The following is a 115,343-nucleotide window of genomic DNA, read 5'->3' on the forward strand; positions in this document are numbered from 1 at the left end:
CGACAAGAAGAGTGTTTTTTTTATGGGATTTTACTAATGATTCCTGCTCTATTCTTGTTTGACTTTCAACTGGAACTGGAACGTTTTGCAAATCCCGTTTCCTTATTCAATATATTATTCTTGGGCCTTGGCGCTTCTGCTCTTTGCTTTATTACATGGAACTATGCCGTTAAAGCGTTAGGGACCGTTAAAACAAGCGTCTATATTTACGTGGTCCCTGTCATTACGGTACTTACTTCTATGATTGTTTTACACGAACAAATGACATATCTGGTTGTGTTGGGGACAATTCTTACATTAGCTGGACTGTTTATTTCAGAAAGCAAAATTAAGTTGAAGAAAAAAGAGAAATTTACAAATGGATATACAAAATTAAAAATGCATAGTGGTGATTGATTCTGCATCTCTTCTTTGCTTGATTGCTAATACGTCGGCTGTGTTGGCTTTAACATCAAGGGAGAAAATGGAGGGAATTATTATTGGATTAGCTGAGAAATGTTTAAAACTAGGTTACAACGATACATCATTTTCTATTAGGTGTTTTTTGTGTTGTTGCTTTTAAATAAAGTCACGGTGTTTATAAAAAAGACGCGATGTTTTGAATAAAGTTGCGACGTTTGGCCCATTTGGATCTGTTTATCTAAAGGGGCGTTTTTATAGTGAAAAGAAGATCTGAACTGAAAGGCGGATTAAGGAACTGTTGAGTAGCAATAAAGTTACTCCACTAAAGGGCGCTTTAATGGGGTAACGAAAAAAGCCCCCTTTCTTAATATTAATACTAAGAAAGGGGGCTTTTTAATATGGGAATTTCTTAACGTTGTAAATTCGTATTTTCCTGACGCTACACTAAATGATTGGATATTTGGATATCATTTAGTGTAGCGTCATTTGTCTTGTGAAATGGTTTTTTCTTCCTTTAAATTTTGTAACATTATAATCCATCATAGCAGTGGTTGCGTAAATTCATTGATAAAAAAGAAAACCTGTGGTAAATTTATATAGTTATACACTGTTAAAGGGTTTATCTACAAATTATCCCTATTTTAATTATACATCATAAAATCCTTTTCAGTCAACCACTATTTTTATTTTTTTAAAGGAGGGTTTGATATGAACATGGAACTTCGCCAGGAGCAGGAACGAGTGGACAGCGTAATTGGTTGAGCAGATGAACAATTTTTGAAATATGATTCGTCTTGGTATTGAGCGATAAATGGGAGGGAAAGAAATGAAACCATATGTACTAGAGTTTCGGGAGATCGATAAAACGCAACTTTTGCTCGCCGGAGGAAAAGGGGCGAATTTAGGGGAACTATCGAAGATTCATGGAATACAAGTGCCAGAAGGATTTTGTGTTACGACAGAAGCTTATCAAAAAGCCCTCGAACAAAACGAAGCCTTCTACGCATTGTTGGATCAACTAACATTGCTAAAAGTAGAGGATCGAGATCAAATTGGTGAAATCAGCAGGAAGATTCGGAAAATCATTATGGAAGTAGAGATTCCTTCCGATGTAGTGAAGGCTGTTGCTCACTATCTCTCCCAGTTTGGTGATGAACATGCTTATGCAGTACGTTCTAGTGCGACTGCTGAAGATTTACCACATGCCTCTTTTGCTGGTCAACAAGACACCTATTTAAATATCATCGGTAAAGAAGCGATCATGCAGCATATCAGCAAATGTTGGGCTTCCCTATTTACGGATCGCGCGGTAATCTACCGTATGCAAAATGGATTTGACCACAGTCAAGTTTATTTATCCGTTATCGTTCAAAGGATGGTTTTCCCACAGGCTTCAGGGATTTTATTTACCGCTGATCCGATTACTTCTAACCGAAAGCTGCTATCAATCGATGCCAGTTTTGGACTTGGAGAAGCACTGGTCTCTGGCTTGGTATCTGCCGATTGTTATAAAGTACAGGAAGAGGAAATCGTCGATAAGATGATAGCAACCAAAAAATTGGCTATCTATGGACTAAAAGAAGGCGGAACAGAGACCCAGCAGATCGATCCCGATCAGCAAAAGACTCAAACACTTACTGAACAACAAATTTTACAACTAGCACGCACAGGAAGACAGATCGAAACTTATTTTGGTTGTCCACAAGATATCGAATGGTGTTTGGTTGATGATACATTTTATATTGTCCAGAGTCGACCAATTACTACTTTGTATCCCATTCCTGAAGCAAATGATCAGGAGAATCACGTGTATGTATCTGTTGGTCACCAACAAATGATGACCGATCCCCTGAAACCACTGGGATTGTCTTTTTTCCTGTTAACGACTAATGCACCCATGCGTAAAGCTGGTGGAAGGTTGTTTGTTGATGTCACACATATGCTGGCTTCACCTGACAGCAGAAAAATGTTATTAGATGGCATGGGACAACACGATCCGCTCATGAAAGACGCACTTATGACCATAATAGAGCGAGGAGATTTCATAAAATCTTTACCAAATGATAAGCAAGAACAGAGTTCTGGTAAAAGCAATAAAAGTGTGTCGTCTACGGATTCTAGGGCACAAATCGAAAACGACCCGACAATCGTTTCTGATTTGATTAAGAGTAGTCAAACATCGATAGAAGAGTTAAAACAAAACATCCAAACGAAATTAGGATCGGATTTATTTGATTTTATTCTGGAAGATATCCAGATATTAAAGAAGATTTTATTTGACCCACAAAGTTCAGCTGTGTTTATGGCTGCTATGGATGCTTCAACATGGATCAATGAAAAAATGAACAAGTGGTTAGGTGAAAAAAACGTAGCAGATACGCTTTCTCAATCTGTACCAAACAATATTACTTCGGAAATGGGTCTGGCGCTATTGGATGTCGCAGATGTGATTCGTCCTTATCCAGAAGTAATTGCTTATTTACAACATGTAAAAGATGATAACTTTTTGGATGAACTGGTTAAGTTTGATGGTGGACAGGAAACCCAAGACGCTATCTATGATTATCTCAGCAAATACGGAATGCGATGTACCGGAGAAATCGATATTACTAAAACTCGTTGGAGCGAAAAACCAACTACACTTGTCCCCGTGATTCTTAGTAATATCAAAAACTTTGAGCCTAATGCTAGCAATCGGAAATTTGAGCAAGGGCGACAGGAAGCTTTGAAAAAAGAACAAGAGTTATTAGATCGATTGAAGCAATTACCGGATGGTGAACAAAAAGCCAAAGAAACAAAACGAATGATCGACCTAATCCGGAATTTCATCGGTTATCGGGAATATCCAAAATACGGCATGATTAATCGCTACTTCGTTTATAAGCAGGCTTTACTGAAAGAAGCCGAACAACTCGTACAAGCCAACATTATTCATGAAACAGAAGATATATATTATCTCACTTTTGAAGAACTTCACGAAGTCGTACGCACAAACAAACTAGATTACCAGACCATCAGCAAACGAAAAGACGAGTACAAATTATATGAAAAACTAACTCCACCACGTGTTATCACGTCTGACGGTGAAATCATTGTAGGTGAATACAAACGGGAACATCTCCCATCTAATGCTATTGCAGGTCTACCTGTTTCTTCCGGTGTTATCGAAGGAAGAGCACGTGTCATCTTAAATATGGAAAATGCGAATTTAGAAGAGGGAGATATATTGGTTACCGCCTTTACCGACCCTAGCTGGACACCGCTGTTTGTATCTATCAAAGGCTTGGTTACGGAAGTAGGTGGTTTGATGACCCATGGTTCTGTCATTGCCCGAGAATACGGTCTTCCAGCAGTTGTAGGTGTGGAGAATGCTACGAAGCTGATCAAGGATGGACAAAGAATCAGGGTGAATGGAGCAGAAGGGTATATAGAAATACTATAATTCATTACATTTAAATCATGAAAAAAGAGCATTCGAATTAGGAGAATCATTGACATCATGGTGCTTTGCGGTCTATGGTAAGAACCCTGTCACTAGGACATATAAGGGGGCAGTAACTGAAGATTGATATTAATACGAAGCCAATCATACGAACTTGTGAGTGTGCTCCATCTTACTAAATAACCATTAATATTTTTAGAACGATTTGTCACAATGTTGCCACCAAACACGGAAGTATTACTCGTCACTTGAGAATCGATTTGAATATTAGGTTCGGCAATTTCATTATGTAAAAAGAGCCTTTCGTGAAGTTTTGTAGAACTTTTCGCTGCAAAATAATTGCTAGTTTTATAAAGGATAGGTAATAGAATAAGTACAACAATTATTGAAGTAATGACGATTTTTAATAATTGTTTTCGTTTAGCTTTTTATAATGGCTTTCTTAATACATTATAGAACTTCAATTGATAGATGTGTCTAATTCAAAACTCGAAAAGGGGTACGGAAACGTCTATAACATAACTGATTATTCATCTTCACCAACCGAGCTTTTACGAGCACATTATCTCCCGCCTAACTTTTGTGTTTTTAGTAAATTTTGAGGTGGAGGATTACGGCTCATTAAATAAAAATAGTATAAAAAAATTACAGAGAGTGAGTGTTTATAAGGCTGTTTGTCCATTTTTACACTCCTCTTTAAAATAGAGCTGAAAAACAATAAACAGAATAATTTTTAATATTTTTTGAAGATTATTCTATTTGTTTGGCATGTTTTTCTGTAATCTTTTGTTCATATTCCGTTCATATTTCTTTTTTAAGATTAGTGCATAGAAAGAAATAGGAAGGAGCGAGCGAAATGTTTTTAGCTCTGCGTGAATTAAAACAATCAAAATTAAGATATGGATTGATCGGACTCATCATGATTTTATTATCATTTTTAGTCCTTGTGATTTCTGGATTAGCAAATGGCTTATCGTATGACAATGCTTCATCAATTCAAAATATGGATGCAACAAAATTTGTATTAGCAAATGATGCGGAAAATAAGTTACTCCGTTCACAAATTAAGAAAGAAGATGTGGATGATGTAGTAGGGCAAGTAGATGCAAAAGATGCTGTACCATTTCATGTGAAAGTTTCCACGTATGAAAAGAAGGATAGTTCGAAAAAGGTTGATATTGCAATTTTTGCGAGTGAACGCGACACGTTCTTGGAACCAAAGATTGTGAAAGGAAACGCATTAGGAACAGCACAAGATGAAATGGTTGCTGATGAATCGATTAAAGAAAAAGGCATAGATATTGGAGATACAATTATTGATCCCGTTTCTAAAAAAGAATTCAAAATCGTTGGCTTTACGAAAGATCAAATGTTTAGTCACACGCCTGTTGTGTATGTGAATCAAGATGTATGGGGGGAAATTACACAGCCAAATCAAAAGGATTACAGCGCAATTGCACTTCGTACTGATAAAGAGGTAAAAAATGCACATGTGATAGAGAAAAAAGAAGTTCTTCAAAGTATTCCAGGTTATAAAGAGGAACAAGGAACATTAACGATGATCATTGCATTCTTGCTTGTCATTGCTGCCTTATTAATCGGTGTGTTCTTCTATGTCATTACACTACAAAAAACACAACAATTAGGTGTACTAAAAGCAATTGGAACAAAAAATTCGTATTTAGCAAATAGTTTAGTTGTGCAAGCATTATTCTTATCTGTTGTCGCGATGGGGATAAGTATCGTATTGGTAGAAGGATTGCAAAGAATTTTACCAGAAAGTATGCCATTCTTATTAACAACAGCAATGATTGGTCAATATGTAGGAATCTTTATTGTTATTAGTATACTAGGAACGCTTATTTCCTTATATCAAGTATTAAAAGTTGATGCATTAGAAGCAATTGGAGGTGGCATGTAATGACTTCATTATTAAAATTAGAGGAAGTAAGTAAAGTATATGGAGAAGGGAATACAGAAGTAACTGCCCTTCATCCGATTTCACTTGATGTGAAAGCAGGAGAGTTTATCGGAATTGTTGGTCCCTCTGGATCAGGGAAAAGTACTTTGTTATCGATTGCTGGTGCGTTATTATCACCATCAAAAGGAAACATTTATATTCGTGAGCAAAACATCACGCATTTATCAGAAAAGGAAATGACAGATATTCGTTTAAGAAAGATTGGGTTCATTTTTCAGTTTGCAAATCTCGTTCCATATTTAAATGTAAAAGAACAATTGCTCTACATTGCAAAATTAAAGAAAGAAGACCGAAAAGAATCTGAAAAGCGTGCAGATCATTTGCTAGCTGCATTTGGACTATCTCAGAGAAGAAATCATTACCCAAATCAATTATCTGGGGGAGAAAGACAAAGGGTTGCAATTGCCCGTGCTTTCATGAATAATCCAGATTTAATATTAGCGGATGAACCAACAGCAAGCCTTGATTCAAAACGCGGACGCGAAGTTGTCGAAATGATGAAACGAGAAGTGAAAGAAAGTCAAAAAGCAGCGATTATGATTACGCACGATGAGAGAATGCTTGATGTATGTGATCGTATCTTAACATTACGTGATGGAAAGTTATTATAGGTAGTATAAGAAAAAGCGCAGGATGGATTCCTGTGCTTTTTTGTGTATTATAATTCGTTTAGTGTGGTTTTGAATTTAAATGTTATAATAGTATTATTATTCTGTTATTTGTAGAAGGGAGGGTGAAAGATGGAGAAAAAAATCATACATATGGAAGGGCTTATTGTTTTAGTAGCTACTATTTATATTTATGCATTATATGAGTTTAGCTGGTTGATGTTTCTCTTATTGCTTTTAGTACCTGATGTTTCAATGCTAGCATATCTTATTAATAATCGTATTGGAGCACAAGTTTATAACCTGTTTCATACCTACATAGTATCAATATTCCTTATTTTGATAGGCGTATTTCTAAAATCAGATGCTACCCTTATGATCGGTTTAATTTGGACTGCTCATATCGGGATGGATCGTCTGTTAGGATATGGTCTTAAATATCAAACGAGTTTTAAAGATACTCATATTCAAAAGTTATAAGATACAGTAGGAATAAACGTTTATAATACATATGAATCTTTTTATGGATAAACAAATTCTTTGTTAATCCCACAAAGCCAAGAGGTTTTTATCATTTTTAAAAGTAAACAAAACGAATCTCTCCTCGTATTTTTACAAAGAATTAATATTTGTGTATGAAACAAGTGTAATATTACGGATTTATTGTTGTGTGATTCAGGTAAAAAACAACCTTTCTTAAAGAATATTTAAAACCGAATTTAACTGTTTTTTACAATCTCTCTTTATACTATGAGTGGGACAAGCACCTGAGAATGAAACAACACGTGTCGATTGGATTATCTATCATATTATTAGGGGGAGAACACGTGAAAAAGACAGTTTTATCATTAGCAGCTATTACAACACTATTGCCGACCTTTTCAATAAATGTTGAAGCAGCGGAACAGGAGAGAGTGAGAAAGCCAGCTACCATGTTTAATGTAGTTAGTGATATTCAAGGGGATTTAGGGGATTTTGATCATGTATTAAAGGATATGAATAAAGTAACACCTCATTATCGGGCTTTAATTATGAATGGGGATATTACAGGAACAGGATTTCAGTATCAGTATGATGATGTGAAACGTGTATTGAATAGAAATAAACTCCCGGAAAATGTGTGGTCAACCGTAGGAAACCATGAGTTTTATGCTCCGAAATGGAACGCGGATGGTCAGCTTGCTCAAAATACATGGCCAAATGGTGTGTCAGAACAATCATTATTTGACCGGTATTTACAATTTAGTGGTGAAGATAAGGTATATCATAAAAAAGAATTAGATGGATATCCTCTATTATTTCTAGGTACGGAGAAATATATGAAATACCACGATCCAAAAATGTGGGATGAGGTATATCTTAGTGATGAACAGCTCGGTTGGCTGAAACAAAATTTAGAGCAATATAGTCAAAAGGATAAAAATAAACCAATTTTTATTTTCTCTCATCACGTTCTTCCTGATACAGTATCTGGATCACGTCAATCACCTTATCTACAAGATTATTTGAATGTTGATAAGCTATACGATATTTTAAAAGATTATCCTCAAGTTGTTTTCTTTACAAGCCATACGCACTGGGATTTAAATTTACCAGACTGGGCTGGGAAAAAGAAAATTGAAGGCGGAGATAAACGAGGGTTTACCGTTGTAAACACTGGTGGTATTGAAACGGGTTGGATGTCAGCGGGACCAAATGGTGGTGAAACAGGAGCTCCCGATGGTTATTCTTTCAAGCAAGGGTTACAAGTGAAAGCATATGGTAATGATGTGATGGTAACCGCTTATGATTACAAGCGTGATAAAGCAATTAAAAAGCTATCTATTCATAATGGAAAGATTGCACAAATGGCACCGGATGTAACGGCCGACGATGCAAAGAATGTTATTATTGGTGCGACGGAGTATATGGAATATTTTATAGAGGGAACAAATGAATGGCATACATATAATCCGGCAAACCTTCCGAAATTTGAAGGGGATCAAACGGTATATGTACGCCATAAAGGGGAAATGAATTTACAGCCTGGGTTAACGCAAATTGTTCGCTTTTCGGCTGATCAATAATTTAGAAAAGTAGTATGAAAATCGTACTGTATATTTTCTAAATAAAAAGAGCTTTATTTTTTGATAAAGCTCTTTTTCATATGTTTCTAAAAGAATTCGTTAAATATTAGGTAAAAGAAATATTTTTTAATCATTAGAGTCGATTTACCGCAATGAATCCAGTATACTGAGAGATGTTTCCTGAAAATAATTCAGGCTAAAAATCCATTGGGTTTGTTTGGTTACTGAAGACTTTTCTAATGAAAAGTGTAAGAGTTATTATCAGTGAACAGATAATGTTTGATGGATATTTGAATTACCATTTTAATTGTAGATAAAGAGTAAATAAGGAGAGTTAGTATGAATTTAGCGAAATTTCCCAGAAAGAAATACACAGAATCATATACGCCAATTGAAAAATTAAATCACTTTTCTGAAGCCCTTGGAGGACCTTCTATTTATTTTAAACGAGATGATTTACTTGGTTTAACGGCTGGTGGAAATAAAACAAGAAAATTAGAGTTCCTTGTGGCGGATGCACAAGCAAAAGGAGCAGATACGTTAATTACATGCGGAGGTATTCAATCTAATCATTGTCGTTTAACGTTAGCAGCTGCTGTGAAAGAAAAAATGAAATGTATCCTTGTACTTGAAGAGGGGCTTGAAGAAGATTCTAAGCCAGATTTCAACGGTAACTACTTTTTATACCACTTACTAGGTGCTGAGAATGTAATTGTTGTGCCGAACGGGACGGACCTTATGGATGAGATGCAAAAAGTAGCGAAAGAGGTAACGGAAAAAGGACATTCACCTTATATCATTCCAGTTGGAGGATCAAACCCTACTGGTGCAATGGGATACATTGCGTGCGCTCAGGAAATCTTAGCGCAGTCCTTTAATGAAGGAATCAATTTCGATGCTGTTGTTTGTGTAAGTGGTAGTGGGGGCATGCATTCTGGTTTGATAACTGGATTTTATGGAAGTCAAAGCGGAATACCGGTAATTGGAATTAATGTAAGCCGAGGAAAAGCTGAGCAGGAAGAAAAAGTATTTCAGCTTGTAAAAGAAACTTCAGCACACGTTGGGATTCCAAATTTTATTCCTCGTGAGGCTGTTACATGTTTCGATGAGTACGTTGGACCAGGATACGCTTTACCAACACCTGAGATGGTTGAAGCTGTTCAGCTATTCGCAAAAACAGAAGGAATTTTACTTGATCCAGTATATACAGGTAAAGCGGCAGCTGGACTTATTGATTTAATCCGTAAAGATACATTTAAGAAGGAAGATAATATTTTATTTGTACACTCAGGTGGTTCACCGGCGTTATATGCGAATACATCGCTTTTTTCCTAAGGATTAATCATACAATTAGGATAAAAAAAGAAAAATGATATAGTATTAGTAGAAGTCAGCACCGGACACTATCTGGTGCTGACTTTTTGTCCTGTGAAATGGAAGTTTCACTTTATCGCTCCGTCTCAAAAAACTCTATCCACTCTCCATCAGGACCAGAGAAGAAAATATAACGTGTTCCATCAGGTAATGTTTCAATTTCCCCTGTTAATAAAAAAGTTACCTGTAACTTCTTCAGTCTCTTAATTTCATCTTCTAGTGAATCCACTTTGAAGCAAATATGATGTACTTTTCCTTCTGCAGGAAGAGAGGGATTATAGCCTTCTATTAATTCAACAATTGTTTCTTGTGATTCCTCTACACCTAAAAAAGCGAGTTTTAAGTTTGGATCTGGATGTCCCATACGTTTTATCAGTTTGAGTCCAACAACTTTTTCGTAAAATGAGATCGATGTTTCTAAGTTTGCAACCATGAGCCCAACATGTTCAATTCGTCTTACTGGCATGATGAATTCCTTCTTTCCATAAATTTCATATGCATCATAATATTGAAAATTAAGAAAATAAGCAAGATAAAAACCTTACAAATTTTATCGTGTTCTATGATATAGTGAGAAAGTATGTTTGGAGAGAAGGAAGGAGACAAAAGGATGAACACAACTTCGCAAACTCCTTCATTAACGGAAACGATGAAAGAGTGGCATCAAGCGTTAGCATATGAAATTAAACATTGGAAAACGATAGGCGGCAGCAAATTATCTATTATAAATGGCCGTTTTTTATATACAGATTATGAGAGTACGGTTTATGTATTTCAGCTTATTTCGGAAGTAAGTCTACCTGATGGAACACCAATTCGAATTGAATTTGATGGTGAGGAAGCAACAGGAGAAGTGCTATCTGTACATGGATTAGAAATCGAACTGAAATTAAATGATTATATACAAGGTGAAATAAGAGAAGCTACTTTATATAGTGAGCCATGGCAGTTATTAGAACAACTGCAAGAGCGGTTGAAAGAAATACGAAAAGATAAACAAAAGCGTCAGCGGGTAAGACGTCTTTTAGATGGAAAGAGCACACCAAAGCATATGGAAAAGATGAAAAATCCGAAGAATGAACTTGCATATCGTTCTTTTTATAATAGGGCGACATATGTTTGGGGACCACCGGGAACAGGGAAGTCTTATAATTTATCACGCATTATTTCGGCGCATTATCAAAAAGGAAAATCGGTACTTGTACTAGCTCATAGTAATGCAGCAGTGGATGTATTAATGAGTGAAGTAACAAAGCAAATAGAAAAGAAAGAAAAGTGGACACCAGGAGAAATTGTCCGGTATGGATTTAGTCAACATGAACATATACGTAATCATGAAACGTTGTTAGCTTCTAGATTAGTGGAAACGACGAATGGATCATGGGGGGAAGAAAAGCTTTATTTAGAAGAAATGCGCCAAGATCTTCGTCAAAAAATATTATCGTATAAAGCAACTTCTTCTGATAAAAAACGTATGCAAGAAATTGAAGGCGATCTTAGAAAACAAAGAGCGAAGATTAAAGAAGTAGAAAGAGAATATATTGAAAATGCACAGGTAATTGGTGCAACACTATCCAAATGTGCAATTGATTCTCTTATTTATGAACGAACATTTGATTTAATTGTTGTGGATGAAGTAAGTATGGCCTATGTACCTCAAATTGCCTTAGCGGCTTCTCTTGGAAAAAGAATTGTCGTTTGTGGTGATTTTTTACAGTTGCCACCAATTGCGATGGCAAACCATGAGCTTGTTAGAAAATGGCTAGGGGAAGATATGTTTTATCATGCCGGCATTGTCCAATCTGTAAATAGTTATGAAACACATCCAAATTTATTTATGCTGCAAGAACAAAGACGTATGCATGCGGATATATCTAAATTTACAAACTCATTTATTTATAAGAATAGAGTGTTCGATCATCCATCTGTTTCGGCAAGAAAAGACTTAGCGAAATTACAGCCGTTTGCAAACGAAGCGACAGCTCTATTTGATACAAGTTTGATGGGAGCTTATTCGTTAAAAGATGCAGCTTCTGGCTCACGTTTCAATATGATGTCAGGGTTGATTGCGATGCAAATGATTTTAATTGGATTGTTAGATGGCGTTCAATCTATTGGAGTTGTAACCCCATATCGCGCGCAGTCCCGTTTTTTATCAACGTGTATAAGAGAAATTTTGCAAAAAACAAAGTATCGAAATACACCTATTCTAGCAGCGACAGTTCATAAATTTCAAGGATCTGAACGAGACATGATGATATTTGATACAGTAGATAGTTATCCGCAAGAAAGGCCTGGCGTGCTATTCTTTGATCATAAGAATCATCGTCTTGTAAACGTTGCGGTAACGAGGGCGAGAGGGAAGTTCATTCAGTTATCAGACTGCCAGTATATGCGGAAAAATCTTTCTAGAAAACAAGCGTTATCTCACTTAACTGCTCATTTAGAAAGACACGGAAATGTATACGATCGTACAACATCGCGTCCATTGTTAGAACGAAAAATTACAAAACGCTTGAGATGGTTTATGCAAATGAATTTGGAAGAACCAAAAGGATTATTAAAAGATATTTTATCAGCAAAACAAAAAATTATTATTTCGCTTCCAAGTACAAGGCAGATAGATAAAAGAGTATGGCAGGCGTTAATGCGTACGTCAGCGCAAGTAACAATCTATAGTGATGGCCCAATTCCATTAAAAAATGTGAGAATACAAAGGCAAAATAAATCACTGCCATTTTTATTAATTGATGATGAAATCTTTTGGGCAGGAGCGCCTTTAACATCTCAAATGATGTTTGAAGGAAGTCCAGAATTCCCTTATATATGTGCAAGATTACATGCACCTGAAACGATTGGCGTTTTAAAAGGGTTTTTAGATATTCGTTAAAATCAGATCGGAATTCCTTGACATTTACTCGGAATAACACTAGAATGAAAATAATTTAATATAATTTTGTGAAAATAAAAACGATTTTCTTATCACGAGAGGTGGAGGGACTGGCCCTATGAAACCTCGGCAGCGGATTCGATACGAATACTGTGCCAATTCCAGCAAGTGAAAGACTTGAAAGATAAGAAAGAAGGCTATTTTTGAATTTGTATTTTCAAGCCTCTTTCTATCTTTTAGAAAGAGGTTTTTTTATGCGTAAATTTAAAGGAGGAATGGGGAAAATGACAACAAAACAAGTAACGTCACACCGAAATATTATTACGGAAAGTATAGAAGGAAATAAAGAAAAATACTTAAAAGCAAGTCATGATATACATGCGAATCCTGAAATCGGTAATCAAGAATTCTTTGCATCTAGAACATTAAGTTTACTTTTAGGGAGTGCAGGATTTCAGCTTCAACACAATATAGCAGGACATGAAACAGGTTTTATCGCACGAAAAAGCTCTGGGGAAAATGGACCTACAATTGCCTTTTTAGCAGAGTATGACGCTTTGCCTGGATTAGGTCATGCGTGTGGTCATAATTTAATTGGAACAATAAGCGTTGCGGCAGCCGTTGCGTTATCAGAAACAATTGAGGAAATTGGCGGTGAAATCGTTGTATTTGGAACACCAGCAGAAGAAGGTGGTCCAAATGGAAGTGCAAAAGCAAGTTATGTGAAGGCAGGTTTGTTTAACAATATCGATGCAGCACTTATGATTCACCCGAGCGGAAAAACAGCAACGACAAGTCCGTCACTCGCAGTTGATCCATTTGATTTTCATTTTTATGGAAAGTCGGCACATGCAGCAGCGTCACCAGAAGAAGGAATTAATGCATTAGATGCGATTATTCAGCTTTACAATGGAATTAATGCACTGCGTCAACAGCTTCCATCAGATGTGAAAATTCATGGTGTCATTACAGAAGGAGGAAAAGCACCAAATATTATTCCAGATTATGCATCAGCGAGATTCTTTATCCGAGCAGCAACACGTAAGAGATGTGCTGAAGTAACTGAAAAGGTACGGAATATCGCTAAGGGAGCTGCTTTAGCAACAGGAACAACAGTAAAAATCAATCAGTTTCAAAATGAAATAGATGAATTGTTAGTTACGAAGACATTTAATGAGGTGGTTGCGGAGGAATTGGAGCTACTTGGTGAAGATGTAAATCGTAAAGAGAGATTTGGAATCGGTTCAACAGATGCAGGAAATGTGAGTCAAGTCGTACCAACGATTCATCCTTATATCAAAATTGGGCCGGATAATTTAATTGCCCATACGAATGAATTTCGAGAAGCGGCGCGTTCAGAGCTGGGAGACAAAGCATTGGTTACATCTGCGAAGGCATTAGCCTATACAGCATACCGATTAATTACAGAAGAAGGAACGCTTAATCAAATTAAGGAGGAATTTAAGGAAGCGCAGCGAAATCAATGATGCAGAAATATAATTGGTTTGACCTTGGTTATTGGAAAAATGATAGTGAAAGGAGCCTGTCGCTTATTTGGTAGGCTCCTTATTTTTAGTTTCACTTAATTCTCTTATTTGACAAATATAATTAGATATCAGAGTAAAGGTAATGAATTATCGCTTATAAAGAATTTTATTAAGGGAAAGAGTGATTGTTTGGATACAGTTTTAATCTTTAAAATTTCTCAATTAAAGTATTTAAAGCTGTTGATTTTATTCTCTCATATTCCATAGCTCCGGTAAGTTCATCAGCAAGAAGAGGAGATTTTCTAACGTATCTTTCACGAATTACATCGTAAAGTTCATATGGAAATAGCATATCGATAAACATGATTTTTTTCTGTTCAGCTGTTAGGGGAGAAATTGATTCATAAGCGTTAATCATAATATTGAATTGATCATCGTTCCAAACTCCTGTTGTATCTAATAAAGGGATAATCATTTTACGCAAGTCACGAATCGGAAGATCAAAAGAAACTGTATCTAAATCTATAACCCAAATTTGATTGTTAGGATCTAGAAGGGAGTTTCCTGTGCCGTAATCTTGATGGCATAGGTTGGGGCTTGTTTGTAATTGGGTGGTCCATGCTTGATATTCAGAATCTAATAGTCGCTGAAGTGTATGTTTTGCTTCTATAATAAAAGGGTCAATTTCTGCTAAGTACAATTGTGAAAATGGATCATCCTTAGTATTTTGAGCTAGGTTTTTCCAAACCTCCATTTGTTGAAATCTCTTGATATAATGGTTTGGCCAACGTCCTAATTTAGTGAAAATAGGCACTCCTGGTGGTGGCTTGTAACCAATAGACGAAAGATGAAAGTCAGCTAACCCCTTCATAATCATTTCAAGGTCTTCTTGCATAGTAAGTTCAAAAGGCCTTCCCTCAATCCATTCGTATCCAACAAATAAAAATGGACCATGTTTTGTATATAACTGATTATTTTTGTTTGGAATAATACTTGGAACACGCATTCCTTTTTTTGCAAGATAATCTTGTGCATGAATAGAAAATAACGCTTTCTTTTCTGGGCGATGAATTCTTTTTAAGCACATAGGTCCATCTGGTGTATGAATTTTCCATACTAAAGCAAGTTGTCCTCCTTGTATTAATTCAATTGTATTTACAGTAATATCCCAATCTTGAATCATTGTTTCGGCTAATGTTAGTAATCTGTTCTCCTCTTCAGGCGATAATATATATTCTGCTTCTTCTGTATGTTTTTCCAAATATGTCACCATCCTTTATACATTCTCTTATTACTGTATGGTACAGGGCAATTGGTTGTTCTAGCCATTCGCCTTTAAGGATAAAAAGTAGAGGTTTTACCTATTTTGTGTTTGAAATTTGGAAAAGGGTGTTGGATAACTCACAATGGTGAGGAATTTTTCGTAACATATGTTGAAAAGGGTTGTATTTTTTATGAAATGGAGGGTATTTGTATGAAAATCGCGATAATATCTACTGAAAAACTACCCGTACCAGCAATACGAGGAGGAGCTATTCAAATTTATATAGATTCCGTTGCTTCTATTATTGCTTCGAAAGGAAAAGATGTGACAGTTATTTCAATAAATGATCCAAATTTAAAAGAGCTGGAAAAAAGAGAAGGTGTTCGGTATATACGTTTTTCGGAAGATGAATATATTCCTCGTATTATTGAGCATCTACGCAAGGAAAATTATGATGTAGTTCATTTATGTAATCGTCCAAACTGGCTGAAAGTTTTATACGATGCTGCACCAAAGACAAAATTTGTATTAAGTGTGCATAATGAAATGTTTGCATATGAAAAAATGAGTGATGAGGAAGGCCAAACATGTCTTTCAGTGGTTTCAAAAATTGTAACAGTTAGTGATTATATCGGTAAGACAATTACTTCTCGTTTCCCAGCAGCGACAAGTAAGACGAAAACAGTATATTCGGGTGTAGATTTAGATCAATATACTCCTGCTTGGACAGCGAGGGGGAAAGAAGTTAGAAGGTCTGTTCAAAAAGAATTGAATTTACAGAATAAAAAAGTAGTTTTATTTGTTGGTCGATTGAGTAAAGTAAAAGGTCCTCATCTTTTGCTACAAGCACTTCCGAAAATTATTGAACAGCACCCGGATATTATGATGGTTTTTATTGGTTCAAAGTGGTTTGGTGATGATAACGTAAATAATTATGTGAAGCATTTGTATACATTAGGAGCGATGTATAAAGAACATGTAACTTTTATAAAATTTGTAAAGCCGAAGGATATCCCAATTCTTTATGCGATGTCAGATCTTTTTGTTTGTTCTTCTCAGTGGCAAGAGCCACTAGCTAGGGTGCATTATGAAGCGATGGCTGCAGGACTTCCTATTATTACGAGTAACCGAGGCGGTAATCCAGAAGTAATAGATGAAGGGAAAAATGGTTTTATTGTAAATGATTTTGAGAACCCTGATGCATATGCTGAAAAGATTATTGCTCTATTAAATAATAGAAGTAAGGGTGAACAGATGGGAAGAACTGGACGATTAAAAGTTGAGAAGGATTTTAGTTGGGATCGTGTTGCTATGAATTTACTTGGAGTATATGAAGAAGTGTACAGAAAGAAGTAAGAAAGGATGAGGTGAATTGGAAGAGACAACTGGATTAGAGTATGAACATTTAGATAGAGTACTTCGATATTATCCATTTGAGACGAATAATGTTACGCTGCATTCAAGTAGAAGTGGAAGAACGATTTGGGAAGTAGAAACGAATGAAGGAATAAAAATATTAAAACAAGCACATATGAATCCGAAAAGAATGTTGTTTATTGCGGGAGCACATTTACACCTTTTAAAAAATGGGTTGCCAATTACAAAGATTCATAAGACGAATAGAGGAGCTTTTTGTATTGGGGCCGGTGAATATGCATATGTACTATATGATAAACACCAGGGGAAGGAAGTAATCTATTATAGTAAAGAACAATTAGAAAAGGTGCTTATATACGCGGGGAAATTTCAGCGAGCATCCGAGGGGTATATTTCAGAACCAGAAAGCAAGATACGAAGCCGCTTAGGAAAGTGGCATAAGTTGTATAGATGGAAATTACAAGAATTAGAGGGGAATAAGAGGATTGCTCTTTCTTTTCCAAATGATACATTTTCAGTAATGTTTTTAGAGTATGCAGATAAGATGCTAGCGCGTGGCAAGAAAGCATTACAAGAAATTGATGAGCCATACTATAGCCAATGGACAAAAGAGGTCATCGCAGCAAAAGGTTTTTGTCAACAAGATTTTACTTTAGCGAGATTTACAGAAATTGAAGATACTATTTTTATGAAAGAGTTACATTCTATTACAAATGATTTACCCGTTCGTGATTTACGTATTATTTTAAATAAAGTAATGAAAAAGATGTCAGTTTGGGATACTGATTTTGCTGTTCATATGTTGAAGGCATATGATTCTGAGAATCCCTTGTCACAAGAACAATATCGTGTTCTTTGGACAGAGTTATCATTTCCACATTTATTCTGTGCGATTGCTCATAAATATTACTTGGCGCAGAAACGCTCTTGGTCTGATGAAAAATATATTTGGGCATTACAAAATATCATTGCTTTGGAGGATTCAAAAGAGGAATTTCTACAAAACTTTCCTGATATTTTTCACGCAATTAAAAACGAAAGCGGAGGGAAATAAAATGGAATCAAAACAAGAACAGATGGTTATCCCAATTCTAGACTTAGACAAATTTATTTTTTCTCCACCGGGTCCAATGGGATGGGCCCTCACAGAATATGAACAAACGTTAGGTACACCTCAAGATATTGTTTTGAATGAATTGTCTGTAGTAGAAAATTTAGCAGCTGTTAAAGAAGAAGAGTTAGTTGAATTGCCTACAATTGGCTTACTCGATTTGAAAGAGGTGGATAATAACCAAGAAATTGCAACGAGTGAGGAGTTAGTAGAGGAGGTAACTGACGAAGTAACTGACGAAGTAACTGATGAAGTAACTGATGAAATAATTGAGTTGGAAGAGAAAGAAGATCTAGTTCCGCTTGAACCGGAAAAGCCGAAAATAAAAGTCAGGCTTATTGCTCCTCATCAACCAGTAGCTCCCAAGCTAATGGCAGGTGTTGAAATTTCTAAAAAGAAAGAGAAATAAAGAGAAAAAGTCCGCAAGTATATCAATCTTTATGTATCTGCTTAACATACTATATATATGAAACTACAGTGAAGGAGGTTTATAAATGTCTGAAGTGAAAAAAGCAGAAATCAAGTTAGATTTTGACAACGGACTTAATTTTGATTCAAAAAATGGTTTACAGGAAGCTTTAAGGGTTTTAGTTGATGCAATTCAATCCGGATCACATAATGGTATAGAAGTTGAAATTCAGTATGTGGATGAGTCAGAAATGAATATTTCTAACGAAGAAGAAGATGAAGAAGAAGAAGCAGTAGAAACAGCAGAAGCAGCAGCAGAAGGCGAAGAAGAAGAAGAAGAAGAAGAAGAAGAAGAAGATGAAGAAGAAGGCGAAGAAGAAGAAGAAGAAGAAGAAGAAGAAGAAGAAGAAGAAGAAGATGAAGAAGATGAAGAAGAAGAAGAAGAAGAAGAAGAAGAAGAAGATGAAGATGAAGATGAAGAAGAAGATGAAGAAGAAGATGAAGAAGAAGAAGAAGAAGATGAAGAAGAAGAAGAAGAAGAAGATGAAGAAGAAGATGAAGAAGAAGAAGATGAAGATGACGATGAATAAAAAAGTACCCCCTATAAAAGGGGGTATTTTTTTATTCTAGATTATTTGAATGTTTATTGAGAAGAATCAGTTGCTTTTACAACTTTTTCATACACATGTTCTAGTCTATTAGCTGTATGCTGAAATTTGGATGGTCTCACCTCTAATTGCTGAAGATGGTAGTTTTTCTGTACATATATATGCTATTTTCATAAATTAACCTCTTTTGTAGAGTTGCTTTAAATAATTTAGTTCTGTTTGTAATCCGTCAGCTAACGAAATGGAAGGGGAGTATTGTAAGAGTGAATTTGCTTTAGAAATATCCGCCCATGTGTGTTTAGGTTCTCCAGGTACCGCTTTGAGAAAATGTGTTTTCGCTGTCTTACCAAGTTTATTTTCTAGCAAGGAAATGATATCTAAAACGGATGCTCGTTCTTTTCCACCAATATTGATTATTTCACCTATTATAGGCTTTTTCGTTTCTAAAGCAGCTATAGTACCGCGTATACAGTCGTCGATATAAGTAAAATCACGTGTTTGAGTTCCGTTACCAAAAATAGTAAGAGGTTTATCTTCTAACATTTGTTTTATTAGCCTATGAAATGCCATATCAGGACGTTGGCGTGGTCCATATACTGTAAAGTATCTTAGAATAACAATCGGTATATGGAAGTTTGTTCGATATATATGACATAGATGCTCTCCGCTTAACTTCGTCACCCCATATGGTGATAAAGGTGTAGGAAACAACTCTTCAGAAACTGAGCCTGATTTTTCGCCATAAACAGAAGAGGTAGAGATATGAATAAATTTACTTAAATTTATATGCTTACACGCTTCAAGTAAACGTTGTGTAGCGACAATATTATTTGTTACATAAGGATCAAAATCTTTCCCCCAACTTGTTCGTACACCAGGAATAGCAGCTAAATGATAGACAATATTTACATCTTGTAAAAGCTGAGATAAATCAGTAGTTAAAATATCACCCTGTATAAATTGAAACCGTGGGTTGTTTTTGAATTGTTGTATATTTTGATTTTTTGATGTAGCAGGAGTAGGACCGATGAAATGATCAATTCCAATTACATTGTAGGATTTGTTTTTGAGTAATGCTTGACATAGATGGGAACCAATAAAACCAGCTGCGCCTGTAACAAGGATTTTCATGGACGACCAACTCCTATATATTGTAAACCATGTTTCTCTACTTCATTTTTTTCAATACAATTACGACCATCAACAATTGTACTTCCTCGCATTAATTTTTTCACTTGTTGCCAATCAAGTGTTTTAAATTCATTCCATTCTGTCGCAATGATTACACAATCAGAATTTATAATAGAAGATTGCAAGTGAGTATGCTCCGTGACATATTTTTTTAGAGGAGAAGGAAGGTGGGCTTTTGGATCATAGGTATGAATTTCGTAGCCAAGAGGAATTAATTTTTCAATCAGTGTAATAGCGAGGGAATAGCGTATATCGTCTGTATTCGGTTTGAAGGAAATTCCTAAGACTGTTATTCGGTTTGAAGATGGGTCTTTTAATTTGTCTTTAATTTTTTCAATATAATGGTCTACTTGTGTGGAATTAATAGATTGTACAGCTTGTAAAATGGGAGTCTCCACTTGTCTGCTCTTCGCTGTATAGATTAATGAATTCAAATCTTTCGGGAAGCAGGAGCCACCATATCCAATTCCAGCTTGGAGAAAATGAGGGTTAATTCGGAAATCATACCCTATTCCTTTTGCTACTTCCGTAATATCAACTTGATATGCGTCACAAATTCTAGCAATTTCATTGATAAAAGATATTTTTGTAGCTAAAAAAGCATTGGAAGTGTATTTAATCATTTCCGCACTACTTAAAGTTGTATGAAAGAATGGAGCTTTAATATCTTTATATATTTCTTGCATAATTTCAAGCGATTTTGTATCGTCTTTTTGTATGCCTACCACTGTTCTATCTGGAAAGAGCATGTCATGGACAGCGGATCCTTCTCGAAGAAATTCGGGATTAGAAACAATATTAAAAAGCGAAGAGTCTATCCCTTTTTTTATGAGTATTTCACCCATGAGTTCATTCGTACCAGTTGGAACTGTACTTTTTGTGATAATCGTTTTATATGATTTTATGTTTTGAGCTATTATATCGATAACAGAATAAATGTATTGTAAATCTGTTTTTCCACTGGGGGCTGAGGGAGTTCCAACAGCAATCATAATAACAGGTGTTTGATGAATAATTTGATCAATATCACTACGAAATTGCAAGCGATTTCGATTTTTATATAGTAGTTCTTTTAAATCTGGTTCGTAAATAGGGATATCTCCTTTTTGAAGAAGATCAATTTTATTTTGATCTTTATCAACACAAACAACATGATGTCCTAAATTTGCTAATACTGCTGCTGAAGTTAGTCCAACATAGCCAGAACCTATTATACATATGTCCATAATAAGGCACGCACCTTTCTGAAAATTAGTATTTGCTTGTATATTATATTGGTGGACAAGTCTGACTTGTGCCATATCAAAAGCCCTATTCATACGATAAGCGATAGGGAAAGATAAGTTAAATGCCTTTTTTTGATAGATTGATGAGCGGATAACGGATTACTGAATATACTATTCTAAATAGGATGAAGGGGCGAGGATCGTGATAAAAAAAGCAATAATTCCAGCTGCCGGTTATGGTACGCGTAGTCTTCCTATTACAAAAGTAGTTCCAAAAGAGATGTTTCCAATAGGGAATAAGCCTGCAATTCATTATATTGTAGAAGAAGCTGTAAAATCTGGAATTGAACAAATATTAATTGTTCTTTCAAGAACAAAAAATTTAATAGTTGATTATTTTGATTATTCATTAGAATTGGAAGCGTTTTTAGAAAGAGGGGACAAATCACATTTGTTAAAAGACCTTTCTATCCCTAGTATTCAAATTCATTATACGAGGCAGCCATATGCAAGAGGTTTGGGGGAAGCGATAAAACTAGCGGAAACATTTATAGGTAATGATCCTTTTGCTGTGCTTTTACCAGATGATATCGTAATTTCGGATAAAGACACAGCTTTAAATCAATTAATTAGGACATACGAAGAGACAAAAAGCAGTGTACTAGGTATTCATACAGTACCGGATGAACATTTAAAAAAATATGGGATTGTAAAAGGAGATATTGTAAAAAAGGATTATATTCAAATTACAAATATTGTTGAAAAACCGAAAGTAAATCCCCCATCTAATTTTGCAGTGATTGGTCGATATGTTTTTACACCAGATATTTTTCCTTTGTTAAAAAACATTCAGCCTGGGGTCGGGGGCGAATATCAACTAACTGATGCGATCCATTCTTTACTTACAATGAAAAACGTATATGGGAAAATCATCGAAGGAAACCGATATGATATTGGACAAGAAGATGAATATATTCAACTTCTTAATCGTATACATGGACAAAATAAAGGGAGTAAGAATTAAAGGGTGGTAATATTTCCTTATGCATGTGAGTAATTTAATAAGTACATATTAAGTTACCTACATGCATTGTTGTATGTTTTTTATAAGTGTATTACCTATTGAAAAGGAAGAGAGTATCATGGGAGTTTGATTCAAAGTTTGAAATGATACATTTCTGCTTTTTGAAAGAAATAGTTTTGTTATTTTCCTCCAATTTTAGAGTTGAATATTCATATCAGAATTCATTACAATTAAACTAATGTGAGCTTTACAGATTTACAACGAAGTATAGTATGTAATGTCTGAATTTTTAAAAAGGAGAAGATTAATGCAACTATTGGTAAGAAAAGCTATAAGTTATTATTTTACAGATATTCACGCATTACAAATAGAAGAAGAATTAAACAAAGGAAGTTGGAATAAAGATTTACATTATAAAATAATGATTAATGGAAAGAGATATTCTGCAAGATTTTTAGGTGTCAATCGAACAGAAAATCCTGCTTTTGGGCATATAACAAATAAGCAATTAGAAGAGCAAATAAGATTTTCGCGTTATTTAAGGGAGCATGATATTCCTTTTATGAGGATTATGCAATCATCTACTAATCATCCATTTGTTTTTTTTACATGGAATGATGAAGTGTATCGATTTGTATTATCAGAATGGATTGAAGGTATTCATATTACATATTGTGATGAAAATATTGCAGAGGAATTTGGCAGAGAGGCAAGAAGGTTTCATGATATTTCCAGCAGATTTCAAAGTTCTACTTTTTCAAAGAAATCACATTTACATGGATATAAGGAATTCATAAAACTACTTCGTAACGAAGTACCTGCACGTATTGTTTTGAGTGAGAGCACAAGCGTATTACAAAATTATCTAGAAGTGGCGGAATACCATATTGAGAAAGCGTATTCAAAAGACTTGAACTTCATTATGCAATCAGATTTAAACCCTCTTAATATTATTTGGGATTCGAACCAGAAAATAAAAGGAATTGTAGATTTTGAATCGATTGGTTATGGAGATCGTATAGAAGGGTTGGCGTGGCTCATAAAGTGGTATTCTCGAACGAAAGGGATATCTTCACATGAAGTTTGTCCTAAAGTTGCTCAAGCATTTTTGAAGGGATATGATTCAGGGGATTTTCTAGATTCGACTGATAACGAAAGACTATCCTCACTATTATGGTTGTCTGGTTGCTTGAATTGGAATTTTGTTAAGAAGACACTTGAGAGTTTAGAAGAAAATTGTGAAAGGTTACTTGAAGAGCATCTAGAGTTTTATAAGTTACGAGGAGAAAAATTATATTCCTTATTAAAGGTAGATTAATTGTTTCTTTTTTATTTTTAAAAAAGTCTAGGGGGTAAAAAAGAGGAAGAAAATTGTATTAAAATACTTTAGAAAGGCGCAATGAAATCAGTAATCTGATTAATCTTGTAAAAGTAGTCTTCCGAAAGTCTATTTGGGTAAAAAGGTAATTTCACTCAGCTGCATTATAAGGAATTAGAAAAAACATAATTGAAAAGGAACTTGTTTAGATGCATGATTCGGAAAAGGAATTTAAAAAGGATGGGTTGCAATGAATATTGAACAATTACAATATATTATCAAGGTTGCTGAGACACGCTCCATTTCTAGTTCATCGGAAATCCTCCACATCTCTCAGGCTGGAATCAGTATGGCTATTACAAACCTGGAGAAAGAACTCGGTATAAAAATATTCAAGCGATCGCGAACAGGTACAATACCGACAAAAGAGGGGAAGGAAATCATCCAAAAAGCTTATGAGGTCGTGAGCAAACTTCAAGAAATAAGAGATAAGGCTCAGACTTATGCAGATACTATGGAGAAGGAATTGAGATTATCATCAACTCAAGGTTTGTTTCTCACCATTTTGCCTAAAGCTTTAGCCTTATTCAAGAAAAAGTATCCGAATGTAAACGTTATTATCGAGGAAAAGGGAGGACATTATGTTATCGACGATGTTATAAAGAGTAAAGTTGACATTGGACTAATGCATATCCCGAAAAAGAAACCGAAAGAAGAAGAATTAGATTTTCAAATTCTATTGAAAGGAAAACTAATCGTCACTGTCAGTAGGCATTCCCCATTGGTAAATCGAAAAAATGTAACTCCACAGGATTTGCTTGAGCAGAATCTTGTAGTCTATAACGGACCGAACATGCATACATTTATCCGATATTTTTTTAATCGCTTTGGTAAAATGAATATTTTATTTTCTACAAACAATACAGAAATTATGAAAAAAACAGTGGCTGAAGGTTTAGCTATTGCTTTTTCTTATGACGTTGGAATTAATACCGATCCATATTATCTGAGTGGTGAACTTGTTCCTATTCCATTAATCAATATGGAACACAATTCCCTAGACATGGGATGGGTACAATCGAGGAAACATTGCTTGTCGAAAGCTGCCAAAGAGTTTATCAAGTGTCTTGAACTCTATGCATCTACTTATAAATATTAGTGCGGTATCTTAGTGATATTCGTACTAATATTTTTTTTATTCAATGATTATTCATCATATTTTTGAAACAAGGTTGAATATTATTTGTTATTTTTAAAATTTTATATCAATTTTATTTAAGTTATTATAACTAATCGTTAATTTACTTAAATAAAATTTATAACTATAATTAACTAAAGATTCAGAAAAAACGAATTCAAGGAATTTAAATCATAATACAAGGTATGCTAACAGATTATAATTCTGGTATTCATGTAATTATTTATTAGACTATGCGAAATCAAACAAGTAGAAAGAAGGGGAATATGTGATAACAGCAAATGGAGAGAATTTAAAGGTACTTCATACCAAATTGTGTAGTTTTATTCAAAATGAATTACTTCCTTATGAAGCAGAACAGAAATTGAATGCCGAAAAGGATATTCCGATGGAAGCGATTAAATGGGTTAGAAAACGATCAAGAGAATTAGGATTTTACGGGATTAACCTACCTAAGGAGCTTGGAGGAAAAAACCTTAGCTTAAAAGGACTGTGCTTGTTGAAAGAAGAACTGGCTCGTTCGGGAGCGGTATTATGGGGACAGGTTATCGGAGAAATAGGGGGGCCACTAAGAATTGGGCAAATGCTGGACAGTTTTACACAAGAACAGAGAGAAAAGTATCTTCTTCCAATTGTTACTGGAGAATCTAGTTGTTGTTTTGCTCTCACGGAATCCAATGCGGGCTCAGATGCATTTGCAATCGAGACGACAGCTGTTAGAGAAGGAGATGATTATATATTAAATGGACAGAAGCGTTTTATCAGTGCAGCTCCTTATGCTGATTTTGCCATTGTGATAGCCAAGGAATTGCTGGGTGAAAAGAAAGAGAGAATAACTGCTTTTCTCGTAGACAAAAAAACACCGAGTAATCCCGGCTTCGAATTAGGAAATATTCAAGTCCCAATTTCAGGAGAACGCATTCATGCTGAATTGATATTTAATCAATGTCGAGTTCCAGCTTCCAATATTATTGGGGAACCAGGAAAAGGGTTGCTGCTTGGATTGAAAAGAATTAATGCGAATCGCGCTTCACATGCTTGCGGATTTGTTGGGATGGCTCAACATCTTCTCGATTTATCGATAGAACAGGCTAAAACAAGAGTTCAATTCGGGCGTCATATTGCAGAATTTCAGGCTATTCAGCATATGCTTGCAGACATGGCTACGGAAATCTATGCAGCTAGATGCATGGTTTATGATGTGATTGAAAATATCGATCGGGGAGAAGAAGATCGTGCCAGTGCCTCTATGGCCAAGCTGTTTGCATCGGAAGTGGTTAACCGCGTAGCTGATAAGGCCATCCAAATTTTCGGATCACAAGGGTTGGAAAAAGGACATCCTGTGGAAAAAATGTACAGAAGTGCACGTATGTTTCGAATCCTTAGTGGCACCTCTGAAATTCAGAAAAATACGATTGCGAAAGAGCTATTGAAAGAGAAGGTCTCTAATAATTTTTTAATAAGACAATGAGGGGAGAAAAGACGTATAATGTATGATTATTTTAAGCAGATAAAAGTCATTGACTTATCTCGGATGCTTCCTGGACCATACTGTACTATGCTGCTAGGTGATTTAGGAATGGAAATCATAAAGGTTGAAGATATCGAGCATGAGGACATCACAAGAGATAGGGCAAAACCGATATTCAATATGCTGAACCGCAATAAGAAGTCAATTGCTATTAACCTTAAGCAGGAAGACGGGAGAGAGGTTCTCCGTCAGCTGGTAGCAGAAGCAGATGTATTTTTGGAAGGGTTTCGTCCTGGCGTTTTAGATCGCTTGGGATTCGGATATGAACAGGTGAAAGAAATAAATCCACAGATTGTCTATTGTTCTCTTTCTGGGTTCGGACAAACGGGACCTTATAAGAATCGCGCCGGCCATGATTTGAATTTTTTGGCATTAGCCGGTATGGTTGGTATCCCATCACAAATGGAAATGCCTACGACACGGCCTGCTACTCGAATAGCCGATTTGGCCGGAGGGATGATGGCCGCATTCTCAATTCTCGCTGCCCTCATGGAGTCCAAACATTCAAAGCTGGGGCAATATGTCGATGTTTCTATGACAGATGTTTTGGCCACTTGGGTGGGTTTATTCTTGCCCGCTCTGATCAAAAACGAGAAAGCGCTTTCCGGAAGCGAGTCTCCATTGGTGATGCCTGGAAATGACATGTATGAAGCTAAAGATAGGAAATGGCTGGCTCTCGGATTAAATGAAGATAAATTTTGGACGAAATTCCTTCATTGCCTGCAGGATGAATTTCCAGCCCTCAGTTTGAAGCAATGGAGAAGTCCTGTGGAAAGAATGCGTAGAAAGATAGAGCTACACCATTTGATAAAAGGGATTATTCTGTCTAAACCATTCAGTTATTGGGAGAAAATTTTTGGTTCGTCGGACATTCCATGGACTCCTGTTAACAGTGCCATCGATGTAATCAGAGATCCACATCTGAAAGCAAGACAGATTTTCTATCATTGTTTTAATCCAGAAACAGGCGAGAAAGAGCTGCATGTCAGATTTCCTACATTATTTTCTACACCACTTCCTACTTGTCAAAGTGCAGCCCCAGCGTTAGGAGAACATACCGAAGAAATATTGCAAAGCTTGAATTATCAGTCTTCGATAGTTGATCATTTACGACAAATAAAAGCGGTTGGAATCCGTAAATAGATTGTTAGGGAGGTATCAATTCTTTATGCAACAGACGACATTTCAGTCACTGCTTTTGAAAGGAATGAACAGGTTTGGTGACTTGCCGGCTATTACCTTATTGCCAGCAGAGGAAACGTTAACGTACAAGGAGTTGTTAGAAAAATCACGACAGATAACTGAATATTTGCTCTGTTTAGGTGTAGGGAGAGGTACCCATGTTGCTACCCTTATTCCAAACAGCTTGGAGAATGTACTGTTCAACGTGGCTATTTCGCAATGCGGAGCTATTTTGGTTCCGTTAGGAGAAAAGCTGGGGGTTCGTGAAGTTAATTTTATTTTGAAAGAATCAAAACCAAAAGTCGTGATTATGGCAACACAGCCTCATGTCGATACAGTTCTTGAATACTTGCAAGGATCGGAAGATTGTTCTGTACGTGTTATCGGTCTGCCTAAATTTGGTATCGACTATCCTGATAAGTTTGAGGTATTCCAGTGGCCGGAAGAGACAGTTTGTCCAGACTTACCGACCGTCTTGCCGGAAGATATCGCTCTTTTGTCTTACACAGGAGGAACAACAGGTACGCCTAAAGGAGTAATGCATTCTCAGAAAGGACTAAGAGCTGCTATGATCTCAGCTAGCATCGAGGATCCACTTGATGACCAAGATCGTTTGTTGCTGAGCACCCCACTCGTACATTCAGCTGGTTCGCTACTTTGGAGGTCTCTTATCTCAGGAGTACACGTGTATATTATGCGTGGATTTCAAGCCGAATATGTTATGAATGCAATTAAGCAATATAGAATTACGTCTACATTCATGGTACCGACCATGTTGTACAGACTCCTTGATTTGGCGAAGAAAATAGACTATGACGTGAGTTCCGTCAAGAATATCTATTATGGTGCTTCACCTATTTCTCAAGAGCGTTTGAAGGAAGCCTTTGAAGTATTTGGACCAGTTATCCGTCAGCAATATGGAATGACAGAATGTAATATCGTTATTTCGAGACTTTCTAAAAGCGCTCATATATGGGCTTATCATAATAATATGGAAGTATTGAAGAGTTGTGGACAGCCGTGTTTGATGACCGAAGTACGTATTATTGACGACTATGGGAATGATGTAAAGCCATTAGAGCTCGGAGAAATTATCGTGAAATCTCCAACTATGATGGAGGGATATTATCAAAAACCTGAACTAACTAAAGAGACAATCCGTGACGGCTGGCTTTACACCGGTGACATCGGCAAGCGGGATGAAAATGGCTTCCTGTATATTGTGGATCGAAAGAAAGATATGATTATTTCAGGAGGAATGAATGTATATTCAGCAGAAGTAGAGCGCCTGGTAAATCAGCATCCGGCTGTCTCATTATGTGCTTGCATCGGTGTTCCTCATCCTGATTGGGGCGAAGCAGTCTGTGTAATTGTGTCTCCAAGGGATCGAGTTAGCTGTACGGAGGAGGAAATCATCAATTTTTGCAGGAAGAACACTTCTAAATATATGGTACCTAAAGAAGTTTATTTCCGAGATACTTTTCCGCTCACAACAATCGGAAAGATCGATAAGAAGGCGTTAAAAAAGATGTACTCGCAACGAATATTAACTAATAGATAACTTAAAAGCCGAGGCTTAGTATATTCTCGGCTATAGGCTCTTTTTGTTTAGAAGTGTTTTCTAAAAAAGAGGTGAAAGCGAATGGATAGTTATTCGGGCGGAAAGCGGAAATTTATTATTTTTGGTTTTCTATTTGTAGCAATGATTTTAAGTTTTTTTGATCGTTTGGCAATTAATGTGGGGATTATTCCTATTGAAGAAGAGTTTCAACTTAACCCTTCCCAGACTGGATTACTGATAAGTGCATTCTTTGTCAGTTACTCTTTTATGCAGCTATTAGGTGGATGGCTGACAGATAGATTTGGTGCAAGAGTAATGATAATTATTTCTCTTATAAGCTGGTCAGTGTTCACAATGATGACAGGCTTTGCTTGGTCTTTTGCCTCCTTATTATTTATTCGTTTTTTATTCGGATTAGGGGAAGGTCCGTTCCACTCGGCAGCAGTATTGTCTATTCATGAGAATTTTCATGAAAAAGAAAGAGGCAGAGCAAATTCCTTTTTCATGTCTGCTCAAAGTATCGGCGGCGTTTTGGGAAGCTTGGTTGCTGCATCAATGGTAGTAACTATAGGGTGGCGGTGGATGTTTATAAGCCTTGGCATTCCTGGGATTTTAGTAGCTATAGCTTTCTGGTTTGTCTTGAAACCTCAAGAAGTCCGAACTACAAAAGAAAGTAACCAACGCATAAATAAAGTTTCTCTAAGGGCGTTATTTAAAGTAGATAACATAGGGAAAATCATTTTTGCCAAGTTTTTTTCAAGTATCGTTAACTGGGGCCTTATCTCCTGGATGCCTATGTACTTGGTGAAGGAGAAGGGGCTTGATCTGGTATCTGCTGGCGGATTAATAGTTATCCCCTATATTTCTAGTTTTCTAATGTTTAACATAAGCGGCTGGCTTCTGGATAAATATATGATAGGCCGAGAGAAGTATCTTATTATTATGGGTTCTCTTTTCACTGCATTATTTATTAGCTTCATGTTTAATGCTACATCCATAACGCTTTTTATCACGTTTTTTGCATTGACTGCGATGGCTATATCTTTCATCGGAACAACACTTCTTACTATTATATTAAAATATGGGCCAAAGGAACTTATCGGCTCTGTAACAGGGGTTGTAAGTTTTGTTGCTCAAATTGCCGGCGCGATTTCCCCAGCTGTGATTGGATTCATTATTAGTCTGTTTAATGGCTCCTATGATGCAGCGTTTTGGTTTTTAATCGTTTCTGCGTTTTTAGTGACAATTGCCGGGTTTACTATAAATACAAACAAAATGCGTTTATCTGGAGAACAGGCTGAAAAGACAGTATCAATTTAATTATGGGAGGAGAGAATTAGCAAAGCTGGTCATCCTCACCTCCTATATGATGTAGCTTTGCTATCTAAACTAATTGAAAATATAGATTAGGTAACATGAGTTATTCTCTAAGTCATTTTGTATTTCACTTCTTGTCGAGATGATCTTATGAATCTTGCCTATCATAATACATACACGAGGGTCAAAATTACAGATAGGAAAAATCTAAAAATAGGTATAGTTACGATGAGTGAGCTAAATGTTGAATTACTCCGATTAATATTCAAAAAAGGGGTGTTTACTATGTTAAATCATAAAAGAATTGCAGAAATTATTGAAGAAAAGAGGGAAACGTTTATTCATATAAGCGACCGTATATGGGATTACGCTGAAATTCGATTTGAGGAGTTTCGCTCTGCCAATCTACTTTGCAAGGTACTAGAAGAAGAAGGATTTACAGTGGAACGTGGAGTCGCAGATATGGAAACTGCATTTATTGGTAGTTACGGAAGTGGAGGTCCTATCATAGCTATCCTCGGGGAATATGATGCTCTCTCTGGTTTAAGTCAAGAACGTGGAAGGGCGATCCAGCAACCGATTCAGCAAGGAGGAAACGGTCATGGGTGTGGGCATAATTTGCTTGGCACGGGTTCATTGGCCGCCGCAGTTGCTGTACGGCACTATATGGAAGAGAATAAAATAGAAGGAACAGTCCGCTACTATGGCTGTCCAGCTGAAGAGGGAGGAGCTGGAAAAACAATTATGGTTCGCGAAGGCTTGTTTAATGATGTGGACACTGCTATTTCGTGGCATCCCTATCCTATAAACGCGGTAGTATCGGTGACTAATCTGGCTAATTATCAAGTTTATTTTAAGTTTAAGGGAAAAGCAGCACATTATTGTTCGAAAGCACTAGCGATTCGGCTCGTATAATAGCAAATCCAGGCCGATAATCCCTAATAATTGCTTTTGGATGTATCGGCTTGGTGCCGTCAAAACTCGAGCCGAAAAAAGTTCCGCAAGGATGTAGCAAAGCGAAAAGGGTGGAGATTTTCTGTAGCAAAGCGAAAGAAAATACGACCCGTTCCTTGCGGAACTTTTAGCTCTCCATGATGACTGAAACAGAAGTGGATATCATTTTTGACAAGGGATGTTCCAACCTGATACCAAATCAAACGCTAGAAACCATCATGTACAATAACTTCCGTAAGCTGGGTGTTCCTACTTTTGACGAAGCAGAAAAGGAATTTGCACGTCAAATTCGCGCTACCCTATCGGAAGCGGATAAACAAAATAAGTTTCCAATACAGGTAGATAAGGATTTCATGGGGCAGCTGAAAGAAGAGGAGCTTTCTACTGTACTCTTACCTTACATAAACAAAACGTTTAAAATGAAGAGTTCGACCGATGTGGGAGATGTCAGTTGGATAGTACCCACTGTACAGTGCGCGACTAATTGCTTTGCGATAGGGACGCAGCCTCATACTTGGCAAGTTGTGGCGCAGGGAGGGACATCTATTGGTCATAAAGGTATGCTCCATGCTGGAAAAGTGATGGCCGCTACTGCTATCGAGATTTTGCAAAGCCCGGAACTTGTTAACCAAGCAAAAGCCGAGCTACAAAAAAGACTAGATGGTGATAGTTATGTTTGTCCAATGCCAGCGGGGAGTAATCTTATTAGAAGTCAATAGCTTCCTAAAACCTATTTAGCCCTTACAGTTGCTTCTTGCTAACGAAGGGCTACTTTTTTATCTTATCATTTAGCTTTTTACAGTTTTATAATTATGTATGTTTTAGATTTTAGGGAACACTAAAATGTTTTTTAAAAATAGGGAAAAACCTTTCAAATTTATTAAAGTAGAAGGGCTAGCAAAACTCACATTTTGGATATGTATCTGATACTTTTGACGCAAGGAACTTAACTCCCAATAAAGGTCAATTAACCTTGTGAGAATATAAGTGATTTTCTGAAAACGTTTAATTAGAGATGAAGGGTGTTGAGATTAGTTTGGTCTTAAGAATGATTAGTTTTGAGTGGGAACAGGAGATAGCAAAGTTATAAGGAGTAGGTTTTTGAAGATCTAGAGTTGTACTATCATTACTAGTTATAGTGAGGATTTCTAATACACCTAGCAGTTTGCTTGGTAACTTTGGATTCTTCTATTAAGTAATGGGCTTTGCTATGTCTCTTTATTAAAGTTTGCTAATAAAGGAGGCGATTTCTTATCTATGGAAGCTTTAAACAAGAAGAAAGGATTACCAGAAGAAAGTGTGAAATATGCCCAACAACATTTAGCTAATGAAAGAACTTATCTTGCATGGATACGAACTGCTATATCTATTACAGGAGTAGGGTTCTTAACGACTTCATTACATTTTACTATTAAAATCAGTTCGAATTTATATGTTAATATATTAGTAATAGTTCTTGGAATCTTTGCGTGTGTTATTGGTTTCATAACTAGCATGTTGTCTACTGTTCAATATGCAAGAAAAAGAAGAGAAATTCAAGAAGGTATCTTCATTCCGTCTAATCATTCTATTATTTTTGTATCTATCCTTTTTTCATTGTTAATTTTTATGATTTTTATGTATCTGTCTCTCATACTATTTATGAAATCTTAATTACATTAGAAAATTGAGTTTGTTGAAAAGTGTATTCTTTACTTCATTGCGTTGCCGTACAAACTCCTTAAAAAAAGCTTATTGAAACAAGAAAAGAAATTGATTAAAGGTATTAATTTTATAAGTTCAGCGGATAAAATTGTTTTTTCTTATTGAATTGGAGGGAAGAAAGGTGTATGTAAATACTCTTAAAGATTACCAAATTAGAAAGGCACATAATGATGAAAGTACTCTCATTATTAATATGTTAAAAGAAATCGCACAATGGCTAAAAAAGAATGAAATCAATCAGTGGCAGTACCTGTTAGAAGGTGGCGATGATGAAGAAATCATACAAGCTGTAACGAACAAAAATACGTATATTGTCTTAAGAAATAAAGAAATCATAGCTACTTTTACACTATCTTCTATACAAAGTGAATGGGATCGACACATTTTTGGAGAAGAAGCTGATGCTAATTCACTTTATTTACATAGATTTGCGATTGTTCCTAAATATATGGGGAAAGGGATAGGTAAAGACATCTTGATTTGGATACAAGAATATATGAAAAATAACAAGGAGTATTTAAATTTAGATTGTGTAACAAGCAATATCAAACTTAACAATTTTTATAAAAGAAATGGATTTGAACAAATAGGTGTAACGGATGGGCATAGCAAATTTCAAAAACGTATGAAAAAGTAGCTACCTAATTAAGGTGATCCATTTTGATTATTTCAATTCAAGTATATTTTGCGATAATATACTTGTTTTAAATTTGTAATATGTAACTTATTTAGTGTAGTTAAACGGATTTTTCTATATCTCCAGAATGAAAGAGAGGAATATGGACTATTTATACAGAATATTTAGATAACTGGAGGTGTATGGGAATTGAGTCAAGTTGAATTAGAAAACAAAATAGTAAAAACAGGGCAGGAGAAACGAATTATTCTTCGTTTCGTACTTGCTAGTATGGTTGGTATTTTTATGTTTTTTGTTCCTGTTACGATCAATGGTGCTTCATCAATCATGATTGATCACATTGTATCTTGGATTCGGACTGAAGTTCCGTCCGTTGTACCATACTATGCTTTACTTGTTATGATAATAGGTGCTATTTATCCGTTTTATACAAAGAAATGGAATGCATCAATTGTAGATATTTGTTTTTCATTTTTAAAAGTTATTGGGGTTGCATTTGGGGTATTATACTGTTTTAAAATAGGACCAGCGTGGTTTTTTGCTCCTGATGTTGGACCGTTTCTTTATGAAAAACTAGTTGTGTCGGTAAGTTTACTTGTACCAATTGGATCGGCATTTTTAGCATTATTAGTTGGCTATGGGCTATTAGAGTTTATCGGTACTTTTTGTAGACCAATTATGAGGCCGCTATGGAAAACACCGGGACGTTCAGCGATTGATGCAGTTGCTTCTTTTGTTGGGAGTTATTCTCTAGCGTTACTAATTACCAATCGTGTGTATAAAGAGGGAAAGTATACAATTAAAGAAGCAGCAATTATTGCGACAGGTTTTTCAACGGTTTCGGCAACATTTATGATCATCATTGCCAAAACGTTAAACTTTATGCACTTATGGAATTTATATTTTTGGACCACACTTATCGTAACATTCATTGTAACCGCTATTACTGTAAGAATCCCACCACTACGAACAAAACCAGACACATATATTACAAAAGAAGGTTTTCCAGAACCCATCTATACAGAGAAGATGTTAGAGCGTGCTTGGGAAGATGCATTAGACGTAGCTAAATCTGCACCAAGTGTGATGAGAAATATCTTATTAAATTTAAAAGATGGATTCATTATGACGATGGGGATTTTACCATCCATCATGTCAGTCGGATTAATTGGTATTTTGCTAGCAAAGTATACGCCAGTTTTTGATTGGATTAGTTATATTTTTTATCCATTTACTTGGATTATGCAGCTTCCAGAAGCCGGACTAGCTGCAAAAGCAGCATCAGTTGGAATTGCTGAAATGTTTTTACCGTCATTACTTGTTGTGAGTGCACCGCTTGTAACTAAGTTTGTTATTGCAGTTGTATCAGTATCATCTATTTTATTTTTTTCAGCGTCGATTCCGTGTATTTTGTCTACAGATATTCCTTTAAAAGTTTCAGAACTTATTATTTTGTATGTTGAAAGAACGATCTTAACATTGGTGATTATTACACCAATTGCATATTTAGTACTTTAAGATTGAAAAGGACTCACTGATGCTATTAAAGTGAGTCTTTTTTATAGTGTTCTGTGGTTTCTGGTGAAAGAAAATTTGTTTTTTATAGAAAGGAAACGAAGTCTTTATATTTTGAAAATACTTTCGTTTCTAGATATTATATAGCTAGACACATAGAAAAGGGGATTTGTTCATGAAAATAATAAATGAACGAGCAGTGTTACGATTAATGGATACAAATGACACAGATAAATTATTTTCAATTATAGAAGGAAATAAAGAAATATGGACGTATTTAATAGCTAAAATGGATAGCTATCAAGATATGGAGCGATATGTTGAAACTGCAGTAAAAAGATAGAAAAAGGGGACGGATTTACCGTTTGTTGTGATAGATCAAAAGACGAATGAAATTGTAGGCAGTACACGTTTGTATAGTATTTCAAATGACAACAAAACGGTTGAACTCGGTCAAACATGGTATCATCCGAGTGTACAACGAACAAGTATTAATACGGAATGTAAGCGCATGTTATTGCAATATGCTTTCGAAGAATTACAGATGCTTCGCGTACAAATAAAGACAGATTTACGAAATGAAAAAGCACAGCGAGCAATTGAAAGGCTAGGCGCAGTAAAAGAAGGGGTATTACGAAATGAAAGAAGGTTACCGAGTGGCTATGTAAGGGATGCAGTAGTATATAGCATCATTGCAAGCGAGTGGCCAGTCGTAAAAGAACAACTACTGCAAAAAATGCATTTGTATAAATAGGAGGGTTATATGGCAAGCATTGAAACAAAGAGACTAAAGATGATTCCCTTTACATGTGTACTTGAGGAACAACATATGAAATATTGGATTGTAAAGTGAAGTGGAAGAGGTATACGCCCCTAAGAGGGGAAAATATACCTCTTTTTCTTACAAAATGATTACTTCTTTTATATACTTTTGTTTCATCATTCCCTTCTGTGAAGAAATTCGTTACAATGGAGTTGTATGAGAAATTTGTACATAAATCAAATTCATAAAGTATGAACCACACATAATAGTAAATTAAAAATCCTCTATTTGAATGAAAACCCTTTATAGCACGAATCGATTGTTGAGAAAAGTGCCTTCTTTCAAATAAACTCAAATGTAATGATTCAAAAAAGGATCATTTTAAATTAATAGAAGTATGGATGATGCACGGAGGCTAGTACAAATGAAACAAAATAAGAAAAGTAAAAAAAGAAGAATCTTGCAAGTGTTCTTGCTTATGATTAGTTCTATGATTCTATTTGTAAGTTATGTAGCTTACGATATTTGGAGTTATCGCTTTAAAACAGATGAGGTACCTACAGATGCTGCTGTTGTACTAGGAGCGGCTTCTTGGAACGGAAAACCGTCTCCTGTATTTCGCGAAAGAATCAATCATGCGATTTCCTTGTACAAGAATGGAAGTATTAAAAAGATTATTTTTACAGGTGGTACCAAATTTGAAGCGGAGCAGGAAGAAGCACGTACTGCGAAAGCGTATGCATTAAAGCATAACGTAAAGGATGAAGACATATTAATTGAAACACAGTCACGTTTTACAGAAGATAATTTAAAGAATGCTAAGCAGGTCGGAATTGACAATGGCTTACATACATATACGATTGTAAGTGATCCTCTTCATATGAAGCGAGCGATGAGAATAGCGAAGCATATTGGGATGGATGCGTATGCATCACCAACTCCAACATCGGCATATAAAACATTAGATACAGAAATTCCGTTCTTTTTTAAAGAATTATGTTCTTATATTGGGTATGTTGCATCGTTACCTTTACGTATTTTAAAAGGTGATTAAAAAGCAAGAAAAGGATAGATAAAGGCAGAGTAGTTCTGCTAAGTCTATCCTTTTTTATGTAAGTGCGGTTTGAAATTTCTATAACTTAACAAATTATAGAAAATTTTTTCGGTTAAAACCTTGTATTTTCATCGGAATAGTGACACAATAAAGGGCATAATCAAATATAATCTTATCGAGAGAAGTGGAGGGAACGGCCCAATGAAACTTCAGCAACCTGAAAGAGAATAAAAAGGTGCTAATTCCGAGTAGATAAGAAGGAAAAGAGATGACAACCTTCTTATATGTAAGGTTGTTTTTTAGTAGGAGGAGAGAAGATGAAGCGTTTATTTTTTACACTTGTAAGTATTGTATGTAGTTTATTTGTTATTACTGGTTGTACGCAGTCATCAGCGGGCAATCAAAAAGAAATTCGTTTAGGTTTTACGCCTGGTCCATATAGTGATCAAGTGAAAAAATCCGTACAACCGTATTTAGAGAAAAAGGGGTATAAAATTAAAATTGTAGAGTTTAATTCACCAAACGAAACAAATCCAGCATTAACGAATAAGGATATTGATGCAAATATATTTCAAAGTACTGCTTTTATGGAATCTTACGCAAAAGAAAATCATGCGAAAATTTCAAGCATTATTCAAGTTCCATCAGCACCTCAAGGTGTATACTCTGAAAAACATAAATCATTAGATGATTTGAAAGATGGAATGAAAATCGGGGTACCAAATGATCCGGTTAATTTAGAACGTGCATTACGTATTTTAGAAGGTATTGGCTGGGTGAAATTAAAAGAAAATGTAAATATTTTAACAATTTCCGAAAAAGATATAACGTTTAAAAAGAAAGATTTTAAATTGGTACCGCTTGAATCACCACAAATCCCAAGGGCAATGAAAGATTTAGATTACGGTATTATTAACGGAAACCTTGTCATTTCATCTGGACATAAGTTAAAAGAAGCACTGGAATTAGAAAAAACGCCATCACAACATAGAATTATTGTTACTGTTCGTGATGAAGATAAGGAAAAAACATTTGCTAAAGATTTAATTGAGGCATATCATTCACCAGAATTTAAAAAGATGATTCAATCTGAAGAACAATTTGAAGGTTTTGTTTTACCAGACTACTTAAAGTAAAGGAGATTTTCATATGACACTCACGTTTGTAGAAACAGAAGAACAGCTTCTCATATTAGAGAAAATAAAAGAATTAATTCCTAAGTTTGCGGAAAGAGAACATCAACTGAGTGAACTGGGATCTTTTCCTTTTGAAAATATTAAAGATTTACAGAATATTGGTTATACAAAGTTAACCCTCCCGAAAGACTTTGGGGGAAAGGCTATTTCATTATATGATTTTGTTTTATTTCAAGAGAAAATCGCAGAGGGTGATGGAGCAACGGCTCTATCAATTGGTTGGCATCTTGGAATTGTGAAAGAGCTTGCTGAAAATCGGTCGTGGAAACCTGATATGTTTTCTTGGTTTTGCGAAGAAGTAAAAAAAGGTGCTCTCTTTAACCGAGCGGCAACAGAACCAAAAACAGGGAGTCCAACGCGGGGCGGAAAACCAGAAACGTTAGTTGTACAAAAAGGTAATAAATGGATTGTGAACGGAAGAAAGACTTTTACAACGATGGCACCAGTGCTCGATTATTTCATCATATCTGCGAGCATCGAAGGGCGAGATGAGATCGGTGAATTTATTATTCCAAGACATGAAAAGGGTGTGATTATTGAGGAGACATGGGATAGTGTTGCGATGCGTGGAACTGCTAGCCATGATCTTGTATTACAGAATGTTGAAATCCCGAATAAATTCTTTACAGATATAAAAGGTTCAAAGTCGAAACCAAAAGGAATTGGATGGTTACTTCATATACCAGCATGCTATTTAGGGATTGCACAGGCTGCAAGAAATTATGCCATTGATTTCGCAAAATCATATCAACCGAATAGTCTCAATCATCCTATTAGCTTACTCCCTAATGTTCGAAGATTAGTTGGAGAATTAGAGCTAGAACTCTTGCAAGCTCGTACTTTTTTATACCAAGTTGCTAAAAAATATGATGCCGTAGAAGATAAACAAACCTTACAAGCGGAATTAGCAGCAGCGAAATATATTGCGACGAATGCGGCGATATCGGTTGTTGATAAAGCGATGCGAATTGTTGGGGCAAAAAGCTTATCTGAGAAAAATCCATTACATCGCTATTATTTAAATGTTCGTGCTGGTTTACACAATCCACCAATGGATGATGTAACACTCTCATTACTAGCAGACGATGCCTTTAAATCAAATGAAAAGGAGTGAACGAAATGATAACGTTACGCGATATAAATAAAACCTTTCAGACGAAAGAAGGTGTATTTCACGGTGTAAAATCAGTCTCTTTGCAAATTGAAGAACATGATATATATGGAATTGCTGGTTTAAGTGGTGCCGGAAAGTCGACGTTATTACGTACAATGAATTTACTGGAAAAACCAGATTCTGGTTCGGTGATTGTAAATGGGGAAAATTTAACAAAGTTATCCAAGAAAGATTTACGAACAGCAAGACAGTCAATCGGTATGATTTTTCAGTATTTTCATCTTCTTCATAATAAAAATGTATCGGATAATATTGCTTTACCATTAGAATTGAAATCAGTTTCAAAAGAAGAGAGAGAAAAACGTGTAAGAGAGTGCTTGGAGATTGTTGGTTTAAGTGATAAAGCGCATCATTTTCCTTCTCAACTAAGCGGTGGACAAAAACAGCGTGTTGCGATTGCTCGTGCATTAGCAAATGCTCCAAAAGTATTACTTTGTGATGAACCGACATCGGCACTCGATCCGAAAACGACACTATCTATTTTGCAATTTTTACAAAAGATAAATAAAGAGTTAGGAGTTACAATCGTAATTGTAACTCATGAAATGAATGTAATTAAACAAATTTGTAATAAAGTAGCAGTGATGGAAGAAGGAGAAGTTGTTGAATCATTCCACTTACGTGATCAACACTTAAAACCAACATCAGAAATTGCAAAGCTTCTATTAGGTATAGAGGAAGAGAGGGGCATGGCACATGTTCAATAATGTTATTCCGCTGCTTCCAGAGATTTGGACATCACTTTTACAAACATTATTAATGGTTGGACTCTCAGTTGGAGCAGCAATTATTTTAGGTGTTCCTTTAGGTGTAATTTTATATTTTACAAGTAAAGGACAAATTTTGGAACAAAATATTGTTCATCGTATTTTAAACGGCATTGTAAATATTATTCGCTCATTTCCATTTATTATTTTGCTAGTGGCTCTTGTACCACTTACAAGAACTTTATTAGGAACTACAATTGGTCCAATTGCTGCAACGATTCCTTTATCAGTAGCAGCCATTCCTTATTTTGCGAGACTCGTAGAGCAAGCACTGCGTGAGGTTCCAAAAGGAGTAATTGAAGCTGCTGAAGCAATGGGAGCAACCCCGCTGCAAATCGTGTGGAAGGTACTACTTGTTGAAGCGCGTTCAGGTCTTGTATTAAGCCTAACTGTTTTAACGGTAAGCTTTATTTCATACTCAGCTATGGCAGGTGTTGTTGGTGGCGGTGGTGTCGGTGACTTAGCAATCCGTTTTGGTTATTATCGCTTCCAAACAGATGTTATGGTTGTTACAGTACTTATGCTTGTTGTCCTCGTTCAATCTGTTCAATTTATTGGGAATAGGATTGCTGCAAAAATTGATAAAAGGTAAGTATGAAAAAGGGCTTCGGTATATACCCAAGCCCTTTTATAGTGAAAGATGAATTGCTAAAGGTATTCTACTAAGTTCAAACAATCGGTGGAGTTCATAATAAATCGGAGGTAGATGTGTGGAAAATTAGCTCTATCGATATAGATATGAGAGAATGTAGGAAATCTAAATAGGGAATATATATTTTAAAGGGGGAATAACAGTGGCGGAAATTAAATTTGATATTAAAGAAACATTTGGAGCGTTATCACAGTCACCTAAAGGCTGGAATAAAGAGCTCAATTTAATGAGTTGGAACGGAAAAGAGCCAAAATATGATCTGCGTGATTGGGCGCCTGAGCATGATAAAATGGGGAAAGGTGTCACATTGACGATTGAAGAATTAAAAGCATTAAAAGATATTTTAAACCGTATGGAGTTATAAAAACGAAATGCTTGTGCAGAGAAAACCACTTTTGAATCATTATTTCAAAAGTGGTTTTCTAGTACATATAACATTTCATTCTAGAGTTATCTTTAAATTTTACTCTACAATAGAAACTAGATGTTACTTTTGCATGAGCATATATGTCAGAAAAGACTATATGATCTTTGCCTCTTCGTCTTCTTTTTTGTGATGTTCAGGCGTGTAGATATATTGGGATACGATAAGGAGAACGCTTATAAAAAATACAGGAAACATACTCGATATAAATAGACCATCATACTTTAAATTAATGATTAGACATACAATAATAATGAGTGATGTATATAGATGAGAAATGTGTTTTCTTAATCGTATTTGAAATATTTCTCGCAATATTTCACAGCATACAAATAGAATGAGCATACTTAAAAAAATTACATTTGTATCATAAATGATGAAACAACAGATTAGGCCGAAAAAGGCTAGATATTCAATGAGTAATGGAAGATTACGCAACATAATATGTTACCTTACTAAGTAAGGTAGTGGATCAACGGCATTTGTTTTTTCAAAATTCCATTCCCCATTATGTAATTCGAAATGAAGATGTTGCCCAGTTGAATGTCCAGTATTCCCCATCTGCCCCACCACTTGTCCAGTTTGAACGCGATCTCCAGCTTGTACAGATCGGTTTTTCATATGTGCATAAACAGTTGTATATAATTTTCCTTTTATGTAATGAGTGACGAATACGACGTTTCCGTAGCTACTAGAATAGTAGGATTTGATAACTTTTCCAGCAGCTGCAGCGCGAATAGGCTTATCTCCAGTTGCCGTAAAATCGACACCATAATGCATTTGCCCCCATCTGACTTCGAAGTTTGAGCTAACTTGTCCTTGTGTTGGAAATTTAAAAACAGCAGGGATAGAAGGGGATGAAGATTTTTCTTGCTGTTTATTTTGTAATACATAATGCTGTGCAACATAACCATATCCAGAGCCAAAACGAATTTTATACCATGTACCTACTGTGCCTACTACTTGTATTTGTGTCCCATTTTGCAAGGAACCAATAACAGCAGTATTTGTTCCTGCACCACTTCTTACCCTTAGTTTAGGAGTTGCAACATAATAAGAATTATTTTGTATAGTGATTCCTTTAACGAATGGTTGTGAGTTATGTGATACAAATTCTTTTTTTACATATCCTATTTTTCCGTTGTGAGAGATGAGGTACCAGTCATTATGCGTTTCTTGTACAGAGATAAATGTCCCGTTTGGTAATACGTCAAGGATTGATGATTGTATACTTGGTTCTGAACGAAGGTTTAAAGCGTTTGTATTTACGATATATCGATTACGCTGTTGATCTAATTTTGTCAACGACAAATTAGATTTTTGTATGTAACCAATTTTGTTTTGAGCGTTTACTTTATACCAGTCACGTGTAGTTTCGAGAATGGTAACAGGTGTATTGTATGAAATACTGCCAAGGGAATCACCATTTGTTGTATTTTCTTGATATAGTTGGACTTTATCAAGTTTTACATATCCGATTTTTACGTTGTTTTTTGGCTGTACAGCAGCTGTTTGCATATCCGCTTCAGTAATTGATGGGAGAAGAGAAGTGACTGCGACAGTTGCTAACGTCAATGTTGTAGCTTTCATATTCATCGTATAATGAGCCCCCTTGTGTAATTTATGACAAAATTTAGAATTATATTAAAAGAATAACAGAAATATAAGGATTATGGAAATAAATGAAAAGAATTTTTGGTTTTCTCAACATAAGTTTTATTCGTGCGATAATATTTGGAGAAATCTATGAAATATTGGATGGTTTAAGTGGTGCGTGGAAATTCTCCGGTATTCTCTAGGAAGATTAACTGTTTTATAGAATTGACAGACTTCATGTGATAACCGTAACAGTTTTGAAAAAATAATAAATCTGTTAGGGATTTTTGAAATCTTTCTTTTCAATTCTTTTTTTTATGTTTTATATGAGAAACCTAGGTTTCTTATTTATGCTGCGGTATAATAATGTGGAAAAAGTACGAAAAGAGGTAGTTTCATGCTAGAAGTCATTGCAACTTGTTTAGAAGATGTGAAGCAAATTGAAAAATCTGGTGGAAATCGAATTGAGCTAATTTCAGCATATACAGAAGGTGGGTTAACGCCAAGTTATGCGTTTATAAAAAAAGCGGTGAAAGCAGTAAGTATACCGATCCATGTTATGATTCGTCCCCATGCTAAGTCATTTATATATACAGCAGAAGAAATCGAAATGATGAAAGAGGACATACAAATTGCGCAAGAACTTGGTGCAGCAGGTGTTGTTTTAGGTGTGTTAAATGAACGAAATCAAATTGATGAAGAAAAATTAACAGATTTATTATCTGTTGTAAATGGGATTAATGTAACGTTTCATCGTGCAATTGATGAAGCCCCTGATTTAATCGAGGCAGTTCAAACATTACGTAATTTTGAAAAGGTAACCCATATTTTAACCTCTGGTGGTCAAGGGAAGATAGAAGAGAATATTCCTGTACTTTATGAAATGCAAAGAGTAAGTCAAGGCGATATCCAGCTCATTGCAGGAAGTGGCGTGACAAAAGAAAATATAAAGCGACTATTGAATGAAACAGGAATTTCAGAAGCACATGTTGGTACTGCAGTTCGAGAAGGTAAATCTTGTTTTGCTGAAATTGATCAAAAATCTGTACAAGAGTTAGTAAACTTAATAAAGTAATTTTTATGACAGAAGGAGAGGGAAATAGATGAAAGACAGCAGGAAAAAAGAAATCGTTTCATGGATTAAAACAATCGGAATTACACTAGGAATCGCTATTGTTGTACGAGGTGTTTTATTCACTCCTTCATTAGTACAAGGTGAATCTATGATGCCTACTTTAGAAAATAATGAGCGTGTGCTTGTAAATAAAATTGGTTTTAATATACAAGGTTTGGATCGGTTTGATATTATCGTTTTTCATGGGAAAGAAGGATATGATTTAGTGAAGCGAGTAATTGGCTTACCAGGAGATACGATTGAGTATAAAAATGACGTCTTGTACGTGAATGGAAAAGCAGTTGATGAACCATATTTAGCCGATTACAAGACCGAGGTATCTAAAGGGAAATTAACTCCTGATTTTACATTAGAACAAAAAACGGGGAAAACAAAAGTGCCAGAAAGCCAAGTGTTTGTGTTAGGAGATAATCGTCAAGTTTCAAAAGATAGCCGTATGTTTGGTTTTGTTTCTGAAGATCAAATTGTTGGAAAAGGTGAGGCGGTATTTTGGCCGTTGCAACAAGTAAGAGCGCTGCATTAAAGAAAAAAAATTCGTATACGCATAAAAAGCATTGAATGTTAATTTAAGTAGTAATGAAATAAGGCCATTATAAAAAAACTCAGAGCTAAAACTCTGAGTTTTTTACGTGCTGTTTACTTTGTGATTTTATTTATGAATGCTACGTTATCTAATTAAGATTTTCTTCACAATAACTGAACTACTTAATGATTATTTCAATGCTATTATTATTTGAGAAAACTATTGTTTAAAAAGAAAGAATATTTTATAATTTTAAATTATATGTTTGTTTCGAAAAACGGAATTCTTGTTCCAAATTTCGGAACTTAGGGGAGTTAAGATGAGTTTAAATAAAACGGCAGTAAAGACGATGGATATTTTAGAATTATTTTATGAACATGAAGAGCTAACATTGACAGAAATGGTTCAGCATACGGGAATGCCTAAAACATCTGTATATCGTTTGATTGGTTCGCTTGAAGAAATGGATTTTTTACAAAAGACAACAAAGGGAACATATAGGCTGGGATTAGTATTTTTAAGGTTTGGTCAACTCGTGTCGAAGCGATTGTCAGTACGAAATATTGCAAAGCCATATATGAAAGAGCTCAGGGATTCTCTTGGTCAAGCTGTCAATTTAATTATTCAAGATGGTAATGAGGCAATTTATATTGAAAAAATGGATGGCGATCAACCGGTAAGAGTATATACAGAGATTGGAAGGAGAGCACCTTTATATGCAGGAGCATGTCCGCGTATTTTACTTTCGTATTTTTCAGAAGACGATCAAATGCAGTATATAGAGAAAGTACAATTAAAGCGATTTGCAGATGGAACGATAGTGGATAAAGAAGAGTTGCAAAGCCGATTACGTAAGGCGAAGAGAGAAGGATATACGATAAGCTATTCGGAACTTGAAAATCATACAGCTGCAATTGCAGCACCCATTTTCGCAAGCGATGGCACTGTAATAGCTGGTATTAGTATTTCAGGATTAGAAGTAGAGTATAATGAATCGACAATTCCAACCTTTATTACAAAAGTAAAAGAGACAGCGTATCAAATTTCGAAAGAACTAGGCTGGATAGGTGAAAAGGAAGAGATATGATGAAATTTTCAGCATTAGGGGATCAAGCAGTTGTTGTTACGTTTGGAGAAAAAATTGATTTGGGTATATATGAAAATGTGCAAAATTTACGCGGACTATTACAGAAAAATCCGTTTGATGGGATGCTTGAGTGTGTACCTTCTTTTACTTCTTTAACGGTTTACTATGACGTATATAAGTTATGGAAGAAAAATGAAAGAAAGGTAGTACCCTATAATTTTGTATGTGAATACACGAAGCAATTGTTTAGTCATAATCAAAATAAAATACAAAAACAATATGATTGTATTTCAATTCCTGTTTGTTATGGGGGGGAATATGGGCCTGATTTAGAAGAAGTTGCGGCTTATCATAGCCTTTGTATAGAGGATGTGATTCGTCTTCATAGTGAAGCGACTTATTTTGTTTATATGTTAGGGTTTACACCAGGTTTTCCTTATTTGGGTGGTATGCCAAAAGAACTAGAAACGCCTAGAAAGCAAACACCACGTTTACAAATAAAAGCTGGGTCAGTGGGGATTGGTGGCAGTCAAACAGGAATATATCCATTAGAAACACCAGGTGGCTGGAATATTATTGGCCGAACACCAATTGCGTTGTTTCAACCAAATGAAGAAAAGCCTACATATGTCCAGAGTGGAATGTATTTACGTTTTATCCCAATAACAGAGGAAAAGTACCTGGTTATGGAGGGAGTTAGAAAATGAATGTTGAGGTTTTATATGCTGGGATGTTTACAACGGTTCAAGATTTAGGAAGGTATCACTATCAACAATATGGTGTGCCTGTTGGCGGTGCTATGGACCAGGCAGCATTAAGAATGATAAATATGTTAGTTGGAAATGAAGAGAATGAAGCTGGATTAGAAATTACAATGATGGGACCGAAATTGCTTATAAAGAAAACAACGTTGCTGGCAATTGGTGGTGCGAATATGGAGCCACTGTTAAACGGGAAGCCAATTCCACTATGGCGACCAGTGTTAGCAAAAGAAGGTAGTATGCTTTGCTTCGGGAAGGCGCAGTTTGGGTGTAGAACATATGTAACATTTGCAGGTGGAATTGATGTTGCAAGTAGTATGGGAAGTAAAAGTACATATGTAAGAGCAGCTATAGGTGGAATAGAAGGACGGGCACTGAAAAAGGGAGATCTTTTTCAAATTAGTACACCGTCAAAATTTGCTACTTGTATGATAAAGAAATTGATGGATGAAGAAAGAATAGCAACACGTTGGGGCATATGTAATCATGTTTTACCTAAATATAGTCGCAGTCCCATCATTCGCGTGATTCCAGATTTTGAATGGGATCAATTTAAGAATGAGAGTTTAGAGGCGTTTTTTACAAAAGAATATAAAGTATCAAACTACGCTGATCGTATGGGCTATAGGTTTGAAGGTGAAGAACTAAAAAGAACAGAACAATCTGAGATTTTATCGAGTGCAGTTACGTTTGGGACGATCCAAGTACCGTCTGGTGGTCATCCAATTATCTTAATGGCAGACAGACAAACAACAGGCGGATATCCGCGAATTGGTAATGTCATATCAGTTGATTTACCTATTCTTGCGCAATTGAAACCAGGTGATTATGTCACGTTTGCAAAGACTTCTATAACAGAAGCAACGGAGCTTTACATTGAGCAAGAGCAAAATATGAATCTACTAAAGAAATTCATCGCTTTATAAGCATAAAGTAGGAGGAGAAATAGGATATGGCTACTATTGATTTAAATTGTGATTTAGGAGAAGGATTTGGCGCATATCAAATAGGAAACGATGATAAAATTCTTCCTTTTGTTTCATCTGTAAATATTGCATGCGGCTTTCACGCCGGTGACCCAACTGTCATGCGCCAAACCGTTGAAAAAGCATTGAACAATGATGTAGAAATCGGTGCGCATCCTGGGTTTCCAGATTTAATTGGGTTTGGGAGAAGAATGATGCGTGTTTCACCAGAGGAAGTATATGATTATGTTTTATATCAAATAGGGGCATTAGATGGGTTTATAAGGGCGGCAGGAGGTAGCATGCATCATGTCAAACCACATGGCGCATTATACAATATGGCCGCTTTAGATCAAGAAATTGCAGATGCAATTGCAAAAGCGATACATAATATCAATCCGAATCTATTTCTTTATGGATTAGCGAATAGTAGATTTGTGCAAGCTGCTAAAAAATACGAGGTGAAGCTTGTGCAGGAAGCATTTGCAGATCGTACGTACCAACCAGATGGAACGTTAACAAGCCGAACAGAAGAAAATGCACTTATTAAAGGCGAAGAGGAAGCAATTAAGCAAGTGTTGCAAATGGTGCAAGAGGGGAATGTACAAGCTGTTGATGGAAATCATGTATCCATAAATGCACAAACAATTTGTATACATGGTGATGGAGAGAGAGCTGTACAATTTGCAGAAAAAATATACAGAATATTGCGATTTAACAACGTTTCTGTTTGTGCACCAAAATAGAATAAGGGAGAGATACATAGATGTTGAAATTAATTGGAATATTGCTTGTAGCGATTGGCTTTTTATTTCGTCTTAATACGTTATTAGTTGTTATGGTTGCAGGAATTGCAACGGGTATGATTTCAGGAATGGGTTTTTATGATGTGATTAGTATGTTTGGAAAGTTTTTCATCGAAAACAGATATATGTCGATGCCAATTTTATTAACACTTCCTGTCATTGGAATATTAGAGAGGTATGGACTGAAGGAAAGAGCGGAAGCGTTAATAACGAAATCTAAAGGAGCTACAACAGGAAGAGTACTAATGTCATATTTTACAATTCGCGAAGCTTCAGCAGCTGTAGGACTTAATATTGGTGGGCATGCACAAACAGTAAGACCGCTAGTTGCACCAATGGCAGAAGGAGCAGCACATGGGCGTTATGGAAAGCTACCGGAAAAATTGAAAGAAAAGATTAAAGCGAATGCAGCGGCGGCTGAAAATACGGCATGGTTTTTTGGGGAAGATATTTTTATAGCAACAGGAGCAATTCTATTAATGAAAGGATTTTTTGATTCTGTAGGAATGCATGTTGGGGTGTGGGATATGGCGCTTTGGGGAATTCCTACGGCAATTTCTGCTTTTATTGTAAGCTGGATTCGGTTTAGGCGATTTGATAAGTATATTGAAAACACAATGAAAAAAGAAGAGAAGCAAGAAAGAGAGGCGATGTAAGGTGAATCTCATTACACTTGATTCAATTTATTATTTACTAGGTATAATTGTTGCCTTTGTTGCGATTCGTGTCGCTTTTGATCGCCAGCATCCAAATCGCCTTGGTTCGAGTTTGTTTTGGGCATTATTTTCTATTACATTTTTATTTGGAAATATGATTCCGTCATTTTATATTGGTTGTATTGTATTAGCGATGGTCGTTTTAGCATCGTTGAATAAGGTAACGAAGTCTAATGAAAAAGAAGCACCTACAGAAGAACGAGTGAAACATGCGGAAAAGCTGAGAAATAAAATTTTTATGCCTGCTATTTTAATTCCTATTTTTACGATTATTGGTACATTAACATTAGGAAAGTTAAAGTTCGGAAATGTATTTCTCGTTGATCCTGAGAAAGTTACATTAATTGCATTAGCTCTTGGGGCATTGCTTGCTTTTGTAGCAGCAATGGGAATAACAAAAGCAAAAATAACAGCCCCAGTACAAGAGGGAAGCAGATTATTACAAGCTGTCGGCTGGGCAGTTATTTTACCACAAATGTTAGCTGCGCTTGGCGGTATTTTTGCAAAGTCTGGTGTTGGCCAAGTCGTATCTGATTTAGTGGGACAAGTGTTGCCGACAGAATATCCATTTGTTGCTGTTATGGCATATTGTTTAGGGATGATGTTGTTTACAGTTGTAATGGGGAATGCCTTTGCTGCTTTTGCTGTTATTACAGGCGGGATTGGTTTACCTCTTATCGTTCAAATGCATGGTGGTAATCCGGCGATTATGGCAGCGCTTGGAATGTTTGCAGGGTATTGTGGTACGTTGTTAACGCCAATGGCAGCAAACTTTAATATTGTACCAGCTATGCTATTAGAATTAAAAGATAAAAATGCGGTAATTAAAGCGCAAGCACCAATCGCGATTACGATTTTTGTTATTAATATGTTTATTATGTATGGGCTCGTATATCGATTTTAGTAAGGAGTGGGAATGGTGAAGACAGTATTGTTAACAGGGTTTGAACCTTTTGGTGGAGAGGAGATTAATCCTGCCTGGGAAGTTGCAAAGCAGCTTGATGGACAAGTGATTGGAGATTACAAGATTATTAGTAAAAAAGTTCCAACTGTGTTTCATAAATCATTACAAGTGCTGCAGTCTTATATAGAAGAAATAGAACCAGAGCTTGTCGTATGTATCGGGCAGGCAGGAGGACGCCCAGATATTACAGTGGAACGAGTTGCAATAAATGTAGATGATGCAAGAATTGCTGATAATGAAGGCAATCAACCAATTGATGAACCTATTATAAAAGAGGGACCAGCTGCGTATTGGTCTACACTTCCGATGAAAGCGATTGTAAAGAAGCTTCGTGAAGAAGGAATTCCAGCTTCTGTTTCACAAACGGCAGGTACATTTGTTTGTAATCATCTTTTTTATGGACTGATGCACATGTTGGCAAAAGAGGAAAATGAAGCTGGTGGAGGATTTATACATATTCCTTTTTTACCAGAACAAGCAAGTAGTCATCCAGGACAACCGAGTATGTCGCTTTCAACGATTACAAAGGGAATTGAATTATTAGTACAGGTCGCATTAGAGATGGAAAACGATATAATAGAATGCGGGGGGGGCAACACATTAAGTAAATATACGACATCTTACTACACCTGCTATAATAAAGGAAGAAATATACATAGAGGTGAGTGCTTTGCAGCAATACGAGGAAGTTCGTTCTATTATAGAAAAAGCAAATAAAATTACGGTGTTAACGGGTGCTGGGGCCAGTACTGAAAGCGGGATTCCGGATTTTCGTTCAGCAAATGGTTTATACGCAGATGCAAAAGTAGAAATGTACTTATCAAGAGGTTATTATAACCGTAGTCCAAAAGAATTTTGGAAACATTATAAAGAAATATTTCAAATTAATACGTTTCATCAATATAAACCGAACCGTGGTCATGAGTTTTTAGCAGGCTTAGAAGAAGGAAAAGACATCGCTGTATTAACACAAAATATCGATGGTTTACATCAATTAGGTGGTAGCAAACATGTTATTGATTTACACGGTACGTTGCAAACCGCTCATTGTCCAAAATGCCGAGCGAAATATGATTTAAAGTATATGATTGATCATGAAGTACCACGATGTGAAAAGTGTAATTTTATTCTAAATCCAGATGTCGTTTTATATGGTGATACATTACCACAATATCAAAATGCGATTGAGCGCTTATATGAAACAGACGTATTACTTGTAATGGGAACGTCATTAAAAGTTCAGCCAGTTGCTTCGTTTCCGCAAATTGCAAAAAGAGAAGTAGGGGCGACGACTATTTTAGTGAATGAAGAGTTAACAGGTCAAGAGTATAATTTTGATTATGTCTTCCAGCAGAAGATTGGGCAGTTTGTAGATCGATTTTAAATGAGTGTCAATGTAAGTTATGAATTATATAATCAATATAATCTACAAATGGTAAAAGATAACTTTCTTTGGATTCCAGCTCTAAATAATGGGATGATGAAACGCTTGCTAAGTTGACAGAAGCATTTTCTAACTACAGTTCATGGATTCAATAGTTATAAATAAAACAAGCCGGCTCTAATGAGTCGGCCTGTTTTATTTATAACTTCTATCTTTAAGATTTCTTATTTTTCTTAAAGAGCCAGAAGAATTCATCGGTACTTGTAGTCTTCACAATATTGATTGGGAGAAACTACAATTTGAGATAGGTTACCGGATTGATTCTAGATTTAGCGGAAATGGTTATAGGACTGAAGCAATGCATGTATTAACTCATTTTGCGATGGTAGATTTAAAAGCAAGAAGATTAGAGTATGTCCAAGTTTACTAGATTTCTTGCACTAGAACCTATGACAGGACTGATGTAACTTAATAAAAAGACAGCATCTATTTATGATACGGTTCACTGCACCAATATATAAGGCGGTTTTTAGAATTAAAAATACACCTTAAAAGGAGCTCACTAATTTTAGAGTCGTTCAAGAAGATCTCCATTCAAGTTCTTTAATTGCAAATTTGCTAATTTTTTCTTTGTCTGTAGCCAAGCAGCGTTCGAATTCTTCTAAATTGATTTCACGTATTTTTTCCATCTTCCTACTCATCAGGTCTATAAATTGAAAAGGAAAACACTGATCGATGATGAGAAGTTTCTCCTCTTCCTCCGAAAAAGGACGAACATTTCTGTAGGATTGGAGGATTGTTTGGTACCTTGTTGAATTCCAGTTTCTAAGGTCATGATTCATCCAAGTAATCATTCTAGATAAATCTACGAAGGGGAGAGAAAGCCCTACTGTATCAAGATCTATAATTTTCCAATTCCCACTCTTATCACTAAGAATATTAGATCTTGAATAGTCTCCATGACCCAATATCGGATCAAATTCTGCTAATTCTATAAGATTTTCATAGGTTGTACGCGGAAGTTCTTTTATCACCCAATTGCACCTTTTATAGAGCCAAAAATAATACTGAGAAAAAAATCTTATTATTTTATCATCCCTCGAGTATAATTCTTTATATTTTTTTTCCATTTCTGACTTTATATCAATAGCTTCTTGTAAAAGCCTTTGAAGAACAGCCGTAAAGGTTGCAATTACACTTAAAGCAAAAATGCTTATTAGTGCTAGCATTATAATACCTGTTATATCTTCGCTGCCATAAAATATAGCTACGGATATTATTATTCCTACTACAATTAAGATACTAATTGTGATTGCACAGTACTTTATATACTTCAAAGCTCTAACAGATAATTCCGATAAAGCCATGTTCTTATCGATGTAGGTTAAAAGTTTAAATGCTTGATACAAGGCAACATAAAATGGAATACACAGTACATACGCATATACTAAAAAGGGATATTGCAAGTAAGCAGTCTCGGGATGTGCTGCTGCATCTCTACTTGCTACCCCAGGCAACCCCAATATACACACAGCAAGTACTGCAATGCCAATAAGAAAATAACTACTTTTAAGAAAATTGTTGAACCTTGTTTAAAGTTATAAGCATTCCTCTTAAGAAATGCTTATAACTTTAAACTATTCAATTGAGTGCATTGCTTGAGTAAGAGACAAGTATTATTTATTGCCCTAAATCTATTGAAAATCAAAAAACGATAAGTGAGTTGTGATTAAACAATATTTAAAATCGATTCTTTTAGTTTACTGTAAATGTGTGTCTATAAGATGCTTTCTATTGAACTTTAATTCAAGGAAACATATTGATTAGATTAGGTAAAAATGAAGAATCCCCCTATGCTTCGGTTAAGAAACATAGGGGGATTCTTCATTTTTTTACTGATAAACCATATACAAGCGTTTCACTAGGAGTCGTAATACTAAAGCCTGTCGTTTTATAATCAAGCTTTAATGTATCGCCTATATAGTCTTTTGTAAAATCATCCATTTGAATGATAAGCTGCTCATCTTCATAAACAACTTCGTTCGAATTATACTCATCGAAAATTAAATCAATATCAACAAATATACTACAAGAGTTTGTCATTGTTCCTCTAATACGTATGATGTTTTTGTTATTTGCGTTGAATTTATGTAGTACAGCTTTTGCCTCATCAGTTACACGAATGTTCATGGAATCCCAACCTTTGTTTATAGTTCTTATTCTATTATTGCAAAAACATGAGAAATAGGGAAGTAAAGGGATTCAATGAATGATAAGTGTATAGGAATTACGATTTGAAAAGTAAGGATGGTACTGTAAATGTTTGTGTTAAGCATAACTCGTCATTGCTCACTTTTTCAACTTCTTCATACTGAATTTCATTCTTTTGGTAGAATTTTTTCCAGAAATTCACCGCTGCTTTATTGCTTTTTAATTGCATTACATAATAAGTTCCTTTGTGCTGTTTTAAAAGTTCTAAAATTGCTAGCTCTCCTATCTCTTTTCCACGGTACGCTTTTAATATGAAAAGATCGTTAATGCAGAAATCTGTTTCAGGTGCTGTGAATGGTGATTTCGCGAACATGAGAAACCCGACATATTTTTCTTCATATTTAATAAAGTAAGGAGAAAGCTTATCTCGGTTACAAATAAGTTCAAAAGCATCAAATTCAAAAAATCCATTTTCATTCGGATGAAGGGTAGAGGAGAATTCGGATAAATCATGTAAGTATAACGAATAAAAATTTCTTAATATCTCTCTTTGCTCTGTAGAAACAGCTTCAAGGGTAATGTTCATTTTAATACCGCCTTTTGTAAAAATAACTCCTTTGAAATCTGAAAGTACAGCATACCTTCATACTCGTGGAGAGATTTCTCTAAGTTTTGTACAGTTTCTTTGAATTGAAATCCAAGCTTTTCTAATACATGAATAGATTTTTTGTTTTCTGGAAAGACAGAAGCGATGATCGTTTCCATCCCAATTATCGAGAATGCATATTGTAAAAGAGCAGACGTTGCTTCGGTTGCATAACCTTTTCCCCATGTATCATGAGAGAGTGCGTAATATAGTTCAGTTGAGGTTAGTTCGAAATCAGATGGGCCTAACCCACAATAGCCGATTAATTTTTGAGAAGCCTTTTCTATAATAGAAAGATTAAATTTAGCAATATGATTTACAGAATTTTTTTTATTCATATCTATGCTCCAGTAAATAATATCTTCAATTTCTTTAAGAGAATAGACGGGTTCTGGAATATAGAAATTTACTTCAGGTTGTTTTTGTAATTCATATAAGGCGGATGCATCACAGATCCTATAAGGTCGTATATGTAGTCTTTCTGTTTCGATTTGAAAATTTACAAACATGTCGCACCTTCTTTATGTTGAATTTCTTACATGTAATACACCATTCGACAGAAAATGAAAATATCCTTTGAATGTAAGGATTCATTCCAATAAAAAAGGTCAGCAAACACTATATTGTTTGCTGACCTTTTATCATTTTATAGTTCACATTTATCAAGAGGGATTACTTTTGTTTTCTTTGTAAATTTATATCCTAACCACATCGCAAGGAAGAGAGGTAAGCCGATATAAGAAACAAGTACACCATTCCAATCGATAGACTCGCCTATAAATGCTCCGTAATTTTGTCCTAAAATGACAATGATACAAAGTGCAAATGCGAAGATTGGACCAAATGGGAACCATTTTGCTTTATACGGTAAATCATTTAAATCTTTTCCTTGTGCAATGTACGCTTTTCGGAATCGATAATGACTAATTGCGATACCTACCCATGCGATAAAACCGGACATTCCAGATGCATTTAATAGCCAAACATATACAACGCCGTCTCCAAATAAGGAAGCTAGGAAAGCGACGCAGCCAACTACTGAAGTTGCGATTAACGCATTAACAGGTACGCCGCGGCTATTTAATTTACCTAGAAATTTCGGTGCTTTTCCTTGTCGCGCTAAATCCCAAAGCATACGAGTTGATGCGTACATGCCTGAGTTACCAGCAGATAAAACTGCAGTTAAAATAACAGCATTCATAACAGAAGCAGCAAATGCAACTCCAGCTTTCTCAAATACAAGTGTAAATGGACTTACTGTTACATCGCTAGCTGCAAGACTTTCAGTTGTATACGGAATTAATAGACCGATAACAAGAATTGCAAAGATATAAAATAATAGGATGCGCCAAAAGATTGAACGAATTGCTTTTGGAATGCTGCGCTCTGGATCGGCAGTTTCACCAGCAGCTACACCTAATAATTCAGTTCCTTGGAATGAGAAACCAGCCGCCATAAATACGCCGATGATTGCCATGATGCCACCGTTAAATGGTGCATCTGCAACTGTAAAGTTTTTAAAACCTACTGGTTCACCACCCATGATGCCGAAAATCATCATAAATCCAACAATTAAAAAGATAATAACAGTTGCTACTTTAATAAGGGCAAACCAATATTCTGCCTCACCAAATCCTTTAACAGATAAGTAATTTAAAAGAAACATAATGACTAAACAAAGGCCACTCCAAATAAGGGAAGGCGTATTTGGGAACCAAAACTTCATAATTAATGTAACTGCAGCAAGTTCAGCTGCGATTGTAATTGCCCAGTTATACCAATAATTCCAGCCGAGTGCAAATCCAAGAGATGGATCAACAAATTTTGTTGCATATGTGCTAAATGAGCCAGCAACAGGCATATATGCGGCTAATTCAGCTAAGCTTGTCATTAAAAAGTAAACCATAATTCCGATTGCCGCATAAGCTAAGAGAGCTCCACCGGGCCCTGCTGTGTGAATGACACCACCACTGGCAAGAAAGAGCCCGGTACCAATTGTACCGCCGAGAGAAATCATTGTAAGGTGGCGAGATTTTAATCCGCGTCTTAGTTCACCTTGTCCTTGTGTAGATTGAGTTTTAGAGGTAGCTTGATTCGCCATGCTATTCATGTTCAACACTCCTTTTCTTGTAAGATAGGAAGGAACGGGGGAGAAAAATACAAAAAACCGCCAAAGGAATTTGGCGGAACGTTTCACAAATAACCACCCCATCATACCCTTCCGTTAAGATAGCACCCCACGTTTACACGGTATTTTGTAAACGTGACAGTTCTGTTCCTATTCGGAGACAGACCCAGCTCGTACTTCCAGAGAAGAAATACGAACTTCGGCAGCATTTCCTTTCGAACGGAGTCATTGACATCCTCTGTGTCTAAGCCATTCTACTAATAAAAGCCGCAACCTCTACCTCATCGGATTGATGAGGATTTATTCATTGCTGTGATTTTTAATATATGGCAATTGTAATTAGTTTCTGAAAATATTGCAAGGAATTTTTGTAGGAAAATATCAAAAAAAATCGGTTATTGTATAGGAAACGTTTTCAAAATTCCACCCGAACCTACTTGATATGTAAAAAATGAAGAAAAAATTGTTATACAAATGTTTCGCAAAAAGATATGGAAAATCCTTTAAAAGTTAAAAGAAAATTCAGAAAAATAAAATTCGACATTGACTATAAACAAAATAAAGAGTGCCAAAGAGAGTAAAAAAGGTAAGCAAACTTATCATTTGCTTACCTTAGTATTTTACATCACCTTATTTAAGGCAAAACTCGCTTTTGTCCAGTCGTATATCCAACGTTTTGCTTTGTAAGTTGGGAATGATTTCGAACTGAGATGAAAAGTGCAATGATAACGATAAGACCTACCGCAACATAGGAAAGGGTAATAATGGTTGGATCCACTTTAAATGATGTAAGTAGCGTCCGAATATTTGTAAAAATTATCAATCCACCAACAAGTACACCCAGTAAATGTGAAGGTACAATTCGTACTAACCATGCAGCAATTGGAGCTGCTAGAATGCCACCGAGCATAAGGGCAAATACCCAAACCCAGCTAACTTGTTCCCATCCTAATGAAATGAAAAATCCGATAGTTGCTGCTAAAGATACTGGGAATTCACTTGTATCTACGGAACCAATGACTTTTCGCGCTTCATTTCCTCGTGCAAGTAGTACTGGTGTTGTAATTGGTCCCCAGCCACCTCCGCCTGTTGAATCAACAAATCCAGCGAACAATCCTAATGGGATAAGCTGCTTACCAGACATACGTTTATTTGATTTGACAATTTGTTTTTGAATAATAAATCGCAATAAAATATAGACACCTAATGTAAATAAAAAGAGTGAAATGTATGGTTTAATTAAATCGCCAGGCAAGTTACTTAAAAAGCATGCACCGACAAAGGCACCAATTGCACCAGGTAATGTCAGTCTGGATACGGTATACTTATCAACGTTTCCAAATCGAATATGTGACACGCCAGAAGCTGCGGTTGTAACAACTTCAGCTAAATGAACGGATGCGGAAGCGACAGCAGGTGCAATTCCAAACATTAATAATAATGAGGAAGACGTTACTCCGTACGCCATCCCAAGTGCCCCGTCAATGAGTTGAGCAAAAAAACCAATAATAGCAAAGACAATTAATTTCTGCATGTATAATCCCCCTGTAATAATAAATAAAAAAGGCTCTTTTCCCTAATGAGAAAAGAGCCTTTGGTTTTTCCAATCAGCTTTAATGTTAATTTTTTATTATTATAATGCATATTAATCTTATAAAGCAACTGGGTTTTAAAAGTTTTTTTAATTGAATGAAATAACAGAACAATTATATAATAATAAGATGTAATGAAGAGGAGGGGGAAAAGCATGTTAGCATTTGATCATCTCGTTCATGCTGTTAGATGTACACCACAAGAAGTTGAAAAACAAATGAGGGAACTTGGGTTTCATACTGTACAGGGCGGGGAACATACAAACTGGGGAACATGGAATAGTTTATGTTATTTTGACTTATCGTATATTGAATTTTTAGCAGTGCAACATGAGGATAAAGCAAAACAAGCGGATAATCCACTAGTCCGGGAAACGGTAGAGAAATTACAAGATGGAGAAGGAATGCTTCAAATTGCTCTTCGTACAGATTATATTGAAGAACTAGCTGTAAAACTCGTAGAAAAAGGATTACAAGTCAAAGGCCCATTTGAAGGAAAACGAATGAGAAATGACGGTCATCTTATAAAATGGAAAATGTTATTTGTGGAACAGGAAGAAAGTAGTCCGAAACTCCCTTTCTTTATACAGTGGGAAGAACCTGATGAGAGTAGAAGGTTAGATTTACAAGAGGTAGGCGTTATTGCCCCGCATAGCAACGAGGTAAAAGAAATTCAGACCATATACTATGCTGTGAAAAATGTACGTGAAACAGTAGAAAGATGGAAAGAGATACTTGAAGTACAAGTGACTTTACTTGAAAATCATAAAGAATGGAATGCGCTTTGTCAAAGTGTATTGCTTGAAAATATTAATGTGCAGTTTTGTGAACCTATTGGTGAAGGGCTGGTACAAAATCATTTAATAAACTATGGAGGACTTCCTTTTGCGGTTGAATTTCAAGGAGGGAATAAAAAGAAGAATAGACAAGAAATTTTAGGAAGCCTGTACATATATTAATTGGGGTGATCTAGATGAAAGAGCTGTTAAGGGAGTTAGAACAACAATTGGATTGGCCTCCTATAGTAAAATGTACTCTTATTCCAAAAGGTTTTTCGTTTGATCAAAAGTATAAAATTGAATTAGAAAATGATGAACGTTATTTTATTAAAGCGTGTGATATTGCAACTAGTGAACGTAAACATGAAGAATATGAATATATGCGTCATTTTGAATCATTAAGTATACCAATGCCAAAACTACTTGATTTCGTAAATCTTGGTAAATTGAATCAATGTGTACAAGTGTTTGAATGGATTAGCGGAGAAGATGGTGAAGACATACTTGGCAAATTGACTGGGAAAGAGCAATATCTAGCTGGAAAAAGGGCAGGAGAAGTATTAAAGACCATTCATACAATGAAAAAAGATGATGTAGAAGAACCTTGGGAAGTGTATAGATGGAATAAATATGAGAGATATTTACAAGCGTTAGCAGAATATAAAGTGGATTTTATTGATTTGAACGCTGTATTAGCTTTTGTGGAAAATCATAAGAGTTTACTACATAATCGTCCGACTGTCTTTTTGCATGATGATTTTCACCCAGCAAATATTATGATTCATCAAAATAAGTTTTGTTCAGTAATCGATTTTGCGAGATTTGATTTTGGGGATCCTATTCATGATTTTTATAAAATGGCTTTATTTACAACTGATATAAGTATACCGTTTGCAGTTGGACAAGTTCATGGGTATTGTGATGGGAAGCCATCACTTCATTTTTGGAAATTATATGCATTGTATGCAGCGATGATTTTTCCAGCGGATATAGTGTGGGCAAATCGAGTCACACCTAATTTGCTAGATGGAATGAAAATGAGGTTAAGAAGGATTTTAGAAGAACATAATGGTTTTACATCCTATATCCCAAGTTGGTATAAATCTTTTAATGAAGATATAATAAATATAGAATAATTGGAGGTGCTCATATGGATAAAATAGCAGTTATTTCAGATATTCATGGTAATATTCCTGCGCTAGAGGCAGTTCTTAAAGATATTAAATTAAGAGGAATAGAACGGATTTTTTGCTTAGGTGATTTAGTAGGAAAAGGACCACAGTCTAGTGACGTAATTGAGAGAGTTCGGGAAGAATGTGAGCAGGTTGTCATGGGAAATTGGGATGATTTTATAACAAAACCTACTGAATTCGAGACATTACAGTGGCATCAAAGACAGCTCTCAGAAGAACATGCGGACTATTTAAGAGGGTTACCGTTTTCAATTGAGTTTATCATGAGCGGGAAATTCATTAGAATGTTTCATGCTTCGCCTAGAAGTCTATATGAAAGAGTTCAACCGTATGCTTCAAGAGAAGAGCGTATAAGCATGTTTGAAAATAGTAATCTGTCAGAAAATATGGAAGGTGAAAGAACACCGGATGTTGTCTGTTATGGGGATGTTCATCAAGCTTATGTCCAAAATTTTAGAGGGAAAACATTATGTAACGCAGGGAGCGTAGGAAATCCGCTCGAGATTACACAAGCTTCTTATTTAATTTTTGAAGGGCTATATAATCAAAAAGAAACAGCTAGTTTCTCGATTCAACTTGTTCGCGTTCCGTATGACATTGAACTGGCGATACAGTTAGCGAAAGAAGCAGAAATGCCAGAGCTTGATGCTTATATCCAAGAGCTGACTACAGCTAAGTATCGTGGATTAAAAAAATAGACGGATGTATTTGGGATAGTGTGAAAAGCGCTTCTAAGATAATGAATAATTTACAAGAGAGGTGAGTTTCTTTGTGGGAAGAAACAAATGCAGAAATTCTTGAAGTTATATTTTCAAGGTATGTTTTCGGCAATGAGTTCACACAAGGAAATTATAGGAGAAGAGTAAAATTAACAATTCAATTCACCTTAAAAAACGGAGAAAAAGTGATTGCTACAAGGAAAGTAGGGACATATGTAAAAAATAGATGGATGTTTGAAAGAGGAAAACGGGTATCCATTTTATATAAAACTGATAATCCTAAAAAATTCAAATTAAAATATCATATTTAAAAGTGGGAATTACCATTCATTTGTATATAGTGTATGGTTATTATATACATAGAGTTCTCCAGAAACTCCCTAGATAAATAGGAGGGAATAGTATGAATAAAAGTTTTAGAACATTAATGGAAATTACGCCTCCCCTAAGTATGTTTTTTATCTTAATTGGCTTAACGATGGGAATATTAGGTGCGTTAGATCATGATCTAAAAACAATAACTGCATCACTATTTATCATAACGCAATCTGTACTTGCTATCATATATACGAAGTCTTTTAAAAAAATATGGGGGCAATAAGCTCAAAATGAAAAAGTGCAAGGAAATTCCTTGCACTTTTTCATTTTAATATTTTGTTCGTAATCCATTACGCTGAGAAGAGGGGAGATTTGTCGATCCATTACCCGTTCGAGAATAAGAAAGATTGTAAAAGGGATTTATTTTTCACAAACTTTAATAGCAGCGTGTAAACGAGAGATTCCCTCATCTATTTGATTGATATCTACTTTTCCGTATGATAAACGAATATAGCCATCCTTTGCTCCAAAAATACTACCGGGCATAAAGGCTACTTGCTGTTTTAAACTTTGCATAATAAGCTGTTTTTCGTTTATAGGCTCCTTTAATTTTCCCCAAATGTAAATCCCGCCACTCGGGTTTGAAAAAGAAATTTTATCCTGAAGATAGCAGTTTAAGGAATCGACAAGAATATCTCTTTTTTGTACTAGCTGTTTTCGTAATTGTGTCATATGCGTATCGAAAGAAACAGTCTCAAAAAATTGTTGCATGAGCCACTGAGGGAATATGCTCATTCCTAATTCCATTTGATGCCTTGCATCTGACAATCTTTCCACTACAGACTGCGGAGCAACAAGCCAACCAATGCGAAGGCCAGGTGCAATCATTTTGGATAACGAATGAACATAAATGACAGTTCCGTTTTCATCAATGGATTTTAAAGTTGGACAAGGTTGTTTATTTTCTAATGTTAGTAGACTCGATGGGTCATCTTCAACAATTGGGATCCGCAAGTCTGCACATAGTGATAACAGTTTCTTTCTACGATTTGGATGAAGCATTGTACCGGTTGGGTTTTGGAAATTCGGATTTAAAAAAATCATTTTAATCCGGTGCTTTCGATATAGTTCATGTACATCTTCCGGGTTAATTCCATGCTCATCAACAGGCAATGGGAAAATTCGAATACCTGCAGATTGGAAGAGAGGTAAAGAGTAACAATGTGATGGACTTTCAAAAGCAACTGCATCACCTGGGTTTAATAAACATTGAACAATGAGGTGAAGCGCTTGCTGAGCACCGGAAGTAATCATAATAGATTGCTCAGTTGCATCAATGTGTAAATGTTCCTTCATATACTTTGCTACAGCTTGTCGGAGTGGTAGATAGCCTTGCGGATGATCATAGCTAAGTGATTGTGTTAAAGGCTGTTTATGTAAAATCTCTTGCAACTGCTCATGGGGAAACAAGTTACAACCAAGTTCTCCATTTGCGAAATCAATGATATTTTCATTTTGCTGTACTTGTTCTCGAATATGGCGAAGTAGTGGTAAATTCGGCAAAAAAGTACCACCTTCTATGAAACCTCTCCAATTTGGTGTGAATGTTGGAGAAACGCCCCACATATGTGTACTTACACGTGTGCCTTTTCCAGTTGTACTTTCCACAATTCCCATAGCACGTAGTTCATTATAAGCAGTTGTAACAGTACTTCGGTTTATATTGAGTTGTAGAGCTAATTTTCGCTCTGAAGGGAGAAAACTACCAGGTGGAAGTTCTCCGTACATAATACGTCTTTCAATAAAATCAACAACTTGTTGGTAAATTGGAATCTTGCTATCAGTATCTAACTTCCATTCCATTTATAACGTCTCCTTAATCCTTATCTAGTTTTATTATAGCAAATTGGCTGGGTGAAAAAACAGCCAATTGGACGGTGTGATATCCAGCCAATTTTACTATGCTAAGGTAGTGGAAGGAGAGATTCGGATGAAACGATGGCAAATGGAATGGCTCCTAATATCAGTTGCTTTAGTATGGGGAGCAAATTATACAATTGGAAAATATGGAGTGGCGTATATGTCATCCATTCAATTTAATAGCTTACGATTTTTAGTTGCATCACCGGTATTATTATTAATTACATTTTTTATAGAACGATCGTTACGTATTGAGAGAAAAGATTGGCTAAGGTTACTAGCCGTTGGTATAGTTGGCACGACGCTTTATCAAACGTTATTTATGTTATCTGTAAAATATACTTCAGCAACAAATGCTTCACTATTAATTGCGATGTCACCTATTTTTACAGGGATTTTAGCAGTGCTACACAAACAAGAACGCTTTTCGATGAAGATTCAAATTGGTTCTTTATTATCGTTTAGCGGGGCAGCACTTGTGTTATTAACAGGGCATACGAATCAATCTACATATGAGTATGCTTGGCTTGGAAATCTAATTGGATTAGTTGCTGCGATTGCTTGGGGCTGGTATCCAATACTTGCTCAGCCGCTTATTACAAAATATTCAGCGATGCGAGTGACATCTTGGTCTACATTAATTGGGATTGTACCACTCGTGATATATTGTTTATTCAACGTACATACATTAACATGGCCGACAGATTCGCTAAGCTGGGGATCATTAGGGTACTCTATTATATTTGCTACAGTCTTTGGATTAGCGATGTGGTATGTTGGTATTAGTAAAATCGGTTCTACAAAAGTAATGGTGTATATGTATCTTGTCCCATTGTTTGCGGTTATTTTTGCGGCAGTAACTATTGGAGAAAGAATAAATATGACGCAATTGCTTGGTGGACTTGTTATATTTATTGGCTTGTACGTTGTGAAAAAAGGAACTGTAAAAAAGCCAGCTTTCAATTTGAAAAAAGTGAGTTAATGTTAAAATGACCTCTTTCTGTAGAAAGGGGTCATTTTTGTTTTGGTAGTGATAGAGCTTGTTTCACGGCCCATTGTTGATGTTCGTGTATCAGTAGATGTTGTGTTTCGGAAGGGGAAAGCCATTGCAAAATGTGATCTTTTTCGGAAGTGTTATGTTGTGTTCGCATTTTTTTACAAATATAAAAATATCCATCGTTTAAATAGTATGTATCTTCATTTTCAGCATAAAAATATTGTTCAGAATTTGCGGAACAACATATAATTGGGCAACGAATGTTTGGTTTAAGAGATAATATTGAAACATGGAGTAATATGATGTCTGTCTATATTCCTAAATGTTAATATTTTTAAAGTTTAAAGTAGAAAAGGGAACATAGAGAAGTTCTCTTTCTTATTTAGCTAACGGGTGCTTTTCTTGAATAACAAGCGTTAAAAGTGATCAATCTTTTTTATAAAAATCACATACTTAATTAAAGCAGTAACTCCATTTTGAACAATCTTTTTTCAAAATGGGGGTTATGGTGAAGTTTTTAATCAGTCTTTATTCTAAAGCTATACCTTCGTAATAGAGGTCGTTTTTTGATTAAACTTAATTTCCTGTTTGGGAGATTTGACTAACAATTTGGCTCAAAGCCTCGTTTATTGGTGTGGTAGGGCGACCAAGTAATTTTTCTAAATCGTTGCTCTCTATCTCTAATTCACCATCTCGAATACCTTTTTGCATGTTTACGAGCATAGAAAGATAGGATTCTGGTACCCCTGCACCTTTCATAATATCAGCATAAGTAGCGTCATCAACCTTCTGCATAGGTACTTCTTTACCCAATACAACGCCAAGAGCAGATACCAGTTCTTCCTGAGTCAATAACTTGCCAGAAAGCTCGTAGACCGTATTCTCGTGTCCATTTCCAGTTAGTACAGTTGCCGCAGCCTCTGCATAATCTTGTTGTAGTGCCCAGCCAACCTTACCATTTCCTACTGATGTCACCCAAGGAGCTTCTGCTAGGGCACCTTGAATGCTCGGAATTTCATTCTCCAAGTACCAGTTGTTGCGTAAGAAGGAGTAAGGAATGCCAGTTTTCAAAATAGCTTCTTCTCTAGCTCGATGAGTTGGGGCAAGGAATAAGTTACTTTCACATGCATTTGTTACACTATTGGGGCAAGGAATAAGTTACTTTCACATGCATTTGTTACACTAGTATAAGCAATAAATTTAACTTGAGCACGCTGAGCAGCAGCTACAGCATTAGTATGCTGTCTAATTATTGTTTCATCATCCCCAACCGTAGAAATAATTAAAAGTCGATCAATTCCTGCAAAAGCAGTATCCAATGTTTCTGGACGATCAAAATCTCCTTGGCGAACTTCCACTCCACGAGCTCGGAATCCTTCCGCTTTCTCTGGATTGCGGACACTTACAGCCAGTTGACTTGCTGATACAGTTTTCAGTAGTGTTTCTACAACTTTCGTTCCCAATTTTCCTGTTGCACCTGTTACTAGCATTTTCATTGTCTTTTCCTCCAATCTATTATGTCGTAATGATTGTTGTTATAACAGTATGTCACAGCAGTGTAACCTCTTCTATTACCTCTAAACGTAATCATTACTTATTGTGCACTCATCTGTTTATATAAAGATTTTACTTGTTGAGTTATCAAGTATAGGTATATAGTATATCCATAGTTCAAATAATAAAAGTAGGCATTTTTTTATGACGTAGTCACAAAAATAGTACCATTATGACAGAGAGGGAAAATACAATGGCTCGATTTAAATTTCAAGGAGAAACACCTCCTAATAATCAAGAAGAAATATGTTCTTTGACGCTTACTCAAAATGTAATTGCTGGAAGATGGAAAATTATTATTTTGTGGTATCTGAGTCAGCAAACAAGAAGATTTAATGAACTTCAAAGATTATTACCGGGCATTTCAAAAGGAATTTTGACAAGGCAACTGAGAGAATTGGAAGAGGATGGAATGGTTCACAGGGAAGTGTATAAAGAAGTACCTCCTAAAGTAGAATACTCGCTAACACCACAAGGGAAAAGCTTTATCCCAGTACTGGACATTATGGGGGAGTGGGGTAAAAAATATATGGAGATTAAACAAAAGGAACAAAATTTCTCCACTTCTTCCGATTATTATAATTAAAAATAGAAAAAAATGGCATAAAAACGCAAATCTATGCCACTTTTTAAATGTAGTGTAGGGCTTTAATAAATTTAATGGAAGAAAGACGGAGGGAATGTCGTGGTGGCTTGTTTGATTTTCTAATGGAATAACGAAAATGTGACTTTTGGTGATCAAAATAAAAGAGCGCCCGTGATTGCGCTCATATACATTATTTTATTCATTATAAACCTTGAAATGTCGTGCGTGACGGGTATTTATAGATTTTACGTAATGTTGACGAGTCACTTTATATGTAACTTTTCCGTATATTTTTGATAAATCGAACCAGCCACTACTGTATCTAAAAAGGCAACCCCTACAGATTTAAATAAAGTAATTTCATCAGAGTGTGTCCGTCCTTTTTTATGTCCTAAAATTATATCACCAAGCTCACTATATACATTTGCAAAATCCCATTCGTTTTTTTCACTCGCGATTAGGAAATCTCCAGCTTCGTGCTGAACACCTTCTAGTGTGTCTACAATAATTTTATCGCTGCGCTCTAATGTGGTGAAATCGAGTTCTTGCATATGAGGTTGATAAGAGCCAATTCCATTAATGTGAGTCCCTCGTTTTAAGTGTTTTCCGTCAAACACAGGAGTAGTGGAAGTTGTACTGCAAATTACAATATCAGCGATTGCAACAGCATCATCTGCTGATTCTATAATCTCAATTGTTCCGCTCCAATTTGGATATAAGGAGAGTAAATGATTCTTAAATTCAAATGCTTTTTGTATGGTACGATTCACAAGAAGAATACGGGTTAGAGAGCGAACTTCCATAACTGCTTGTATTTGCCCGAGTGCTTGAGCGCCGCATCCAATAACAACGCAGACTCTAGAATCTTGCCGAGCGAAATGCTCTGTTGCAATACCGCTCATTGCTCCTGTACGTAGTGTTGTTAAATAGGAGGCCTCAATTGTCGCAACATGCTCACCGGTATTCGTTTCTGTTAAAACGATCAAGCTTTGCAGTGCTTTTTTTCCTTTTTGAGTATTTTGAGGGAAGATACTAACGATTTTCGTAGATGCAAATTCGATTGGAGCTACATAAGAGGGCATATAAAGAGAGTTTGCCTCATCTTGAGAGTGTTGTACATTCAGCCGTACAGGTGTTGTAATTTCGTTGTTCATATAATATTGAAATGCTTTTTCTACATCTTGCAAGCAATCTTTCATTTTATAAATGTCTTTTACCATTTTTTCTGTAATATGAATCATTTAGATTATCCTCCTTTTTAATAGAAAAGGGGGAGTTGAAAATCCCCCGATTGACTAGGCTTGTATATCTTGATTTTGTATATTCTCTGCAATATGCTTCGTTGAAACTGCAGCGATAGCAATTAAAGAGATGCAGCAAGTAAGTACAATATATAAGGCGACTGGAATCCATGAATTGTTATACACATTCATTAAATAAGCAGCAATCATTGGAGCTGTCCCGCCAGCTAGTGCAGCACCTAGTTGATAACCTAACGTAACGCCAGTGTATCGAACTTGAGTGGAGAAGATTTCAGAGAATAATGTACCCAAAACAGCCGTTACAGGTGCCCATAAAATTCCTAAACCAATGACAGTTGCGATAATGATAGAAAAGGTTGTTCCTTGGTTTAGTAGTAAGAAATAGGGAAATGCATATAAAAGAATCGCAACGGTACCCCATATGTACATTTTCTTTCTTCCAATTGAATCTGAAAGTTTTCCCATAATAGGAATCATAATGGTAGTAATGAGCATAGCGATTGTAACGGCATTTAGGACAGTTGTATTCGGTAATTTCAGCTGTGATGTTCCATAGGAAACAATGAATGTTGAGAAAATATAGAAGGGACCTGTTTCAGCTACCTTTGCGCCTGTAGCAATAAGTACGGATTTCCAATGATGACGCAAAGTATCAGCAATAGGTAGTTTTGAAATGTTTCCGCTTTCTTTTGCCTTTTTGAAATCGGGTGTTTCATCTAAACCATTTCGAATCCATAACCCTATGAATACCAATACTGCACTTAAAATAAACGGAATTCGCCATCCCCATGTCACAAAACTATCACCAGAAATCATTGTCATGAAAGATATAGCGGCAGTTCCGAGTAACATTCCAATTGTAACACCCATTTGAGGAATACTACCAAAAAATCCTTTTCTTTCCTTCGGTGCATATTCTACTGCAAGGAGTAAAGCACCTCCCCATTCTCCCCCAATTCCTAATCCCTGAATAATTCTTAGTAATATTAAAAGAATAGGAGCTAGTATACCGATAGTTTCATATGAAGGGAGTAAGCCAATACATACTGTTGCTCCTCCCATAAGAGAAAGTGTTAACACAAGTGTCTTTTTTCTTCCTATTTTGTCACCAATATGACTGAAAATAATACCTCCAAGTGGACGGATAAAAAATGGAATACCAAAAGAAAGATAAGAAAGCATAAGTGCGACAAGGGGATCCTCGTTTACAAAAAATAATTTGTTAAATACAAGTGCGGCAGCAGTTCCATATAAGAAGAAATCAAACCATTCAATAGAACTACCAATCAAACTAGCTATTAATGCTTTTTTCTGGACAGAGCTTTGTTGATTCATTATTTCACCCCTTTTGTAATTTAAATATTCTAATTATTAAAAATATTTTATATAAAATTAATTCATATGTCAAAAGTTTAAGGTTGAAGGAGGTAGCATTGTAAGTAGCAAATATTATAAAGTGATGCTTTTCATTAGAATAGAATGGTTTTGAGTAATAGTAAGTATTCGTGTTCATCTAATAATTAGAAGTATAAATTAGGAAATAATAGGATGAGAGGAAGAGAGAAATGAAAGTAAGACAAGTTCAAGGGGAAGATTATGTAACGATTCATTCCGTACTTAACGAGTGGTGGGGTGGGAGAAATATGGCTGATATGTTACCGAAACTTTTCTTTGTTCATTTCCGAGAGACGAGTTTTATTATTGAACAGGACGGAGAGACTCTAGGGTTTTTATGTGGTTTTTTCTCACAAACATATATTGATGAAGCATACGTTCATTTTATTGGAGTGAATCCAAAGTATCGAAGAAAAGGCATAGCTTCTACGCTATATTCTTATTTTTTCGATGCAGCTCGTGCAAATAATCGTCACATCATAAAAGCGGTAACTTCTCCAGTAAATAAAAAATCAATTCAATTTCATCAAGATATTGGATTTGAAATTGAAACAGGTGATGGAGAAGTAGATGGAGTATCTGTACATACAAATTATGATGGGGAGAGAGGGAGTAGGGTTTTGTTTGTGAAGAGGGTGTAGATGATTATAAACTATGTAAAGGAGGGGGACTATGAAAACTTTCATTTACATGGTGAGACATGGCGAATCACCAATAACAGAAGGAAATGAAAGAACAAGAGGGTTAACTGAGAAAGGGAAATTAGATACTCATCGAATAACTGATATATTACAAGGAGAGGGTATTGAAGTTTTCGTTTCAAGTCCATACAGTCGATCAATCCTAACGATTCAGGAGTTAGCTAAACGTTTAGGACAAGAAGTTTTAGTATTTGAAGATCTAAAAGAGAGAATTTTTTCTGCTGGAGACAAGCGAATATCTGATAAGGAATTATTGCCTTTGTTAAAGAAGTCGTTTTCTGATCCAAACTTTGCTTTAACGGGAGGGGAGTCTAATGCAGTTTGTCAGAACCGAGCTATAAAAATTTTAAAAGAATTATTAAAGACATATCGAGGACAGAAGGTAGTATTAGGCACTCATGGAGCTATTATGACTTTGATGATGGGGTATTATGACAGTCAGTACGATTTGAATTTTTTACTACATACATCAAAACCAGATATATACAGAATGGAATTTCATGGTCAGGAATTGGTGGAGGTTAAAAGGTTGTGGAAATGTTAACAGAGGTGTTTAAATTCCCCGCTATCTAAAATCTAGATTTGGAGCGTTATCTATTAACTCCAAACTACATTACATACTGTATTTTGATCCAATAATGGCTATTTTATATTATATTCATGCAAGTTCCTTGCTTTCTACTAACGAAACTAATAATAGTCATAGGAAAGAGATAAGTTTGTTTGCCAATTCCCTAAGTTTATTAAAATACGAAAAAACCTACTTTTTGATTGAAAGCAGGGCTTTGCTTATTAAAGCACTACACTACATTGAACAAAAGCAACATCATTTGTTTACAGTGCATGAATAAACAAGCATCAATTTTTTCATCATCCCCGTAACTTTTAAGATAGGAAAATCGTTATATAAAATGAATACTAAATTTATAGGTTATGAAAATGAATGGGGGAAAATTATGAAGGTCCTTATATTAGGAGGTACTCGTTTTTTAGGAAGGGCTTTAGTAGAAGAAGCATTGAAAAGAGGGCATGAAGTTACCTTATTTAATCGTGGCACGAATCAAGATGTATTTCTTGAAGTAGAACAGCTAATCGGCAATAGAGACAGTGATGTATCAGTCTTAGCAAATCGAAAATGGGATGTTGTAATGGATACATGTGGATTTGCTCCCCATCAAATGAAAAAGATTGCTGCTGTACTTGGAGACAACATCGAACAGTATACATTCATATCAAGTATTTCTACTTATAAAGATTGGATTCCCCTTCATATTAAGGAAGACTATCATTTACATCCTATGCCGCCTAGTGATAAGTTGAAAGCGGTTGAGGAAGGGGAAATCTCTCCTTATGAATATTATGGTGCGTTGAAAGTGCTATGTGAAGCAGAAGCAGAGGAACATTGGCCAAATCGTGTTTTGCATATTAGAGCAGGGCTTCTTGTTGGACCATTTGACTATACGGAACGGCTCCCGTACTGGGTTCAACGTGTAGCACAAGGTGGAAAAGTACTGGTGCCGGGACGTTCAGATCGTCCTATTCAATTGATTGACGTAAAAGATGTAGCAACTTGGGCGTTTGATATGTCAGAAAATAGAAAAGTAGGCACGTTTAATGTAACAGGACCGAATGGTGAATTGACGATAGAAGAACTATTAAATACTTGTAAAGCAGTAACAAATAGCGATGCCGAATTTGTATGGGCAGAAGAACAATTTCTATTTGAGCATAACGTACAGCCGTGGACGGAGATGCCTTTATGGATTCCTGAACACTTCCCGTTAGAAGGAGAGACAGAACCGTGGAAAGGTAGTTTTTTCATCAATATAGAAAAGGCTGTTAGTGCTGGTCTTTCATTCAGGCCCATTGAAGATACCATTTATGATGTATATCAATGGGAGAAATCGAGGGAGGATACAGAACGAAAAGCAGGTATATCAAGAGAAAGAGAGGCGGAATTGCTAGAGGATTGGTTTCAAAAGGAGAGATTGTGAAGAGGATATAATCGTATCCAACAGAAGGAAATTTAAACATAGTATCCTAAATTAGAGTACTCTAATTTAGGATTTTTTTATTTCGTGTTTTAACTATTAAATATATAGAGGTAATATTTATAGTAGTTAAAGTATTTAAGGTGGTGGAGAAATTTTAAGAAGTTTCTTCATCATATAAACAAAGGCAAATCTTATAAAAAATATTTTAAAGTTCAGGGTTAAAAAGAAACTTGTAAAAGAGTTAGATTATAAGCAAGTTAAAGCGATATTAGATGCATGCCATACAAAACGAGATAAGTTACTTATTATGCTAATACTTGGATTAAAAAAGCTTAAAACGGGAATGGCAAGGTATTTAATTCCTAATCTAAGTGAGGAGTATTTAGAGTAAGAAATAACTTTTCTTATTGAGCTAACGGAAAGGATAGTTCAATAAGCCTTTCCTTTTACGTTTCTCTAACCTAATGTGATAGGTACTCACCTATGTTTACAAAAATGAATATCTTATTGTTGAAAACCGTTTTAAATAGGGAGGAATCTTCATGGGATACTTTGTTACTATAGAGCCAGGTGTGAATTTATATATAGAAGATATTAACCCGGGGGGAAATAAGACCATCGTTTTTTTACATGGTTGGCCGTTAAGCCATAAACAGTTTGAATATCAGTTTAATGTTCTTCCTGCTATGGGTTACCGCTGTATTGGTTTAGACTGGAGGGGCTTTGGTAATTCGGATAAACCAATGAGTGGCTATACTTTTAACAGACTTGCAGATGATATCCGCAAAGTAGTTGATACACTTCAATTAAACAATTTTACTCTCGCGGGTCACTCTACCGGTGGGGCTATCGCAATTCGATATATGTCTCGTCACAATGGTTTTGGGGTATCAAAGCTTGTCCTTATTGATGCGGCCGCTCCAACTGGATTTACACCAGAAACGGCTAATGAATTTCTTAAGGAGACCCTAAATGACCGCCCAAAGATGATGCAGAGAGTAACAGATACCTTTTTCTTTCAGTATATAACTAAACCATTCTCGGACTGGTTTTTGCAAATGGGATTACAAGCAGCAAGTTGGTCGACAGCTGCTATTATAGTTACATTAAGAGATGAGAATCTGCATGCGGATCTTCCAAAAATTAATGTACCTACTTTAATCATTCACGGCATTCATGATAAAGTCATCCCATTTGCACAGGCCCTCGAGCTAAACCAAAAAATAAGAAATTCACAGCTAGTCCCGTTTCAATATAGTGGGCATGGCCCTTTCTGGGAAGAACGTCACAAGTTTAACCAGCTATTAACAAAATTTATTTAGTTGAAAATTAAAATTATTCAAATAAGCGGATTGAAGGATTGCTTAATAGTCTTATCCTTTTATAGGTAGTAAAATTTTTGCTCTACTTAATAAGCTCGATTGATTATTCAAACGATAAGGGGGCGATGCATTAATAAGGTATCGTCTTTTTTGGTTGATTAACGAAGCAGATTGTGAAGTATTGTTCTTAAAGTAACAGGTGTGTTAGTTCAACAAAACAAAGTAAAGAACACCAATCTAATTCATAAAAAATTATTCCGATAAACATATTCAGTGATTATTTATTTAAAAAAGGATATATTATTATTTGGACGGGCTGCGTTGAAGACATGTAGTTATAGTGGGAGGTTAGATTTTATAATATTTTTTCACTTTACTATTGATAAGATCCTTTATGCTTAGAAATAGCTTTTGCTAATTTAGGAGTTCCAAAAGTCTGATATGATCGTGTAATAAAATATAAATTTCAAACAATTATTTTTGCCCCGTCTTAAAAGTAGACGGGGTTATATGTATTTGAGGGTTAGAAAACTAACAAATGTACTTATAATTCATAAGAGTAAATATTTTCTAAATATATACTTGAATGAAGTATATATTTTTGTTAAATTTATCCTATGGATAGAACAAGTTTAATTAAAGGTCATTTAGAGATGTGTGTGTTATCTATTTTGTCAAAGGAAAAAAGTTATGGATATGAAATTATGAAGGAGTTAGAAAAACACAATTTAAAACTGAAAGGAGTAGGAAGTATTTATCCCATTTTGACTAAGCTTAAAGATCAGGAATGGGTTCATACTTACCGTGAAATAACAGAAAGCGGTAAGGTTAGAGTTTATTATGAAATTAATGGAAAAGGGGAAGTGTATCTTCAGAAAAAAATCAACGAGTGGTTGGAGTTACAAAAGGATATAAAATCCCTACTGCAAAGTGGTTCGAAAGGAGAACGTTTAGAATGAAAATGAAATTGAGCAAGGAGGAAACACAATTTTTAAACGAAATTCTCGAAGAGTTAAAACAATACAAAATAAGTTCAAAGAACAGAAAAATCATTAAGCAGCAGCTTTTAGAACATATTCAAGAATGTCGTGAACACGGCCAAGATAGTCTAAATGATTTAGGAGATACAACAATATTTATTAAAGATTTTTTAGAAATGAATGAAATAGATCTTCATTCTGAAATAAAACAGATACGAAAATCAAAAAATAGAATAGGAATTTTATTTGTGATTGGATTCCTTACTTCAATTGTTACCTACCTCACTTCACAACTCATATTATCTATGATTTTAACAGAATCATTTAACCCACTACATACTAATAATTCGTTTGACTATAATATTTTGTATCAGATAGCAGATAATTCTTGGTGGAACTCTCTGTTAATGATTACTAGCATTTCTATTGCCGTACTAATTTCCACGCTGGTAGTGTTTTATATAAGAAAAGTAAATATAAGTAGGTGAAAGTTAATATGAAAATACTAAAATTCATGGTCATTTTTATATGCTTATTATGGAGTGCAGTTATATTATTTCTACCAGCCTCGAAAGTCTCCGCAGAAAAAGATATTAAGAATACTCTAGACAACTATGTAGAAACCTTTTTAGAAGAACATCAAATTCCAGGAGCCTCTATTGCTATTGTTCATGAAAATGATTTATTTTATGCTAAAGCATGGGGTGTAACGGGAGAAGATGAGGAAAAAGTGACCACTGAAACTCCCTTTACAATAGGATCGATAAGTAAATCATTAACAGGTCTAGCCATAATGAAATTAATTGAAGAAGGTACTGTTCACCTAGAAGATCCAGTCAAAAAATATATTCCGTGGTTTACACTTAAAGATAAAGAAGCAACATCCAAAATAACAATTAAACATTTACTTACCCATTCAAGTGGAATCAGTACTTATTCGGGTTTATCAATATCAGATAAAGAATCTAAAGGTTTCAATGCTATAAAGGATAATGTAAAAAGTCTATCAAACGTTAAGCTTACTGCTTCACCTGGAGAAAAGCATCAATATAGTAATGCGAATTTCTTAATTCTTGGTGCTCTCATTGAAGAAATTACCAATCAAACGTATTCTGAATACATGGAGCAACAAGTATTTGTACCGTTAGGCATGAAAAATGCAGCAGCTGATAATGATACTGCGTATAAAAAAGGATATGTAGCTGGCTATCAGTCATGGTTTGGAATCCCTCGGAAAAGTTCGGTAACTTATGATAATGGAGGAGCACCATATGGGTACATAACGGCAAGTGCAGAAGATATGATTCAATACATAAAATTCCTTGGCCGACAAGAGAATGACAATTTTTTAACTGAAAACACGATGAATCTTTATGTATCATCGCATGTTCAAACGGGTGAAACCCGCTACTACGGCTTAGGGGTAAGAATTACAAATCCAGATTCTGAGGAGAAAATGATCTGGCATTCAGGTTCAACCCCTGATTCACATGCAGAAATGTTTTTTATACCGAAAACGGGTTGGGGTGGCGTGATTCTCACCAATAAAAATCATATTCTGGAAGAAGAGGCGCTTTCCTATTTGAAGCAAGGTATTATAAATATAATAAATGGAGATGAACCAGTTGATATACCTTCAAATACTCCAATTATTCAACTGGTTACACTAGGGATAATTTGCTTACTTTGTATAACGCTCATTTATCTGTTGGTAAAGATGAGATCAAAAAAAATTCGTAAAAGAAGTATATGGTACATTTCCGGTACCATTTTCTTAGTGCTATCTATTGCTACAATTCCGGCACTAATTTATAGTACGGATTCTCCATGGCATGCGATTTATGTGTTTTCTCCAGATTTAGCTTATTTATCAATTGGAGTAGTTATCCTGTTTGCACTTAATGGATTGTTTTCTATCATCATTGCTTATAAACAAAATTTATAAGTAAAATATTTTAGTAGTTAAATATCAAATCATATAAAGGTGGTACATAATAATGGATCTTACATTCAAATTAGAGAAAACTTGTTTCAACTATCGGGTCGGTGCAATATGCAAACATAATAATAAAATGTTAATGATTCAAAATGAAGGGGAAGATTTCTGGTACATACCAGGCGGACGGGTACAGATGCTAGAAAGTAGTGAATCGGCAGTGAAAAGAGAACTTAGAGAAGAACTTGGGGTAGATGTGGATGTGGTGAGACTGCTATGGACAGCTGAAAATTTCTTTACATATGATTCGCATCAGTTCCATGAAATTAGTTTTTATTATGAAGTGAATTTGCTTGAGCAGCCTGCAAAGGGAGAGAATTCTTTCATTCTTGAAGAGGATGGCAGAAGGTATGTATTTCAATGGGTGCCAGTAGAGCGAATAAGTGAATATAACTTGAAACCGGATTTTCTAAAAGATAAAGTGAAGGATTTGCCTATTCATATTGAACATATTGTTAGGAATGAATAAGAAAAGATAGGAAGATGGGAATTAAGACGTTACGTGTAATTTATAAGGTTATTATGGTAAAAGAACCAATAGAAGTATAAGTTTGTAAATTTTGTATAAAAGCATTATTCCTGAATATAGAGTTATAGTATGATAGAAGAGAAGCACAAGAAAAATGGGGGAATACTATGATTACATTGCAGCAGAAGCTGGAGCAATACACACGTATATATGCACAGTTAAAAGGGGAACTAAAGTGGAAAACTAGTGATTCTCGGATAGGGATGATGATTGCCGCTATGTATGCAGGAAGCGATAAACCGTTTGATCTTGAACGTTTTTTAGAAATTAGTAGTTATGTCAAGGATCAGGTAGGAATATTTTCATACTTAAAGTCTTATCATCGCTTTGTGGTTGCGGCAACATTAGATATTCACTTTACGCATTACAAAAAAGCCTTTCAGCAGTTTCTAGACTTATATGAACGTTTGGTCGCTGGCGGCTTTAGCCGGAGTATATTTACTTATCTGGCAGCAGCTGTACTTTTAACAGAAGACAATGGACAGCATGACACACGCATTCAGCGGTCGATGCAAGTATATAAACGCATGAAAGAGGATCACTTCTTTCTTACAGGCACAAATGATTACCCGCTCGCTGTTTTGCTAGCAGGACAATCAGAGAAAGTAGAGACACTTATGGGCCGGGTGGAACGTCTCTATCAGAAGCTGGCGGCAGCTGGTATGCGGAAAGGGAATGATCTTCAATTTTTAAGTCATATTCTTTCTCTAAAGAAGGATGTCAGTGAAGATATTTTAGTAGCACGTTATACAAACATATGGAACCTGCTAAAGCAAGAAAAGGTAAAAGTGAAGCAGATGCATTATCCGGCTGTCGGGTTATTAACGTTGCTTGAGGATGGAGAGAAAGAGGTTCATTCTATTCGAGCATTCATTGAAAAATTGCAGGGTGATAAGCTATTCCGCTGGCATACGGCCGCAAATATTCTTATTGCGATCCAACTGTTCGTAAGTCAGAAAGGTACGGAAAGTCATGCTGCCAACACAGGATTACAAACAATGATAGAGGTCCTCATACAAGCGCAGCAGGCAGCTATGATAGCAGCAATTACTGCTTCCTCTGCAGCAGCTTCTGCCAGCAGTAGTTCATAACGTGCAAATTGCTGTATGAATGCAAGTGAATCGTCGCTATTTTTAAGATTTTCTAAAAAGGGTTACATAAATCATACTTAACTAAGAAGTCGATTGTCTGCTGATAATCGACTTCTTAGTCTATGTTAAATTAATAAGGTAAGCGTCAAATCATAAGTGTAAATTAGATGAGGCGTCCACACCAATTTTATCGAAAGATGTTAAATCACCAAAAAAGTGTTTACATTTTTAGGAAGTTGTATGTCGGTTTCATATAAGTGAAGTAAGTATAAGAAATGCTATCCAATAACCTTTTCTAGTATCCCTCTATCATTTACAGCTCCTGTTAATAATAAAATCTTTTATTCTTAAAAAAAACATAAACTTCAATAATACGAAAGATAATAAACAAATATATATTTATAAAATTATAATATATTATATGGTGTTTTTTTCTATACTTTATAAAAGAAACATTACAATTGTCAATTTTATTACAATCATCAGTTTTCGGTCGTTAGCACATTACAAAATGGAGGTTGTTAAAATGAGTGTAAACGTAGAACAAGTTAGATTGGCAAATGATGAGGAAACTTATAGAAAATTAAATATTCATCCTACAGAACCGCAGCCAAAAGAGGATGGCATGCGCACAGACGGAAGGAAGGGTTCTTTTGAGTGGTGGTATACTGATGCCGAATTTGAGGACGGAACAACTGTAGTGACTACCTTCTACACCAAAAATCACTTTGATGTTCTTGGACCAGCATGGCCTACAGTCCAAATTGATATTACACATCCTGATGGCACCAAAACCCTTATGTCTTCTCAAGAGGCTAAAGGCAGCAGGCTTAACGCTAAAAAAGATATTTGTGATGTCAATATCAACAAATCCTATCTCAAATACCAAGATGGACAATATATCCTTCATTTTGAAGAAGGATATATTAAATATCATGCTGTAATGACGTCAAAATTACCGATGTGGCGTCCAAACACCGGTCATTGGTTCTACGGAGACCAAGATGAGCACTTCTTTGCATGGTTTATTGCTCAACCATCCGCGACAATCAAAGCTACTTTGACTATTGGTGATAAAATGATTCAATTAAATGGGACTGGTTACCATGATCATAACTGGGGCAATATCGGCATGGAGAAATTGATGAATCATTGGTATTGGGGAAGAGCTAAAGTTGATGGTTTTGACATCATTGCTTGCGACATTATTGCTGAGAAGAATTATAACTACAAAAGGTTACCTGTGTTTATGTTAGCCAAAGATGGAAAAATAATATCGGACGATCAATCTCTTACTAAAATTCAGAGAGAAAATATTATAGAACATCCCGAAACTAAAAAGTTTATGGATAACCATTTAATATACCTTCAACCTATTTCAAGGTTTGAGTCTTATACAGTAGAATTTATTAGAAATAGGGATATTGTTTCAATAAGTTTATTAGACAATTTGGATTCTACTCAGGCTTTGATAGCCAAAAAGTCAGGGGCTAACCCTACCTATACTCGTATCTTAGGGGATGTTCACCTGACTCATGAATTGAATGGTGTGAAAAAAATTTATAAAGCTGAGGGTTTATGGGATCAAATGTTCTTCGGGAATAATAAATATGCTATCATCAACAATTAGCTAAGAGACGATTAATAGCTTCACTTTTCACTAATAATTTGCACAAGATCAGACTGTTTACAAAAACTGTTTTTTTGAGCTTATCTGGATAGAGCGCTCTTTTTATTTCCTGTTTGTGAAGTTTCGGAATACGAGTTGAAAGCAAATTGGTTTCTACTATTATGCCAGTCATACTATGGGTTAGTTCCTGAAGATGAAGTATCAAATTTCTGTGAATATGATTGGGGCATTATCGAGGAATTAGATGAATCCATTAAAATTGATGTAAATTCAACTTTGGGCTTCTTTTCAAACGGAATGGGTGCTTATGTAGCAATTAATGGTGAGAATTGTATAAATGAAAATTCAACTTTGTGGTTTAAAAATAAGCCACCTAAGTACAATGTAAATTTCTAGGATGTTGTCGATGAATGGGTAGTAATTGGTTTTCAAGTATAATCTCTACTTAGTTACGATACTTTAAACGTCCCGATGAAATTCTCTGTTTTGGCCATCGGTAATGTTCCGGTTAAAGAAAAGAAATTTATAATTTGAGCGAAAGGATTAAACCTCTTTGTAAAAGCAAAGAGGTTTAATTTTTTATTATCGACAAAAAATAAACAAAAAGATTGCATTATAAATTCTAATCGGGTATATTAATTGATGTATCAATTATTGATATATCAATTAATTATATAATGCCTTTGCAAAGGAGGGGTAAATTGACAAGTTCATGCTCAAAGGAAGCGATTATTTTATATAAATTACACTTTCTTAATAAAGAAGTGAGTTCAAAGTTTGAAGGTTGTACAGGTATGAGCCAATCTAGGCTTGAGCTTATACTTCAGTTATATGAAGTAGATGAAATTAGTCAAAAAGCACTTCAAAAAGAAGTGAATATTGATAACGCAGCGATTACGCGGCATTTAAAGCAACTTGAAGCAAATGGAATGATTACAAGACGTAAAAATCCAGATGATAACAGGATTACTTTAGTCTCTCTTACGAAAGATGGCCGAAATAAAATTCATGCCTTTCAAGAGGAGAAAGAGCGTTTTGCAGCTTCAGCGCTAAAAGGTTTAAGTGAGGAAGAGCGTGATAACCTTTTAAATATGTTAAATCGCATTCAAGAAAATATAAAAGAAGTTTAAATATGAGATAACAAAAGGAGAATACACCTATGAGTAACGTAACAAAAACAAATGACTTTACAGAAATTCTGACAGGACGTCGTTCGATTCGTAAATACGATACATCTGTAAAAATTAGTAAAGAAGAAATGACAGAAATTCTGACAGAGGCAACACTTGCACCGTCTTCAGTTAATATGCAGCCATGGCGCTTTCTTGTAATTGATAGTGCGGAAGGAAAAGCAACGCTTGCACCACTTGCGAAATTTAATCAACTTCAAGTAGAAACATCATCAGCCATGATTGCTGTATTTGGTGATTTACAAAACTTTGATAATGCGGAAGAGATTTATGGTACAGCAGTTGAACGTGGTTACATGCCAGCTGAAGTGAAAGAAGATCAAATGGGGAAACTTTCAGCTTATTTCTCTACAGTTACACCGGAAGTGATGAAAGATACAGTTTTAATTGATGGTGGTCTTGCGGCTATGCAACTTATGTTGGCGGCTCGCGCTCATGGATACGACACATGTCCAATTGGTGGTTTTGAGAAAGATAAAATTGCAGAAGCATTCGGATTAGAGAAAGACCGCTATGTACCAGTTATGTTGATTTCAATTGGAAAAGCAGCTGATAGTGGATACAAATCAGTTCGTTTACCGATTGATAAAATTGCTCAGTGGAAGTAATTTTATAAAGACACGTAGAATATGAGGGGGAAACAATATGATTATCATTCACGCAGTATTTCAAGTAAATCCAGCAAAACAACAAGCATTTGTAGAAGAAATTCAACCATTGATTCGTGGTTCAAGAGAAGAAAGTGGAAATGTATCTTATGATTTATATAAAGATACGAAAAAAGAGAGTGTTTATACAATGGTAGAGGTTTGGCAAGACGCAGAAGCAGTTGCTAGCCATAATGCGAGTGAACATTTTACTTCTTTCGTTAGTAAAGCAAATCAATTTTTAACGGCTCCTTTGGATATTAAAGTGTATGAAGGACACGAAGTGAATAATAAATAAAGATCTTCACGCAATAAATGAAACCTCGATAACTCTAAAATAGAGTAATCAAGGTTTCATTTTATTTTTTCTTCTTTTTTAACGTCTTTTGATAGGCGTATAGTTTATTTACTTCTTCTTTAAATTGCCGGAAGAGTTCTTGATTTTCCTGATCAGCATATCGGACGGCGTTGTACGTTTCTATAATTGTACCAGATTGAATAGAGACACCTTCTTCTTTTCGAATTCGCTCCATCCACGCGTCAAACGTTTCACCACGATTTCTGTTTAAAGGTGGTTTCAGCTTTTTTTCTAATTTGAAAATTTCTTTGCGAATTTCATTTTTTGGTGGTTTATTGTATCGTATTGGTTTTGGGTTTGTTCCTTCTTTATCTGTAATTAAAATAGATTCGAAAACAGGGATAGTAGGTAATTTAAAATACTCGCGCTTTTTATATACTTTCCAAATGATATAAAATGCGATACAAGTGATAATGATAATTGTAATACTATTTACAATTATCGGATCAAATTCTTTTGGACTACCTTCTTCAATTTGTGGTTTATTTAACTGCCCCTTATTATTCCAAAAATCATCTGTATCTTTTAATTCAGCTGCTGAGAACAGTGGGCTTAAAGCAAAACCAAACCCTAAAGCGATTTTTTCAACAATATAAGATAAAATCAGACGAATATACGGAAATATTGGGATAAGCAAAGCGCTGATGATTCCAATAGTAATGATAGAAATAAAGCGTACTAGTTGTTGGTTTCGATTTGCTCCAGTCAGCCAAAAGGTTAGTAGAATATGCAATACTAGTAACATCAACTTCCATAAAGGCGGAAATAGAGGATAAAATAACGCTGAAACTATAAACCATACAATAGCACCAATTGATTTTTGGACTGGAGAACCGAACTCTGTTGTATGTACGATAAAAAAGAATAGCGGTAAAAGTATTGTACCTAAAACAGAAAACGATAGAAAAACAGCGCAGCCAATAATTTGCAGGATTAAGAGTGCAATTAATCCCTCATTTTTCTTCTTTATAAATGTATTTATAGCAAATAATGCTATGTAACTAACTGATAAAAATATCCCTATACTTATCATTTCATCTCTTTCCGTAAGTAGAGAAAGAAGCAGAAGGAGAATGAAATCATGAACGTATTGTAGTCGCATTTTCAAATGGTTCCACCATCCCTTCATGATGAATGAGAAAAGTAGGCTGCATTGTGAGAGGTACATGTTCCTTAGGAATACCGAGATAAATCATTGTTGAAGAACGCTCTCTTTTTCGCAGTATATAGTGAAGAAATCCTTGCTGTGGTAGTAACGTACTGTCATCTGAAACACGAGCTAGCTCTTCTAATGCTTTCGCATAGTGCATATGCCCTTCATTTACTGGTAAATGTATAGGGCCACCTTCTACTAAAACACTAATAAATAATTCAAACGGAATTTGATGTTTTGTTGCGTATTGACAAATATATGTTGCAAAAGATATGAGATCTTCAATATTATGTTTCCAGCCGATTCCTCGCTCGGCAGCTAACGAAAGACAAATTGTCCAGCTATAATTTTTAACGGGTTCATATTGTTTTGCTTGTAAACTTTGCATTTTTGCGGATGCCTTCCAATGGATGGAGCGAAAAGATTCGCGTTCGTATTGCTTTACTCCAATAATTGATGTTTCATCTTGGAAAAAGGAAAAGTTTGTTTTATAAGATCCCGTTAATAATTGTTGAATTTCTTGTAAACCAGCTACTTTTTTAGGAGTCGGGTAAACGATAATTTCCATTTTTAATTTATCTAAAATCGGTAAATGTACAGATATGATTTGAAACGGATCTCCAAGAACACATTCAAATTGTTCAATTTGAAAGACTCCTCTTTTTGTAGCTGTTAATGTTAATTCCCAATTTTGCTGCGAATGAGCAGGTTGGGAAAATGGAAAAGAAAACAATGTCTTCGAGATTTTTGTAATCCCTTGGTCCGTATGTGGAAGTAAGGACGGGTTCAAATGAAAATAACATGCGCCATTGACAAGTGGTAATTTAGCTCCATTCTTCAAACGGATATGTAATGTACCGGTCTCATTTGGAAAGAGACGAGTGATTTGCTTATCATTTATAATTTGGAACCGGTTCTCAATATAAGTGACATATCGATAAATAAAAAACGCAAACAAATAATAAAAGAAAAATAGAAACATGAAAAATCGTTGCGGTAGCACAAACGTAAATAGTAAAGCGATTGGAATGGTTAATTGAATAATATGAGTTTGAAAAAATAAAGGTACAGTTACAACGCGTTGTCCATTCATGATTGCTCGATCTCCACAGGAACGTCTACGTCAGTTAAAATACTTTCAATTAACTTCTGTTTTGTCGTGCGCAGAGCACCCTCCATCGATAAAATGAGACGATGTTTCCATACGTAAGGAAGTAAGAATTGTATATCTTCAGGTGTACAATATTCTCTATCGTGTAAAAAGGCTAGTGCTTGTATCGCCCTGACTAAGGCAAGTGTTGCACGCGGACTAACACCGTTGGCAATATAATCATGATTACGCGAAGTGTTGGCAAGTTGAATGATATAGTGCTCTAACGATTCGGATACATATATTTCTTTTACTTTTTGTTGTACTTGTAAAATATCTTCTAAAGTGATAACAGAACGAATGCTATCTAAAGGTTTGTTATTTCGAAAACGACGCATCATTTTTAGTTCGTCTTCTGGAGAAGGATAGCCAATTGAAATAGTCATTAAAAAACGATCTAGCTGTGCATCTGGAAGGGGAAAAGTCCCTTGTGATTCAATTGGATTTTGCGTTGCAATAACAAAAAAAGGTTTAGGAAGAAGGGTGGATTGCTTCTCGAGAGTCACTTGGCGCTCTTCCATAGCTTCTAATAAACTAGATTGCGTTCTAGGCATAGCACGGTTTATCTCATCTGCTAACAATATATTTGTCATGACTGGTCCGAACCTTAATTCAAATTCACTCGTTTTCGGATTAAAGTATTCAATTCCTGTTACGTCACTCGGAAGTACGTCAGGAGTGAATTGAACACGAGAAAAACCGCCACCAATACTTTTTGCGATTGTTTTCGCTAACAATGTCTTTCCTGTCCCAGGTACATCCTCAAGTAACACATGACCATCCGCAAGTAATGAAACAAGGAGCAAATCAACCACATTTTCTTTCCCAACAAAAACAGAGCTTATATTTTCTTTTAATGTATGTATCATAGGTATCATCCTTTCAAAAAATAGGAAATTAAATTTGTTATATTTTAACAAATTTTTCTGAAAATTAATATAATAATATTTTTGTATAGAATAAATATAAAATTTCTAAAAATCACTTCGTTTTCAGTTGTATTTATTTGGAATAGGATATACAATATCGATATACGATGTATCGTAAGTCGATATATCATACACCGATGTATCGGAGGTAGTTATAATGAGTGTGAAAGCACAAAAATATATTCCATTGACAGAGGCAACGTATTATATTTTGTTGTCATTGGTAAAGCCTATGCATGGTTATGGGATTATGCAGATGGTGGAAGAAATGACGAATGGGGAAGTAAAGCTCGGGCCTGGTACGTTATATGGAAACACAACAAAGTTATTGAAAGAAAAACTAATTGTTGAAGTAGCATCTACAGATAGAAAGAAATGTTACGTGTTAACTCCATTTGGGAGAGAAGTGTTAGAACTTGAATTTAAAAGGTTACAACGTTCTGTTCAAAATGGGAATAGTATTCTAGGGGAGTGAAGATAGTATGGAGATAAAGAAGACATTTAAATTTTTTGCGGCGTGGAACCTAGAAAAAGAAGAGGCGTATTTAAGAAAAATGCACCAAAAGGGCTGGGCATTCCAAAACTGCAATTTTATGTACACATTCAAGAAAACGGAGCCGAAGGATGTTGTTTATAAAGCCGATTTCAAACTAGATAATCGAAACTCACAAATGAATCAAAAAGAATACATTGAAATATATGAGATGTCTGGCTGGAAGCATGTAACAAGCTCTACGAAATGGCACTATTTTTCTAAAGAAGTAACGATAATGAACTACCTGATATTTATTCTGAGAAAGAAACAAAGATTCAAAAGCTTATGGATTTAATGAGATTTTTTGCACTTATCTTTGCCATTATGATACCAGGGATGTATTTGAATTACTTAGGGCCTTCGGTCAATAGTCCTATTTGGATAAAACTTATTCTAGGGATTTGCGGGTGTATAGATGTATATGTATTAATAAGGTTATTTTGGAAGATACGAGAATTAAAAAAAGAAGTTTTGTGAACGACGCGGTTTCAAAACAAAAGTACAGTTTCATTTCACTGATTGTATGTGACCATTGGATCCATTTATCCATCCATGCTACTACATATCATAGTAGATTTACTTGTACTTGTTCGATTATTTGTATTAAAGGGGAAAGTAATTTTACAGTGAGTTTTAAGAAGATATGGAGAATGAAAAAACGTTACTTGGAAAACAAGTGGAAGTTGCATATAGTCAATTTCAAGAGAAGGTAAGAAAGCGATATGAAGAGATGAGTGGAGTAGTTAAACGCGAGTAATTGATAGATAATCCAAAAGGTAATGAGGTATTTTATGTTACCTTTTGGATTATAAAGGATGAATCGAGTTTCCTAAAGTTAAAATGATCGATTTTGCGCAAGTTTAATAAACTGTTCAGGATTCTCCACAAGGCCACATACAGCACATTGCACGCGATATGTAGGTCCTTGATATGCCATATGAAAAGCATTCATAGTTTCATTTGTATATTCTTCTTCAACTTGACCAGTTTGTGGATTTAGTTTGACTGGTTTGACTTGTTGCTCAAGAATATTAAAGCGAGTGCGATTGGTTTTACAGTTTGGGCAAAGCATTGGTTCCATATGTATACACCTCCATTTGTAGCATTTCTATATAGGAAGAAATTTATTCAAAAGTAAAAGGTATTGATGTACAAGCAGTTATATTTAACTATTTCTGTAAAAAAACTTTCTCAATATGAATTGTCGATTGTTGTATTTAAAATTCAGAAAAAATAAAATATAATACATGTATGAACTGGTTATGTCCAAACCAATCTCCTGTTTTATGCCAATATGTTTGAGACCGAGAAATCGGTCTTATTTTTTTGTTTATAATTATAAATACGTTAATGTAAACAAGGTTTTCTATGTCCTTTGTCGAATTTTTAGAAGAGAATTTGAAAGGGGGATGACAATGAACTTAAAAATGAAATATGTCATTTTATATGTAGAGCGGTATGAAGAATGTCTGCGATTTTATAAAGATCTTTTACGCTTACCAATAAAAGGGGAACATGATACATATATTGAATTTGATACTGGCGCAACTATTTTAGCGATGAATAGTAGAGAGGATGTACGAGAGTTAACAGGATTAGCAATTCCAAAAGGTGCATCAGAATCCTCTAATTTCGAAATTGGGTTTGTTGTGGAGGATGTTAGCGAAACGATTTCTAGATTAAAAGAGCAAGGTGTAAAGGTATTAGTAGAACCAATAACAAAACCATGGGGACAAACCATTGCTTATGTGTCTGATCCAGATGGTAATTACATAGAAATTTGTAGCTCATTAGAGTAGAGGGAGAAAGAGAATGGGATTTCCAATTTTAGAAACTGAGCGTTTAAAATTACGGGAATTAACATTATTAGACGCTGAAACAATGTTTCAGTATTTTGAAAAAGAATCCGTCATTCGTTATTTCGGAATGGATTCTTTTCAAAACATGGAACAGGTGAAAAATACGATTCAAACGTTTAGAAAAAGATATGAAGAAGGAAATGTCATTCGCTGGGGGATCGATTTAAAAGGAACAAATCAATTAATCGGCACATGTGGATTTCATTTAATGAATCAAAATCATAAGCGAGCTGAGATTGGTTACGAACTAGATGATACTTATTGGGGAAAAGGGTATGCATCCGAGGCAATGCAGGCAATTCTTACATATGGATTTGAAACGATGCAGCTCATAAGAATCGCAGCAGTTGTTTATACAGAAAATGAAGCTTCACATCGGTTATTGAAAAGGGCTGGATTTCAAGAGGAAGGATTACTTCGAAAATATATGATTCAAAATGGTGTAGCTCATGATACGGTAATTTATTCGTTACTAAAAGAAGACTGGCAAAAAGAATGTGTGTAAATGAATTAACAAAAATAATTACTAAAAACTCGAGTGATCGGCTTGTTTTAGGAATAGATGGTTTGAGCCGTTCAGCGAAAACAACATTTGTGAAGCAGCTAGAGGGCGAATTGAAACAAAATGGTATTTCGCTTCATATTTTTCATATGGATGATCATATTGTAGAGAGCGATAAACGCTATCATACTACATATGAAGAATGGTATGAGTACTATCAATTGCAATGGGATGTGGAATGGTTGCAAAAGCAGTTGTTTCAAAAATTAAAGATGGAAAACCAGCTATATCTACCGTTCTATAATCATCAAACGGATTCATGTGAAACGAAAGAGGCAATTATACCGAATTTTTGTGTAATCGTAATAGAAGGTGTCTTTATCCAGCGGAAAGAATGGCGAGAATACTTTGATTATATGGTGTATTTAGATTGCCCAAGAGAACAAAGATTTCTGCGTGAAAGTGAAGAAACGCGAAAGAATCGTCCGAAGTTTGAGCAGAGGTATTGGAAAGCGGAGGATTTTTATTTAAAAATGGAAAATCTGAAACATAAGGCTGATTTGATTATAAATGGATAGAGCACATGCTCATCAACCTAGAGATAAGAAATACCCCAAAACGAGAAGCACATTTTCATCCTAGTAATGCTATTTAATTTGTATATATCGAATTATTTATTGTTATGGGAAATGAATTAAAGTTCTTATGAGGTGAAAGTGATGGTAATAAAACAAAACGAAATTAAAGTAGTAGTTGGAGCTGGAGCATTTAACAATAATCCAGGTTGGATTCAAACTCAAGAAGATGAACTTAACTTATTAGTTGAAACTACCTGGGAAGAAAGATTTGAATATAATTCCATTTCAGCTATTTTAGCTGAGCATGTATGGGAACATCTTACTTTTGAAGAAGGTGTAAAAGCAGCTAAAATTTGTTATGAATTTTTAAAACCATCAGGTCATATTCGTTGTGGCGTCCCTGATGCATTTTTCCCAGATGAAACCTACCAAAATATAGTTAAAGTAGGCGGACCTGGACCTAAAGACCATCCAGCTGCAAGCCATAAAATAGTTCATAATTATAAAACATTAACTAAAATGTTTGAAACTGCTGGATTTGAAGTAGTTTTACTTGAATATTGTGATGAAAATGGGCAATTTTATTACAACGAATGGGATGCGAACGATGGTGTTATTTTCCGTTCAAAAAGGTATGATTCTAGAAATCAAGGAGATAAACTTGGTTTTCCATCGCTAATTGTTGATGCGATTAAACGGTAAGTAATTCAACTAACGCATGCGTTAGTTCTATAAGTTCATGAGTCGCAAATGCGGCTTTTTTTGTTTGTGCTGTAATTATTGCGGTAAAGATTCCTCCATTCAATAAGGGGTAGGACGCACATTTTAACGTTTTTATACGCTAAGGGATTCTCAAAACTCCATAACACGAGTTGAATTGAGAATTTGATTTAAAGATGAGTTTTGAGACACTATTTAAGCTCTTTTCAGCACCTTTTACATTGAAGTGCATTTGTCTCAAATGCCTACTGGTGATATCGCTTAGAGTAGTAAAATCAACGTAATACTTTTAGTTCGCTTCATTATAGCTTCTGTCATAATTGCAATTTTACAAGCTATCATCACGGTTTATCTTCAGCCCGCTTTTAGTCTATTATGTATGATGTTTTATTTAGGACTAGCAATCTGTATTCCTAAACCTTTTTTATTAGGCTATTTTCTTTTTAACAACTCACCACGTAATGCTCTTTTTTTACAAGTCATGAAATTATGATTTTATGCCTTTATGTATTTACGTTAACGATAGTAAAAAGTATTATTTTCATGAATCTGGAAATTGGATAAATGATTAAAGAATTAGCAGTCTACCGTGCTGAATTGGATTACTGTTGTAGATCGGAGTAAAAAAATAAACTACCTGTTCCCTATGCTGAATTGGGGCAGGTAGTTTATTTTTTTACTGGATGGCTATGACACAATTACTATCCTAATATATATATATATATATATATATTAGCAACTCCTAACGGTTTCTTGAAGTTTTTCTATCACTCTTGAAACAACTGAAATTGAATGGGCTGTTTCAAATTCTCCAACATTCATGGAATGGTTTGCATTTGGGAGAACATCAATCGTTACATTTGATTTACTTAATTGTTCAATTTTATTTGCATTGTAATAATGGTCTTTATCCCCGATAACGAAAAGCCCTTTATGCCGACTATTCAAGATAGAGTTAAAAATCGAATCGAAATGTATGAGAGGGGTGAGTAAAATCATTTTTGACTTTAAGAATTCCTCTCTCTTCATTAAATTATTCGCAATTGGAATTGTTCCGAGTGATTTTCCTAAAAAAATCGAATTACTGTATTGCCCATTTTTTAAAACATCTACAATCACAGGATGAATATCATCCATCATTATTTTTGTTATTTCATCAATCGGTTTTTCCATCATTTGTTTATCGTAGGAGTAATGAATATGGACAACATCGATTTTGTTTTGGAGCATTAACATCGTCGAATAATAAAACAAAGGTTTATCGTAATTGTAACCTGAACCTGAAAACATAAAGCAAATCGTTTTGAAACCCATTTCTATATGTGTAAAACTAATCGCTTGGTCGTTTGTTTGTATCTCCTTTTTAATTCCTTTCATCATGTTCCCCTCCGAAACTTTTAAAATATTATAACATTAATTATATCCATAAATTGATAATATAATTTTGTTTTGTTAATTTATTTTAAAAATTCTAAAATCATAGAAGGTTAAATTCGATATTTGTAGAATTTAATACATAGCAAAATAAGGAGGGATAGAATGGAAGTATTGAATTTGACAAGTAGAAAAAGAGAGACATATGACGTTCAAGTAAAGTATTCAATCCTTTTTGAATGTGCACTCGGAATTGCGGCCATCACGAATACAGGGCTAATTGATACGCTAGAAAAATCTCCAAGTGAGTGGGAGGAGATCAGACAATTATTATCAACGGAAATGATAGAGCATTTACATTTCGTGGAGAAACATAATACATGGAAAGCGCTGCTGCAACTATTATATCAAGAAGATTTTACGGATTTACCTGCGTTTAACCAGTATATCAACTCGTTATTAGAAGAGGATTTCAAGTATATATGCATTCCGTTTGTTGGCCATAAATATCAAGAAATGAGAAAGAACGCAGCAAATGGAGAGATAGAAACAGTCCGGGAGTTACAAGAAATCACAAGTAGCAATCCATTTTTCCCTGCTTACATTGATTTTATTTGTAAAGTGGATATAAAAATGCTTAAAGAGCATTTGATTGCAGTGATGACTGGCTGGTATGAAGCTGTTATTGAACCTGAAGGGGAAAAGCTATCATTTATATTAAAACAAGACTATGAAACGAAATGTCAATTGAACGAAAAGATGCAGGCAGAAGAGTTTGTTGAATGGGCAACGGGCGGTGTTACATATTTTCCAGAGCCAAGTGTACATCATGTTCTGCTTATCCCGCAATATACGTACCGACCTTGGAACATCGAAGCTGATATAGAAAATACAAAAATATTTCATTATCCAATCGCAAATGAAAGTATACATCCAGAAGATCCATATGAGCCAAGTTATTTTTTAGTTCATAAACATAAGGCATTGGGTGATGAAGCAAGATTGAGAATTGTAAAATTGTTATTTGAAAAAAATCGTACATTGCAAGAGATAACAGAACAATTAAACCTTGGAAAATCGACCATTCATCATCATTTGAAAATTTTAAGATCAGCGAAGTTAGTTGATATTCAAGATGCAAAGTATATTTTGAAAAAGAAAGCATTAGAGGCTATTTCAAAAGAGTTAGAATTCTATTTAAATCGTTAATTATGAATTTTTACATCCAAAGGTAAAAGATAAAATGATTTTACTTTTATAGAATACGCAAAATAGGAGGCGAAATAAAAAGAAAAGTTGGTGCAAAATGGGGAGAAATATTTTAAAAAATCGATCGTTTTTCTTTATGTGGGTTGGTAGTGCGATTTCTGAATTAGGCGGCGCATTCGGTACACTATGTAATTCCATTCTTATTTATCAATTAACGGGCTCAAAAATGGCCTTAGGAAGTATGTGGCTACTTTACTTTATCCCATCGCTTCTTTTACAACTTGTCATTGGTCCTTTCATTGATAAGTGGAGCCGGAAACGGATTATGATTGTATCTCAGTGGACACGTGGATTAGCTTTTTTACTCCCTCTATTGATGATGACCGCTGGAAGTGTAGAGACGTGGCATATTTTTGTTGTACAAATCATAGTTGGTCTTATCACGCCACTTTATGTACCAGCAAATCAAGCAATTACACCAACAATTGTATCTAAGGAAGAGTTACAAACAGCGAACGCTTATATTGATGGTATGATTCGTCTTATGATGTTTTTAGCTCCTGTCTTAGGGGGAATTGTTGTTGAGTTTATAGGAGTAAAGCTAACTTTATTTTTCGTTTGTTTTCTTCTATTTATAAGTGGTACTTTACTATTGTTTATCCAGGAACATAGAGTAGCTCAAACTGTTCGTAAAAGTTGGTTAAAGCAATCTATTGAAGGATTCGCATATTATTTCAAACAACCCATTATCGTTTGGTTAGGTGTTTTTCTCACATTTGTTCAATTTGGAGTCGGCGTAACGATGGTTATCAATCTTCCATATATAATTGATGAACTATCGGCAAGTTTTGCTGATTTTGGATATTTTATGGCAGGCTTTCCCCTTGGATATGTTATTGGCTCTATACTTGTTGGGAAAGTGCAGCATCGTAGTCGGCGTCTTCTCATGCTTGGGGCGTTATTAATAGGTGGCATAACCTACATTTCATTAGGTCTCAATCATAGCGTCATTATAGCGGTCATTATCGAAGTTGTAGCGGGTGTATGTATGGCGTTTTTTAATGTTCATAACACGACAATATGCCAGCAAACTGTGCCAAATGATATGATGGGGAAAGTATTTTCGGTACGCTTATTTTTAATAAGGGGTGCGATGCCACTAGGTGTTTTAATTGGAGGAATATTGAGTGAATTGTGGGGAGTAAGGGCGCTATATGTATTAATCGGATCTATCATATGTGTAACTTCTTTAGCTGGAATAGTGCTTCCGTATTTTAAATTTCTTGATGAATCCATTCAAGAAAAATCAGCTTAATCATTTTAATTGAAAGTAATTATCATAATCATTTATAATAAAGAAATACGAATATGATTTGTAAATAAAGGGAGTGGAATATATGTTTATTGAAACAAAAACAATTACAGTTAAAGAAGGGACTTCAGATCTTGTTGTTCAGCGTTTTTCTGGAGAAGGCATTATTGAAAAATTTGAAGGATTTATCGATTTAAGTGTTCTCGTTAAGAAAGCGAGAAGAGGAGACGAAGAAGTCGTTGTAATGATTCGCTGGGAATCTGAAGAGGCATGGAAAAACTGGGAGACAAGTGAAGAGCATTTAGCTGGTCATAGAGCAAGTCGTGGGAAACCGAAGCCAGATCATATTTTGAAATCGGAGCATGCTGTTTATTATGTGAAATCATCGAAGTCTGCGTATCAGCAGTCTTAATCAAAAAAGGAAATACATTTTGTGAAATAAAAGACATAGAAGTGTCATAAAGTTTTTTTATATCAATGTCTTGTCTATAATATATGAAAAGAGTACATCACACGATATGTAGTGGTGTACTTTTTTATTTAATTCGTAAGAGTAAATGTTTAAACAAACACAAATAATATGAAACATGTAAACAACACGAGAGAAAGTCCTTTTGAGACTCGATCTTGATAGGCATCGTTAGTATTTTTGAAAATTACGCTAAGCAAAATAGACATGAAATGATAATTCTATCCACATATAAGGTGAATGTACATATTCTAAATGATACAAACTGTTGCACAGTAATGGTAGATTCTATACAAGTAATTGGATATGTGAGTACTTGAAAAAGAGATGCAATTAATGTGTCAAATGTTAAAAGATTGCAGACAAGTATCTGGGATTTTGATGACAAAACTCTTAAGTATAATTTTTAATAGAAAATGGAACAAAAGAAGTTTTTGTCTTGTCTATATAATGGAGTCAATTATAAAACATGAGGAAAGGTGTTTATGCTTATGCAAATAAGCTTAAGGTGTTGAGATGGAACATAAGGTTATTGAAAATTGCAATCATGACGAAATTGATTATGTTATAAGAGAGTACTGGCAAGATGTATGGAATTATGCATTTATAATTACAAAAGATACACATTTATCAGATGATATAACGCAAGAGGTGTTTATAAAAGTATTTAAAAAGTGGGATTCATTTCGAAATGAGTCATCTGTTAAGACATGGTTATTAAAAATTACAAGGAATACAGCTTTAAATTATTTGAAGTCCTCCTATTTTAAGAGGATTTCTTTAGTAAGTTTCTTTCGGAATGATAAGGAATATCCTTCAGCAGAAAAACAATTTTTGCAAAAAGAAACTATGAATGAAGTTTGGGATATTGTATTAAAATTGCCACAAAAACATCGTGAAGTATTAATATTAGAGGCAAAATATGAATTATCTTATGATGAAATTGCTGTAACATTAGGGGTGTCTATTGGAACTGTGAAATCTAGGCTGCATCGAGCTCGTGCACGAGTTTCAAAAATATTAGCGGAGGATGAATTATGAACAATGATAGAAAGCCGAATTGGTATAAAGAATTAAAAAGTGGGCCGATGAAACAGCCTCAAGACGAAGAGGAATTTATTTGCAAAATAAAACAATCTATATCCCAAAATAGGGAGGAAGATTATCCTAAATTTAGAAAGCCATTTCGTATAAAGACATTCACTGTTGCAGCTGTTCTAGTTTTTACGGCTGTGCTGTTTAACTTCCAACAATTCTGGCTTGGAAAAAATGAACCGCCTGTGCAAAGTAGTACTCAAATTGAAGTGAAGATGAAAGATGAATCCAATCAAGATCAATCACTAAAACAATTTATGGATGAATTAAATCAAAACACGAGCTTAAAAAATAAGAACGATTTATATAGAGTACTGGATGAAGAATTTGTTTTTAAAGGAGAACAGTATAGTAAAAATGAATGGAAGTTTGATGATAGTATTTTTCATGATTTACAAGTAGCTCTTGCAATGGGGGGAGAATTTGTGAATGATACGAAAACAGTATATAAAATACCAAGTGGATTGGCAGAAAGTAACCAAAAGAAGCAGGAACGTTTTTTATATGCTACTGTTGTTGGTGAAGAAACAAAAATTTTAAATCAACCAAAACAGGATTCACGCGTTTTATATCGGGTATCTAACGAAACTGTAAAAGCATGGATTCCGGAGAAAGTGAAGAATGATGGATATATAAAAATAACTACAATGAATGGTTATACTGGCTATGTAAAAGAAGATCATGTTTCAATAGATATCCAATATTCTTTCGTTTTTGAAAAACAAAATGATGGTATGTGGAAAATAAAGAGTATAGATTCTATATGGTAAAAGAGAAAGGTTCAATAAAGTGAACCTTTCTCTTTATTTTTTAATTTCTTTTTGAAGAGTATGCCAATCCTTTAAAATTTCCGCTGCAACAAGGGCTGCACTATTTGTTTCAGAATTACCACCAGGAATAATGACAGAAACAGCAATTTGCGGATTTTTAGTAGGAGCATATGAAATAAATAGAGAATGATTGATAACTTTTTCTTGTTCGTTTGGCGAACCTGTTATTCCCGTTTTACCAGCAACATCAAAGGGCAAGCTTTTAATCTCTTGTATATTTTGACTCATTCCACTTTGTAAGACATTCCAAGAACTTGAAGGATAACGATTAGAACTTTCTAAAAGTGGTTTGAATTCTTTCGTTTTTTTATCGTCATTTTTCATAATAGCATGCACGATTTGAGGTTTGTATTTGTCTCCTTTATTTGCAAGAGTAGCTGCATAATGAGCGAGTTGGAGAGGAGTGTGCACTTCATTTGCGCCCCAAGAAGCATTCAATAGGGCAGAAATTCCACTCTCAAACTTACTAGATGCATGCAACTTATATTGTCCTTCTTCTTCAAAGGGTAAATCAATCCCCGTTTTGGAGCGAAGGCCGAATTGTTTTAAATAGTTTGTCCACAAGGTTGCTACTTTTTCTAAATTGCCATTATTTTTGTTGAATAATGGGATTGCTACTTTTGCTGTCATAAATGTATTTGATGAATTAATGATAGCTTGACTCGGTGTAATCTCACCAGTTGGAGTTCCAGCAGCATTGGTGATGTTATTTTGATTATTATACTGAAAGCGACCTTTATCTAAATACGTATCTTCAGGCTGAAAAAGCTTTTCGTTTAACCCAATTAATATAGTAAGCGGTTTTATAGTGGATGCCATATTTACATAGGAATCACCATACTTTAACTTTTGGATTGTTTTATTTTGAGAAAGTAATTTGATGTTTTCTTTTTCAGAAGATGATAAAGGTGTATTGAATATATTTGGATCAAAAATTGGCGAGTTAGCCATAGTTAATATTTCTCCTGTTTTAACATCTATCACGACAGCATAACCAGCAGTAGCATCGGGTGTTTTCTGAATTTGGGATCTTAGTGCTTCTTCTGTTTTTTGCTGAAGCTTATAGTCTAGTGCTAACTGAATATCCTTTCCTCTTTGAGGACTTTGTATGTTCCATAAGAACTTTTTGTTTTTTATTTTAAAAGTGAGAGTTTTTCCTGGTTTCCCTTTTAAATCATTTTCATACTGAAGTTCAACTCCGTTTTTACCAACAGGAACATAATTAGAATCAGAGTTGTTTTTTTCATAGTCTACATACCCAATTACTTGTGAAGCAATTTCATGATGTGGATAAACACGTATCCACTCATTTTTTACTATTACATTTTGAAAGTTACTTTCTTTTATAAATGTGAACTCTTTATCATTTAAGTTTGAATGTAATCGTATTTCATTTTTATCATGATGTTTACAAGATTTCTGTACTTGTGAATGTAAGTCATATACTGAAAATTTATGGTTAAATTTGGATGAAAACTGTTTTGGAAAATTTGATATCTTCGCTAATTCTTGATTGGTTGGACAACCATTATTATAGACATAATACAAAGATTTTATTTTTTTATTTGTGGCTAGTATGACACCATTTTGGTCAATAATTTTTCCTCTTTCAGCTTCAGAAGTTGTAATAGTAAACGATATAAAACTCGTTTTGAAAAAAAACGTCAAAACAACTCCTAACATGAAAAAAATCGATAAAATTATCCACCTTTTCGATTTTGTATGTAACATAAAATCCTCCCTTACCAAGATTCTATTCTATATTAAAATTTATTATTTTTTTTGTAAATGTGGGAACAACTTTATCATTTGGGTTGTCTATTAAGTGTAATAGCACTTTTAGAGAAATGAAAGGAGCAATGATAATGAAAAAGAAAATGATATTAAAAGTAGGTCTATGCGCAAGTATATTGGGGTTTAACCAATTTGCTAGTTCAATATTTCCTGTACAGGCTGCAGAAAAAGTAGAGCAAATAAAAAATAAAGATCAAGAGAAAGATGTATCCATTTCACAGTTGCAACCAAAGGTATGGATACATACAAGCATCGGGGAGGTAAATGGAACACGTATTCCTGCAAATGGTTTAATTCTTGAAACGTCTAAAGGACTCGTACTGATTGATACACCTTGGAATGATGTTCTTACAGAACAACTGCTTCAAATGCTGAAAAAGCAATTTCCTACAAAAGAGGTTACAGAAGCAATTGTGACACATGCTCATGACGATCGTATAGGAGGAATTAAAACGTTGACTAAAAAAGGCATCAAGGTACACAGTACGGCTTTAACTGCTGATTTAGCAGAGAAACAAGGTTTTGATAAGCCTCTTGGAGACTTGAAGAAACGAGATAATATGCGATTTGGTGATATAAACGTGGAAACATTTTATCCAGGAAAAGGACATACAAAAGATAACATTACAGTATGGTTACCAAAGTATAAAATCCTATTTGGAGGATGTTTAATAAAATCATTAGATACACAAGAGATTGTACGAACTCCAGGTTCATATGTATCGAATTGGTCAAAGGCAATTAAAAAAGTAGAAAAGAAATACAACGATATAAATATTATTGTGCCAGGACATGGAGATCCCGGAGATAACCGTTTATTTACTCATACATTGAATTTATTAAAAAATAACGAAAGTTAATGTGATATGACGGACATTTAATATAAAGGAACGCTCTAACTCCTGCTTTAGATATATGGATAAAAAATAAGGGGAACTGTTTATGATTGAATGCAGTTTCTCTTATTCTTTATGTAAATAGAGGAACGATTCCATCTTCACCTATTCGTTTCATTCAATGAATGAAACGCTACTTTTTAGTTTTCTTTGTATGAAGAGCGGATAACGTATGCGAAAATTTGCATACAAAACTGTAATCTGAACGAAATTCATTAAAATATGGAGGATTTATGAAAAAACAAACAGGAAAGAAGCAGAAGACATCGATATCTATCCGATTAAACATCCTTTTTTTCTGCGTATTTATACTATTTTCGGCTATTATTGTTCAGCTAGGAAAAGTACAAATTGTTGACGGAGAGACTTATAAAAATCAAGTGGAAAAAAATGAGAACGCAACAATGAGTATTCCAGTTCCACGTGGAAAAATTTATGATCGAGAAGGGAAACCGGTTGTTGATAATAGAGCACTTCGTACGATTACGTATACAAGGTTTAAGGGAGTAAGCTCTGAAGACATTTTAAAAACTGCTAAAGATATTGCAAATATACTTGAAATATCAGAAGAAGACATAAATAAACTAACTGAAATAGATAAAAAAGATTTTTGGATGCAATTAAATAAGAAGCGTGCCAAAGCAAAGGTCACGAAGCAAGACGAGGAAGAATTAAGAGAAAAGGGTATAGAAGGGAAAGAGTTAGACAAGAGAATCGAAGAGTTAAGACGAAAGCGCATCACAGAAGAATTAGCAGAACTCACGCTACAAGACTTAAAAGTGTTAGTTATTAAAAGTAAAATGAGTTCTGGTTATCAAATGACACCACAAATTATTAAAAAAGACGTGACAGAGCAAGAGTATACGAGGATAAGTGAAAACTTAGCAAAATTTCCAGGGATAGATGCGGCAGTTGATTGGGAACGAAATTATGTAAATGGTGATCTATTCCGTTCGGTATTAGGGAATATAACAAGTGCTGAAGAAGGATTGCCAAAAGAACACTTAGATTCTTATTTGGTACGCGGATATAATCGGAATGATCGCGTGGGAAAAAGTTATATTGAGCAACGATATGAAGATGTATTACATGGAACAAAAAAAGAAGTTAAAAATAATATTGATAAAGCAGGAAATGTTATTCAAACGGAAACAGTCTCTAAAGGAAAAAGTGGTAACAATTTAACTTTAACAATTGATATGGAGTTACAAAAGAAAGTAGAAGAAAGTATAGAAAAACATTTAAAAGCTTTTAAGAGTTCAGAATCATTACTGGATCGTGCTTTTGTTGTCATGATGGATCCAAAAACCGGACAACTTTTATCTATGGCTGGTAAGAGATTTGTAGAAAAAGATGGGAAAGAAGAAGTAGAAGATTTTGCTTTAGGCAACATGGTAACTTCTTATGAGTTAGGATCAGCTGTTAAAGGTGCTACTTTATTAACTGGATACCAAACAGGAGCTATACAACCTGGGACTCAATTTTATGACACACCTATGAAGTTTAAAGGTACGAGAGTTAAAAAATCATGGAATGTATCCGGATTTGGAAACATTAATGATTTAAGAGCTTTACAAGTATCATCTAATGTATACATGTTTCATACAGCGCTACAAATAGCTGGAGTGAATTATATACCAAATAGTTCATTGGATATTAAACAAGCGGCATTTGACACTATGCGTTATTATTTTAAACAATTTGGTTTAGGCGTCCCAACAGGAATTAATTTACCGAATGAAATAACTGGGCAAACGAGGCAGAAAGATAGCCAACCTGGATTTTTATTAGATTTTTCTATTGGGCAGTATGACACGTATACACCACTACAGTTGGCACAATATATTTCAACCATTGCAAATGGTGGATATCGAATGCAGCCTCAAATTGTCCAAGAGATTCGAGAACAAACAACAAAAAAAGAAGAGATTGGGAAAGTTGTACAATCTATAGAGCCTGTTGTGTTAAATCGAGTGGATGTGAAATCGGAGTATATTGATCGAGTAAAAGAGGGCTTTAGATGGGTATTTCAAGAAGGCGATGGAACTGGAGTGAAATATTTCCAAAAAGCTCCATATAAACCAGCTGGGAAAACAGGAACAGCTCAGACAGTATATGGAGGAGATAATAAAATTGGAAGGAATGAAAAGGGAGAACGTATTGAGTGTTACAATTTAACATTAGTTGGATATGCTCCATATGATAATCCGGAAATAGCATTTTCTGTAGTAGTACCTTGGGTTCATAATGATAAAGGCGGTATTAATTCATTAATTGGAAAGGATATATTAGATATATACTTTGATTTGAAAAAGCAACGTATGAGTGGTGAAGCTACTAATATAGTGAATCCTAATCAGTAATAGTGAAATTTAGTTCTCTGTAGAGAAGGTAATGATTACTTGAATCTAAGTTATCTTGTTTATCACGATTCGCAGGCAGTAAGACTATCACCTGAAAATTTGGTGAAAGTAAAGAAGTTAGGTGGAGAATGGCTGCGCGTAAAATTCTGATTGATGCGGGCTTATTAAATTTTCATTCTTTTTATATAAGAGTTTTTTTGACTAAAAGAATGAAAGGAAATTTGTGGAGTAGCAGCTAGTATAGTTGTTATTTCACATGTTTTTAATAATAACTTTGTTAACAAGATATAGAACATTATTAAATCTCAGATTCATATGAATCAGTAGAAAACGAGCGGATGTACATTATTTATAGCAAGTTACTTATGTAAAACGGATTATAAGAATTATTTAAGCTATTTTGATTTATTTAAAGGAGAAGTTTGAATTGAAAAAAATATGGGTACTACTTTTCTTTTGTTTCACATTTATATTGGTAGGATGCAATAAAGGTGAAACTTCAGAACAAGCATTTGAAACATATATAAAATTATGGAATGACAAAAAATTTGCAGATATGTATGATCACCTGTCAGAACACGCAAAAGAATCCATTTCAAAAAAAGAATTTACAGAGAAAAATGAAAAAATTTACGAAGGTATTGGAGTTGAAAATTTAAAAGTTAAAAGAAAGGAAGTAATTAAAGATAAAACGGAAAATAAGATTGTTCTATTTAATGTGAGTATGGATACAGCAGGAGGAGAAATTTCTTTCTCGCATGAAGCAAAACTTGTGCAAGAAAAAGATGGAGATAAGAAATCTTGGAAAATAAATTGGACCCCAGACTTTATCTTTCCAGGGATGAAAAAAAATTATAAAGTCCGTCTGCAGACAGAGCAAGGAAAACGCGGTGAAATATATGATCGAAATGGAAAAGGGCTTGTAATGAATGGAAAGGCAACTGAGGTTGGAATTATTCCAGAAAAATTAGGAGATACTTCAACACAAACGAAAGAAACAATAGCGCAATTACTTAATATGTCTGTTGAAGAAGTCGACCAGAAGCTTACAGCGAAATGGATCAAACCAGATTCCTATGTACCAATTGGTATTTTACCAGAAGGACAAACACAAAGTGATTATATTTCATTGGAAGGTGTTTCGTCTCGTCCGGTAAAAGTTCGTACATATCCATTAGGAGAAGCTGCAGCACACTTAACGGGATATATAGAAAAAGTAAATGCAGAAGAGTTAAAATTGCTTCAGAAAAAAGGATATCAAGCAGATGATTTAGTAGGTAAGACAGGGTTAGAGAAAGTCTTAGAAAATAAATTGCGCGGTGAAAAGGGTGGACGCGTATTTATGGAAGATGAGAACGGAAAAGAGATTAAAAACTTAGCAAAAACAGAAGCAAGAGATGGAGAGAATGTTACATTAACAATTGATGTCTCAATTCAAGAAAAAATCTATAATGAAATGAAAAATGAAGCAGGATCTAGTGCAGCGATTAATCCAAAAACAGGTGAAACAATTGCACTTGTAAGTAGTCCTGCTTATAATCCAAATATAATAGTTAGAGGGGCATCAAAAGCGCAACGTGAAGTATGGAATAATGATTTGAAAAATCCAATGATAAACCGTTTCACACAGGCAGTTGTACCAGGATCTGTATTTAAAACAATTACAGGGGCAATCGGCCTGGAAGCAAACGTTATTAATCCAACAGAAGAGTTTAAAATTGAAGGATTAAAGTGGACAAAAGATTCATCATGGGGAAATTATTATGTAACACGTGTGAAAGATGCTAGTCCACTTGATTTCGATAAGGCAATGAAGTACTCTGACAATATTTATTTTGCACAACAAGCTTTAAAAATAGGAAAAGATCAGTATGAAAGCATGCTTAAGAAGTTCGGATTTCATGAAAAGTTGCCAATTGAATACGAATTTCCTATTTCAATAATTGCAAAAGATAGGATTAAAAACGATATTCAATTGGCAGATACAGGATACGGTCAAGGACAAGTATTAATGACACCTCTTCATTTAGCTTTAACATATGCGCCAATTGTAAATGGAGGGAATATTCCATCTCCACATCTGATTCAAAAAGAAGTGAAGAATTGGAAAGAGAATGTGATTTCTAAAGAAAGTCAAAGAATATTAAAAAGTGCGTTAATAAAAGTAATTAATGATTCTGATGGTGCCGGGAGAATTGCTAAGATTGATGACATGACTCTTGCTGGTAAAACAGGTACGGCAGAACTAAAAGAATCAAAAGAAGCAGATGGAAAAGAACTCGGATGGTTTGCGGCTTTCGATGCAAATGCACCGAATATGATTGTTACAATGATGATTGAAGATGTAAAAGGAAGAGGGGGGAGTAATGTGCCAGGTGAAAAAATAAAACATATTTTTCAGAAGTGATACTTAGATTTAATCATTAAAAAAGCCCCCTTTTAATAATTTTATTAAAAGGCAAGAAATATAATAATACATTTCTATTTAATGTCAGATACTATATGGGATAAAAAATGAAGGATAGATGAGCATAGTAAACATTGCTTTATCTATCCTTTTTTGTACTATAAATGACCTCATTTACTACAACAACTTGATTATTTACCATTACACACTACGGTTGCCTTATTAAAAAAATGTTTTAGTGTAGCCTTTTCATTTAACTTTTCAAGATATAAAGAACCTTTTCTTAACATAAAGGTTCCTAACGTACATAAAACTAGAAAACCCAATAATAAAATCATATAATTATCTTTTTTATATCTGTAAAATAAGTAAATATTAATACCGCAGCAAAAATCCCATAGAGAGCATATATAAAACGTGTTGAAAAATTAGAAAATCCTGTAAACAACCTTGCCACTCCTTAATTTGTCTTCAATTCCGATGTCATACAATTAGCCACTGCAAATACTTGGCTTAAATAATAAATCGTTAAAGTAATCATCGATTTATACAAAAACTTAAGATGGTTATTTTACATATATTTACTGTATTTTTTATATCTTTTATAAAAATGAGGATACTACATTATGAAGAAATTTTTAAAGTTTAGCTTAATAGGAGTATTAAATACGCTTATCACAATTATTAGCTATATATTTCTTATTAAAATTGGTATGAATTACCTTATTGCTAACTGCTTTGCTTATTTAATTGGTGTTGCTAACAGTTATTATTGGAACAAAAATTGGGTTTTTGAATCGAAAAATAAAGATTTATCATTATTTTTTAAATTCCTAACTGTAAATTTAATTGTATTAACTTTTAATACAATTAGCCTGTTTATATTAGTTGATAAACTTTTCATAAATAAGTTTATCTCACAAATTTTTTCTATCGGTGTTGGTATGATTATGAACTTTTTCCTTAATAAACTTTGGACATTCAACAAACAAAACCATTTCTAATAAATTAATATATATTGCTGCTACAAGGAGGATAAAAACTTGGAGAAACTTATTTCAATCATCGTTCCTATGTATTTTGAAGAAGAAGTAGCACAAGAGTGTTATAATCGCTTAAAGTCTGTTACACTACAAAATAATATTAATTATGAATTTGTCTTTGTAAATGATGGTAGTATCGATCGGACAATGGAAATTTTAAAAGGTATTTCAGCCAAAGATCCTCGTGCTAAAATCGTAAACTTTGCTCGTAATTTTGGACATCAAATAGCTGTAACAGCAGGAATTGATGTTGCCAAAGGTGATGCTATCGTAATCATTGATGCTGATTTACAGGATCCACCTGAAGTCATCCCAGAACTTATTGCAAAATGGGAAGAAGGTTATGAGGTTGTTTATGCGAAAAGAAAACAGCGTAACGGTGAAACTTGGTTTAAACTTGTTACAGCTAAATATTTCTACCGCTTCTTAAATTACATGTCTGATATGGATATTCCTAAAGACACAGGTGACTTCCGCCTTATCGATCGTAAAGTAGCAGATGTATTCAAACAAATGACAGAACGAAATCGTTTCGTACGTGGAATGATGTCTTGGATTGGATTCCGCCAAACATATATTGAATACGAAAGAGATGAACGTTTTGCGGGTGAAACGAAGTATCCATTAAAGAAAATGATTAAATTTGCTTCAGATGGTATTATCGCATTTTCTACAAAGCCACTAAGAATGGTTATGACTTTAGGTTTAATCTCTGTATTAATTTCTATTGCAGTTTTAATATACTCAGTTATCGTTAAAATTATTGGACAAGACATCCAAACTGGATGGGCTTCTCTTATGGTTGCCATCACATTCTTCAGCGGTATGCAACTGCTCGGTCTTGGTATTGTTGGTCAATATGTCGCTCGTATTTATGACGAAAGTAAGAACCGACCAATTTATGTTGTAAAAGAGACTGTGAATATAGAAGAAGATGATGTAAATTTATACAATAAGGAAAAAACAAATACATCTTAAATATAATAAAAAGGATTGTAGCATGTGTATCTCACTGCCACAATCCTTTTTATCATTTAGATAAGAATTTTCTTGTTTGTAAAAAATTGATAGCAACTTGATTACCAAGGGGATAATTTCTTTCGTTTCGGAAATTTTATAAGTAAACTTTTTAATAATTTCTTGAGGTGTAGTGAATGTTTTCAATCCAGAACAACCAAGAAAAAAAGTTACTTGTTTTTGCAGCAATTATACTCATTCTTTATTTGTCTCCTTTATTTATTCTTGGAGAAAATGCGCATATTCGCGTTCATGATAATCTTGATTCCAATTTGTCCTGGTATAAGGTGTTGGCAAGGAGCGGGAAGATAATAGGTCCGATTGATGCTACAATTCCACAGGTGATAAACAATCAATTATCAAGAAACGCATTTAGCACGGAATTTAGTGGTATTGTTTGGTTGTATGCTCTTTTTCCAAATATGGTTGCGTATGCATTAAGTCAGACGATTACAAGAGTGGTTGCTTTTATAGGGATGTATATTCTTTTAAAACATCATTTTTTACCTAGAGAGGAATGGATGGTCATTTCGGTTGGAGTTTCATTGGCTTTTGCTCTTACTCCTTTTTGGCCGTCAGGAATGCTTAGTACTCTCGGAATGCCTCTTGCACTTTGGGCATTTTTAAATATTCGAAAAGGGGAAAGGTCGTGGAAGAACTATTTCGTACTCACTCTTATTCCTCTATATTCAAGTATTGTTTTAGGTTTTTTCTTCTTTTTAAGCGGGATGGGGATTCTTTGGTTAGTGGACGTAGTAATAAAGAAAGAATGGAACTTTCGTTTTCTTTTTTCAATTGTTTATATGACGCTCATATACATGATTGTAGAATATCGCTTAGTATCTTCCTTCTTCTTATCCACTGCACCTAACAGCAGAGATGAATATTTTCATGCAAGATTATCGTTATGGCGGTCTCTCCGTCTTACAGTGAAAAATTTTCTTTTAGGACATAACCATGTCATGACAGTCCATACATTTGTTATTTTACCTGTCATATTTATTGCATTGTATTTTATCATTTTCAAGAGGCGATGGAAGCAAGAAAAAGTTTTTGTTTTTTTGTTCTGGTTTAATATAGCATTGTCAATTTGGTATGCTTTTTGGTTTTATAAAGGTTGGCTTCCATTAACAAAACGTTTTCACGTTTTGGATACGTTTAATTTTGCACGTTATCATTTTTTGCGCCCGTTAGTTATTTATGTTTTATTTGCTCTTGGATTAAAAGTTTTATGGTTACAAGGGGAAATGTGGAAACGTGCTGTGACAGGTTTTGTGATAGCTCAAATTATTTTGCTAAGCTTTTTTAATGAGGAAATTATTTTTCAAAGTAAACCTTCAGTAAAGGAATTTTTTGCAGAAAAACAATTTCAGGAGATAAAAGAGTATATCGGTTTACCTTTGGAGCAGTACCGTGTCGCTAGTATTGGTTTACATCCTGCTATCGCTCAGTACAACGGATTCTATACACTTGATACATATAACAATTTTTATCCGCTATCATATAAATATGAATTTCGAAAAATAATCGAGAAGGAACTAGCGAAAAATAAAACGATTCGTACGTATTTTGACGAGTGGGGTGGCCGCTGTTATATTTTCACCGATGAACTTGGAAAACACTATATGTTTAAGAAAAACTTGAAAAAACGCTTGGAAAATTTACAACTAAATATAGAGCATTTTAAAAAAATGGGTGGTCGATACATGTTTTCTGCTGTCCCTATTGAAAATGCAGTAGAAAACAATCTATCCCTTGAGAAAGTGTTTACATCAAAGACATCCGCTTGGAAAATTTATTTGTATAAAGCGATATAGATGAGTGAAATAGATTGCCTCTCTTGATGTAAATTCATAAAAACCAAACTAATATTTACATGCAATATTAGTTTGGTTTTTACTATTTATTTTAATAAAAATTTTTTTATGATATGAAACCTTATCATCAGTCTACATTTTATAGTGCAACATTTTTGTTGCTGTAAATAATTAACCCTATTGCATAGTTGTGGTAGTAAATGCGGTCATTTAGAGGTCTAATAAATAAAAAAGTACACCACTATATAAGTGATGTACTTAATTTTTATTTAATTTTTTACTTCATCATACAATTCTAGCCCTTCTCTCACATTTAACCCATTTTTAACAATACCATGTATCGCTTGAATCATCGCAGCCGGATGTTCAGACTGCCAAATGTTCCGGCCCATATCAACTCCAATAGCACCTTCTTGCAATGCTTGATATGTAATTGTTAATGCGTCTTCAATCGAGTCTAATTTTGGTCCACCTGCAATGACGACTGGGGCAGGGCATGTGCTCGTAATTTTTTCAAAGCCTTCACAGTAATACGTTTTAACAATATCGGCTCCCATTTCCACACATACGCGTGATGCGAGTGCTAAAAAGCGAGCTTCTCGTTTTTGAAGTTCCTTTGCTACAGCTGTAATACCGAGAACGGGTAAACCGTAATCATGTGCTTCAGAAACAACATTAGCTAAATTGGTAACAGTTTGTGTTTCATATTCTGAACCGACAAAAACAGAGACACCGACTCCGACTACATTTTGCCGCAGTGCTTCTTTAATGGGTGTAACAATTGTTTCATTTGCTAAATCTTTACCCACGACAGTTGCACCGCCTGAAACACGTAAAACCATTGGTGTTTTGCAGTTTTCAGGAATGCAGGAATTGAGTACACCCCGCGTTAAAAAAAGGGAGTCTGTATAAGGGAGTAAATTCTTTACTGTTTCTAGTGGTTGCTCTAATCCGTGAATAGGCCCTAAAAAGTAACCGTGATCTATCGCTAACATAACAGCCTTTCCATCAGGTAATATTGTATTTAATCGATTTTGAAATCCCCAAGTCATTTAAATCACTCCTTCGTTAATTTTGGATTTTCTGTTTGCACCGAATCTTTTTCTTGTAAATGTGGTGATTTAATAAAAACAGCTTTAAAGATTTGGTCGGAATGGTTAATGAGATAGTGAGATTCGTGGGGGCGAACTTGTAAGACGTCACCTTGTTTTATAGGCACCTTTTTATTATCAATATAAAAATCAATTTCACCTTCTAACGCATAAAAAATTTCTTCACATGTAGTATGATAGTGATTTTGAAACTCTTGCCCAGGCTGAATGACTACAACCCCAAGGTCAATGTTAGGGCCCTTTACTAAATATTTGGGACCATGGTTACCAAAACGATAGGAGAAATCCTCTTCATTTACTTTGAGCATATTATTCACTCCTTTATGTAATGTGTTACAGTGCACCTGGTGCAATCCACATATGTGATGTAACACCTTCATCTGCTAGCGGAAGTTGTTGTTTATAAACCAATCTCCAAGTTTGATAGAATCGTTGATAGAGTTTGTGATTTTCAGTATTCGGTTCATATGTGCTTTCCCATTTTGCAAATTTATGAGAAGGTGCTTCCATAGAGTCATATATGCCGACACCAACTCCGGCCGCGATTGCCGTACCTAAAGCGGCAGCTTCTTTTACAACTGGTACTTTGACAGGAATCCCGAGAACATCCGCAATAATTTGCGGCCATAGTTTGCCTTTCGCAGCACCCCCAGCAAATATTACTTCAGAAGGGAATTTTCCTGTTAATGATTCTATTAATTTTAAGTTTCCGAGTGTTACAAATGCAGCATTTTCTTCAATTGCACGGAACAATTCTTTCTTCCCACATTTATTAGCATCCAAACTTAAATTGATGAAAGAAGGTGCAGCATGGCGCCATGAGATATAATTCATTACATTTGAAAAGGTAGGGATAATACCGTAAGATCCTACAGGTACTTGTTTTGCCTGCTCTTCTAATAATTCATAAGCATCCACACCAAGCTCATCTGCAAGTCGTTTTTCTTCCTGACAAAAGGCATCTCGAAACCATCTCATTACAAGTCCAGGGAAAAAAGCAATTGTTTCATATTGCCAAAGTGTAGGGATAGCGTGGCAATTGACGCGAATTTGAGCGTTTGGATCGGTTTTTGGACTTGTTATATTTACTTCTTGTTGCCAAAAGCTCCCTCCGCAAATAAATGTTTGATCAGGATTTACGACTCCCGAACCGAGTGAAGCCATTTGGGCATCTCCGCCCCCAGCAACTACTGGTATTCCTACATGTAACCCTGTTAACTCTGCACTTTGTTTTGTTACATGGCCAATAACTGTACCTGCCTCATTTACGTTTGGAGCAAATGTTAAAGTTAGACCACATTCTTCAGCAATCGAATTCTCCCAAGTTCTATTTTGCAAATTTAAAATACCGGACGTACATCCATTTGAGGGGTCTATTTGCAGTACACCACTCAACTTATAGAGAATCCAATCGTTTAACATTGTAAAAGAATGGATTTTATCGTATATATCCGATTGATGCTTTTTGATCCAAAGTAATCTAGGTAAAGCGCCTAATGCAAAGGTTTGCCCTGATTTTGCATATACATCTTTTTCAAGATTTGAACGAATTTGTTTTAACTCACTTACTTCAGAAGAAGCACGGCCATCAACGTTTGCACATGCCCATATTTCTTGCCCATCTTTATCATATAAAACAAATCCTTCGCGCATACTCGTTGCACTAATTCCTTTAATAGAAGAAGGGGATATGTTACTTTTTTGGAGTACATCTTTTGTACACTCTTGAATGAGTTTCCAGTTCTCTATCACATCAAAATTCATAGAACCAGGATAACGAGAGTCTGATTTATGAACCCACTCTTTTTGACTCACAGCAAGCTGATTTCCTTGTAAATCAAAAAGGACAGCCCGGATACTACCGGTACCTGCGTCGTAAGCTAATAGAGAAGACATTAGGATTCACCTTCCTTTCTTAATAGAGAGAGGGCTGTTTCCTCATCGGTAATCAATGTATGAATGAATCCACCTTTTAAGGCCCCGTAAATTGCATCTATTTTTTCTTCACCTCCAGCTACACCGACTACATGTTTCATCTTTCGAAGGGTAGAAAGAGGTGTACCTATTAGCCGATTGTGATGTGGAAGTTCTAGCAATTCTCCATGTGTATTGTAAAATTGCCCTAGAATATCTCCAGCACCATTTTGACTTCGTATATAAGTCATTTCACGAAGTGTTATTTTATCTTCCTTTACAATCGTTGCATCATGAGATAAACCGCCAATACCGACCACTGCTGTATTAGCAAGTGAAGCGACATGGAGCATATCTTTAACTGATGGTTCTGAAAGGATGCTCTGCGCCATTTCGTTTGTAGATGCCAAAAATGGTGTGGGAATGATATGGAGCTCTCCTTGTACGTGATTTATATAACTTTGTTTCCTAGGAAGATAGTGATTTACGCCACCTGTAAGTGTAACGATAGAAGGTTGCATAGATGATTCGAAATGGATATTTTCTAGCATTTTTGATATCGTTTCTCCCCAGCCGATGCCAAGTAAATCTCCTTGTTGCAGATGTGTTTCTAAATACTGTGCGGCGGCTTTTCCTAAAGAATAGGGACGATTTTCCATTGGGGTAGGGATAATGAAAGAGTCTTTCAAATGAAATGTCTTAATCAGTTCACGTTCAATACTTAAACAATGTAAACCGGTACCTTTTACATGAAAGGTAACAATGCCCTCAGTACGTGCTTTATCTAATAACCGAACGACTTTATTTCGTGAAATATGAAGCAATGAAGCGATTTCCTGCTGCGTTAGATGATCTTTATAGTAATACCAGGCTACTTTTGTTAACAAGTTTTCTTCAAAGTTCAGCTGTGACATGCTCTTCATCCCTTTCAACAATTGACCGATGCTTAAACATATGTGTCGGATTTTTTGTTTATACCCATAGAGAGCGGAAATGTGTTCAAGAAAAATATGTTCTAGATATGAAAAAAGGGATATACAATGCTACAAAACAAGTAGAACAAAAAATCAGTTTCTCAAAAATTGTTCTGTATAAAGGAGGGTGACAAGATGTGGAGAACGTGCCCTTATTAGAGGTGAAACAAATTAGTAAATCATTTTCAGACCAACTTGTATTAAAAGAGGTTACTTTGGAATTAGAACGTGGAGATGTATATGCTTTAGTAGGCGGAAATGGTGCTGGGAAATCAACATTGATGAAGATATTAACAGGTTTATACTCTTATGATGCTGGAGAAATGTATGTGAAAGGTGAGATACAAAGTTTTTCTAATCCAGCGGAAGCTCATCATAATGGTATTTATTTAATTCCACAAGAACCGTTAATTTTTCCTCATATGACAATTGAAGAAAATATATGTATCGGGATAAAAACAGGAAAAAAAGAGCTTCGTACAAAGATAAAAAAGTTGATAAAGAGTTTGGGATGGAGTATAAGGCTTAATGAGCTTGGAGGTTCATTATCAATTGCGCAGCAACAATTAGTAGAAATATTAAGGGGACTAATAAGAGAAGCTGAGATTCTTATTTTAGATGAGCCAACATCGACATTAACAACTCATGAAATAAAGAGTCTTTTTGTGTTGATGAAAAGCTTAAAGGAAAAGGGAATCGGGATGATTTATATTACGCATCGGTTTCCGGAAATCTTTGAAATTGCGAATAAAGTAGCTATTTTACGAGATGGAATAATTGTGAGGCAAGGGGATGTATCAGACTATACATATGACATGTTAATGGAGGGATTAGTGCCAAAAGATTATAAACAAGAGGAGCAGAAAGAGGCACCTCAAGAAGCGATAAAACTTTCTCAACGAGTATTAGAGATAACAAATTTGTCGAGTTATGCATTTCATAATATATCACTAATCGTACATGCTGGAGAGATTGTAGGAATTGCTGGTGTTGTTGGATCAGGTAGAACGGAATTAGCAGAAGCATTATATGGGCTCAGGCCTGTACTGTCGGGAGCTATTTTATTAGAAGGAAAGTCTGTTGCGAAGTATTCGACGAGTAGACGATTAGATGAAGGGATGGTATATGTTCCAGAGGATAGGGCTGGTAATGGTATCTTTTCAATTGCATCTGTTAAAGAAAATATAACGTCAGCGTCTTTACATCGACTCAGTACGTTTTTCTTAAACCACAAAAAAGAAAGCGCTTTAACAGAAGCGTATATTCATAAGTTTAGGATAGTCGTTTCCAGTAAGGATGAAAAAATGACATCTTTATCAGGGGGAAACCAACAAAAAGTTGTATTAGCTAAATATCTTGCTTGTGAACCTAAATTAATGATTCTTGATGAACCAACGCGCGGGATTGATGCGAAAGCAAGATTAGAAGTGTATGAGGCAATTCAAAGTTTAAAACAATCAGGACTTGCAATTTTATTGATTTCCTCAGATGTAGAAGAAATTGTTCAATTAGCAAACCGTGTATATGTGATGAGGAATGGAAAACTTGTTTCTCATTTGGAGAAAGGGGAAGTTTGTATAGATGAAGTTACACGTCTCGCATATGGAGGAAGGGAAGGTGTAACGGAATGATACGTTTTTCAAATCTATTTAAAATGCATGAAACATCCATTATCATTTTATTACTTATTTACATAGCCCTTGTAGGAATTATTAATCCTAGTTTTGTTCAGTTTAGTTCGCTTTCTTTAATTATGAAATCGAGTATTATCTTAGTTACACTAGCTATTGGTCAATCGTTCGTATTATTTACTAAAAATATTGATGTTTCAGTCGGTTCTATTATGGGATTAAGTGCAGCGATTTGTGGGATGTTTTTGACAAATGGAAATAGCATTTTAATTTCAAGCATTGCTGCAATCTTGCTTGGAGCTGTCATTGGAATGATAAATGGCATTGGGGTTACGAAGTTTCGTGTGCCAGCAATTATTATGACATTAGGAATGTTAGGAATTATTAGAGGAACGATGTTGATATATACAGGTGGCAAATGGATTGAAGATATTCCTCAGTCTTATAAACAGATGTCTTCTGTCATGATACTAGGGCTGCCTATTACAGTGTGGATCATTTTGGCTATTTTACTATTATTATATACCTTTTTAACGAAAGCGCCTTTTGGAAGATATTTTTATGCTACCGGAGATAATGAAGATGGGGCACGACTCATCGGAATACCGGTAGACAAGGTGAAAATATATGCATTTATTATTTCGGGAATAAGCGCAGGGATTGCAGGATGCATATTTGTTATGAATATCGGTTTTGTGCCAAATCAAACTGGTACAGGAATTGAGTTGCAAGTAATTGCTGCCGCTGTTCTAGGTGGAATTCATCTAAAGGGTGGAACAGGTTCTGTATTTGGAGCAGCACTAGGGGCAATTTTTTTAGAAGTTATAAGTAGTTCACTAGTCTTTTTAAAAATACCTGCTTTTTGGAATAGTGCTATATCAGGATTTTTACTGTTACTTATTATTATATTAGACAGCACCTTAAAAAAATGGAAGGGAATAAGACGGTTGGAAGAAAGAAGGATGAATCTATGAAGTATGCACGTGGATTTTTAAGATGGGAAGGTGTTCTAATTGTATTACTTACTATAGAGTTCATTCTCTTTGGTTTATTTAACAGTGCTTTTTTTAATATTAGTAATTTACTTTTCAGTATGAATGACTTCATTTTTATTACGATTGCTGCAATCCCAATGACATTTGTAATTGTGACAGGTGGAATTGATGTATCTGTAGGATCGATTATGGGGCTTACCTCAATTCTGATTGGTGTACTATGGATGAATGGAACTCCGGTTATTTTAGCTGTAATTATTGCCTTATTTATCAGTTGTCTAGCAGGTTGTATCAATGGGCTGATTATTAAAACGACAGATGTAGAACCTCTTGTTGTTACACTTGGAACGATGTTTTTATATTCAGGAATTGCTCTTGTTATCTCAGGTGGCTCAAATGCCAGTGGATATGAAGGGATAGGTGGTTTACCGGATTCTTACGTGCAACTTGCAAATGGGAGTTTTATAGGAATTCCTAATTTAGTATGGTTACTTTTCGTTTTGACGGTTTTGTTTACACTTTTACTTCATCGAACAGCATATGGTCGTTATGTCATATTGACAGGTGCAAATGAAAAGGCAGCTAAATATTCAGGTATTCATACAAAAAAGGTAGTTATTATCGCATATATTCTTTCTGGGTTAGGAGGTGGATTAGGAGGAGCTTTTTTAACAGCATATTTTGGCTCAGCTCGAGCTGATATTGGAAACGAGGCAATTCTACCGGTTATTACGGCAGTGGTATTAGGCGGGACACTCATCACTGGGGGAAAAGGAAGTATTGTTGGAACAGTACTAGCAAGTATATTTATTGGTATGATGCAGTACGGTTTACAAATGACAGGTTTAACAAACGAACAATCAAATGTTGTTATTGGTATCATACTTATCCTCTCTGTTATTATTAGGCATTTCAAATTACAGCAATTCAAGATGTGGAAAAGAAGGAAATTGCATAAGGAGGGAATGTCATGAAAAGAAAACTGGGGATTTTTATGATTATGTGCGTTTGTATCATTGGCTTAATCGCATGTTCTAATCAAACAGCAGATAAGAAAAAAGCCGATGATGTAAAATTTGCTTTAATTCCGAAATTAACAGGAGTTGGCTTCTTTACATCAGGTGGTGAAGGGGCAAAAGAAATGGGAAATAAGTTAGGCGTACAAATAAAGTATGATGGACCATCAGAGGCGAGTGTATCAGGCCAAGTGAAATATATAAATAATTTTATTAATCAAAACTATGATGCGTTAATGGTTTCATCTACATCGGTTGATGGACTTTCGCAATCATTACAGAGAGCAAAGAAAAAGGGAATGACAGTATTAACGTGGGATTCTGATGTAAATCCGAAAGATCGTTCATTTTATATAAGCCAAGGAACGCCGGAGCAACTTGCAAATCTATTAATTCAAATGACTTCATCACAAATTGGAGATAAAGGAAAAGTAGCATTCTTCTATTCAAGCCCGACTGTAACAGACCAAAATCAGTGGGTAACAAAAGCAAAAGAAATTATAAAAGAAAAATATCCAAATTGGGAAATTGTAACGACGCAGTACGGAGAAAATAATGCACAAAAATCATTATCGGTGGGCGAAAGTATTTTAAAAACGTATCCGGATATTAATGCGGTAATTTGTCCAGATGCAACGGCACTTCCAGCAATGGCTCAAGCAGCTGAAAACTTAAAAATGGATAAAAAAGTAGTTGTGACGGGATTTTCAACACCAAATGTAATGCGTGATTATGTAAAACGAGGAACTGTTCAGCAATTTGGATTATGGGATGTAAAACAACAAGGAGCACTTGCAACTTATGTTGCAAATGAAATTGTGGTAAAAGGGAAGAAATTAAAAGTTGGCGATAGCTTTGAAGTTCCGAATATTGGTAAAGTAAAAGTGGAACCGAATTCTATTCAAGGTTATGACTACGAAGCAGATGGAAATGGAATTATCGTATTGCCAGAGCGCGTTGTGTTTACGAAGGATAATATTGATAAGTATGATTTTTAATTTAGCAAGTTCATTCCTATGTATAAGGGAATGAACTTCTTTTGATTTTGGGGGATTTATCCCACAAAAGTATGAAGGGATATATTATAGAATTCAGACTTTGGATAGAGGTAATGATAACGCTATGTTTATACAATTATATTATATATCGAATGCAGAGGAGAGTTGTAAATGTTATTTCATTATCATTATTGGACGCCTCACTTAGAAGAAATGGAGAACTTTTATAAAAATTGTGGTTTTCGTATTTCTACAAGAATCGGAAAGTATAATGGAGAGTTTCAACAATTTGATCCACCATTAACATGGGATGATTTTCGGAATCAACAGATACTTTTTCGAATTATTGAAGCTAGAAAAGGCAAGATAAATATCACATTTGGCTATGGGAAGAAGATTATATTTGATCATATCGGTTTTCTCGTGTCAAAAGAGGAGTGCGAAAGCATTTGTAAGCAAGCAGAAAAACTACATTGGAAAGTAAATAAGGGAGAAAGAAGAACTTTTATTGTAACACCATATGGGTTTCGGATTGAGCTTCAAACAAATTTTGATGTAATTGATGATGGA

109 protein-coding genes, 8 pseudogenes and 3 riboswitches (2 of these 120 only partly in view) are annotated in these 115,343 nt (G+C 35.1%); of the genes and pseudogenes, 88 read left to right on the forward strand and 29 right to left on the reverse strand.

Annotated elements, in window-relative coordinates; genetic code table 11:
- The 3 genes from Y7E_RS34385 to ppsA form a co-directional block, all read left to right on the forward strand.
- Positions 1-62 carry the 3' end of a hypothetical protein gene (locus Y7E_RS34385; RefSeq protein WP_026049205.1) on the forward strand. 412 nt of this gene lie to the left of the window's left edge, so the window shows 62 of its 474 coding nt (coding positions 413-474); the start codon falls outside the window, past its left edge; its stop codon occupies positions 60-62.
- Positions 37-396 carry a DMT family transporter gene (locus Y7E_RS34390; RefSeq protein ID WP_026049206.1) on the forward strand — a complete coding sequence of 120 codons (360 nt, stop codon included), beginning with the start codon at positions 37-39 and terminating at the stop codon, positions 394-396. Before Y7E_RS34385 ends, Y7E_RS34390 begins: the two co-directional genes overlap by 26 nt.
- 832 nt (positions 397-1,228) lie before the next feature.
- Positions 1,229-3,844, forward strand: coding sequence for a phosphoenolpyruvate synthase (ppsA, locus tag Y7E_RS0113545; protein WP_017151799.1), 2,616 nt, complete (start codon positions 1,229-1,231; stop codon positions 3,842-3,844).
- A gap of 104 nt (positions 3,845-3,948) precedes the next feature.
- On the opposite strand, the pseudogene Y7E_RS31715 reads toward ppsA, so the two are convergent.
- Positions 3,949-4,272: pseudogene (locus tag Y7E_RS31715) on the reverse strand (sigma factor regulator N-terminal domain-containing protein); the annotation flags it as partial.
- 428 nt (positions 4,273-4,700) lie between these two features.
- Here Y7E_RS31715 and Y7E_RS0113550 point away from each other — a divergent pair.
- The 5 genes from Y7E_RS0113550 to cuyA all read left to right on the forward strand — a co-directional run bounded on the left by Y7E_RS0113550 (position 4,701) and on the right by cuyA (position 9,834).
- Entirely contained in the window at positions 4,701-5,765 is a 1,065-nt protein-coding gene (locus Y7E_RS0113550) for an ABC transporter permease (protein WP_017151800.1), read from the forward strand.
- Positions 5,765-6,436, forward strand: a complete 672-nt coding sequence (locus Y7E_RS0113555; RefSeq protein WP_017151801.1) for an ABC transporter ATP-binding protein — start codon at positions 5,765-5,767, stop codon at positions 6,434-6,436. Before Y7E_RS0113550 ends, Y7E_RS0113555 begins: the two co-directional genes overlap by 1 nt.
- Before the next feature lie 129 nt (positions 6,437-6,565).
- A complete protein-coding gene (locus Y7E_RS0113560; protein WP_017151802.1) occupies positions 6,566-6,913 on the forward strand; it encodes a DUF4260 domain-containing protein in 348 nt (115 codons plus the stop codon).
- A gap of 347 nt (positions 6,914-7,260) precedes the next feature.
- A complete protein-coding gene (locus Y7E_RS0113565; protein ID WP_017151803.1) occupies positions 7,261-8,499 on the forward strand; it encodes a DUF4073 domain-containing protein in 1,239 nt (412 codons plus the stop codon).
- Positions 8,500-8,838: 339 nt separating this feature from the next.
- Positions 8,839-9,834, forward strand: a complete 996-nt coding sequence (gene cuyA / locus Y7E_RS0113570; protein WP_017151804.1) for a D-cysteate sulfo-lyase — start codon at positions 8,839-8,841, stop codon at positions 9,832-9,834.
- A gap of 112 nt (positions 9,835-9,946) precedes the next feature.
- Here the strand turns inward: cuyA and Y7E_RS0113575 are convergent, their stop codons facing one another.
- Entirely contained in the window at positions 9,947-10,339 is a 393-nt protein-coding gene (locus Y7E_RS0113575) for a VOC family protein (RefSeq protein ID WP_017151805.1), read from the reverse strand.
- A gap of 114 nt (positions 10,340-10,453) precedes the next feature.
- Here Y7E_RS0113575 and Y7E_RS0113580 point away from each other — a divergent pair, with 114 nt between their 5' ends.
- Both Y7E_RS0113580 and Y7E_RS0113585 read left to right on the forward strand, forming a co-directional pair.
- Positions 10,454-12,763: an AAA domain-containing protein gene (locus tag Y7E_RS0113580; protein WP_026049207.1), complete on the forward strand. Its 2,310-nt coding sequence runs from the start codon at positions 10,454-10,456 to the stop codon at positions 12,761-12,763.
- Positions 12,764-12,849: 86 nt separating this feature from the next.
- Positions 12,850-12,954: riboswitch (SAM riboswitch) on the forward strand.
- A gap of 93 nt (positions 12,955-13,047) precedes the next feature.
- Positions 13,048-14,250, forward strand: coding sequence for a M20 family metallopeptidase (locus Y7E_RS0113585; protein ID WP_026049208.1), 1,203 nt, complete (start codon positions 13,048-13,050; stop codon positions 14,248-14,250).
- A 208-nt stretch (positions 14,251-14,458) separates the two neighbouring features.
- Here Y7E_RS0113585 and Y7E_RS0113590 read toward each other — a convergent pair whose 3' ends face one another.
- Positions 14,459-15,523, reverse strand: coding sequence for a CotS family spore coat protein (locus Y7E_RS0113590; protein ID WP_017151808.1), 1,065 nt, complete (start codon positions 15,521-15,523; stop codon positions 14,459-14,461).
- A 201-nt stretch (positions 15,524-15,724) separates the two neighbouring features.
- Here Y7E_RS0113590 and Y7E_RS0113595 point away from each other — a divergent pair, with 201 nt between their 5' ends.
- The 4 genes from Y7E_RS0113595 (at position 15,725) to Y7E_RS33870 (ending at position 19,000) form a co-directional block, all read left to right on the forward strand.
- On the forward strand, positions 15,725-16,870 hold the full coding sequence (locus Y7E_RS0113595; protein WP_017151809.1) for a glycosyltransferase family 4 protein: 1,146 nt from the start codon (positions 15,725-15,727) through the stop codon (positions 16,868-16,870).
- 16 nt (positions 16,871-16,886) lie between these two features.
- Entirely contained in the window at positions 16,887-17,945 is a 1,059-nt protein-coding gene (gene cotS, locus Y7E_RS0113600; protein WP_017151810.1) for a spore coat putative kinase CotS, read from the forward strand.
- Between the two features lies 1 nt (position 17,946).
- Positions 17,947-18,411 carry a hypothetical protein gene (locus tag Y7E_RS0113605; protein ID WP_017151811.1) on the forward strand — a complete coding sequence of 155 codons (465 nt, stop codon included), beginning with the start codon at positions 17,947-17,949 and terminating at the stop codon, positions 18,409-18,411.
- 85 nt (positions 18,412-18,496) lie between these two features.
- Positions 18,497-19,000: a hypothetical protein gene (locus Y7E_RS33870; protein WP_020477376.1), complete on the forward strand. Its 504-nt coding sequence runs from the start codon at positions 18,497-18,499 to the stop codon at positions 18,998-19,000.
- A gap of 195 nt (positions 19,001-19,195) precedes the next feature.
- On the opposite strand, the gene Y7E_RS0113615 is transcribed toward Y7E_RS33870, so the two are convergent.
- On the reverse strand, positions 19,196-20,149 hold the full coding sequence (locus Y7E_RS0113615; protein WP_017151812.1) for an NAD-dependent epimerase/dehydratase family protein: 954 nt from the start codon (positions 20,147-20,149) through the stop codon (positions 19,196-19,198).
- Positions 20,146-21,435, reverse strand: a complete 1,290-nt coding sequence (locus Y7E_RS0113620; RefSeq protein ID WP_017151813.1) for a UDP-glucose dehydrogenase family protein — start codon at positions 21,433-21,435, stop codon at positions 20,146-20,148. The genes Y7E_RS0113615 and Y7E_RS0113620 overlap by 4 nt, the downstream gene beginning before the upstream one ends.
- A gap of 202 nt (positions 21,436-21,637) precedes the next feature.
- Here Y7E_RS0113620 and Y7E_RS0113625 point away from each other — a divergent pair, with 202 nt between their 5' ends.
- From Y7E_RS0113625 to Y7E_RS0113715, 19 genes and pseudogenes are all read left to right on the forward strand, one after another.
- Positions 21,638-22,459: a UTP--glucose-1-phosphate uridylyltransferase gene (locus tag Y7E_RS0113625; protein ID WP_017151814.1), complete on the forward strand. Its 822-nt coding sequence runs from the start codon at positions 21,638-21,640 to the stop codon at positions 22,457-22,459.
- A gap of 307 nt (positions 22,460-22,766) precedes the next feature.
- On the forward strand, positions 22,767-23,777 hold the full coding sequence (locus Y7E_RS0113630) for a phosphotransferase enzyme family protein (RefSeq protein ID WP_017151815.1): 1,011 nt from the start codon (positions 22,767-22,769) through the stop codon (positions 23,775-23,777).
- Between the two features lie 250 nt (positions 23,778-24,027).
- Positions 24,028-24,936, forward strand: coding sequence for a LysR family transcriptional regulator (locus tag Y7E_RS0113635; protein ID WP_017151816.1), 909 nt, complete (start codon positions 24,028-24,030; stop codon positions 24,934-24,936).
- 307 nt (positions 24,937-25,243) lie between these two features.
- A complete protein-coding gene (locus Y7E_RS29785) occupies positions 25,244-26,446 on the forward strand; it encodes an acyl-CoA dehydrogenase family protein (protein ID WP_017151817.1) in 1,203 nt (400 codons plus the stop codon).
- 18 nt (positions 26,447-26,464) lie between these two features.
- Entirely contained in the window at positions 26,465-27,649 is a 1,185-nt protein-coding gene (locus Y7E_RS29790) for a CaiB/BaiF CoA transferase family protein (RefSeq protein WP_017151818.1), read from the forward strand.
- A 25-nt stretch (positions 27,650-27,674) separates the two neighbouring features.
- Positions 27,675-29,249, forward strand: a complete 1,575-nt coding sequence (locus tag Y7E_RS29795; protein WP_017151819.1) for a class I adenylate-forming enzyme family protein — start codon at positions 27,675-27,677, stop codon at positions 29,247-29,249.
- 81 nt (positions 29,250-29,330) lie between these two features.
- Complete coding sequence (locus Y7E_RS29800; protein WP_017151820.1) at positions 29,331-30,569, forward strand: MFS transporter; 1,239 nt, start codon at positions 29,331-29,333, stop codon at positions 30,567-30,569.
- Between the two features lie 282 nt (positions 30,570-30,851).
- Entirely contained in the window at positions 30,852-31,481 is a 630-nt protein-coding gene (locus Y7E_RS31725) for an amidohydrolase (RefSeq protein ID WP_081584605.1), read from the forward strand.
- A gap of 176 nt (positions 31,482-31,657) precedes the next feature.
- Positions 31,658-32,239, forward strand: a complete 582-nt coding sequence (locus Y7E_RS33670; RefSeq protein ID WP_034278321.1) for a zinc-binding metallopeptidase family protein — start codon at positions 31,658-31,660, stop codon at positions 32,237-32,239.
- A 538-nt stretch (positions 32,240-32,777) separates the two neighbouring features.
- Positions 32,778-33,173 carry a YidH family protein gene (locus tag Y7E_RS0113665; protein WP_017151821.1) on the forward strand — a complete coding sequence of 132 codons (396 nt, stop codon included), beginning with the start codon at positions 32,778-32,780 and terminating at the stop codon, positions 33,171-33,173.
- A 172-nt stretch (positions 33,174-33,345) separates the two neighbouring features.
- Positions 33,346-33,861 carry a GNAT family N-acetyltransferase gene (locus Y7E_RS0113670; RefSeq protein ID WP_017151822.1) on the forward strand — a complete coding sequence of 172 codons (516 nt, stop codon included), beginning with the start codon at positions 33,346-33,348 and terminating at the stop codon, positions 33,859-33,861.
- A 189-nt stretch (positions 33,862-34,050) separates the two neighbouring features.
- The gene (locus Y7E_RS0113675) at positions 34,051-35,379 is read left to right on the forward strand and encodes a YjiH family protein (RefSeq protein ID WP_017151823.1); all 1,329 of its coding nucleotides are present in this window, start codon (positions 34,051-34,053) and stop codon (positions 35,377-35,379) included.
- A gap of 172 nt (positions 35,380-35,551) precedes the next feature.
- Positions 35,552-36,130 (forward strand): annotated as a pseudogene (locus Y7E_RS29815) (GNAT family N-acetyltransferase).
- Positions 36,131-36,563: 433 nt separating this feature from the next.
- On the forward strand, positions 36,564-37,193 hold the full coding sequence (locus tag Y7E_RS0113690; RefSeq protein ID WP_017151827.1) for a YdcF family protein: 630 nt from the start codon (positions 36,564-36,566) through the stop codon (positions 37,191-37,193).
- A 169-nt stretch (positions 37,194-37,362) separates the two neighbouring features.
- Positions 37,363-37,452: riboswitch (SAM riboswitch) on the forward strand.
- A gap of 58 nt (positions 37,453-37,510) precedes the next feature.
- A complete protein-coding gene (locus Y7E_RS0113695; protein WP_017151828.1) occupies positions 37,511-38,329 on the forward strand; it encodes a MetQ/NlpA family ABC transporter substrate-binding protein in 819 nt (272 codons plus the stop codon).
- Positions 38,330-38,342: 13 nt separating this feature from the next.
- On the forward strand, positions 38,343-39,503 hold the full coding sequence (locus Y7E_RS0113700; RefSeq protein ID WP_017151829.1) for an acyl-CoA dehydrogenase family protein: 1,161 nt from the start codon (positions 38,343-38,345) through the stop codon (positions 39,501-39,503).
- Positions 39,504-39,508: 5 nt separating this feature from the next.
- On the forward strand, positions 39,509-40,270 hold the full coding sequence (locus tag Y7E_RS29820; protein WP_017151830.1) for a methionine ABC transporter ATP-binding protein: 762 nt from the start codon (positions 39,509-39,511) through the stop codon (positions 40,268-40,270).
- A complete protein-coding gene (locus Y7E_RS0113710) occupies positions 40,260-40,922 on the forward strand; it encodes a methionine ABC transporter permease (RefSeq protein ID WP_017151831.1) in 663 nt (220 codons plus the stop codon). The genes Y7E_RS29820 and Y7E_RS0113710 overlap by 11 nt, the downstream gene beginning before the upstream one ends.
- 202 nt (positions 40,923-41,124) lie before the next feature.
- The gene (locus Y7E_RS0113715) at positions 41,125-41,346 is read left to right on the forward strand and encodes a YdbC family protein (protein ID WP_017151832.1); all 222 of its coding nucleotides are present in this window, start codon (positions 41,125-41,127) and stop codon (positions 41,344-41,346) included.
- Positions 41,347-41,502: 156 nt separating this feature from the next.
- Here the strand turns inward: Y7E_RS0113715 and Y7E_RS34395 are convergent, their stop codons facing one another.
- Both Y7E_RS34395 and Y7E_RS0113720 read right to left on the reverse strand, forming a co-directional pair.
- Positions 41,503-41,847, reverse strand: coding sequence for a hypothetical protein (locus Y7E_RS34395; RefSeq protein WP_081584607.1), 345 nt, complete (start codon positions 41,845-41,847; stop codon positions 41,503-41,505).
- Between the two features lie 6 nt (positions 41,848-41,853).
- Entirely contained in the window at positions 41,854-43,002 is a 1,149-nt protein-coding gene (locus Y7E_RS0113720) for an SH3 domain-containing protein (RefSeq protein WP_017151833.1), read from the reverse strand.
- Between the two features lie 397 nt (positions 43,003-43,399).
- Here Y7E_RS0113720 and Y7E_RS0113725 point away from each other — a divergent pair, with 397 nt between their 5' ends.
- From Y7E_RS0113725 to Y7E_RS31740, 11 genes and pseudogenes are all read left to right on the forward strand, one after another.
- Entirely contained in the window at positions 43,400-44,077 is a 678-nt protein-coding gene (locus tag Y7E_RS0113725) for a copper homeostasis protein CutC (protein WP_017151834.1), read from the forward strand.
- A gap of 28 nt (positions 44,078-44,105) precedes the next feature.
- Complete coding sequence (gene lepB, locus Y7E_RS0113730; RefSeq protein WP_017151835.1) at positions 44,106-44,660, forward strand: signal peptidase I; 555 nt, start codon at positions 44,106-44,108, stop codon at positions 44,658-44,660.
- A gap of 319 nt (positions 44,661-44,979) precedes the next feature.
- The gene (locus Y7E_RS0113735; RefSeq protein WP_017151836.1) at positions 44,980-45,747 is read left to right on the forward strand and encodes an IclR family transcriptional regulator; all 768 of its coding nucleotides are present in this window, start codon (positions 44,980-44,982) and stop codon (positions 45,745-45,747) included.
- The gene (gene pxpB, locus Y7E_RS0113740) at positions 45,747-46,454 is read left to right on the forward strand and encodes a 5-oxoprolinase subunit PxpB (protein WP_017151837.1); all 708 of its coding nucleotides are present in this window, start codon (positions 45,747-45,749) and stop codon (positions 46,452-46,454) included. Before Y7E_RS0113735 ends, pxpB begins: the two co-directional genes overlap by 1 nt.
- The gene (locus tag Y7E_RS0113745) at positions 46,451-47,434 is read left to right on the forward strand and encodes a 5-oxoprolinase subunit C family protein (RefSeq protein ID WP_017151838.1); all 984 of its coding nucleotides are present in this window, start codon (positions 46,451-46,453) and stop codon (positions 47,432-47,434) included. Before pxpB ends, Y7E_RS0113745 begins: the two co-directional genes overlap by 4 nt.
- Positions 47,435-47,460: 26 nt before the next feature.
- Entirely contained in the window at positions 47,461-48,219 is a 759-nt protein-coding gene (pxpA, locus tag Y7E_RS0113750) for a 5-oxoprolinase subunit PxpA (RefSeq protein ID WP_017151839.1), read from the forward strand.
- A 20-nt stretch (positions 48,220-48,239) separates the two neighbouring features.
- On the forward strand, positions 48,240-48,935 hold the full coding sequence (locus tag Y7E_RS0113755) for a DUF969 domain-containing protein (protein WP_017151840.1): 696 nt from the start codon (positions 48,240-48,242) through the stop codon (positions 48,933-48,935).
- 1 nt (position 48,936) lies between these two features.
- The gene (locus Y7E_RS0113760; protein ID WP_017151841.1) at positions 48,937-49,899 is read left to right on the forward strand and encodes a DUF979 domain-containing protein; all 963 of its coding nucleotides are present in this window, start codon (positions 48,937-48,939) and stop codon (positions 49,897-49,899) included.
- A 15-nt stretch (positions 49,900-49,914) separates the two neighbouring features.
- A pseudogene (pcp, locus tag Y7E_RS29825) lies at positions 49,915-50,550 on the forward strand (pyroglutamyl-peptidase I); the annotation flags it as partial.
- A gap of 79 nt (positions 50,551-50,629) precedes the next feature.
- Positions 50,630-51,343 (forward strand): NAD-dependent protein deacylase, encoded by a 714-nt coding sequence (locus tag Y7E_RS0113770; RefSeq protein ID WP_017151843.1) that lies wholly within the window; start codon positions 50,630-50,632, stop codon positions 51,341-51,343.
- A 226-nt stretch (positions 51,344-51,569) separates the two neighbouring features.
- Complete coding sequence (locus tag Y7E_RS31740) at positions 51,570-51,773, forward strand: GNAT family N-acetyltransferase (protein WP_081584636.1); 204 nt, start codon at positions 51,570-51,572, stop codon at positions 51,771-51,773.
- Positions 51,774-51,921: 148 nt separating this feature from the next.
- Here Y7E_RS31740 and Y7E_RS34400 read toward each other — a convergent pair whose 3' ends face one another.
- The 7 genes and pseudogenes from Y7E_RS34400 to Y7E_RS0113800 form a co-directional block, all read right to left on the reverse strand.
- Positions 51,922-52,473, reverse strand: coding sequence for a phosphotransferase (locus tag Y7E_RS34400; protein WP_237741387.1), 552 nt, complete (start codon positions 52,471-52,473; stop codon positions 51,922-51,924).
- Positions 52,474-52,922: pseudogene (locus tag Y7E_RS33435) on the reverse strand (DUF2975 domain-containing protein); the annotation flags it as partial.
- A 305-nt stretch (positions 52,923-53,227) separates the two neighbouring features.
- Positions 53,228-53,533 (reverse strand): iron-sulfur cluster biosynthesis family protein, encoded by a 306-nt coding sequence (locus tag Y7E_RS0113780; RefSeq protein ID WP_017151845.1) that lies wholly within the window; start codon positions 53,531-53,533, stop codon positions 53,228-53,230.
- Between the two features lie 97 nt (positions 53,534-53,630).
- Positions 53,631-54,140 (reverse strand): GNAT family N-acetyltransferase, encoded by a 510-nt coding sequence (locus Y7E_RS0113785; RefSeq protein WP_017151846.1) that lies wholly within the window; start codon positions 54,138-54,140, stop codon positions 53,631-53,633.
- Entirely contained in the window at positions 54,137-54,709 is a 573-nt protein-coding gene (locus Y7E_RS0113790) for a GNAT family N-acetyltransferase (protein ID WP_017151847.1), read from the reverse strand. Before Y7E_RS0113790 ends, Y7E_RS0113785 begins: the two co-directional genes overlap by 4 nt.
- A gap of 137 nt (positions 54,710-54,846) precedes the next feature.
- Entirely contained in the window at positions 54,847-56,310 is a 1,464-nt protein-coding gene (locus Y7E_RS0113795; RefSeq protein ID WP_017151848.1) for an amino acid permease, read from the reverse strand.
- Between the two features lie 112 nt (positions 56,311-56,422).
- A riboswitch (Lysine riboswitch) is annotated at positions 56,423-56,615 on the reverse strand.
- Between the two features lie 347 nt (positions 56,616-56,962).
- Positions 56,963-57,862: a TSUP family transporter gene (locus tag Y7E_RS0113800; protein WP_017151849.1), complete on the reverse strand. Its 900-nt coding sequence runs from the start codon at positions 57,860-57,862 to the stop codon at positions 56,963-56,965.
- Between the two features lie 213 nt (positions 57,863-58,075).
- Between Y7E_RS0113800 and Y7E_RS0113805 the strand changes: the two genes are divergently transcribed.
- From Y7E_RS0113805 to Y7E_RS0113825, 5 genes are all read left to right on the forward strand, one after another.
- Positions 58,076-58,879: a VOC family protein gene (locus Y7E_RS0113805; protein WP_017151850.1), complete on the forward strand. Its 804-nt coding sequence runs from the start codon at positions 58,076-58,078 to the stop codon at positions 58,877-58,879.
- 14 nt (positions 58,880-58,893) lie between these two features.
- Positions 58,894-59,835 carry an aminoglycoside phosphotransferase family protein gene (locus Y7E_RS0113810; RefSeq protein ID WP_017151851.1) on the forward strand — a complete coding sequence of 314 codons (942 nt, stop codon included), beginning with the start codon at positions 58,894-58,896 and terminating at the stop codon, positions 59,833-59,835.
- A 14-nt stretch (positions 59,836-59,849) separates the two neighbouring features.
- Positions 59,850-60,590, forward strand: a complete 741-nt coding sequence (locus Y7E_RS0113815) for a metallophosphoesterase family protein (RefSeq protein ID WP_017151852.1) — start codon at positions 59,850-59,852, stop codon at positions 60,588-60,590.
- 71 nt (positions 60,591-60,661) lie between these two features.
- On the forward strand, positions 60,662-60,922 hold the full coding sequence (locus Y7E_RS29835; RefSeq protein WP_017151853.1) for a hypothetical protein: 261 nt from the start codon (positions 60,662-60,664) through the stop codon (positions 60,920-60,922).
- 92 nt (positions 60,923-61,014) lie between these two features.
- Positions 61,015-61,212, forward strand: a complete 198-nt coding sequence (locus Y7E_RS0113825) for a hypothetical protein (protein WP_017151854.1) — start codon at positions 61,015-61,017, stop codon at positions 61,210-61,212.
- Between the two features lie 137 nt (positions 61,213-61,349).
- On the opposite strand, the gene pdxR is transcribed toward Y7E_RS0113825, so the two are convergent.
- Complete coding sequence (gene pdxR / locus Y7E_RS0113830; RefSeq protein ID WP_017151855.1) at positions 61,350-62,792, reverse strand: MocR-like pyridoxine biosynthesis transcription factor PdxR; 1,443 nt, start codon at positions 62,790-62,792, stop codon at positions 61,350-61,352.
- Between the two features lie 127 nt (positions 62,793-62,919).
- On the opposite strand from pdxR, the gene Y7E_RS0113835 reads away from it, so the two are divergent.
- A complete protein-coding gene (locus tag Y7E_RS0113835) occupies positions 62,920-63,831 on the forward strand; it encodes a DMT family transporter (RefSeq protein WP_017151856.1) in 912 nt (303 codons plus the stop codon).
- A 591-nt stretch (positions 63,832-64,422) separates the two neighbouring features.
- On the opposite strand, the pseudogene Y7E_RS29840 reads toward Y7E_RS0113835, so the two are convergent.
- Positions 64,423-65,342: pseudogene (locus Y7E_RS29840) on the reverse strand (SDR family oxidoreductase).
- 251 nt (positions 65,343-65,593) lie between these two features.
- Here Y7E_RS29840 and Y7E_RS0113845 point away from each other — a divergent pair.
- The gene (locus Y7E_RS0113845; RefSeq protein WP_017151857.1) at positions 65,594-65,986 is read left to right on the forward strand and encodes a winged helix-turn-helix transcriptional regulator; all 393 of its coding nucleotides are present in this window, start codon (positions 65,594-65,596) and stop codon (positions 65,984-65,986) included.
- Positions 65,987-66,249: 263 nt separating this feature from the next.
- Here Y7E_RS0113845 and Y7E_RS0113850 read toward each other — a convergent pair whose 3' ends face one another.
- Together Y7E_RS0113850 and Y7E_RS0113855 are read right to left on the reverse strand one after the other, a co-directional pair.
- Positions 66,250-67,227, reverse strand: a complete 978-nt coding sequence (locus Y7E_RS0113850) for an ornithine cyclodeaminase family protein (RefSeq protein ID WP_017151858.1) — start codon at positions 67,225-67,227, stop codon at positions 66,250-66,252.
- Positions 67,228-67,281: 54 nt separating this feature from the next.
- The gene (locus Y7E_RS0113855) at positions 67,282-68,583 is read right to left on the reverse strand and encodes an MFS transporter (RefSeq protein WP_017151859.1); all 1,302 of its coding nucleotides are present in this window, start codon (positions 68,581-68,583) and stop codon (positions 67,282-67,284) included.
- Positions 68,584-68,813: 230 nt separating this feature from the next.
- Between Y7E_RS0113855 and Y7E_RS0113860 the strand changes: the two genes are divergently transcribed.
- The 15 genes and pseudogenes from Y7E_RS0113860 to Y7E_RS0113925 all read left to right on the forward strand — a co-directional run bounded on the left by Y7E_RS0113860 (position 68,814) and on the right by Y7E_RS0113925 (position 81,021).
- Positions 68,814-69,284 carry a GNAT family N-acetyltransferase gene (locus Y7E_RS0113860; RefSeq protein ID WP_017151860.1) on the forward strand — a complete coding sequence of 157 codons (471 nt, stop codon included), beginning with the start codon at positions 68,814-68,816 and terminating at the stop codon, positions 69,282-69,284.
- Between the two features lie 31 nt (positions 69,285-69,315).
- The gene (locus Y7E_RS0113865; protein WP_017151861.1) at positions 69,316-69,888 is read left to right on the forward strand and encodes a histidine phosphatase family protein; all 573 of its coding nucleotides are present in this window, start codon (positions 69,316-69,318) and stop codon (positions 69,886-69,888) included.
- A gap of 412 nt (positions 69,889-70,300) precedes the next feature.
- Positions 70,301-71,338, forward strand: coding sequence for an SDR family oxidoreductase (locus Y7E_RS0113870; protein ID WP_017151862.1), 1,038 nt, complete (start codon positions 70,301-70,303; stop codon positions 71,336-71,338).
- Positions 71,339-71,485: 147 nt separating this feature from the next.
- Positions 71,486-71,654: pseudogene (locus Y7E_RS34405) on the forward strand (tyrosine-type recombinase/integrase); the annotation flags it as partial.
- Positions 71,655-71,880: 226 nt separating this feature from the next.
- A complete protein-coding gene (locus tag Y7E_RS0113875) occupies positions 71,881-72,660 on the forward strand; it encodes an alpha/beta fold hydrolase (RefSeq protein WP_017151863.1) in 780 nt (259 codons plus the stop codon).
- Positions 72,661-73,277: 617 nt separating this feature from the next.
- The gene (locus Y7E_RS0113880) at positions 73,278-73,619 is read left to right on the forward strand and encodes a PadR family transcriptional regulator (RefSeq protein ID WP_026049209.1); all 342 of its coding nucleotides are present in this window, start codon (positions 73,278-73,280) and stop codon (positions 73,617-73,619) included.
- A complete protein-coding gene (locus Y7E_RS0113885; protein WP_017151865.1) occupies positions 73,616-74,128 on the forward strand; it encodes a hypothetical protein in 513 nt (170 codons plus the stop codon). The genes Y7E_RS0113880 and Y7E_RS0113885 overlap by 4 nt, the downstream gene beginning before the upstream one ends.
- A gap of 8 nt (positions 74,129-74,136) precedes the next feature.
- A complete protein-coding gene (locus Y7E_RS0113890) occupies positions 74,137-75,585 on the forward strand; it encodes a serine hydrolase domain-containing protein (RefSeq protein ID WP_017151866.1) in 1,449 nt (482 codons plus the stop codon).
- Between the two features lie 52 nt (positions 75,586-75,637).
- Positions 75,638-76,105 (forward strand): NUDIX hydrolase, encoded by a 468-nt coding sequence (locus Y7E_RS0113895; RefSeq protein ID WP_017151867.1) that lies wholly within the window; start codon positions 75,638-75,640, stop codon positions 76,103-76,105.
- Positions 76,106-76,272: 167 nt separating this feature from the next.
- The gene (locus Y7E_RS0113900) at positions 76,273-77,256 is read left to right on the forward strand and encodes a DUF4003 domain-containing protein (protein ID WP_017151868.1); all 984 of its coding nucleotides are present in this window, start codon (positions 76,273-76,275) and stop codon (positions 77,254-77,256) included.
- 526 nt (positions 77,257-77,782) lie between these two features.
- Complete coding sequence (locus Y7E_RS0113905) at positions 77,783-78,886, forward strand: lipocalin-like domain-containing protein (RefSeq protein ID WP_017151869.1); 1,104 nt, start codon at positions 77,783-77,785, stop codon at positions 78,884-78,886.
- A gap of 135 nt (positions 78,887-79,021) precedes the next feature.
- Positions 79,022-79,282, forward strand: a complete 261-nt coding sequence (locus Y7E_RS29845) for a hypothetical protein (RefSeq protein ID WP_026049210.1) — start codon at positions 79,022-79,024, stop codon at positions 79,280-79,282.
- Positions 79,283-79,587: 305 nt separating this feature from the next.
- Complete coding sequence (locus Y7E_RS0113915) at positions 79,588-80,016, forward strand: MarR family winged helix-turn-helix transcriptional regulator (protein WP_017151870.1); 429 nt, start codon at positions 79,588-79,590, stop codon at positions 80,014-80,016.
- 29 nt (positions 80,017-80,045) lie between these two features.
- Positions 80,046-80,684 carry a nitroreductase family protein gene (locus tag Y7E_RS0113920; protein WP_017151871.1) on the forward strand — a complete coding sequence of 213 codons (639 nt, stop codon included), beginning with the start codon at positions 80,046-80,048 and terminating at the stop codon, positions 80,682-80,684.
- Between the two features lie 37 nt (positions 80,685-80,721).
- Positions 80,722-81,021 (forward strand): putative quinol monooxygenase, encoded by a 300-nt coding sequence (locus tag Y7E_RS0113925; RefSeq protein WP_017151872.1) that lies wholly within the window; start codon positions 80,722-80,724, stop codon positions 81,019-81,021.
- A gap of 61 nt (positions 81,022-81,082) precedes the next feature.
- Here Y7E_RS0113925 and Y7E_RS0113930 read toward each other — a convergent pair whose 3' ends face one another.
- The 3 genes from Y7E_RS0113930 to Y7E_RS0113940 are packed head-to-tail and all read right to left on the reverse strand — an operon-like array spanning position 81,083 to position 84,253.
- The gene (locus Y7E_RS0113930; protein ID WP_017151873.1) at positions 81,083-82,189 is read right to left on the reverse strand and encodes a DUF4018 domain-containing protein; all 1,107 of its coding nucleotides are present in this window, start codon (positions 82,187-82,189) and stop codon (positions 81,083-81,085) included.
- The gene (locus Y7E_RS0113935) at positions 82,161-83,327 is read right to left on the reverse strand and encodes a DUF58 domain-containing protein (protein ID WP_017151874.1); all 1,167 of its coding nucleotides are present in this window, start codon (positions 83,325-83,327) and stop codon (positions 82,161-82,163) included. Before Y7E_RS0113935 ends, Y7E_RS0113930 begins: the two co-directional genes overlap by 29 nt.
- Positions 83,324-84,253: an AAA family ATPase gene (locus tag Y7E_RS0113940; protein WP_017151875.1), complete on the reverse strand. Its 930-nt coding sequence runs from the start codon at positions 84,251-84,253 to the stop codon at positions 83,324-83,326. The genes Y7E_RS0113935 and Y7E_RS0113940 overlap by 4 nt, the downstream gene beginning before the upstream one ends.
- Before the next feature lie 217 nt (positions 84,254-84,470).
- On the opposite strand from Y7E_RS0113940, the gene Y7E_RS0113945 reads away from it, so the two are divergent.
- Positions 84,471-84,788 (forward strand): PadR family transcriptional regulator, encoded by a 318-nt coding sequence (locus tag Y7E_RS0113945; RefSeq protein ID WP_017151876.1) that lies wholly within the window; start codon positions 84,471-84,473, stop codon positions 84,786-84,788.
- 7 nt (positions 84,789-84,795) lie between these two features.
- Positions 84,796-85,325, forward strand: a pseudogene (locus tag Y7E_RS29850) (DUF2812 domain-containing protein).
- A 358-nt stretch (positions 85,326-85,683) separates the two neighbouring features.
- Here the strand turns inward: Y7E_RS29850 and Y7E_RS0113960 are convergent.
- Positions 85,684-85,929, reverse strand: a complete 246-nt coding sequence (locus Y7E_RS0113960) for a hypothetical protein (RefSeq protein ID WP_017151878.1) — start codon at positions 85,927-85,929, stop codon at positions 85,684-85,686.
- Positions 85,930-86,263: 334 nt separating this feature from the next.
- Between Y7E_RS0113960 and Y7E_RS0113965 the strand changes: the two genes are divergently transcribed.
- The 4 genes from Y7E_RS0113965 to Y7E_RS0113980 all read left to right on the forward strand — a co-directional run bounded on the left by Y7E_RS0113965 (position 86,264) and on the right by Y7E_RS0113980 (position 88,489).
- Positions 86,264-86,647: a VOC family protein gene (locus tag Y7E_RS0113965; protein ID WP_017151879.1), complete on the forward strand. Its 384-nt coding sequence runs from the start codon at positions 86,264-86,266 to the stop codon at positions 86,645-86,647.
- A gap of 13 nt (positions 86,648-86,660) precedes the next feature.
- Complete coding sequence (locus Y7E_RS0113970; protein ID WP_017151880.1) at positions 86,661-87,212, forward strand: GNAT family N-acetyltransferase; 552 nt, start codon at positions 86,661-86,663, stop codon at positions 87,210-87,212.
- A complete protein-coding gene (locus Y7E_RS0113975; protein ID WP_017151881.1) occupies positions 87,203-87,787 on the forward strand; it encodes a kinase in 585 nt (194 codons plus the stop codon). Before Y7E_RS0113970 ends, Y7E_RS0113975 begins: the two co-directional genes overlap by 10 nt.
- 141 nt (positions 87,788-87,928) lie before the next feature.
- Positions 87,929-88,489, forward strand: a complete 561-nt coding sequence (locus Y7E_RS0113980) for a class I SAM-dependent methyltransferase (RefSeq protein ID WP_017151882.1) — start codon at positions 87,929-87,931, stop codon at positions 88,487-88,489.
- Between the two features lie 750 nt (positions 88,490-89,239).
- Here the strand turns inward: Y7E_RS0113980 and Y7E_RS0113985 are convergent.
- Positions 89,240-89,884, reverse strand: coding sequence for an alpha/beta hydrolase (locus Y7E_RS0113985; RefSeq protein ID WP_017151883.1), 645 nt, complete (start codon positions 89,882-89,884; stop codon positions 89,240-89,242).
- 162 nt (positions 89,885-90,046) lie between these two features.
- On the opposite strand from Y7E_RS0113985, the gene Y7E_RS0113990 reads away from it, so the two are divergent.
- The 5 genes from Y7E_RS0113990 to Y7E_RS0114010 all read left to right on the forward strand — a co-directional run bounded on the left by Y7E_RS0113990 (position 90,047) and on the right by Y7E_RS0114010 (position 94,736).
- The gene (locus tag Y7E_RS0113990; RefSeq protein ID WP_017151884.1) at positions 90,047-91,090 is read left to right on the forward strand and encodes an ArsR/SmtB family transcription factor; all 1,044 of its coding nucleotides are present in this window, start codon (positions 90,047-90,049) and stop codon (positions 91,088-91,090) included.
- Positions 91,091-91,187: 97 nt separating this feature from the next.
- On the forward strand, positions 91,188-92,405 hold the full coding sequence (locus Y7E_RS0113995) for an MFS transporter (protein ID WP_017151885.1): 1,218 nt from the start codon (positions 91,188-91,190) through the stop codon (positions 92,403-92,405).
- 82 nt (positions 92,406-92,487) lie between these two features.
- Positions 92,488-92,814 carry an antibiotic biosynthesis monooxygenase family protein gene (locus tag Y7E_RS0114000; RefSeq protein WP_017151886.1) on the forward strand — a complete coding sequence of 109 codons (327 nt, stop codon included), beginning with the start codon at positions 92,488-92,490 and terminating at the stop codon, positions 92,812-92,814.
- 573 nt (positions 92,815-93,387) lie between these two features.
- A complete protein-coding gene (locus Y7E_RS0114005) occupies positions 93,388-93,912 on the forward strand; it encodes an RNA polymerase sigma factor (protein ID WP_017151887.1) in 525 nt (174 codons plus the stop codon).
- Positions 93,909-94,736 carry an SH3 domain-containing protein gene (locus Y7E_RS0114010; protein WP_017151888.1) on the forward strand — a complete coding sequence of 276 codons (828 nt, stop codon included), beginning with the start codon at positions 93,909-93,911 and terminating at the stop codon, positions 94,734-94,736. The genes Y7E_RS0114005 and Y7E_RS0114010 overlap by 4 nt, the downstream gene beginning before the upstream one ends.
- A gap of 33 nt (positions 94,737-94,769) precedes the next feature.
- On the opposite strand, the gene Y7E_RS0114015 is transcribed toward Y7E_RS0114010, so the two are convergent.
- Positions 94,770-96,527 (reverse strand): penicillin-binding transpeptidase domain-containing protein, encoded by a 1,758-nt coding sequence (locus tag Y7E_RS0114015; protein WP_017151889.1) that lies wholly within the window; start codon positions 96,525-96,527, stop codon positions 94,770-94,772.
- 134 nt (positions 96,528-96,661) lie between these two features.
- On the opposite strand from Y7E_RS0114015, the gene bla reads away from it, so the two are divergent.
- From bla to Y7E_RS0114030, 3 genes are all read left to right on the forward strand, one after another.
- Positions 96,662-97,450 carry a subclass B1 metallo-beta-lactamase gene (gene bla / locus Y7E_RS0114020; protein ID WP_017151890.1) on the forward strand — a complete coding sequence of 263 codons (789 nt, stop codon included), beginning with the start codon at positions 96,662-96,664 and terminating at the stop codon, positions 97,448-97,450.
- Positions 97,451-97,719: 269 nt separating this feature from the next.
- Positions 97,720-99,849, forward strand: coding sequence for a peptidoglycan D,D-transpeptidase FtsI family protein (locus tag Y7E_RS0114025; protein WP_017151891.1), 2,130 nt, complete (start codon positions 97,720-97,722; stop codon positions 99,847-99,849).
- A 427-nt stretch (positions 99,850-100,276) separates the two neighbouring features.
- Entirely contained in the window at positions 100,277-102,256 is a 1,980-nt protein-coding gene (locus tag Y7E_RS0114030) for a penicillin-binding transpeptidase domain-containing protein (RefSeq protein WP_017151892.1), read from the forward strand.
- A 245-nt stretch (positions 102,257-102,501) separates the two neighbouring features.
- On the opposite strand, the pseudogene Y7E_RS34890 reads toward Y7E_RS0114030, so the two are convergent.
- Positions 102,502-102,704: pseudogene (locus Y7E_RS34890) on the reverse strand (glycosyltransferase family 39 protein); the annotation flags it as partial.
- A gap of 178 nt (positions 102,705-102,882) precedes the next feature.
- Here Y7E_RS34890 and Y7E_RS0114035 point away from each other — a divergent pair.
- From Y7E_RS0114035 to Y7E_RS0114045, 3 genes are all read left to right on the forward strand, one after another.
- Complete coding sequence (locus tag Y7E_RS0114035) at positions 102,883-103,260, forward strand: GtrA family protein (RefSeq protein WP_017151893.1); 378 nt, start codon at positions 102,883-102,885, stop codon at positions 103,258-103,260.
- A 39-nt stretch (positions 103,261-103,299) separates the two neighbouring features.
- On the forward strand, positions 103,300-104,277 hold the full coding sequence (locus Y7E_RS0114040; protein ID WP_017151894.1) for a glycosyltransferase family 2 protein: 978 nt from the start codon (positions 103,300-103,302) through the stop codon (positions 104,275-104,277).
- A 176-nt stretch (positions 104,278-104,453) separates the two neighbouring features.
- Positions 104,454-106,133, forward strand: a complete 1,680-nt coding sequence (locus tag Y7E_RS0114045) for a DUF6044 family protein (protein ID WP_017151895.1) — start codon at positions 104,454-104,456, stop codon at positions 106,131-106,133.
- 269 nt (positions 106,134-106,402) lie between these two features.
- Here the strand turns inward: Y7E_RS0114045 and lsrF are convergent, their stop codons facing one another.
- Genes lsrF through Y7E_RS0114065 form a run of 4 tightly spaced genes read right to left on the reverse strand, consistent with a single transcriptional unit; the run spans position 106,403 to position 110,091 of the window.
- Positions 106,403-107,185, reverse strand: a complete 783-nt coding sequence (gene lsrF, locus Y7E_RS0114050; protein WP_017151896.1) for a 3-hydroxy-5-phosphonooxypentane-2,4-dione thiolase — start codon at positions 107,183-107,185, stop codon at positions 106,403-106,405.
- 5 nt (positions 107,186-107,190) lie between these two features.
- The gene (locus Y7E_RS0114055) at positions 107,191-107,553 is read right to left on the reverse strand and encodes a cupin domain-containing protein (protein ID WP_017151897.1); all 363 of its coding nucleotides are present in this window, start codon (positions 107,551-107,553) and stop codon (positions 107,191-107,193) included.
- A gap of 25 nt (positions 107,554-107,578) precedes the next feature.
- A complete protein-coding gene (gene lsrK, locus Y7E_RS0114060; protein ID WP_017151898.1) occupies positions 107,579-109,141 on the reverse strand; it encodes an autoinducer-2 kinase in 1,563 nt (520 codons plus the stop codon).
- On the reverse strand, positions 109,141-110,091 hold the full coding sequence (locus Y7E_RS0114065; RefSeq protein ID WP_193352111.1) for a sugar-binding transcriptional regulator: 951 nt from the start codon (positions 110,089-110,091) through the stop codon (positions 109,141-109,143). The genes lsrK and Y7E_RS0114065 overlap by 1 nt, the downstream gene beginning before the upstream one ends.
- Before the next feature lie 179 nt (positions 110,092-110,270).
- Between Y7E_RS0114065 and Y7E_RS0114070 the strand changes: the two genes are divergently transcribed.
- The 5 genes from Y7E_RS0114070 to Y7E_RS0114090 form a co-directional block, all read left to right on the forward strand.
- The gene (locus tag Y7E_RS0114070; protein ID WP_017151900.1) at positions 110,271-111,764 is read left to right on the forward strand and encodes a sugar ABC transporter ATP-binding protein; all 1,494 of its coding nucleotides are present in this window, start codon (positions 110,271-110,273) and stop codon (positions 111,762-111,764) included.
- Complete coding sequence (locus tag Y7E_RS0114075) at positions 111,761-112,738, forward strand: ABC transporter permease subunit (protein WP_017151901.1); 978 nt, start codon at positions 111,761-111,763, stop codon at positions 112,736-112,738. Before Y7E_RS0114070 ends, Y7E_RS0114075 begins: the two co-directional genes overlap by 4 nt.
- On the forward strand, positions 112,735-113,733 hold the full coding sequence (locus Y7E_RS0114080) for an ABC transporter permease (protein WP_017151902.1): 999 nt from the start codon (positions 112,735-112,737) through the stop codon (positions 113,731-113,733). Before Y7E_RS0114075 ends, Y7E_RS0114080 begins: the two co-directional genes overlap by 4 nt.
- Positions 113,730-114,773 carry an autoinducer 2 ABC transporter substrate-binding protein LsrB gene (lsrB, locus tag Y7E_RS0114085; protein WP_017151903.1) on the forward strand — a complete coding sequence of 348 codons (1,044 nt, stop codon included), beginning with the start codon at positions 113,730-113,732 and terminating at the stop codon, positions 114,771-114,773. Before Y7E_RS0114080 ends, lsrB begins: the two co-directional genes overlap by 4 nt.
- 171 nt (positions 114,774-114,944) lie before the next feature.
- Positions 114,945-115,343, forward strand: the 5' portion of a protein-coding gene (locus tag Y7E_RS0114090) for a hypothetical protein (protein WP_017151904.1). 201 nt of this gene lie beyond the right edge of the window; the window shows 399 of its 600 coding nt (coding positions 1-399); it begins with the start codon at positions 114,945-114,947; its stop codon lies off the right edge, out of view.

It is taken from the genome of Bacillus bingmayongensis (genome assembly GCF_000299035.1).
Taxonomy (GTDB): Bacteria; Bacillota; Bacilli; order Bacillales; family Bacillaceae_G; genus Bacillus_A; species Bacillus_A bingmayongensis.

What these genes read in the sequence shown, in the direction of transcription:
- Y7E_RS34390 (WP_026049206.1), top strand. Translation starts at nt 37, where the DNA reads ATGATTCCTGCTCTATTCTTGTTTGACTTTCAACTGGAACTGGAACGT.
- ppsA (WP_017151799.1), top strand. Translation starts at nt 1,229, where the DNA reads ATGAAACCATATGTACTAGAGTTTCGGGAGATCGATAAAACGCAACTT.
- Y7E_RS0113550 (WP_017151800.1), top strand. Translation starts at nt 4,701, where the DNA reads ATGTTTTTAGCTCTGCGTGAATTAAAACAATCAAAATTAAGATATGGA.
- Y7E_RS0113555 (WP_017151801.1), top strand. Translation starts at nt 5,765, where the DNA reads ATGACTTCATTATTAAAATTAGAGGAAGTAAGTAAAGTATATGGAGAA.
- Y7E_RS0113560 (WP_017151802.1), top strand. Translation starts at nt 6,566, where the DNA reads ATGGAGAAAAAAATCATACATATGGAAGGGCTTATTGTTTTAGTAGCT.
- cuyA (WP_017151804.1), top strand. Translation starts at nt 8,839, where the DNA reads ATGAATTTAGCGAAATTTCCCAGAAAGAAATACACAGAATCATATACG.
- Y7E_RS0113575 (WP_017151805.1), bottom strand. Translation starts at nt 10,339, where the DNA reads ATGCCAGTAAGACGAATTGAACATGTTGGGCTCATGGTTGCAAACTTA.
- Y7E_RS0113580 (WP_026049207.1), top strand. Translation starts at nt 10,454, where the DNA reads ATGTTTGGAGAGAAGGAAGGAGACAAAAGGATGAACACAACTTCGCAA.
- Y7E_RS0113585 (WP_026049208.1), top strand. Translation starts at nt 13,048, where the DNA reads ATGACAACAAAACAAGTAACGTCACACCGAAATATTATTACGGAAAGT.
- Y7E_RS0113590 (WP_017151808.1), bottom strand. Translation starts at nt 15,523, where the DNA reads ATGGTGACATATTTGGAAAAACATACAGAAGAAGCAGAATATATATTA.
- Y7E_RS0113595 (WP_017151809.1), top strand. Translation starts at nt 15,725, where the DNA reads ATGAAAATCGCGATAATATCTACTGAAAAACTACCCGTACCAGCAATA.
- Y7E_RS0113605 (WP_017151811.1), top strand. Translation starts at nt 17,947, where the DNA reads ATGGAATCAAAACAAGAACAGATGGTTATCCCAATTCTAGACTTAGAC.
- Y7E_RS33870 (WP_020477376.1), top strand. Translation starts at nt 18,497, where the DNA reads ATGTCTGAAGTGAAAAAAGCAGAAATCAAGTTAGATTTTGACAACGGA.
- Y7E_RS0113615 (WP_017151812.1), bottom strand. Translation starts at nt 20,149, where the DNA reads ATGAAAATCCTTGTTACAGGCGCAGCTGGTTTTATTGGTTCCCATCTA.
- Y7E_RS0113620 (WP_017151813.1), bottom strand. Translation starts at nt 21,435, where the DNA reads ATGGACATATGTATAATAGGTTCTGGCTATGTTGGACTAACTTCAGCA.
- Y7E_RS0113630 (WP_017151815.1), top strand. Translation starts at nt 22,767, where the DNA reads ATGCAACTATTGGTAAGAAAAGCTATAAGTTATTATTTTACAGATATT.
- Y7E_RS0113635 (WP_017151816.1), top strand. Translation starts at nt 24,028, where the DNA reads ATGAATATTGAACAATTACAATATATTATCAAGGTTGCTGAGACACGC.
- Y7E_RS29790 (WP_017151818.1), top strand. Translation starts at nt 26,465, where the DNA reads ATGTATGATTATTTTAAGCAGATAAAAGTCATTGACTTATCTCGGATG.
- Y7E_RS29795 (WP_017151819.1), top strand. Translation starts at nt 27,675, where the DNA reads ATGCAACAGACGACATTTCAGTCACTGCTTTTGAAAGGAATGAACAGG.
- Y7E_RS29800 (WP_017151820.1), top strand. Translation starts at nt 29,331, where the DNA reads ATGGATAGTTATTCGGGCGGAAAGCGGAAATTTATTATTTTTGGTTTT.
- Y7E_RS31725 (WP_081584605.1), top strand. Translation starts at nt 30,852, where the DNA reads ATGTTAAATCATAAAAGAATTGCAGAAATTATTGAAGAAAAGAGGGAA.
- Y7E_RS33670 (WP_034278321.1), top strand. Translation starts at nt 31,658, where the DNA reads ATGATGACTGAAACAGAAGTGGATATCATTTTTGACAAGGGATGTTCC.
- Y7E_RS0113665 (WP_017151821.1), top strand. Translation starts at nt 32,778, where the DNA reads ATGGAAGCTTTAAACAAGAAGAAAGGATTACCAGAAGAAAGTGTGAAA.
- Y7E_RS0113690 (WP_017151827.1), top strand. Translation starts at nt 36,564, where the DNA reads ATGAAACAAAATAAGAAAAGTAAAAAAAGAAGAATCTTGCAAGTGTTC.
- Y7E_RS0113695 (WP_017151828.1), top strand. Translation starts at nt 37,511, where the DNA reads ATGAAGCGTTTATTTTTTACACTTGTAAGTATTGTATGTAGTTTATTT.
- Y7E_RS0113700 (WP_017151829.1), top strand. Translation starts at nt 38,343, where the DNA reads ATGACACTCACGTTTGTAGAAACAGAAGAACAGCTTCTCATATTAGAG.
- Y7E_RS29820 (WP_017151830.1), top strand. Translation starts at nt 39,509, where the DNA reads ATGATAACGTTACGCGATATAAATAAAACCTTTCAGACGAAAGAAGGT.
- Y7E_RS0113710 (WP_017151831.1), top strand. Translation starts at nt 40,260, where the DNA reads ATGTTCAATAATGTTATTCCGCTGCTTCCAGAGATTTGGACATCACTT.
- Y7E_RS34395 (WP_081584607.1), bottom strand. Translation starts at nt 41,847, where the DNA reads ATGTTGCGTAATCTTCCATTACTCATTGAATATCTAGCCTTTTTCGGC.
- Y7E_RS0113720 (WP_017151833.1), bottom strand. Translation starts at nt 43,002, where the DNA reads ATGAATATGAAAGCTACAACATTGACGTTAGCAACTGTCGCAGTCACT.
- Y7E_RS0113725 (WP_017151834.1), top strand. Translation starts at nt 43,400, where the DNA reads ATGCTAGAAGTCATTGCAACTTGTTTAGAAGATGTGAAGCAAATTGAA.
- lepB (WP_017151835.1), top strand. Translation starts at nt 44,106, where the DNA reads ATGAAAGACAGCAGGAAAAAAGAAATCGTTTCATGGATTAAAACAATC.
- Y7E_RS0113735 (WP_017151836.1), top strand. Translation starts at nt 44,980, where the DNA reads ATGAGTTTAAATAAAACGGCAGTAAAGACGATGGATATTTTAGAATTA.
- pxpB (WP_017151837.1), top strand. Translation starts at nt 45,747, where the DNA reads ATGAAATTTTCAGCATTAGGGGATCAAGCAGTTGTTGTTACGTTTGGA.
- Y7E_RS0113745 (WP_017151838.1), top strand. Translation starts at nt 46,451, where the DNA reads ATGAATGTTGAGGTTTTATATGCTGGGATGTTTACAACGGTTCAAGAT.
- pxpA (WP_017151839.1), top strand. Translation starts at nt 47,461, where the DNA reads ATGGCTACTATTGATTTAAATTGTGATTTAGGAGAAGGATTTGGCGCA.
- Y7E_RS0113755 (WP_017151840.1), top strand. Translation starts at nt 48,240, where the DNA reads ATGTTGAAATTAATTGGAATATTGCTTGTAGCGATTGGCTTTTTATTT.
- Y7E_RS34400 (WP_237741387.1), bottom strand. Translation starts at nt 52,473, where the DNA reads ATGGAAAAAAAATATAAAGAATTATACTCGAGGGATGATAAAATAATA.
- Y7E_RS0113780 (WP_017151845.1), bottom strand. Translation starts at nt 53,533, where the DNA reads ATGAACATTCGTGTAACTGATGAGGCAAAAGCTGTACTACATAAATTC.
- Y7E_RS0113785 (WP_017151846.1), bottom strand. Translation starts at nt 54,140, where the DNA reads ATGAACATTACCCTTGAAGCTGTTTCTACAGAGCAAAGAGAGATATTA.
- Y7E_RS0113790 (WP_017151847.1), bottom strand. Translation starts at nt 54,709, where the DNA reads ATGTTTGTAAATTTTCAAATCGAAACAGAAAGACTACATATACGACCT.
- Y7E_RS0113795 (WP_017151848.1), bottom strand. Translation starts at nt 56,310, where the DNA reads ATGAATAGCATGGCGAATCAAGCTACCTCTAAAACTCAATCTACACAA.
- Y7E_RS0113800 (WP_017151849.1), bottom strand. Translation starts at nt 57,862, where the DNA reads ATGCAGAAATTAATTGTCTTTGCTATTATTGGTTTTTTTGCTCAACTC.
- Y7E_RS0113805 (WP_017151850.1), top strand. Translation starts at nt 58,076, where the DNA reads ATGTTAGCATTTGATCATCTCGTTCATGCTGTTAGATGTACACCACAA.
- Y7E_RS0113810 (WP_017151851.1), top strand. Translation starts at nt 58,894, where the DNA reads ATGAAAGAGCTGTTAAGGGAGTTAGAACAACAATTGGATTGGCCTCCT.
- Y7E_RS0113815 (WP_017151852.1), top strand. Translation starts at nt 59,850, where the DNA reads ATGGATAAAATAGCAGTTATTTCAGATATTCATGGTAATATTCCTGCG.
- Y7E_RS0113825 (WP_017151854.1), top strand. Translation starts at nt 61,015, where the DNA reads ATGAATAAAAGTTTTAGAACATTAATGGAAATTACGCCTCCCCTAAGT.
- pdxR (WP_017151855.1), bottom strand. Translation starts at nt 62,792, where the DNA reads ATGGAATGGAAGTTAGATACTGATAGCAAGATTCCAATTTACCAACAA.
- Y7E_RS0113835 (WP_017151856.1), top strand. Translation starts at nt 62,920, where the DNA reads ATGAAACGATGGCAAATGGAATGGCTCCTAATATCAGTTGCTTTAGTA.
- Y7E_RS0113845 (WP_017151857.1), top strand. Translation starts at nt 65,594, where the DNA reads ATGGCTCGATTTAAATTTCAAGGAGAAACACCTCCTAATAATCAAGAA.
- Y7E_RS0113850 (WP_017151858.1), bottom strand. Translation starts at nt 67,227, where the DNA reads ATGATTCATATTACAGAAAAAATGGTAAAAGACATTTATAAAATGAAA.
- Y7E_RS0113855 (WP_017151859.1), bottom strand. Translation starts at nt 68,583, where the DNA reads ATGAATCAACAAAGCTCTGTCCAGAAAAAAGCATTAATAGCTAGTTTG.
- Y7E_RS0113860 (WP_017151860.1), top strand. Translation starts at nt 68,814, where the DNA reads ATGAAAGTAAGACAAGTTCAAGGGGAAGATTATGTAACGATTCATTCC.
- Y7E_RS0113865 (WP_017151861.1), top strand. Translation starts at nt 69,316, where the DNA reads ATGAAAACTTTCATTTACATGGTGAGACATGGCGAATCACCAATAACA.
- Y7E_RS0113870 (WP_017151862.1), top strand. Translation starts at nt 70,301, where the DNA reads ATGAAGGTCCTTATATTAGGAGGTACTCGTTTTTTAGGAAGGGCTTTA.
- Y7E_RS0113875 (WP_017151863.1), top strand. Translation starts at nt 71,881, where the DNA reads ATGGGATACTTTGTTACTATAGAGCCAGGTGTGAATTTATATATAGAA.
- Y7E_RS0113880 (WP_026049209.1), top strand. Translation starts at nt 73,278, where the DNA reads ATGGATAGAACAAGTTTAATTAAAGGTCATTTAGAGATGTGTGTGTTA.
- Y7E_RS0113885 (WP_017151865.1), top strand. Translation starts at nt 73,616, where the DNA reads ATGAAAATGAAATTGAGCAAGGAGGAAACACAATTTTTAAACGAAATT.
- Y7E_RS0113890 (WP_017151866.1), top strand. Translation starts at nt 74,137, where the DNA reads ATGAAAATACTAAAATTCATGGTCATTTTTATATGCTTATTATGGAGT.
- Y7E_RS0113895 (WP_017151867.1), top strand. Translation starts at nt 75,638, where the DNA reads ATGGATCTTACATTCAAATTAGAGAAAACTTGTTTCAACTATCGGGTC.
- Y7E_RS0113900 (WP_017151868.1), top strand. Translation starts at nt 76,273, where the DNA reads ATGATTACATTGCAGCAGAAGCTGGAGCAATACACACGTATATATGCA.
- Y7E_RS0113905 (WP_017151869.1), top strand. Translation starts at nt 77,783, where the DNA reads ATGAGTGTAAACGTAGAACAAGTTAGATTGGCAAATGATGAGGAAACT.
- Y7E_RS0113920 (WP_017151871.1), top strand. Translation starts at nt 80,046, where the DNA reads ATGAGTAACGTAACAAAAACAAATGACTTTACAGAAATTCTGACAGGA.
- Y7E_RS0113925 (WP_017151872.1), top strand. Translation starts at nt 80,722, where the DNA reads ATGATTATCATTCACGCAGTATTTCAAGTAAATCCAGCAAAACAACAA.
- Y7E_RS0113935 (WP_017151874.1), bottom strand. Translation starts at nt 83,327, where the DNA reads ATGAATGGACAACGCGTTGTAACTGTACCTTTATTTTTTCAAACTCAT.
- Y7E_RS0113940 (WP_017151875.1), bottom strand. Translation starts at nt 84,253, where the DNA reads ATGATACATACATTAAAAGAAAATATAAGCTCTGTTTTTGTTGGGAAA.
- Y7E_RS0113945 (WP_017151876.1), top strand. Translation starts at nt 84,471, where the DNA reads ATGAGTGTGAAAGCACAAAAATATATTCCATTGACAGAGGCAACGTAT.
- Y7E_RS0113960 (WP_017151878.1), bottom strand. Translation starts at nt 85,929, where the DNA reads ATGGAACCAATGCTTTGCCCAAACTGTAAAACCAATCGCACTCGCTTT.
- Y7E_RS0113965 (WP_017151879.1), top strand. Translation starts at nt 86,264, where the DNA reads ATGAACTTAAAAATGAAATATGTCATTTTATATGTAGAGCGGTATGAA.
- Y7E_RS0113970 (WP_017151880.1), top strand. Translation starts at nt 86,661, where the DNA reads ATGGGATTTCCAATTTTAGAAACTGAGCGTTTAAAATTACGGGAATTA.
- Y7E_RS0113975 (WP_017151881.1), top strand. Translation starts at nt 87,203, where the DNA reads ATGTGTGTAAATGAATTAACAAAAATAATTACTAAAAACTCGAGTGAT.
- Y7E_RS0113980 (WP_017151882.1), top strand. Translation starts at nt 87,929, where the DNA reads ATGGTAATAAAACAAAACGAAATTAAAGTAGTAGTTGGAGCTGGAGCA.
- Y7E_RS0113985 (WP_017151883.1), bottom strand. Translation starts at nt 89,884, where the DNA reads ATGAAAGGAATTAAAAAGGAGATACAAACAAACGACCAAGCGATTAGT.
- Y7E_RS0113990 (WP_017151884.1), top strand. Translation starts at nt 90,047, where the DNA reads ATGGAAGTATTGAATTTGACAAGTAGAAAAAGAGAGACATATGACGTT.
- Y7E_RS0113995 (WP_017151885.1), top strand. Translation starts at nt 91,188, where the DNA reads ATGGGGAGAAATATTTTAAAAAATCGATCGTTTTTCTTTATGTGGGTT.
- Y7E_RS0114000 (WP_017151886.1), top strand. Translation starts at nt 92,488, where the DNA reads ATGTTTATTGAAACAAAAACAATTACAGTTAAAGAAGGGACTTCAGAT.
- Y7E_RS0114005 (WP_017151887.1), top strand. Translation starts at nt 93,388, where the DNA reads ATGGAACATAAGGTTATTGAAAATTGCAATCATGACGAAATTGATTAT.
- Y7E_RS0114010 (WP_017151888.1), top strand. Translation starts at nt 93,909, where the DNA reads ATGAACAATGATAGAAAGCCGAATTGGTATAAAGAATTAAAAAGTGGG.
- Y7E_RS0114015 (WP_017151889.1), bottom strand. Translation starts at nt 96,527, where the DNA reads ATGTTACATACAAAATCGAAAAGGTGGATAATTTTATCGATTTTTTTC.
- bla (WP_017151890.1), top strand. Translation starts at nt 96,662, where the DNA reads ATGAAAAAGAAAATGATATTAAAAGTAGGTCTATGCGCAAGTATATTG.
- Y7E_RS0114025 (WP_017151891.1), top strand. Translation starts at nt 97,720, where the DNA reads ATGAAAAAACAAACAGGAAAGAAGCAGAAGACATCGATATCTATCCGA.
- Y7E_RS0114035 (WP_017151893.1), top strand. Translation starts at nt 102,883, where the DNA reads ATGAAGAAATTTTTAAAGTTTAGCTTAATAGGAGTATTAAATACGCTT.
- Y7E_RS0114045 (WP_017151895.1), top strand. Translation starts at nt 104,454, where the DNA reads ATGTTTTCAATCCAGAACAACCAAGAAAAAAAGTTACTTGTTTTTGCA.
- lsrF (WP_017151896.1), bottom strand. Translation starts at nt 107,185, where the DNA reads ATGACTTGGGGATTTCAAAATCGATTAAATACAATATTACCTGATGGA.
- Y7E_RS0114055 (WP_017151897.1), bottom strand. Translation starts at nt 107,553, where the DNA reads ATGCTCAAAGTAAATGAAGAGGATTTCTCCTATCGTTTTGGTAACCAT.
- lsrK (WP_017151898.1), bottom strand. Translation starts at nt 109,141, where the DNA reads ATGTCTTCTCTATTAGCTTACGACGCAGGTACCGGTAGTATCCGGGCT.
- Y7E_RS0114075 (WP_017151901.1), top strand. Translation starts at nt 111,761, where the DNA reads ATGATACGTTTTTCAAATCTATTTAAAATGCATGAAACATCCATTATC.
- Y7E_RS0114080 (WP_017151902.1), top strand. Translation starts at nt 112,735, where the DNA reads ATGAAGTATGCACGTGGATTTTTAAGATGGGAAGGTGTTCTAATTGTA.
- lsrB (WP_017151903.1), top strand. Translation starts at nt 113,730, where the DNA reads ATGAAAAGAAAACTGGGGATTTTTATGATTATGTGCGTTTGTATCATT.